This window comes from Jeotgalibaca dankookensis (assembly GCF_002005405.1).
GTDB classification, from domain to species: domain Bacteria; phylum Bacillota; class Bacilli; order Lactobacillales; family Aerococcaceae; genus Jeotgalibaca; species Jeotgalibaca dankookensis.
In genome coordinates, this window is record NZ_CP019728.1 from 807,400 (window position 1) to 922,742 (window position 115,343).

The window sequence follows — 115,343 nt, forward strand, 5'->3', positions numbered from 1 at the left end:
AATAGATACACAAGAAAAACTGACAGAATTTCTCCAACCTGAAGCGCCTCTGTTCAATGATCCTTTACTCATGTACGGTATGGAGAAATCAGTTCAACGTATTCTGACTGCAATTGAAACTGGTGAAAAGATCCTTATTTATGGTGATTATGATGCTGACGGTATAACCAGTACAGCAATTTTAGTTGAAGCGATTGAAATAATGGGAGGGAATGTTTCTTATTACTTACCTAATCGCTTTGAAGATGGTTACGGCCCTAATGTAGAGGTTTTTAAACGCTTTATTTCTGAAGAAAATAATTTAATTATCACCTGTGACAATGGTGTGAGTGGTCATGAAGCAGTAGAAATGGCAATGGCTCAAGGTGTTGATGTCATTATTACAGATCATCATGAATTGCCAACAACGCTTCCTAAAGCTTTTTCGATTGTTCATCCAAGACATCCTGACGGAAGTTACCCTTTTAAAGACTTGTCAGGTGCAGGTGTCGCATTAAAGCTAGTAGCCGCTTTAATGGAACGAATCCCTTATGAATTCATGGATATGGCGGCTATTGGGACTGTAGCTGATTTAGTAAGTTTAACAGATGAAAATCGTTGGATTGTTAAACAAGGGATTGAAATGCTTAAAAATACTGAGCGAATCGGACTGCATCTTTTATTTGAAAAAGCCGGCGTTGAGATAAGCACGATTAACGAAGAAACCATCGGATTTATAATTGGTCCACGCCTGAATGCACTTGGAAGATTAGGTGATGCTGGGCCTGGTGTAGAACTTTTATTGTCATTTGATGAAGAGGAGTTAACCAAGTTAATTGAGCAAATACAAGACATTAATAATAAGCGGCAGGAAATCGTTAATAAAATCACTGACTCTGCCCAGCAAAAAATAGCTGAATTTGAAACATTACCAGATATCATTGTTTTAGAGGATGCTGATTGGCACGAAGGTGTTTTAGGTATTGTCGCCAGCCGTATTGTTGAAAAAACAGGAAGGCCGACTATTTTATTGCACACAAATCCTGATACAGGTGTATCGAAAGGTTCGGGACGTAGTATAGAAGCGTTACATTTATTTAAGGCTTTATCTGCTACTGAAGACACCTTAATAAAATTTGGTGGGCATAAGATGGCTGCCGGACTTAGTTTATTAACTGAAAACATTGCTGATTTTATCGAAACCATTACAACCTATGCAGCTAGCTACCATCAAGAGATAAAAAAAGGGAATCGAGTAAGAATAGATGAAATCCTTGAGATTAAAGAAGTTTCTCTTTCTTTTTTACAGGAAATTGATACTTTAAGACCTTTTGGAACGGATAACCCAAAGCCGATGTTTGGTTTTGAGTCGGTCGCTGCGACTCAAGTAAAGCAAATTGGTGCAGATCAAAAGCATTTAAAACTTGTTTTACAAGCAGATACAGATACGTTGGATGTCATAGGTTTTAATAAAGGGCAAGCCGCTAGTTATTTAACCAATAATGTTCCTATCTCCGCACTTGGCGAATTGAGTATTAATACATGGCGAGATAGATCTAAACCGCAATTACAACTGAAAGATTTTAAAATAAATGGTCCACAATTCTTCGATGGACGACAGTCAAAATTTAATCCTCATTCTATTAGACATAAAAATAGTGTTTACTTATTTTTTAACCAAGTATTTTTTGACAAAATGAGTGAGCAGCTACCTGTTCAGTCAATGGCTGTTTTATTAGAAAGCGATGATGATATCCCGCCATTTCCGGCTTCGTTAAATAATTTAGTCTTACTTGATTGTCCAACGAATTTGGATATTTTAGATGCTTTTCTTCAAACACATGTATTCCAAAATTATTATGTCTATGCCTTCCCAGTTGCATCGATTCAAGAACAAGGTCTTCCTAGTAAAGATATTTTCGGGAAAGTGTATAAATACTTATATTTACGTAAAGACATGGCGATTCGAGAAAAAATAGATGCGCTCTCAGCTTATCTACAAGTCGAAAAAGGGCAGCTGATTTTTATGATTCAGGTGTTTTTAGAAGCAAAATTTGTTACAATAAAAGACGGAGTATTAAATCCGGTTTTAAAACCTGAAAAAGCAGATTTAACTCAAACAAGCGTTTACCAAGAGAGAATAAAAAATTTAGAAGCTGAAAAAATGTTTATTTATAGTGATTTTTCGCAATTGTCAGATTGGTTAAAAAAATAAAACGGATTCTTACAGGAGGAATTGTCGATGAATTTAAAAGATTATATTACTGATGTGAAAGATTTCCCAGAAGAAGGTATTATATTTCGTGATATTTCACCTTTAATGCAAGATGGAGAAGCCTATAAATATGCTATAAATCAAATCGTTGAATTTGCAAAAGATTTAGGAGTAGACAAAGTAGTCGGACCAGAAGCGCGTGGATTTATGGTTGGTTGCCCTGTTTCGGTGGGGCTAACGTGTGGCTTTGCCATGGCGCGAAAGAAAGGAAAACTTCCGCGAGAAACAGTGGAGGTTGATTATGGTTTGGAGTACGGTAAAGCAACCTTGCAACTCCATGCCGATGCCGTTCTTCCTGGCGAAAAAGTACTAGTATGCGATGATTTACTAGCAACAGGGGGAACGACTTTAGCGACAGTTGAATTGATTGAAAAGCTTGGTGGGGAAGTTGTTGGGTTAGCCTTTTTAATTGAATTGCTTGATTTAAAAGGTCGCGATAAAATTAAAGGGTATAATATTAAAACGCTAATGGAATACTAAAAAAAGAGCTAGCGAAAGCTAGCTCTTTTTTAACCTTAATTAATATGACTGCGATAAAGACCTACAACCTTACCTAAAATATGAACATCATTAAGAATAATCGGGTCCATATTGTCATTTTCGGGTTGAAGACGGAAATAATCTTTTTCTTTGAAGAAACGTTTGCATGTCGCTTCATCTTCATCGGTTATAGCAATAACAATTTCACCATTTGAAGCGGAGGTTTGTTTTCGGACAATAACTGAGTCATCATTTAAAATACCGGCTTTAATCATACTATTGCCTCTAATTTTTAACATGAACAAATCTTCAGAAATATTATTTAAATTGGGTGGGATAGGAAAGAAGTCAGTCGCTTCCTCGACAGCAAGTATTGGCTCACCGGCGGTAACTACTCCTAATAAAGGCATGTGAATACTTTTAATTCCTAATTTGCTAAGACCTAATTCGGTTACTTCAATAGCCCGAGGTTTGGTTGGATCTCTAAAAATAAATCCAGCTTTTTCTAAACGTGACAAATGACCGTGAACAGTCGATGTCGAGGAAAGGTCTACCGCGTTTCCAATTTCTCGAACGGTTGGTGGATATCCTTTTTCTTGGACTTGGTTATAAATGAAATGTAGGACCTGCATCTGGCGCGTATCTTTATTTCCAGCCATATTTGCATCATCTCCGTTACTATTTTATGTGCTAATTGTAGCACAGGGTTTAGCTGAAATCAAACAAACGTTCGCTATTTAAAAATAAAGCAAGGAAATGACGGATTTCTATTTCTTTTTCTCGTAACTTCTTGTAATATTACTAAATGAACACGTTCGGAAGGAGGAGATAAAATGAGTACTGGAGCTTGGATATTAATTGTTATTATAGGAATCCTTCTCGGAGCAGTTGGAGGGTTTTTCTTATCACGTCGTTATATGATGAACTACTTTCAAGAAAATCCACCAATTTCAGAAGAAATGCTACGCGGTATGATGATGCAAATGGGACAAAAACCGTCAGAGCGTAAAGTTAAGCAAATCATGGCTTCTATGAAAGCACAATCTAAAGCAGCAACTAAGAAGAAAAAATAGTATAAAAAACACTCCAAACCGAGTTCCATCAGTTTGGAGTGTTTTTATTTCTTCTTGTAATCAAAAGAAAAGTCTGGATCTATTTTGTGATCTAAATTATCAAAGCTATTTTGAAGTTCTTGATCAAAACCAGCCATTTCTTCCTTAGTCAAGCGTCCGGGAGGAAGTTCAATGGGTGTCCCGAAATAAACATGGCCTTTTTTACGCATTAAAAGTTCCTTAAATGTAAATGGGCCTTGGTAAACAACAGGAATAATAGGGGCTTTTGCTAAGCGAGCAATGGCTGTTGTCCCACCTTTAACTTGGGAATCATACCGAGTTCCTGTAGAAAAAATTAAAAAGTTCATTTTCCTTTCTTTTAGAATAGTAACCGGTTGTTTAATAGCGCTAGGACCAGGATTATCTCGGTTAACAGGAATCCCATTCATTTTTCGGATCAACCAGTTTAGAAGTCTGTTCCGGTCAAACAACTCTTGTTTAGCCATAGTTGCAAACGTATGTGGGTATGCAGCTACAGCAATATAAAGCGGATCAATCCAACTTCGATGGGGGGCTGCTAAAATAAATGCGCGATCTACTGGTAAGTTTTCTCTATTTTGTATATCAGTTTTACCTGTTAATAAAAACAATAAGAATTGTACAAGACGAACAACAGTATTATAAAACATATGGACTGACCTCCAATGATTAAATTGCTACTAGTTAGTATGCGTTAAGCACACATATATTTCAAGAAGAAAAACAAATTTAATCTTATAAATATAATTCTTGCTTTTTTTTTAATTCGTAGTATAATTGATTACGGTGCTTCGGCACTCTATTTCACACCTCTGCGGATACAAGGATGGGTGCTTCTTAGGAAGTCATTCTAGTAAATGAAGCCGGGGGAGGAAAATAAAAAACCATATTGGAGGAATTAAGCATGGCAGTTATCTCAATGAAACAATTGCTAGAATCAGGTGTTCACTTCGGTCACCAGACACGTCGTTGGAACCCAAAAATGAAACCATATATCTTTACAGAAAGAAATGGTATCTATATTATCGACTTACAAAAGACAGTAAAACTAGTGGACAAAGCGTATAAATATATGCTAAATGTCGCTGAAGACGGTGGCGTTGCTCTTTTCGTAGGAACTAAAAAACAAGCTCAAGACTCAATTAAAGACGAAGCGATTCGTTCAGGTCAATACTACATTAACCACCGTTGGTTAGGTGGAACTTTGACTAACTGGGATACAATCCAAAAACGTATCAAACGTCTAAAAGAAATCGAAAAAATGGCAGAAGACGGTACTTTTGAATTACTACCTAAAAAAGAAGTAGGAATTCTAGTTAAAGAACAAGAACGTCTTGAAAAATTCTTAGGTGGTATTAAAGATATGCCAAGAATTCCAGATGTTATTTTTATCGTAGACCCAAGAAAAGAAAAAATTGCAGTGCAAGAAGCACGCAAACTTAACATTCCAATTGTAGCTATGGTAGATACAAACTGTGACCCAGATGAGATTGATGTTATTATCCCATCTAACGACGATGCAATTCGTGCAGTTAAATTAATTACTGGTAAAATGGCTGATGCTTTCATCGAAGGTAATCAAGGTGCAGATCAAGAAGTCGAAAAAGCATTTACTGAAGCTGCAGAAGACGCAACTTCTCTAGAAGAAATTGTTGAAGTTGTTGAAGGCGACAACGTAAAGGCATAAGCTTTTAATGATTGAATGATAGGAATCTAAAACGGCTGTCTCATAAATAAGGAAGATATTGCAGAAAAGCCAAAATCTCTCTCTATTTTGAGGCAGTTTTTATATGAAAAAATATAAATTACAGGAGGACTTTAATAATGGCACAAATTTCCGCAAAACAAGTTAAAGAACTACGTGACATGACAGGCGTTGGAATGATGGACGCAAAACGTGCACTTGTAGAAGTAGAAGGTAACATGGATGCTGCAGTTGACTATCTAAGAGAAAAAGGTATGGCAAGAGCTGCTAAAAAAGCTGACCGTATCGCAGCTGAAGGGTTAGCAAATGTTGCTATCGATGGTAATACTGCAGTTGCAGTTGAAATTAATGCTGAAACGGACTTCGTTGCTAAAAATGACAAATTCCAAGCACTCGTTAAAGAAATTACAGCATTGATTCTCGAAAATAAACCAGCTGATTTAGAAGCTGCTTTAGAACTTTCAACTGACGACGGAACATTAAGCGATAAAATTACTAACGCTACTACTGTTATCGGAGAAAAAATTTCTCTACGTCGTTTTACTTTGCTTGAAAAAACTGATTCACAAACATTCGGTTCATATATTCACCAAGGTGGACGCATTGTTGCGTTAACACTTCTTGAAGGAGCAGACGAAGAAACTGCGAAGGAAGTTGCAATGCACGTAGCAGCAATTAATCCAAAATATGTTTCTCGTGAAGAAGTTCCTGCTGATGTTATTGAGCATGAAAAGAAAGTATTAAGTGAACAAGCTCTTAATGAAGGAAAACCAGCAAATATTGTCGAAAAAATGATTGTTGGTCGCTTGAATAAATTCTTGGGAGAAATCTCATTGAACGACCAAGCATTTGTAAAAGATCCAGATGTAACGGTTTCTAAATATGTGGCATCTAAAAACGGTTCTGTTTTATCATTCGTTCGCTTTGAAGTCGGCGAAGGAATTGAAAAACGTCAAGAAAACTTTGCAGAAGAAGTTATGAGCCAAATCAAACAATAATAAGTTGAAAAGAGCCTGAGGCAATTGTCTCAGGCTCTCTCACTATAGATTATAAATTCCGGATTAAACACATGGAGGAAAAAACGATGGATCAACCCAAATATAAGCGTGTCATTTTAAAACTAAGTGGTGAAGCCTTAGCCGGTAGCGCTGGCTTCGGCATCAATCCCCCAGTCATTAAAGAAATGGTGGAAGAGATTAAAGAAGTGCAAGCACTTGGTGTCGAAATCGCTATTATCGTTGGTGGAGGTAACATTTGGCGTGGTACGACTGGCGCTGAAATGGGAATGGAACGTGCACAAGCAGATTATATGGGAATGCTCGCAACGGTTATGAACTCGTTAGCACTACAAGATGTCTTAGAAAATGCGGGTGTTCCAACTCGTGTTCAGACATCTATTGAAATGCGCCAAATTGCTGAGCCGTATATTAGAAGAAAAGCCATCCGTCACTTAGAAAAAGGTCGGGTTGTTATTTTTGCTGGTGGTACTGGTAATCCTTATTTTTCAACTGATACGACAGCTGCATTACGTGCAGCAGAAATTGGCGCAGATGTGATTTTAATGGCAAAAAATAATGTTGATGGCGTATATTCAGCCGATCCAAAAAAAGACCTCAATGCAGTTAAATTTACTGAATTGACACATTTAGATGTTATTTCTAAAGGGTTGCAAGTCATGGATTCAACAGCAAGCTCCTTGAGCATGGACAACGATATTCCGTTGGTGGTCTTTAATTTAAATAACCCAGGTAACATTCGTCGTGTTATAATGGGAGAAGAAATTGGAACTACTGTTAGGGGGAACAATTAATGTTAGATATATTAAATGATGCTAGTGATCGTATGAAAAAAGCAGAAGAAGCTTTAGAACGTGAGTTAGGCAGAATTCGTGCGGGTGTAGCAAACGCAAGTTTGCTAGAACGATTAGAAGTGGAGTACTACGGTGCACCAACACCAGTAAACCAACTTGCTTCTATCAATGTACCAGAAGCACGTATGCTAACAATCACACCTTATGATAAATCAATTCTTTCCGATATTGAACGTGCCATTTACCAAAGTGATTTAGGGATTAATCCCACAAATGATGGTACTTTAATCCGCTTAGTTATTCCAGCTCTAACTGAAGATCGCAGAAAAGAACTTGCGAAACAAGTTGGAAAAAATAGCGAAAATGCGAAAGTAGCCGTTCGTAATATCCGTCGTGATGCCATTGATGCATTGAAAAAAGCTGAAAAAAGTGGCGATATCTCCGAAGATGAATTACATGTAAATGAGAAAAAAGTGCAAGAAATCACGGATAAGAGTACAAAACGTATCGATAAAATAGCAGCTGATAAAGAAGAAGAGCTATTAGAAAAATAAGGAATAAGGTGGCTGAGACCTCACGTCTTGGCCATTTTTTGTAATATTAAATTAACCTTTAATATGGCATTCTTTATTGGTAAAGGAAGAATAGTCTGATAAAATGGGATAAGTGAATCAGTTGAAGGCAGGTAATAAAATGGCTCTTTTAGATAAAAAAAAGGATTTGTCTTTTAAAAAAGACGGACAAATACCCAAACATATTGCAATTATTATGGATGGAAATGGTAGATGGGCAAAAAAACGCTTTATGCCTAGAGTATACGGGCATAAAGAAGGAATGAATACAGTAAAAAAAATTGCGATTCATGCCCAAGAAATAGGCGTCAAGGTTTTAACTCTTTATGCATTCTCGACAGAAAATTGGAAACGTCCTAAGGATGAAGTTTCTTATTTGATGAGTTTGCCGGTTGATTTTTTTGATGTTTTTATGGGTGACCTAATCAAAAATAATATTCGTGTGATGACCATTGGTTGGAATGAACAGCTACCTGAAAAGACAAAAGATGCCGTATTGCAGGCTGTTGAAAAGACAAAGAACAATACCGGAATGATATTAAATTTTGCACTTAATTATGGTTCTCGACAAGAAATTGTCGAAATGACACGACAGGTTGCCCAAAAAGTGGCTGCGGGGGAAGTGTCCGCAGATGAAATCGATGAAACCTTTATATCGCAGGCTCTTTTTACAAATAAACTTGGACCCTATCATGATCCTGAATTGATTATTCGAACAAGTGGTGAAATTCGAATTAGTAACTTTTTGCTTTGGCAAATTGCCTACAGTGAATTCTACTTTACAGATGTATACTGGCCTGATTTTACAAATGCCACTTTAGAATCTGCTATTGCGGACTATCAAGATAGAAATCGCCGTTTTGGCGGATTGTGAGGAATAGGATGAAAACAAGAATTATTACCGGTATTATCGGACTAATGATTTTTTTACCCATTGTTTGGATAGGCAGTTGGCCTTTAACAGTAGGGACCTTAGTTCTGGGTTTGATAGGTATTTCAGAATTGTTTAATATGAAAAAACTATCTTTTTTTTCAATCACAGGTTTATTGACTTCTCTTATGACGGTTTTAATCATTTTACCGGAAGAATGGTTGACTTTTATTCCTAATGGATTAAGCATGTGGAACCTTTATTTTGTTTATGCAATGGCGTTGATGTTAATAACCGTATTTTCAGGCAACACGTTTACTTTTGATGATGCTGGCGTTTTATTACTGGCTTCTTTGTATATCGGTACAGGATTCCATTATTTTATTCAAACAGCAGAAATTGGTTTTTATATGGTCATGTTTGTAATGTTAGTTATTTGGTCCACTGATATTGGTGCTTATGCTATTGGTATGAAGCTAGGCAAAAATAAATTGGCTCCCGTTATTAGTCCGAATAAATCCATTGAAGGAGCAGTAGGTGGAATTATAACAGCAGTTATAGTCAGTATCATTTATATGCAGTTCTATAATCCTTTCAATTTCTCGATTGTCATGATCATGCTACTCGCAGGAGTCATGTCTGTTTTTGGGCAATTGGGTGATTTAACAGAGTCTGCTTATAAACGTTATTTCGAAGTCAAAGATTCGGGAAAACTATTACCAGGTCATGGTGGTATTTTAGATCGATTTGATAGTACACTGTTTGTTATGCCTTTATTTCAAATCATCTTACTTATTGTTCAATAATTCATCAGAGAATGGGAAGTGGTTTTTTGTTACAGACGATTTTAATCTTTTTAATTATTTTTAGTATTTTAGTTATTATTCATGAGTTCGGACATTTTTACTTTGCCAAAAAAGCTGGTATCCTTGTACGTGAATTTGCAATTGGGATGGGACCTAAAATGTTTTCACATAGGAAAAACGGCACTACCTACACCGTCCGTATTTTTCCTTTAGGCGGCTATGTTCGCATGGCTGGTTACGGGGATGACGAGATGGAATTACGTGCAGGCATGTTGGTTAAAATTAAATTAGATGATGCCAATACGATTACTGAAATCGATTTGAGTGATAAACAACAATTAGATGGTGTCCCAATGGAGCTTGTTGCTTATGACCTTGATAAAGATATGTACCTAGAAGGAAATGTTGCCGGTCGTGATGGTTTGGTTCGGTATACAGTTAAACGCGACGCTTTAATAACTGAACCAGATGGCACTCAAGTACAAGTTGCACCTTTAGATGTGCAATTCCAATCTGCTCCTTTACTTAAACGAATGATGACAAATTTTGCTGGACCTATGAACAATTTTATTCTAGGTATTCTTGTTTTCTCAGCTATTGCTTTTATTCAAGGTGGCGTTCTAGTTAATGAAAGCCGAATTGGCGAGATTAGTCCCAATAGTCCAGCTCAAGAGGCAGGATTACAAGAGGGTGATCAAGTGACTGCTATCAATGGTCAAGAAGTTAAGTTATGGCCTGAGCTGGTTCAAACGATTCAATCGAGTCCGAATGAACTTTTATTATTAAAAGTAAAGTCACAATCCGACGATTCTGTTAAAGAAGTTTCGATTACGCCGAGCATTCAAACAGACGAAGATGGCAATGAATATGGCCAGATTGGTATTATGCAAGCTATTGAAAGATCTTTTTCTAGTAAGATTATTTATGGCTTTACTCAAACCTGGTTTATTATTACGTCTATTTTTAGTTTGATAGGCTCTATGTTTACAAGAGGGTTTGATGTAAATGCCTTTGGTGGACCAGTAGCTATTTATGCAGCTACAGAAGAGGTGGTTGGGTATGGTTTTATGAGTATTTTAAGCTTTCTCGGATATTTAAGTGTCAATCTAGGAACAGTTAACCTCTTACCGGTCCCAGCACTTGATGGTGGCAAACTCCTTTTAAATCTTGTTGAAGGTGTTAGAGGAAAACCACTTGAACCTGAAAAAGAAAGCATCATTACATTGATAGGCGTTGTCATGCTCCTTCTTTTAATGGTTGTTATTACGTGGAATGATATCCAACGGTTCTTTTTTGGTTAATAAATGAGCAGAAAATTCAAAGATTTCATTTCATGAACTCTTTGAATTTTTATTGGCTTAAAAGTAGAAAGTAGGTTAAAAGTTTGAATAAAAAGCAATTGTTTCAAAAATTATTAGAACAACTTAACCTCCAACATGAATATGACTACCTTCCTTATTTAGAAAATGGTTCTGTTGATCAGGTTTTGGTGTATAAGAAGGCTAAACAGTGGGTTTTCGTTTTGAAGTTTGATGATATTTTACCTTTTGAAGTTTTCCAACTGTTAGCAACCCGTTTAAAAACATCTTTTAAACATGTTGCGGCAGTAGATTTACGTATTAAAACGCGTCAACCAAAAGTGACTGACGAAAAAATTAGCGACTATTGGCAATTAGCAGTTGTCCGTAGCAATATTTCCTCACCCGTAGTGAGTGGCATTCTTAATAATAATGTCCCTGCTATTTTAAATAATGTAGTGACCTTAACATTATCCAATGAAATTACCAAGAATCACTTAAAAGATAATTATTTGGCTATCCTTCAACAAAGTTTTCTAGTTTTAGGCTTTCCCGAATTCCAAATTCAGTTAGATATTAATAAAGAAGCTTCTGAACTGATGCACCAAGAGTATAGAGAACGTAAACAAGAACAAGAAGAAATGATGATTAAACAAGCAGAAGAAAGTTTAGCCATTCAAGAAACTGAACAAGGTAAACGCAATGAAGGTGGGGCAGTAGGCCCTATTCAATTAGGAAGTCGCATCCCAGAGAAAGTAGAATTACGTCAGATGTTAACGATTACGGAAGAAGAGCGATCTGTTGTCGTGCAAGGAAATATTTTTGACAGTGAAATTCGTGAACTGCGATCCGGACGAAAATTACTTATTTTTAAAATAACTGACTACACCTCATCCTTTACGGTTAAGATTTTCTCAAATAATGAACAAGATGAACAAAATTTTGAAAAAGTAACCAAAGGGAAATGGGTAAGGGTACGGGGTAACGTTCAAGAAGACACCTTTATGCGGGATTTAGTTATTAATGGGCGCGACGTTAATGAAGTTTATGTGCCCGAGCGCCTGGACCGTGCGCCAGAAGGCGAAAAACGCGTGGAGCTTCATTTGCATTCGAATATGAGTCAAATGGATGCAACCAATGGTATTGGCGACTATGTAGCTCAAGCTGCTAAATGGGGCCACAAGACAATTGCTATTACCGATCACGCTGGTGCACAATCTTTTCCTGATGCGCACGCTGCTGGTCAAAAACATGGGGTTAAGATATTGTACGGTATTGAGGCAAATGTTGTAGATGATGGTGTGCCGGTAGCTTATAATCCGGTTCACCGTGAATTAGCCGAAGACACTTATGTCGTTTTTGATGTTGAAACAACGGGTCTTTCAGCCGTTTATGACCGTATCATTGAATTGGCTGCCGTTAAAATGTACAAAGGAAATGTAATTGATACCTTTGAGGCCTTCATTAATCCAGGGGTTGCCTTATCACAAACCATTATCCGCTTAACCGGTATTACCGACAGTATGTTAAAAGATGCTCCACCAGAAGAAGATGTGGTTCCGAAATTTAAAGAGTTTTGTGAAGATGCCATATTAGTCGCACACAATGCTTCTTTTGATATGGCTTTTCTTAACAAAAGTTATGAACGAAATGGCATGTCCGATGCACCAAATCCTGTTATAGATACGTTAGAACTTTCGCGCTTTCTACATCCACATATGAAGTCTCATCGCTTAAACACTTTAGCAAAACGTTATAATGTTAATTTAGAACAACATCACCGTGCTGTTTTTGACGCGGAGACAACGGGCCATTTGTGCTGGATTTTTATAAAAGAAGCTAAAGATGAATTTAATATCCATTACCATGATGAATTAAATAGTGGGGTCGGAAAAGGTGATGCCTATAAACGCGCACGTCCATTCCATGCTACTCTATTAGCTAAAAATCAAGCGGGTTTAAAAGATTTGTTTAAGCTGATTAGTGCTTCTAACGTAGAATATTTTTACCGTACCCCTAGAATTCCACGCAGTCTATTAATAGAGTATCGTGAAAATATACTTGTTGGATCTGCTTGTAGTAATGGCGAAATATTTGAAGCGATGATGCAAAAAGGAAGAGATGAGGCTCATGAGCGTGCTAAATTCTATGATTTTATTGAAGTTATGCCTAAAGATGTTTATAAGCCTCTTCTTCAAAATGAGTTAGTTAAAAATGAAGCCGATTTAGAAGAAATCATTCGCGAAATTGTTTCAATTGGTCAAGAAATGCAAAAGCCAGTTGTTGCGACTGGTAATGTGCATTACCTAAATCGAGAAGACGCCGTTTACCGTGAAATATTAGTAGGTTCATTAAAAATTAATCAAGGAAAAGAATTAAACTTGCCAGAAGCGCATTTTCGTTCGACTGATGAAATGCTGAATGACTTCCAGTTTCTTGGAAAAGAACTTGCCAAGGAAATTGTTGTCGATAATACAAATAAAATAGCTGATAGCATTGAAGAAATGACTCCTATAAAAAGCGAACTGTTTACGCCAAATATTGAAGGTGCCAATGAAGAAATCCGTGAGCTAGCTTATACGGAAGCCAAACGCCTTTATGGAGATTTTTTACCAGAAATTGTTGAAAAACGTCTTGAAAAGGAATTGAAAAGTATCATTGGTAATGGTTTCGCTGTCATTTACCTTATTTCTCAGAAATTAGTTTTAAAAAGTAATCAAGATGGTTATCTAGTAGGTTCACGGGGATCAGTTGGATCCAGTTTTGTAGCTACGATGACCGGGATAACAGAAGTAAATCCTCTTCCCCCTCATTACCGGTGTCCAAATTGTTCTTATAATCATTTCATTTTAGATGGATCGATTGGATCAGGTTTTGACCTAGAAGAAAAGAACTGTCCAGAATGCGGTACCAGAATGGATCAAGATGGCCATGATATTCCTTTTGAAACCTTTTTGGGTTTTTACGGCGATAAGGTTCCTGATATTGATTTGAATTTTTCTGGAGAATACCAAGCCCAAGCACATGCCTATACAAAAGAACTGTTTGGTGAGGATTACGTGTATCGTGCTGGAACAATTGGTACGGTAGCTGATAAAACGGCGTATGGTTATGTAAAAGGGTTTGAACGAGATCATGAAAAAAATTATTCAGCTGCCGAAGTAGATCGCTTGGCTAAAGGGTTTACAGGTGTAAAACGTACAACTGGCCAGCATCCGGGAGGAATTATTGTTATTCCCGATTACATGGATGTTTATGATTTTACACCGATTCAGTTCCCGGCTGATGACCAATCTTCAGAGTGGAAAACGACGCATTTTGATTTCCACTCCATTCATGATAATGTTTTAAAACTGGATATTCTTGGACATGATGATCCAACCATGATTCGTATGTTACAAGACTTATCAGGAATTGATCCAGAAACCATCCCGCCTAATGATCCAGAAGTCATGAAGATATTTAGCGGTACAGAAGTCTTGGGAGTTACTCCGGAACAGATATTGAGTAAAACAGGAACACTCGGAGTCCCTGAATTTGGTACCCGTTTTGTACGTGGTATGTTGGAACAAACCAAGCCTTCGACTTTTGCTGAGTTATTACAAATTTCAGGATTATCACACGGAACAGACGTTTACTTAGGGAATGCTGAAGAGTTAATTAGAGAAAAAAATATTCCATTGGCAGACGTGATTGGTTGCCGGGATGATATTATGGTTTATTTAATTCATCACGGATTAGAAGATGGATTAGCATTTAACATTATGGAACACGTTAGGAAAGGTAGAGGAATTCCTGCTGAGTGGCAGGCTGAAATGCGTGCCAAGGCGATCCCTGAGTGGTACATCCAATCATGTTTAAAAATTAAATATATGTTTCCTAAAGCACATGCGGCTGCTTATGTTCTAATGGCTTTGCGTGTTGCATATTTCAAAGTCCATGATCCTCTTTTATATTACGCTGCTTATTTTTCAATCCGAGCGACTGATTTTGATTTAGTTGCGATGGTAGAAGGTAAGGATGCAATTAAAATAAAGATGAAAGAAATTATAGATAAAGGGTTAGACGCTTCTGTAAAAGAAAAGAATTTATTAACCGTTTTAGAGATTGCTAACGAAATGGTTGAACGTGGTTTTACTTTTAAAATGGTTGATATTGAAAAATCAGATGCACGTGATTTTACAATTGATGGTAACAGTTTACTTGCACCATTTCGTACGATTGCAGGTCTTGGAGATAATGTTGCTAAGCAAATTGTCCAAGCACGCCAAGAGCAACCTTTTTTATCTAAAGAAGACCTAGCTAAAAGAGGGAAAGTTTCTAAAACTGTTATTGAATATATGGATGAAAATGATGTTTTAATTGGTTTACCCGATGAAAATCAATTATCATTGTTCGATTTTTAAAAGAAAGTCTTATAGATAGCTGTTTTCTTGCAAATAACACGTTTTTAGTGTATGATTATCTAAGAATTAGAACTAGGGGGGAGTGAGCGGAGACGCTCACTCCTTTTATATGAATTGACTAAACATAATGGTTTTTTAAACAAAAGGGAGGGTTTTTGTGAGTCGAGTAGTTGAGATTGTAGAAGAATTGGTCACACCAATTGTTGAGAGTCGTCATTTTGAATTAGTTGATATAGAGTTTTTAAAAGAAGGTAAGAATTGGTTTTTGCGTGTCTATATTGATAAACCAGGTGGGATTGATATTGAAGAGTGTGCTTGGGTGAGTGAGCAACTCAGTGAGAAAATGGACGCGATTGAACCGGATCCAATTCCGCAAGCATATTTTTTAGAAGTATCCTCACCTGGAGCTGAACGGCCATTAAAAACAGAAAAAGACTTGCAAGAGGCGATTGGAAGCTACGTGCATTTTTCATTTTACCAAAATTTTGAAGGTGAAAAATTTTATGAAGGAACACTTCTTTCAGTGACAGACGAAACTGTAAGATTAGAAGTAAAAATTAAAACACGTACAAAAATTATTGAAATACCACGAAAAATAATTGCAAAAGCGAGACTGGCAATTAAATTTTAAGAAACAGTAAGGAGTGACATAAGGAATGAATAAAGAGATGCTGAATGCTCTTGATGTATTAGAAAAAGAGAAAGGTATTTCTAAGGAAATCGTAGCAAGCGCACTGGAAGCGGCACTTGTATCAGCTTACAAGCGTAACTATGGTCAAGCCCAAAACGTTGAAGTAGAATTTAATACCGATACTGGTAATATTAACGTTTATTCTGTTAAGGAAGTTGTCGAGATGGTTTTTGATTCGACGCTAGAAGTTGACATAAAAGATGCCTTAGAAATGAATAAAGCTTATGAAATAGGCGATAAAATTCGCTTTGAAGTAACACCGAAAGACTTTGGACGGATTGCCGCTCAAACAGCCAAACAAGTCATTATGCAACGAATTCGTGAAGCAGAACGCAGCATTATTTATGATGAATTTATCGCTTATGAAAACGACATTTTAAACGGAGTGGTTGAACGTCAAGATTCACGTTATATTTATGTAAATCTAGGTAAAATTGAAGCAGTTCTTGCTAAACAGGAACAAATCCCCGGAGAAGAGTACCAAGCACGTGATCGTATAAAAGTCTATGTGACAAAGGTTGAAAACACCTCTAAGGGGCCACAAGTTTTTGTAAGTCGTAGCCATCCAGATTTATTAAAACGTTTATTCGAACAAGAAGTGCCTGAAATCTATGATGGCGTTGTTGAGATTGTCTCAATTGCTCGCGAAGCTGGCGATCGCTCAAAAGTAGCTGTTCGTTCACGCGACGAAAACGTTGACCCAGTTGGAACCTGCGTAGGACCACGTGGCCAGCGTGTACAAGCAATCGTTAACGAATTGCGTGGAGAAAATATGGATATTGTTGAGTGGAGTGAAGATCCAGCAACTTACATAGGGAATGCATTAAACCCAGCTCAAGTTGTTCGTGTGGATTTCCATCCAGAAAACAATAGCTGTACCGTTGTTGTTCCTGACTATCAATTGTCTTTAGCAATTGGAAAAAAAGGGCAAAATGCACGTTTAGCTGCTAAGCTAACCGGTTATAAAATCGATATCAAGTCAGAAGCCGACTACAATCGTTTACTTATTCAATCGCAACAAGCTATCAAGGAAGAACCTGCCTTAGTAGAAGAACTTGAAGAAATGACCGAAGCAGATGATATCATTAAGACAGAAGAAATCGGTGAACATATTTACAACGCTGAAGAGGTTGAAGAGCAAATTTCAGATATTGAAGCTGATCCTGAGCAAGATTACAGTGAGCTTTTAGATGAAGCTGGACAATAAGAGGTGATGATTGATGAAGAAGAAAGTTCCAATGCGCCGTTGCATTGTATCGAATGAGATGAAACCAAAGAAAGAAATGATTCGAATCGTTAAAACACCAAAAGGAGAGTTAGCAATCGATCCAACTGGTAAAAAGAACGGTCGTGGTGCTTATATCTCCATGGAGCCTACATTAGTCGAAAAGGCTAAAAAGCAACATTTGTTAGATCGTCAATTTGGAATGACTGTTAGTGATGATTTTTATGGTGAACTTTATGAATACGTCGACCATCAAAAAGCTAGGAGTTTACTATAATGACACCAGAAGACAAACAGATGAACTTGCTTGGTTTGGCACTACGAGCAGGTAAACTTATTACGGGTGAAGATTTAACTATAAAAGCTATTCAAAATGGAAAAGCTAAATTAGTTGTTGTGGCGACAACAGCGAGTGATAATACACGTGAAAAGTTAACAAATAAATGTCTATACTACAATGTTCCGCTTGAGATTGCTTTTACCTCTGACGAGATAAGCTCTGCCATTGGGAAAAGCCGTTCAATTTGTGCTTTTACAGATAAAGGCTTTGCGAACAGTTATCTTAAACTGAAAGGAACGAATACTATGAAATAAGGATGTGAGGACATGGGTAAAAAAAGAGTCTATGAGTATGCTAGAGAACATAACATGTTAAGTAAGGATGTTATCGAAAAAGCTAATGAAGCAGGACTAAACTTTAAAAGCCATATGTCAATAATGGGAGATGAGGATATTAAAAATATGGATAAAGTTATAAAAGGTAAGAGCGAGGCACCTGCTTCGTCAAAAAATAAATCGCAAACAAATAATACAAGCAAACCAAAAACTGCAACAAGTGGGCCAGCAGCAAGTTCAACAGCTAAACCAGCAGCAAAAACAAATAAACCAAGCCCAACACCTTCACAAGGTGGTAACCGCAACAAAAGTAAAGGTGGCTTCAATAAACGTAATAATCGAAATAAAAAACGTAGAACCAACAGTGCACCAAAAGCACCGGTTCCACAAAGAAAGTTCCGTGAGTTACCAGAAGTATTTGTCTATACAGATGGAATGAATATTCAAGAAGTTGCAAAGAAATTACACCGTGAACCAGCAGAAATTATCAAAAAGTTGTTCATGATGGGCGTGGTTGCAACTCAAAACCAACCGCTTGATTCTGAAACACTAGAACTTATTGCAGCTGATTATGGTATTAAAGCAGAAGAAAAGGTACAAGTTGACATCTCTGATTTATCTGTATACTTTGAAGAAGAAGATAATGAAGAAGCAATGGTCACTCGTCCACCCGTTGTTACTATTATGGGACACGTTGACCACGGTAAAACAACTCTACTGGATTCTTTAAGAAATACCAAAGTTAGTTTGAGTGAAGCGGGCGGAATTACACAGCATATTGGTGCCTACCAAATTAAAATTAACGATCAACCTATAACCTTCTTGGATACTCCAGGTCATGCGGCCTTTACCGTTATGCGTGCACGTGGAGCAGATGTTACAGATATTACAATTATTGTTGTTGCAGCTGATGATGGTGTTATGCCACAAACTATTGAAGCTATTAACCATGCAAAAGCAGCCGATGTTCCTATCATCGTAGCTGTCAATAAGATTGATAAACCAACTGCCAACCCTGATCGTGTTATGCAAGAACTAAGTGAGCATGGCTTGATTTCAGAAGCATGGGGTGGCGATACCATTTTTGTGAACATCTCTGCTAAATTTGGACAAGGTATCGATGAGTTGCTAGAGATGATTTTACTTGTTTCAGAAGTTCAAGAGTTAAAAGCAAATCCAGACCGTATGGCAATCGGATCTGTTATTGAAGCACGATTAGATAAAACAAAAGGGCCAATTTCTACTATTCTTGTTCAACAAGGAACGCTTAAAATTGGAGATCCTATTGTTGTTGGAAGTACCTTTGGACGTGTTAGAGCGATGATTAATGACCAAGGTCGCCGTGTTAAAACAGCCGGTCCATCGATGCCAGTAGAAATTACTGGTTTAAACGAAGCTCCACAAGCTGGAGACCGATTCGTTGTTTTTGAAGACGAAAAAACAGCCCGTTCAGTTGGGGAAGAACGTATGAAACGTGCACAACAAGAGTCACGTTCGAAACAAAATCGTGTTACAATCGATAACCTATTCTCTAGTTTGAGTGAAGGAGAACTAAAAGAAGTCGGCGTGATTATTAAAGCAGACGTTCAAGGTTCGGTTGAAGCTCTTTCAGGTAGTTTGCAAAAGATTGAGGTTGAAGGCGTACGTGTGCGTATCATTCATGCAGCCGCAGGTGCAATCACTGAAAGTGATGTAACGCTTGCAGCCGCAAGTAATGCCATCATAATCGGATTTAACGTTCGTCCAACGCCACAAGCGAAAATTCAAGCTGAATTTGAAGAAGTCGATATTCGTTTACACCGCATTATTTATAATGCAATCGACGAAATTGAAACAGCTATGAAGGGTATGCTTGAACCAGAATACGAAGAGAAAGTAACCGGTCAAGTTCAAATTCGTGAAACCTTTAAAGTTACGAAAGTAGGTACTATTGGCGGTGGCTTTGTAACTGACGGCGTTATTAAGCGTTCAAGTCAAGTTCGAGTGATTCGCGATAATATTGTAATTCATGATGGTGAATTGGCAAGTTTGAAACGATTTAAAGATGATGTGCGCGAAGTGAAGAACGGGTTTGAATGTGGTTTGATGATTGAAAACTTCAACGATATCGAAGTTGATGATGTGATTGAAGCTTACGAAATGGTTGAAATCGCTAGAAAATAGCAGAATTTTATCAAGGAGTGAAGCAAATGGCAAAATATAGATCAGAAAGAATCAAACAACAAATCTTGCGTGAGGTAAATGATATTTTACTCAAAGAAGTGAAAGATCCACGGGTTCAAAATATTACCTTAACAGATGTGGAAATAACAGGTGATCTTCAGATTGCGACACTTTATTATAGTTCATTAAATGAACTTGCAAGTGAACGCGAATCCGTTCAAAAAGGATTAGACAAGGCAACAGGTCTCATTCGTAGTGAATTAGGTTCTCGTTTATCGCTTTATCGAACACCAGAAGTTATTTTTAAACGCGATGAGTCTATTGATTATGGAAACAAAATCGAAGAGCTCATTCGACAAGTTAAAAATGAAGATTTAGAGTAGTCAAGATGAGAAGGACTGGAGAAATCCAGTCCTTCTTTTTGTTGGAATATGATAAACTAGGGAGGAAAGAAAAGCCCAGACGAGAAAGGATGTTGAAATTTGACACTGCAGTTTATTATGGGTCCACAAACAGCTGATAAACGTACTGTTTATATAAATGATATTAACAAAATAATGACAGAAAATCCCAATGCAAAAGTATTTATTATTGTTCCAGAACATGCAAAGTTTGATGGCGAAGTAACTATACTACAAGATTTATGGCAAAGCTCGCCATTAGCTAATGAGTCTTTTATGGGATCAATTAACCTACAAGTGTTCAGTTTTAGTCGGCTTGCTTGGTACTTCTTAAAAGATGAAGAAGTTTTTCATAAGAAACAATTGAGTGATGCCGGAATGGCTATGATGTTGCGAAAGATATTATTAAACCATAAAGAAGAGCTTATTATATTTCGGAAAGAAATCGATAAAGAAGGATTTATACAACAATTGATTAATCTCTTTAAAGAGTTATTAGCTGGAAATATCACCATAAAAGATTTAGAACAAACGATTAATAAAGATTTAAAAACACCGGAACTATTAGACCAGCGCGTTAAACTTTCTGAATTACTTACTCTATATCGCTTATTTATGAATGAAATTGAAAAAAATGATTTTATACAGTATGAAATGATCCAAGAAGCACTTGCTCAAAGCATTTATCAACAAGATATGCAAGATGTCTATCTCTACATCGATGGCTATTACCATTTTACTGCCCGTGAGATTCAAATTATTATGGCTTTTTTAGAGCGGGCTGAAAAAGTAAGTATCGTTTTAGACTTGGATAAACCTTATATTGATAAACTTCCAGAGATGCAAGAATTGTTTTATGTGGCTGGAAAAACTTATCATACTCTTTATCAATTAGCGCGAAAAAACCAAGTTAGAATTCTTCAAGATATCCGTCTACCCGTTCAAGAAAATGGTTATACAGAAGGTTTAAGGCAACTTGATACTTATTGGAGAGACACGAATTCAGCAGTACGTTCAAAAGATCCTAATACTGAAAAAAATAGTCAGATTAAGGAAGTAATGGAAATTTGGTCGTGCGAAACCAAGCAGGCAGAAATTTTTCATGTTGCCAATAGTATTAACCGTTTAGTAACGGAATCTGGTTATCGCTATAAGGATTTTCTTATTGTAGCAAGACGAGTAGAGGACTATGAAACGATTCTAAAACCCCTCTTTACACGTGCGCAATTGCCCGTTTTTTATGATAAAGCAGATGAAATGAAGCACCATCCCTTTACCGATTTTATTGACAGTTTGTTTAAAATACGCATGAACTACTGGCGCTATCCCGACATAATGCGTCTTTTGAGGACAGAATTGTTGTTGCCGACTTATTATCCAGGTGAATCAGGTAGCATGTATCAGCATATCCAAAATTTTAGGAATAAGGTTGACCAAACTGAAAATATTATATTGGCATATGGATTTGAAGGAAACGCTTGGTTTAATCAGAATGATTGGCAACAATATGTGTTTAGTGAAGAAGAAATAGACTTAGTAAATGCGGAAACGGATGCTTTTGAAGATTCAAACGTGATAAAAAACTTTCTACAAGCAACCTTATTGCCCTTTTATAAAAAACTATCTCGTGCTAAAACAGGCCGTGATGCAGCTATTTTGCTATATGAATTTTTAACGGATTATGCGATTGACCAACAGATTTTACATTGGCGGGATCGTGCGATTGAAGAAGATAATTTAGAGCAAGCCCGTCAACATGAACAACTCTGGCAAACATTTAACATGCTTCTAGATGAGTACGTTGAAACACTAGGAGACGAACGCTTTGATGAAAAAACGTTCTACACGATTTTAATGACTGGTTTTGAATCTGCTACCTATAGCATTGTGCCACCTACTCTAGACGAAGTAATTTTCTCGAGTATGGAAGGCGCTCGTTTTAAACCGGCTAAAATTGTTTATGTTATTGGCGCAAGCCAGGAGAATTTGCCACAACTCTATGAAAATAAGACCTTATTAACGGAAGAAGAACGCCAATTTATACAAACTAATATTGGAGATGATAGCAGTAAATATCTCAATCTAAATATTTCAGAATCAACTGCTTCAGAACCCTATATTGCCTATCAAACGTTTCTGTCTGGGAGTGAGCGTTTATTTGTGACTTATCCACTCAGTATTGATGGTAATAATCGTATCAACCAAATATCACCGTACGTTGCTCGAATTGCGAAAGATTTAAATATTTCTGTCCAATACCGGGCTGCAAATGTAACGGATGCAAGAGTACCTCTTAACTTTGCAGGTAATAAAGAACAAAATGTTGGTCAGCTTGTGCAGTTATTACGTGAGCAGCTAACGACTAATAAGAAAATGCCATTTTTATGGCGCCAGATTTTAACCTATCTGGCGAAGGACAAAAGCATCCAACCAGTTTTAACGGTTGTCTTTTCAAGTTTGAAGTATAAAAATACACCCGTTCAATTAACGGCAGAAATTGCTGAAAAATTATATGGAAAAGATTTATACTTATCGGTCTCACAACTTGAAAGTTACTACTTAGATGCTTACAGCCATTACTTGAAATATGGGTTACAACTGAAAGAAAGACAGAAGTATGAATTGAGTAACGCAGCTACCGGTGAATTTTATCACGAAGCATTGGAATTTATTGTTCGCGAATTGCGTGGGAAAGGAAAACTTTCTATTAGTCAGGTACAAGCGATTACGACAGCTATTTTAAAAGAATTATTTGGAATCTATAAGTATGAAATTCTCTCAAGTTCGAATCGCATGAAGTTTATTCAAGATCAATTAGCTGAAACCATTCAACATATGTCGCAAGTCATTACGAGCCAAGGTCGGTTAACAACTTTTGAAAATTTACGGACAGAAGCAACTTTTGGCTTATCTCAAGCCACGGATCAGCTAGAGGGGCTGACCTTTCCTCTGAAGCAAGGGCGCAGTATTAATATTCGGGGTAAGATTGACCGAATTGATCGCATTAAGTCAAAAGATAAACAGTTCTTAACCATTCTTGATTATAAATCAAGTCAGCATCGCTTCGATTTTAACGACGCTTATTATGGGCTAGCAATGCAGATGATAACCTATTTAGACGTTGCCATGGTGAACGCTAGTAAGCTCGTTAAAGGGCAAGCTTTGCCTGCTGGTGCTTTTTATTTACATGTTCAACATCCTTATTTAAAAGTACAAGAGCAGCCCACAGTAGAAGAATTAGAGGACTTTTTACTATCCAATAATAAATTAAAAGGCTTACTGGTTGCTGATAAGGAAATTACTGAGAGCGTCGATCCTTCCGTAACAGAAGGTGAGGCTTCTTTGGTACTACCTTTCCGCTACAATAAAAGTGGCGAATTTGGAAAAGTTGCCGATTTAATCCAAACGGATGAATTAGATCTACTGATTAAAAACAATCGACGCCGTATTGTCCAGGCAGGAAATCGCATCCTTTCTGGAGATTTACGAATGAATCCCATTAAAGGAAAAGCCTTTATCCCTACTGTCCAAGGTCCGTATCGTGCTATTTCACAGTTTGATAGTACCTTAAATGAAAATCGATACCGGCGCATTGAAAGACTAGATAAAGAAGCTGTTATAGAACTCTTAAGGTTTGAATTTGCTGAAGAGGATAATGATGAAGAAAAGGAAAGAGGTGAATAAGATGGCGATGATTCCTCCAAAAACCGTTAATGACCGTTTCACCGACCAACAGTGGCAAGCCATTTATCAAAGTGGTGATAATCTATTGGTTGCGGCTTCAGCGGGCTCTGGCAAAACAACGGTTTTAGTCCAACGTATTATTGAGAAAATTAAGAGTGGTGTTGATGTCGATGAATTACTCGTCGTTACTTTTACAGAGTCAGCTGCTGTAGAGATGAAAGAACGCATTCGATTGGCTATACAAAATGCCATTAATGAAGCAACGAGCGATGCACAATACCACCATCTCATTCGCCAAATAACACTGTTGCCACAAGCTTCTATTAGTACGATTCATGCTTTTTGTTTAAAAGTCATTCAACGTTTCTTTTATCTTATAGATATTGATCCTGTCTTTCGAATTATAGCTGACACGATAGAAGTAGAGATGCTAAAGGAAGATGTCTGGGAAGATTTGAAAGAAGAGATGTATGGTGATTTTTCAAGTTTCTTCCATAAATTGGCGAAGGCATATTCAAGTGAACGAAATGATGATGGATTAAAGGATTTAGTTTTTTCTTTATATAATTTTTCAAGAGCAAATCCTAATCCTATAGCTTGGCTAGATAATATGATCGATTTATATAATATAGAAGAAGGGTTAGAAATAAGTTTACTTTATCAACAATTATTAAAACCGCAGCTCTTACAAGAATTAACCGGTATTCGATATGATATCAGCCAAGCGATTCACATTGGTAATGGAAGCGAGGGAACAAGTAAGCAAAGGAGCGTTCTAGAAGCTGAACAAGAATATGTTGAATTGATTTATCAAGCAGTTAAAGAGGATGATTATCAAAAGGCTTATGAAGCAGTCACCACAATATCTTTTACCCGTTGGCCCTCAAGTCGTAAAAAAGATGATCCTGATAAAGAAACCATTGTCTATATGAAGCAGTTACGTGATAAATATAAAAAATCAATTCAAAAACTACAAAGTGATTTTTTCACTCGTCCTAAAGAAGCACAAGAAGAAATAATTCAAGCAACGAAACCTTATGTAGAAGAAATGATTCGAGTAACCAAATTATTTAGTGAAACTTATTGGCAGAAAAAACTCGAGCAAAATGCGCTTGATTTTAACGATTTAGAACATTTAACTTTGGAAATCTTAAATCCACTTATTGATGGCAAACGCCAATCCAGTGAAGCGAGTTCTTATTTTCGTGCTAAGTTCAAAGAAGTTTTAATTGATGAGTACCAAGATGTTAACCAGTTACAAGAAAGTATTTTGTATGCTGTAACATGTCACAGTCCACAGGCCGAAAACTTATTCATGGTAGGGGATGTGAAGCAATCAATTTATGCATTTCGTCTTGCTGATCCGGGTTTATTTTTAGAGAAATATAATTCTTTTGGCCGTTCCGAACGCGGGGAACGAATTATTTTAGCAGAAAATTTTCGTTCTCGCGGCGAAGTGATTTCCTTTACCAATTTTGTCTTTAAACAATTGATGGATAAAGACGTTGGCCAAATGGACTATGATACTTTAGCCGAATTAAAACAAGGAAATTTAAATTTCCCTGAGAGTCAAGATTTTGAGACAGAAATCATGATTTATTTAAAAGAGACAAGTGATGAGGAAGAAACAAATAACCAAACACAACAAGAAGATGCAGAAGTTTTAATGGAAATTGATGATAAAGCTACTGGTGAAGTGACTATGGTGGCCCAAAAAATCAGAGAAATGGTTAGCCAACAGGTAATGATCTTTGATAAAGAAAAAAAAGAAAATCGCTTCTTAACTTACAAAGACATTGTCTTATTAACACCAACAAAGAACAACAACCTCCTAATTATGGAAACATTTAAGGAACATGGGCTACCTGTCATTTTGAATGATTCACAAAGTTTTTTTCAGCGAACTGAGATATCCGTTATCTTATCACTGTTAAAGGTCATTGATAATCCACGCCAAGATATTCCATTAGCTGCGGTATTACGTTCTCCTATCATTGGGTTAAACGAACGGCAACTAGCTCAAGTTCGAATCGCTGACCGCCAGGGTGATTTCTATGAGGCAATTCAAACCTTTATACAAACAGATCAAGCAACTCTAGATACAGAGGGAGTAGATACCTATCAAAAAATAACTTATTTTCTAGAGCAACTTGAAAATTGGCGTAATTATGCGAGTCAACATAATCTTGTAAGTTTAATTTGGTATCTTTACGATGAAACGCATTATTTAGATTACGTAGGAGGACTTGTCTCTGGTAAACAACGAGTCGCTAATCTTCATGCCTTGTATGAACGGGCGAAAAAATTTGAAGCTAGCAACTTTAAAGGCCTTTTCCAGTTCGTTCGATTTATTGAACGCATCCAAGATCGCGATCAAGACTTAGCTGAGCCTACTAGCTTCAGTGAAGACGAAGATGCCATACGTATTATGACCATTCATGCCAGTAAAGGACTAGAATTTCCTTTTGTTTTTATAATGGATATGTCCAAACGCTTTAATAAAAAGGATATTCAAGGGAAATACGTCTTTTCAGAAAAATATGGAATTGGAACAGATTATTTTGATAGTGAGCAGCGCTTGCAGTATACCTCCTTAGCACGCTCCACTTTAGCTAATGAAAAAGAGAAAAATTTATTAGCAGAAGAAATGCGTAAGTTGTATGTTGCTTTAACACGTGCTGAGCAAAAACTATTTTTAGTGGGTTCTTATGAAACAGAAGAGAAGATGTGGCAAGAATGGTCCGCAGTTGATGAGGCGAGCAGAACTGTTATTCCTGATCATTTACGCCTTCAAGCGGGCAGTATGATGAAATGGGTCGGGCTAGCCTTGTACCGCCATGGTAGTATTCAACCAGAATCGCTATCTAAAAGTTATTATGGGGAATTGGCTGTCGACCCTGTTGCGTTTAAAGTCAGCTTCAAACGTGCAGAGGATTTATTAGGAAATATTGCGACTGTTAATTTAGAAGAAACGATTGATGTTGATAAAAAATTAAAGAGTCTGATAATATCAGATTCCGATTCCAAACATCTGTCAGATTATCAGTTAGCTCAAGCATTAATGGAAGCTGATTATCCCCATCAAACAGCAACTCGTACAACAAGCTATCAGTCGGTTTCAGAAATCAAAAGGCTATTTGAAGATCCAGATCACGCGCAACTTCTACAACTAAATTTTGAACAATTGGATCAACCGGGTCGCTACGTCGAACCAAGTTTACCAAGACCCAGTTTTATGCAAGAACAAAAAACTCCTAATCAAGCTGAAGTAGGAACTGCCGTCCATTACTTAATGCAGAACATTGATTTGTCACAACCTATCGACCTATCGGTTATTCGTATTTTAATTGATGAGTTAACTGATAAGGGTGCCATCGATTTAAATGTTGCTAAGAAAATTAATATTCCACAGATTCTTGCTTTCTTTACAACCGAACTTGGGCAACAATTAATCAAAGATGCAGAGCTTGTTTCTCGTGAAGTTACCTTTACAATGCTAATGAAGGCAGGGAACCTTTTTGAAGGGATTTCCAAGCAAGCTGACGATCGGTTATTGATTCATGGGATTATTGATGGGTTTATTGAATATGAGGACCATCTTGTTTTATTTGATTTTAAAACGGATTATATTGGGGAAAAGTTAGAATCAATCATCTCAAAATATCGGGGCCAAATGATTGTCTATCGACAAGCTTTAGAAGAAATTAAACGAAAAAAAGTAACCGAAACATATTTATGTTTATTGACGACGAATCAAAATATTTTAATTAAATAAAAAAAGACATCTGAAAGAAAAACTTTCAGATGTCTTTTTCATTATTAATAAGTATACTCGTTGCTTGCATTCCATAGAAGAAATTCAGTAACACCGTGATCAGCAAGTGCTTGAACCTGGGCTTGAACTTCTGCTTGACCATACTCTTTATAGTTCCCAGCGCCTAGATAAGAAGCGGTAAAGTCTTGTAACCATGGTCGCGTAGTAGGTGTATGTTCAAGAGATTCGAGTAGAGGTAATTCCACTTTCATATATTCGTCAACGAGTTCATAGGGATGTAAATCGGGTGAAACAATACCAAAATAAGTAGTTCCCCAGTGGCTTGGATAAATCATGGATGAAATAACATCCACGTTATTAGAAATATCACTGAAGTCTTGACCAATTCCAGAAGCTTCTTCAACTGTTGCAGCATATCCAAAGATATCAACAGAGACTTCTACACCATAAGGCATCAGTTTCTCTCTCGCATAAGCTACGAAATCAGTGATTGCTTGCACGCGTTTTTCAGTAGGATCTAAATCCATATCTCCATAATCACCCATGTCATAGACTAAACCATTGGCGTCATCTGAGAAAACTTCTGGAAAACGCACGTAATCAAATTGGATTTCTTTAAAGCCCACTTTAGCTGCTTCAATCCCAACATTTACCGCATAGTCCCATGTTTCTTTTAAGAAAGGATTGATAAACATCTCATCATTTCCATAACGCCAGATAGAACCGTCTTGGTTTAAGAAAGACATACTTGGCTCATCTGCTGCTAATACCGAATCTTTAAAAGCCACGATACGAGCAATAGGATAAATTTGGTTTTCTTCTAATTGTTTCATTAGACCATCAATATTTTCGATATAGTCAACGGTGTTTTTTTGGATGTGCGCGTCTTCTGATTTAAAATCGGTTACGACATAACCTTCGTCATCTTTTATATCAATAACCATCGCATTTAAGTCATTACTATTAACATAAGAAATTAACTCGTCCATACGAGTAGGGTTTCCTGCACTCCATGGAGTTAAATAAATCCCTTTGACGCCATCTTCTGGGTAAGCAATGTTAATGCCACTATCATATTTAAACTTATTAGGAATGTTAGCCATACTTGGCGCAACTAGATAGGGTTTTTCACGTAAATTTAACTCTATTGCAGTAGCTTCATCTTCAGCGCTCTCATTGTTCTCAGAAGCGAAAACAGGAGAGGCTAAAACACTAGAAGCTAGTAGGACAGATGTTGCCAATAGACCTTTAATAAATTTATTCATATTCTCGTTAAGCCTCCTCTGGTGATGCAATTAATGTAGGGTCAACCATTTCATACCCAGCATCACGCAACCCATCAATAATTCTACTAATTGCAGCCGAAGTCCATTGACGATCATGCATCAATAGATTTCCGCCACTACCTAATTCTGGCGCATTAATCATGATATCAGCAATTGCATCTTCTTCCATATAACCATCGACCCAGTCGTACCCATAAGTCCAATTCATAATCGTCATATTCTCGCCATCAGCAATTGCTTCTGTTTCACTGTTATATGAACCATAAGGAGCGCGAATAAAGCGAGGCCGTTCGCCAGTTATTTCTTCAACTAAATCACTTGTTTTAGTGATTTCAGCTAATTGCTCTTCATAGGTAAGGGTCGTTAGATCAGGATGAGAATAAGAATGATTGCCAATTTCAAATCCCATATCATAGACTGTTTTAATAATTTCTTTTGCTTCTGGTTCTTCTAAAAATTGACCCATTACAAAAAAGATGGCATTTGCACCTTTATCTTGAACCGTTTGAGCTATATCAAGGGTATAAGAGTTCGGTGGTTGAGGGGCGTCGTCAAAAGTTAATAAGACAACTTCTGTGTCCGCATCATCAATAGGAACAACGGTATATAAATCGGGATTAATTTCGTATTCGTAGGCAACATCTTCTTGCACTTCAGAAGATACGGCTTCTGACTCAACGGATTCAACCGTACTTACTTGTGTTTGACCACTTTCTTCATTAACAACTGATTCTTGGGTAGCGTCAGTTGTATCTTGGCATGCTGCTAATAAAAATACAGATGATAAGATTGCTACTGTTTTTTTCATTTTTTATCCTCCTATTATTCTTCTTCGAGCGCTGTTAGTTCTTTTTCTAGGTTTTGGATTGAAGCATCCAATTCCGCATTCGTTTCAGCAAGTGGTGCTAATAAATCAAGATTACTGTCACTTGTGCTATTCAAACTTTCAAACCCTTCAAATAAGGTATTAAAGTCTGCGTCATCAGCGCCAAAAGCTTCAAAGGTTTCTTGTTCGCTTGCCAGTTGGTCTTTATAAGCAGGCAAATAAGTATCCAACTGTTCAATCATCATCTCCATAGGTTGAAGAAGGGATTGAATACTACTTAGTGGTAAAGATTCATCATCAAAAGACTTTAAATCCTCAGCAGATTTTTTAAAGTCTTTCAATTGACTATCCAATTGATCCACTTCTTCTTGACGGTTATCAATATTTTCAAAAACGACAGCTGACCCATCTTTTAGAGCAGACAGTTCTTCATCATCCATTAACGATGCGTCTAAATCAGCTTGCATGTCACTTTCGTATTGATTAATTGCGTTTAAAGACCCAATCATTGCTACTTTTGTTTCTTCTACACCATCAATCTTTTTTTGCACATTCTCTAACTCATTTGCACAGCCAGAAAGCACTAGCCCTGCCATTAATAAAAACCATGGTTTTCTCATTGTCACACTAACTACTCCTTTATTGGAAATATCCTTATTCATTATAGCGAAACTTCATAATTAAATCCAAGGATAGAGGCAGATATTTTATTTCCTTTTTGTTTTCATGTTTTTACTATACAATAGATAAAGATAACAGTAACTATTATGAATAAGTGAGGATAGGTATGATGATTTATTACATGTTAGCGGCTCTTTTGATTGTGGTTGATCAATTGAGTAAATGGGCAATTCTTCAAAACTTTGAACTCTATGAAGAGAAAATTCTTCTTCCAGGTTTTCTATCTCTATTTTATATCCAAAATAGAGGGGCAGCTTGGGGGATATTTGAAGGAAGAATGATATTTTTCTATATTATTACCGTTTTTGTAGTCGGCTATTTAATTTATATGTTTCATAAAGAAAAAACGGATAGCAAGCTTGTGGGAGTGAGCTTTTCTTTAATCTTAGCAGGCGCTATTGGTAATTTTATTGACCGATTAGTGAATGGATTTGTGGTGGATATGTTTCGACTTGATTTCATCAATTTCCCAATATTTAACGTTGCCGATATGTGTTTAACAGTCGGTGTTGCCTTGATGCTGATACACGTCTTATTTTTTGAAAAAGAGGAAAACATCTAATGGAAAATGAAAAATACCAATTAAAAATTAATAATGAAAGCGGAAGAATTGATAAGGTCTTAGCAGTGGCTTACCCCAGCTTCACGCGTTCGCAAATTCAAAGTTGGCTAAAGTCTGGTCACATTCAGGTGAATGGTAAAAATTCCAAAGCCAACTATAAAGTTCTACCAGGAGATATCATCACCCTTATCGAACCTGATGAAGAGACAATAGAAATTCAAGCTGAAAATATTCCCTTAATGGTTGTTTATGAAGATGAGGCACTAGCTGTTATTAATAAACCAGCCGGTATGGTGGTACACCCATCTAAGGTCCAATCAACTGGAACGTTAGTTAATGGTCTGCTCTTCCATATGAATCAGTTGTCTGAGGGATCAGACCCAACCAGACCGGGTATCGTTCACCGTATTGATAAAGACACATCAGGACTTTTAGTAATTGCTAAAACAAATGACGTTCATGAAGATTTAGCAAAACAATTTCTAAATCATACGACAAAACGAACTTACGTAGCCTTGGTCCACGGGGAAGTCGAACATGAAGAAGGAACCATTGACGTTCCCATTGACCGTATGCCCAATAACCGTATTAAACGCGTGGTAAATCGCGAAGGAAAACCAGCAGTGACCCATTTTACACGTTTAGAACAATATAACGGGTATACACTCTTACAATTAGAACTGGAAACGGGTAGAACCCACCAAATTCGCGTCCATATGGATTATATTCATCATCCAGTCGTAGGAGATCCCATGTATGGAACTAGAAATGACCATTCAAAATACGGTCAGTATCTGCATGCTCAGACACTAGGCTTTGTCCATCCAATAACTAAAGAAGAACTTACTTTTCAAGCCCCTTTACCGAACTATTTTGAAACGAAACTAGAAGAATTACGTCAGTTTGATTGACAGATGATTATGGAATGTTTATGCTACAGCTATACCCCCTTTAATAAAGTCCAGAGAGACTTAAAGGATCCTATAAATGTTTGTATTAGTGATCCCTTATGCTCTTTGGTATAAGGGAATTTTTTTTGGAAAGAGGAATGATGATGGCAAAACAAGAAGTTGAAATTATGGATGCGACAACCATGCAACGTTCACTTACGCGTATTACCCATGAAATTTTAGAAAAAAACGATGGGGTCGAAGATTTAGTTTTAGTAGGGATTCGTACGCGAGGGATTTATTTAGCTGAGCGGATTGCGCGCAACATACAGAAGTTTGAAGGGAAAGAAGTACCAGTTGGAGAATTAGATATCACCCTTTACCGCGATGACCAACATTTCGCTGAAGGGATTGACCCAACCTTGAATCAGACGAATATTCCGTTTTCCTTTGAAGGAAAGCATGTCGTTTTAGTAGATGATGTTTTGTATACAGCACGAACCATCCGAGCAGGTATGGATGCCATAATGGATGTAGAACGTCCGAGACGTATCACAGTTGCCGTTTTAATTGATCGGGGTCATCGTGAACTTCCAATTAAAGCGGACTACGTTGGTAAGAATATTCCTACGGCACTTTCAGAACAAATTTCGGTAAAATTACAAGAAGTAGATGGAGAAGAAAAAGTCAGTCTAATAAAAGGATCGTGAATATTGTGAACAAACCGATTATTGCTTTAGATTTTTCTAGTTTAAAGGAATCAAAAGACTTTTTAAAACAGTTCAAAGACGAATCGCTCTATGTGAAGATTGGTATGGAATTGTTTTATCAAACAGGACCAGAAATTATCACTTGGATAAATTCACAAGGACATGATATTTTTTTAGACTTAAAATTACATGATATTCCAAATACCGTTTATCGTTCGATGAGAGGCATTGCACGTTTAGGAGTGAGCATGACGAATGTTCATGCGGCGGGCGGATTAACAATGATGGAAGCTGCTCTTAAAGGTCTGAGGGAAGGAACACCGGTCGGTTTAGCCGTTCCTAAGTTGATTGCTGTGACGCAACTCACCTCCACAACAGAGGACATCATGCGCCAAGAACAGCTCGTTGAAGCTTCGCTGATAGAGAGTGTCCGCCATTATGCCAAGCTAACGGAAAAAGCAGGGCTGAACGGTGTTGTATGTTCCGCAATGGAAGCTGCAACTATTAAAGAAAATAGCCAGGGTAAGTTTATCTGCGTCACACCAGGTATCCGACCAAACAACTCAAAATTTTATGATCAAAAGCGTGTCGTAACGCCTCAACGGGCACGTGAATTAGGGTCAGATTTTATTGTAGTAGGTAGACCCATTACCCAGACAACCAACCCGGTAACAGCTTATTTAACCATCAAAGACCAATGGAATGGAGTGACTCATTAAAATGATACGCGCTGAAGAAATTGCAAAAACACTACTAGAAATTGGTGCCATTTCCCTAAATCCAAAAGAGCCTTTTACTTGGGCTTCGGGAATTAAAAGTCCCATATACTGTGATAATCGCATTATTATGAGTGTCCCTAGAGCACGGACACTCATTACTGAAAGTCTTATTGCTTTAATCCAAGAAGCTTACCCGGAAGTTGAGGTCATTGCGGGGACGGTTACAGCTGGGATTCCTCACGCTGCCTTCGTTGCCCAGAAGATGGATTTACCGATGATTTATGTGCGTGGTAAAGCTAAGGAACATGGGAAAGCAAAACAGATTGAAGGGCGCGTTCAGCCCGGACAGAAAGTTGTGTTAATTGAGGATTTGATTTCAACGGGTGGCAGTGTCATTGAAGCAGCTAAAGCCATTGAGAGAGAAGGATTAACCGTTTTAGGCTGTCTCGCTATTTTCACTTATGAACTTGAAAAAGGAAAAGAAAATTTTTATAACAGTGGTTATTCAGTTGAGACCTTATCTGGCTACAGCAGTCTATTAAAAGTTGCTCAAGAAATGGATGCCATTACTGAACAAGAGTTTGAAGTTTTAAAAAAATTTAGTAAAGATCCGTTAAATTGGCAAAAATAAAAAATCATGACCATCTCATCTCTCGAGTTGGTCATGATTTTTTATTTCACCCGAAGGGAATCAACTATATCCTTGTTCGGTGTCACAAACAATGTTTTTTGATCGGTATAGATTACAAAACCTGGTTTTGCTCCATTTGGCTTTTTAACGTGTTTCACTGGAACATAATCGACGGGAACATTAGCAGATTGCTGAAATTTCGAATAATAAGCAGCAATTACAGCTGCCTCTTCTAATGTTTCCAAACTTGGGTTTGAATCTTCTACAATGACATGAGAACCTGGAATATCTTTAGCATGTAGCCAATAATGATTGTTTCGTGCCTTCTTTAGGGTTAAATTATCATTTTGCACATTATTTTTCCCAACTCGTATATCAGTTCCATCGCTTGAGCGGAAATGGTGGGGCTTGCTCGTTTTTTTCTTAATTTTTTTCTTTGAGCGCTTGGCTTTTAAATAACCGGATTCTTTCAACTCATCGCGGATGTCTTCCAAATCTTGCGGATCTGAGAGGGTGATTTGCGTTTCAATTGAATCCAAATAGTGGTTTTCTTTTTTTGTTTTAGAAATTTGTTGATTAACATACTTAACTGAATTGACTAGCTTATGATATTTAGTAAAGTATTTTTGAGCATTTTGAGATGTCGTCAAGGACGGATCCAAGCTAATAGTTAAGGGTTTCTCCTCATCATAAAAATTATTTAAGCTTACTTCTGAGGCAGATTTAGGAACTTGATGTAAGTAGGCTGTCAGTAGTTCACCTTTGATACGATAATCCTCAGCTTTTTCGCTTCTAGTAAGTGTATCTTCAAGTTTTTCTAACTTTAAATCATTTTTTTGTTTTTCGTTACGGATAATAGCTAATAAATCAGACGCAACTTGTTTGATGCGATCATTAGTTGCTTTATCGATGTAATACGCATCCAAAAGCTGACTTGGGCTGTCAAAAGTCTGTGTGTCACCTTCCATAGTTTGATAGGGGTAAGGTGCAAAAATTTGCTTTTGAGCTGCGGTGGTAAAAAGTGTTGCAGGTCCTTTACCAACAGCTTTTAAATAGTTTTTAACAGCTTGAGAAAATGTTTCTTTGACATAACAATTAATTTCTAATGCACTATCTTTGCCGACTCCTTGCAGAATTGCTTGGACACGTTTAGGGCCTACCTCAATGGCACTTTCTTCTTTCCATTTTAAATTTAATATTTCTGTACTTGCTTCATATGGGTTTAGCTTATCCTGATGTGGTGGTAATACATATGTCGCGCCTGGCATAATGGTACGGAAGCTATTTTGATAAGCAGGAACATGTTTTAGGCAATCCATTATCTTATTCGTTTCTTTCTCAACTAAAAAGATATTACTGTGCCGTCCCATCATTTCTACTATCAGGGATAGGTGACGCAAATCTCCTAAGTCGTCAAATTTACTAATATTAAAAATGACAATTCGATCATTACCCAGTTGGTCAATCGATTCTATCATTGAACCTTCAATATTTTTTCTTAAAAACATACAAAAATTTGGTGGTTGGTCTGGGTTAGATAAAGACTCCTCTGTCAATTGAATTCGAGCATACGAAGGATGAGCAGATAAGAGTAGCTTTTTATTTTTACGCTTTGCACGGATATTCAGCAAAATTTCATGTTGAAAAGGCTGATAGATTTTTGAGATACGACCGCCTTGAACGGTTTCTTTCAATTCGTCGACGATTAAGTGGGTATAAATTCCATCATAGGACATCATTAAAACTCCTCTCTAACCCGTCTATCATACCATGTTTACAAGAATTCGTATAGAATAGTGCCAAATATGCCTGATATCGGTCCAAAAAAGCAGTGTAAGAAAGAATCTAAATATTATATAATAAAGGGGAAAAAGATGACGGGTAAAGGTTATGTTGGTAAGTACAAGGCTATCCTACTTGGGGGGTATTACATTACTCTTATCTCATTTCATTTTTATAGTAAAAAGGAGTGCCTGGTAAAATACTAGACACTTCTTTTTTTCTCATTTATTTTTAACTTTGTAGTTGACATTCTGAGAAGTGAAGGTTAGTATTGAAGATAACAAATTTCAAGTAAAGGAGCAGTTAATATGTCAGCTACAGTTACAATAAACTTTATGACTTTTTATTGGCAAAGCCACATGGAGTAGGTTGTTTTCTTTGCGACGTCTTAACTGTCCATAGATACAGCCTCAGAGCTATCTGAATGTATCTATGTGGATTTTATTCCGAATATAAAACTATTCGCCACGTAGACATCAAGTCCAGTCTATGTGGCAGTTTGTATTTAAAAGCTGCCCTGATATTATTCAGATGGCAGCTTTCTTTTTATACAAAAAAATATTTGGAGGTTTCAACATGATACTTAAAACTTATAAAAAAAGATTAGCGTTACTTCTTGGTTCCTTATTCATTCTAGGAGCATGTACCGATCATACAGAAATAGAAAGCTCTTCCGCTAGTGCAGAGGGGGATTTTCCTTATATTGGGATCATGCAACTCATCTCGCACCCAGCGCTAGATGACATTACAGATGGTATTATCGATCAACTTGAAACAGAAGGTTATATTGATGGTCAAACTGCAACGATTGATTTACAAAATGCGCAAGGCGATCAATCAAACATGCAGGCCATTGCAGAACGCTTTATTTCAAACGACGCCGCGATTACCGTTGGAATTGCTACCCCAGCAGCACAAGCACTGGCGAGCATGAACTCGGATATTCCTATTATAATGGGTGCCATTACAGATCCTTTAGCTGCAAATTTAGTCGCTTCTATGGAAGAACCTGGCGCAAATGTGACGGGTGTTAGTGATCAAATTCCCTTAGAAGAGCAATATGACTTGATTATGAAACTTGTCCCTGAGATAGAATCAATTGGCTTTTTATATTCTTCGAGTGAGGATAATTCTTTAAGCTCCGCAACACAAGCAGAAGAGATTGCTACTTCCTTAGGATTAAAGGTTGTTACCAAGACCGTTAATAGTGCTAATGAGATTCCTCAAATTGCGGAATCGTTAGTCAGTGAAGTGGATGCTATCTGGGTTCCTACCGATAATATTATTGCCACAGGTATGTCCGCACTGATTGAAGTAACCGATGCCTATCAAATACCTGTTTTTCCTTCTGTCGATACTATGGTTGAAGAAGGTGGGCTGGCTGCTATTGGACTCAATCAATATGCCATTGGAACACAAACGGGTGCAGTTGTCGTAGATGTTTTAGAAGGGGCAGATCCAAGTAGTTATGCCATTCAATATCCAAGTGAAATTGAAAAAATAATCAATATAAAAACGGCTAAAAATCTTGGGATAACCATTCCGGATGAAATATTAGAAGGTGCCATTATCTTTGAATAAATAAATTAGAAAGAAGGAATAAAAATGAATATGATTATATCTGCCATCGCCCAAGGACTCATTTGGAGTCTACTAGCATTAGGACTATTTATCAGCTACCGTATTTTAAATGTCGCTGATATGTCTACAGAGGGGTCTTTTACCTTAGGAGCTGCGGTTGCGGTTACTTCTATCACAAATGGACTAAACCCTTTTCTTTCTATTTTTTTATCATTAATCGCTGGTGCCTTAGCAGGAGGAGTTACGGGTTTTTTAATAACTAAACTCAATATTTCGAGTCTACTTGCTGGAATTCTTACAATGACGGGTCTCTACTCAGTCAATTTACGAGTTATGGGCAAAGCAAACGTAAACTTATTAGGACTAAACACCATTTTTTCAGGGATATCTGAACTGGGTCTTCCGCGACATAGTGATACGATTCTAATTGGAGTTTTAATCGTATTGGTCATTATTATTCTTTACAGTATTTTTTTTAAAACCGAATTTGGTCAAGCACTTATTGCAACGGGCGACAACCAAGCAATGGCACGCTCGTTAGGAATCTCAACCAATATTATGACAACCGTTGGCCTGATGATGTCTAATGGAGTTATTGCGTTAGCCGGTGGTGTAATCGCTCAGAGTAACGGCTATGCCGATATCCAAATGGGAATTGGTGCTATTGTGATTGGATTGGCTTCAATTATTATAGGAGAAGTACTCTTCCCACATGTTTCTTTGAAAATTCGCCTCGTTTGTTTAGTACTGGGATCGATTATTTATCGTTTAGTAATGGTTCTCGTTTTAGAAGCAAATCTCAATCCAAATGACTTTAAATTAATTTCAGCTATTATGCTAGCAGGATTCCTAGCATTGCCTAAAATAAAAGCTGTTTATGATGTAAAAATTTATCGTAGAAAAATAGCTAAACCAATAGATAAGCAGGTGAAATAATAATGAGTAAAGAAGATGTTATTCTAGAAATCGCTCACGTCTCTAAAACTTTTTACCCAGGCTCTATTAATCAAATTGAAGCATTAAAAGATATCAATTTAACAGTGAGACGTGGAGAATTTATCACACTAGTCGGTGGTAACGGAGCTGGTAAGTCAACTTTATTAAATGCGATATCAGGGTATTTTTTCCCAGATGCAGGCTCTATCAAAGTAAATGAAAAAGATATTACATTTCTAAAAGAAGAAAAACGTGCCCCTTACATTAGTCGTGTCTTCCAAGACCCTAAAATGGGAACCGCACCGCGTATGACTGTGCAAGAAAATTTATCTTTAGCTTATCGTCGTGGTGAAAAGCGTACCTTGAAGTTTGGTACAAGCAAAGAAGAACGTGCATTTTTTAAAGAGCAACTCGCGACACTCGGCTTAGGTTTAGAGAATCGCCCATCAGCAGATATTGGCCTTTTATCAGGTGGACAAAGACAATCTATTGCATTGTTGATGGCTACTTTAAAGCGTCCTGATATTTTACTTCTGGATGAACATACAGCCGCACTTGATCCAAAGACAGCACAGTTAGTGCTGGAGTTAACGGATGCAAAAGTCAAAGAAATGGGCCTCACCACTATTATGATTACCCATAATCTACAAGACGCAATTAAGTATGGCACGCGGACCTTGGTTTTACACCAAGGTAAAATCGTTAAGGATTATCAAGGGCGAGAAAAAGCGAATTTAACCACTGAAGCACTTTTTGCTGAAATTCAGACCCTAGCAATTAGCGATTTGTATTAATAATAAGATTAAAAACAAACTTTATTCCTATTTTCCTTGTTTAATGTTAATATATATATATCTAACAATATTTGGAGGGAATGACGATATGAAGTTATTAGAAGATGCAATTCTCGAAAAAGGAACGATTTTAGAAGGAAATGTCCTCAAAGTAGACAATTTTTTGAACCATCAAATAGATCCAGCTCTTATGAAGGCGCTTGGGGATGAATTTGCTCGTGAATTTGCTGATAAGGGGATTACTAAAATTCTAACAGTAGAAACCTCAGGGATTGCTCCAGCTGTGTTTGCTGGTTTAGAGTTAGGCGTTCCAGTTGTTTTCGGTCGTAAAAATAAGAGTTTAACCTTGCAAGATAATATGTTTACTACAAGTGTTTATTCCTATACAAAACAAACTTCGAGCGATATTTCAATTTCAAAGGATTTTCTTTCGCCAACGGATCATGTTCTACTAATCGATGATTTTCTAGCTAATGGACAAGCCATTTCTGGACTTTTATCAATTTGTAAAAGTGCAGGAGCCTCAGTAGCAGGGATTGGTATAGTTATTGAAAAATCTTTCCAAAAAGGACGTCGCATCGTAGAAGAAACGGGCATTCCAATTCTCTCGCTAGCCCGTATTAAAAGCTTAGATGAAAATGGACTTGTTTTTATAGATGAAGAAGGCCAATAAACCCGACGTGCTGTTCTGAAAAGAACGGCACTTTTTTATATGGAATATGTTAAACTAAGAAGATAAAAGGGTATAAATTCCTAGATAACGAGACTAAGACGGAGGGGATTAAGTGTTAACAGGAAAACATGTTACGGTATTTGTCACCGGAGGTATTGCTGTCTATAAAGCAGCAGACCTTGTGCGTAAATTTATTAAAGCTGGAGCAATCGTGCGTGTTGCTATGACTGAGAGTGCCACGAAATTTGTTCAGCCGTTGACTTTTCAAATTCTATCGCGCCATGAAGTCTATACAGATACTTTTGATGAGAAAGACCCAAATAATGTATCGCATATTCATTTAGCAGATTGGACAGAGTTAGCGGTCGTGGTACCGGCAACTTCTAATATACTAGCTAAAATGGCGCATGGGATTGCTGACAATATGGTATCAACCACATTAATGGCAACTACAGCGCCTCGGTTGATTGTACCAGCTATGAATCAAAATATGCTGGAAAATTTAGCTACACAAGCTAATCTAGAAACCTTAAGAAGTTTTGGATATACAATCATGGAACCAGATACTGGATTCCTTGCAGAAGGATATGAAGGAAAAGGGCGTATGCCTGAACCAGATAAGATAGCAGAAGCAGCTCATCAGTTATTAATCAAAACTTCCAGCGATTTACCACTCAAAGGTAAAAATGTTTTAGTTTCAGCAGGAGGCACCATTGAGCGTATTGATCCCGTTCGCTATATCACTAATGATTCTTCTGGGAAAATGGGCTATCGCTTAGCAGAGGCAGCTCGTGACTTAGGAGCGATGGTTACATTGGTCTCAGCATCTAAACTCGAACATCCGTTCGGAGTAACAGTTAAAGAGGTACAAAGTGCACGCGAGATGCAAGCTGAATTGATGGCTAGCTTTGATGAGGCGAATATAGTCATTATGGCAGCGGCAGTATCTGATTATCGGCCAGTTAATCAAGCGGATCGTAAGATGAAAAAAACAGATACCGATATCCAAATCAATTTAGAAGAAAATCCAGATATATTGGCAACGATGGGTCAATTGAAAAATAAACAGTTTTTGATTGGTTTTGCAGCAGAAACGAATGACGTTGAAAAATATGCCTTAGATAAACTAAAACGTAAACAAGCAGATATGATTGTTGCAAATGATGTATCAAAAGCAGACGCCGGGTTCAACAAAGATACTAACGAAGTTATCATTATACAACCAAACCACAAACCAATTCATATTGATACAGATACTAAAGAAGCTATTGCAAAAGAAATTTTACAGATTGCAATAAATAATCTTAAATTGTAAAATATTGAGATAGTAAAATAGCTAATTTATAAATTTAATTAAATAGGTTAGTTTTTAGAAAATCAAGGCATAAATGGGCAGGATTGGCCATATTGAAAAAGGTATAGATAACTTAGTATAATATATATTATGTAAACTAGAATAAAATGAGTTAAAAAGAGGCAAAGATGCGAATCTTCCCTCTTTTTTCTTTTATATTTTTTAAGCATATTTTATTCCCTGGAAACTATTTCGTTTTTCTAGCTCATCATCAATAGCATTTAATATTTCCCATTTTTTTAAACTCCACATAGGACCAACTAACGTTTCTCTAGGTGCATCACCTGTCAGCCGGTGAATGATAATATTTCTAGGTATTATTTCAAGCTGATCACAAATTAATTGTACGTATTCATCTTTTTCCATCAACTTTAGCCGTCCATAGTGATAATCACGTAGCATTTTGGTATTTTTCATTAAATGCAAAAGGTGCAATTTAACGCCTTGGATATCTGAATCAGCAACCATTCGCTGAACACTTTCCATCATCATGTCATAATTCTCACCGGGAAGACCATTAATCAAGTGGGTGCAGACACGTATACCGTGCTGGCGAAGTCTAGCAACAGCATCAAGGTAAGTCTGGTAGTCATGGGCACGATTAATCATTTTACTGGTTTGTTCATGAATTGTTTGTAAACCCAGTTCAATCCACAGATAATAGCGTTGATTCAGTTCAGCCAAGTAGGCAATCGTATCGTCAGGCAAACAATCAGGTCTCGTTGCTATCATAATTCCGACGACACCATCTTCATTGACTACTTGTTCAAAACGTTGACGTAATACATCGACAGGTGCATGTGTATTGGTAAAGTTTTGAAAATAGGCGATATATTTATTTGTATGAGGCCATTTTTTGTGCATTTGATCAATCCCTTTCCGCATTTGAAGCGGTAAAGGATCAACACGGTCTTGAGCAAAGTCTCCAGAGCCAGAAACACTGCAAAAAGTGCACCCACCGTAGGCCACAGTGCCATCTCTATTTGGACAATCGAACCCACCATCTAAAGCTACTTTGAAAACTTTCCCACCAAATTGTTCTTTCAAATGATTATTCAGAGTTTGATATCTTTTTTCTCGACCTTGCAATTACTTCACCTCTTACTTAATTATAATTAATAAAGGAATAGTTCTCTCCTAAACCTTGCTCAAGCGCTCGTTTATAGACGTGACCGGCAATAGAAACGTCCATTGCGCCTGTCCCGATTGGAATACACATAATGATTTCTTCTTGAAAATTGGGCATCTCAACAGCACCGATTGCAAGTTGCCCTAAGGTTGTAAAAATATTTTCCTCAGTCACCCTACCTTCTTTATGCAGTTTTTTAAGTGCTCCTCTGTTAAGTGCTTGATCGGGATGGTCTACAATTATTTTGTCAACTGATAAAATAAGGTCGTCGTCAACTTCTTGGAAAGAGCCCATTGGAAAGACAACAGTCCCTGGCTTTATCCATTCTCTGAGTAGAATAGGTTCTTGTGCGTTCGTTACAGTAATGAGAATTTCCGCTTGCGCAGCCTTCTCACCCTCTTCTGGATTACAAATAATAGTCTCTCCTGAAACGTATTGCTTCATTTCATTTGCGTATATCTCAGCGGTCTCACGACGATGATTCCACACGCGTAACTCTGTGATTTCATACAAGTCAGCAATAGCTTCTAATTGGAAACGCGCTTGCTCCCCCGCTCCATACATACCGATGCTTACCTTATCTTTAAAGCCAAGGTATTTTAGGGAGTTAGCGGTTTGAGCGCCGGTTCGAAGATTGCTAATGTAGGTTCCTTCCATGACAGAGATAAATTCACCCATACGTGGATCTAAAAGTAAGATCATAGCTGAAATATAAGGTAACCCAGCTTCACGTCTCTCCCCTGCTATTCCACTTACCCATTTAATCCCTGCAAGATCCATATCACCAATGTAGGCGGGCATCGCGTTAACAAATCCTTCATGAAATGGATAGCCACCAGTCTCACCTAGGTCTAAAGACACCTTGGAAGGATTAATGACTGTTTTATTACCAAACCCTTGAAAAGTTTGATCAATAATGCGGTTTGCATCATGCATGGTTACTAACTTTTTTATTATTTCTTCGTTTAATAATCGTGTCATAAAATCACCACCTCTTATAATTATTCTATTTGTATTATATCAAATCATACCATAAGCAAGTGATAAAATGATTCATTATCTAATCTACACAATAGAAAAAAACTGGTATAAACCAGTTTTAATCTGTAACTTATTTATAGCGATAGATTATCTAAAAAGTCCATATCTTCTTGTTCAATCTCAAAATCTAAATCTGCATTTTCTAAAATATATTTATCATGGACAGATTTTGGTAGAATCACTAACCCATTCTGAAGTGGATAACGATAGGCTATCTGAGCAATAGATTTGTCATACTTATCTGCAATCTTTTTAATATCTTGGTTATCCAGCAATCTTCCTGTTCCTAACGAAGAATAGCCCTCAACGATAATGTCATTTTCTTGGCAGAACTTAACAATTTCTGGCTGTGTATTACCAATATGATATTGGATTTGGTTCACAGTAGGCTTAACACCCGTTTCGTTTATTAAGTTCTTTAAGTCGTCGACATTAAAGTTCGAAACGCCAATTGCGCGGATGAGCTTTTTATCATAGGCTTCACGCATGGCGCTCCAAACATCGACATTTTCTTTATAAAAATTGGGACGACTTTCTTTGTGACTAAACAAGCGCCATGGAGTTGGACAGTGGATTAACATAAGGTCTAAATATTCAATATCTAAATCAGCTAATTGCTCGTGAATATCAAGCATAGCCTTTGTATAAGTTTTAGACTCACCTCTAACTTTAGATGTGATAAAAATACCTTCGCGATTTACTCCACTTGCTTTAATGCCTTCTCTAATGCCCTTAGCATTTTCATAGGCATGCGCAGTGTCGATATGCAGATAACCATTATTAAGTGCAAACTCGGTTGGATGAACAGCTTCTGGTGTTTTTACTTGCCATGTTCCTAAAGCTATTTTAGGAATTGAAACACCATTTGACAACATATAAGATTCTTCTAGAATAGTCATAATTCTCCTTCTTTCTTGAATTTTATAACGCTTACATTTTCATTATAGTCGTCTTGACCCATTCTGACAAATAATTAAAGCTCCTCTTTATATTTCATCTCTTTACAATGCTATACTATAGGTATAAACGAATAAAAGGAGAAGATTATGGTTACTAAAGAACGTGCACGAGAAATATTAGAACAAATTATTGCTCTGTACCCTGATGCCCAAACTATTTTAAAATATCGTAATAACTTCGAATTACTGATTGCAGTCATGCTGAGTGCTCAAACAACAGATATGGCAGTTAATAAAGTTACTAAAAAATTATTTGAACGATTTCCCGATCCTGCTAGCTTTGCAGTTTCTTCACCGGAAGAAATTGAGCCTTATATCCAATCGATAGGACTTTACCGTAATAAAGCCAAATACATTTATACTTGTTCAAATCAATTAATAAAAAATTTTGGTGGTAAAGTTCCAAGTAATCGGAAAGATTTAGAGTCTTTGGCTGGAATTGGTAGAAAAACGGCTAATGTCGTCTTGAGTGTTGGGTTTAATATCCCAGCATTTCCAGTCGATACGCATGTTTCGCGAGTCTGCAAACACCATGGAATTGTTCCTCCTGATGCAACGCCTCTAGAAATAGAAAAAATTGTAACTGATATTTTACCCGCCGATTTGTGGAAACAAGCCCACCATGCCCTTATCTTTTTTGGGCGAAATATATGCACACCTCGCAACCCAAAATGTGGTGAATACTTAATTTGAAAAATAAAGAGCTTTTAACCTTTGTATTAATTTGTGCTTATTTGTGTTATTATTTAGTTATAAAATAACTAAAATAAACTAATTAAACATAATTATCGAAAGGGGATAAATTATGGCAAATAAAATTTATACGGTTAAAGATGTTTCAGAAATACTTAATGTTCATCCTAATACTATAAAAAATATGATAAGTGACGGTCGTTTAAGAGCCTGGAAAACACGTGGAAATACTGGACATTATCGTTTTAACGAAACGGATGTTAATGACTATCTTGAAAGAGAAGGTTTGCCAGGTTTAGCTTTTAAGCGGGAAAAACCTCTGCCAGTAGCTTACGGTGAGGAGAATGAGACTCTAGACGAAGAAGCAATTTATATAGCCACACTCCAACTCTTTCGTGAAGTTGGTTCTCCTCTTAAGGTATTTGGTAGCTATATGGAAACATTAACTTTAGAAGAATATGCCAATCAATTAAAAGGACGTGCGCATATTTGGGTATTGGAGACTATAAGACAAGCTGAGCTCGCTTTTTCCAATTCTGTACTCGCACAAGTATATCCGGACTTTGCTTACTTTATTGATCAAATTAAAATCGGCATTGCAAGTAAAAATCGTCTGGATGGTGGTTTAACTTTAACGAGTGTACTTCTGATTCCCAATGGTATTCAAACAAGAATATTAGACGGTACCTTGCAGCAATTTCATTCTTATTTAGGGCCTGGCCTTATTGAATTAAATTGGAAGGAACGTCACTCTTATTATTTGGGTATGCAAGCAATTTCTCTAGAAAAATTTAAAACAGCCATCTTAGATCGCAATGGCTACTTTTTCCAAAGTTTTTTACGTAAGATTGAAGAAGAAGAAAAGAAACGTTGAGATAGCTCTTTAGTTAACCTTTTGAGCCCACACAAAAAACCATTCTAAAAATTTAGAATGGTTTTTTTTTTAAACTCCTACTTCTAAAATACGACTTAAAAATTCCTTTGTTCGTTCTTCTTTAGGATGATTAAAAATATCTTCAGGTTTCCCTTCTTCTACAATGACACCCTGATCCATAAAAACAACACGATCGGATACTTCACGAGCAAATTGCATTTCGTGAGTCACGACGACCATGGTTAACCCTGTTTCGGCAAGATGCTTCATAACTTTTAAAACTTCTCCGATCGTTTCAGGGTCTAAGGCAGAAGTTGGCTCATCAAAAAGTAAAGCATCTGGGTTCATCGCTAATGCTCGGGCGATAGCAACACGTTGCTTTTGACCACCGGATAATTGAGCGGGACGAGCATTGATATAAGTGTCCATTCCTACTTCAGTTAAATAGCGTAAGGCACGTTTCTTTGCCTCTTCTTTTTCGGTTTTTAACACATTAACTTGACCAGTTGTACAGTTTTCTAGAACATCTAAATTATTAAATAGATTGAATTGTTGAAATACCATGCCTACCTTAGACCGATAATGGAAAAGGTCCAAACCTGATTCTTCAATATTTTTGTCACGGTATAAAACGGTCCCTGTTGTTGGTTGTTCTAATAGATTCAGACATCTTAAAAGCGTAGATTTCCCTGAACCAGAAGAACCAATTAAACATACGACTTCTCCTTCATTAACATCAAAACTAATATCTTTTAAAACTTCACGATTGCCAAATTTTTTACTAAGGTGATTCACACTAAGAACTGCAGCCATTATTGCACTCCTTTACTTTTATCAATGTTTTGCACTTGGTTCTGATTACCACCTACCAATTGGTAGACGTCACTACCCGCCAGTTTGCGCTCTAATCGACGCAAAATTCGTGTAATCGTTAATGTCATAACTAAATACATGATACTTGCGACTGTATAGGGACCAAAGTAATCAAAGTTAATACCTGCTACTGTCTTTGTTTGAAAGAATAGTTCCGTCACAGAAATGACGCTTAAAACGGATGTATCCTTGATATTAATAACAAATTCATTACCAGTCGCTGGTAAAATATTACGCCAGACTTGAGGGATAACAACGATACGCATGGTTTGCCAGTGTGACATACCAATCGCTGCGGCGCCTTCAAATTGCCCCTTATCAATCGAAACAATTCCTCCGCGGACTATTTCAGTCATATAGGCACCAGTATTGATCGATACGATAAAAATAGCAGCTGCAATACGATCGAGATCCCAGCCAAATGCAAGAGCAGATCCGTAATAAAAGACCATTGCCTGAACAATCATGGGGGTTCCACGGAACAGTTCAACATAACAAGTTGTAATTAAGTGAATCGTTTTTAAAAAAAATCGTTTTACTCCTTTTTCAGGATGGGGAATAGTTCGGATAATGCCCATAATCATCCCTATTAAAAGGCCAACAATCGTTCCAATAACCGAAATATAAATCGTTACTCCGGCCCCCCGTAAAAAGAGGGGGTAATTACTAATAAATATATTCCATAAATGACTCAAACTCATTCAGCTCCTGTTATTATTGGGCAGCAGGTTGATTTAAAATTGCTTCTTCCATCAACTCTTGTTGCTCTTCACTTGAAATACCTTCTAAAACTTGATTAATTGCTTCTATTTCTGGTTCCCCTTTACGTAAACCAATTGCAATCATCGTGTCTTCTGGATTGGTTTCAAAACCTTCTGTAAATTCGATATAGGTAAAGTCAGGATTAGCGTTAGAAGCACTAATCGCCTCTGGTTTTTCAGACACATAGCCGTCAATAACACCTGACTGTAGTGCAACCCGCATAGCCGAGAAATTCTCCATAGCTGTTTGTTTTTCAACACCCTCAATTTGATCAATTACACTGTAATGGAATGTATTTAGTTGGGCAGTAACTTTGGCTCCAGAGAAATCGGCTAATTTTGTGGCATTAACAAACTCACTGTCAGACTCTACTACCATTACAAGTTGTGAATCTAAATAAGGAATACTAAAATCAATCGTTTGTTTTCTATCTTCCGTAGGAGACATACCAGCAATAATGGCATCAATTTTATTTGATTGGAGGGCTGGTACGAGCCCATCCCATTCTGTTTTGACAATTACCAGTTCTAGCCCTAATTCATCTGCTATTATTTTTGCAATCTGAACATCATAACCACCAGCATACTCTTTAGAGTCGGCAATAGGAACAGCTCCATTGCTATCGTCTAATTGGGTCCAGTTATATGGTGCGTAAGCAGCTTCTAACCCGACTACTAAAGTATCATCATCTTCATTCACTACAGCGGATCCCGTATCCGAAGAACTGTCTGCGCCACACGCTGCTAATAAAAGACCTGCTCCGAGTAATAAGGGCCAAGATTTTAATGTCAATTTCATTTTTATTCTCTCCTTCTGCTATAAAAAAATGTAAACAAAAAACCGTGAGCAAAAGGCTCACGGTTTAACCGTCCTTTTGCCCCAACATGAACAGCTCATCAATGAATAAAATTGGGCATTTTATTCTGACAGTATTATACTTATTCAGTATAATCCCAGTATCACATTCGATACTTCGGCGAATTCCCCTTTCGTTTCCTACTCTTGGTTTTCGCGGCCTCTGGTTCATATTGTTTTGTTTATTCTCTGTACTATAGCGAAGATAATTTGAATTGTCAATGCTTAATATCATCAAATTCTAATAATTCATTTTAGTATTCATAAATAATCTTTTTTCTTCAACCAAAAGATAGTCACAATACTAATTAGAATAGAAATACCCAGTAATAAAAAAAATGAGAATGGGCTATTATCTAATGGCAGTCCCACATTCATTCCCCAAAAAGAACCGATAATAGTTGGAATAGTGAGGACAACTGTGAGAGAGGTCAAAAATTTCATAATATTATTTAAATTATTAGAAATAACACTTGAGAAAACTTCGCTTAAATGATCAATCATATCCGTTGATTCTCGAACCATCACTGAGGCTTGACGGGAAGCAACCTTAATGTCATGTAGTAATTCTCTTTCAACCCGGTCGTTGGAAAAAATTTCTTCCTCTACTAAATTTTTTATAATCTCATGATTTTCAGTAATACCAGTATCAAAATAGACCAAATTTTTATGGATAGCGATCAGTTTATAAAAAGCTTCGTTTCTTGTCGTGTTGATGATATTTTGTTCCATATCTGTTATTGTTTTATCAATATCCATAATCATCTGAACATAACTTTGGGTCAACTCCCATAATAAATCCAATAAGATATGGGAACTAGATATTGACCCTTCTGAGTGGTTCATTTGCAATTTTTCAATAAAGTGGACATGACTAGGCGAGATGGTAAAAATTCTATTCGACAATAAAATAATCGCTAAAGGACGCGTTTCATATTCAACGTAACTATGATAATCATTCATAATTTGCGGATAAGAAACAAGCATCAATCTAATGGGCTCTCCAAATTTATTTTGCGTGACTTCTAAACGCGGCACTTCATACCGATCAAGCGCATCTTCTATAAAATCTAATGGAACCCCCATCTCCTCCGTCAAAAACAGTTTTTCTTCGGAGGTAGGCTTTTCATAGTGAAGCCAATGCACGTAATTGTCTGTCTTTACCGGATTTCCTTTTAATCGAAAATAGGTCATTCTATTCACCACCCTCTTATTATAGTAATACGACTCATATGAAATCTTAAATTACAGAGTAGGATCTACATTTTCTAAAGGTGTCACAGCTGGACCATTTAAAACTTCTCCTTTGTAAGAAAAGCGCGAGCCATGACAAGGACAGTCCCAAGAACGTTCAGCGTTATTCCAATTTAAACCACACCCCATATGTGTACAGGTTGTTTTGACAAGATGAAGTTCACCATCTTGATCACGGTACCCTCCCATTTTTTCACCGCTAACGCTGACTAATCCCCCTTCATCAGCCAGTAAATCATCCGGAACAAGTTTAGGTTGTTTGTTTTTAGAAGTGATGAAATCTTTTCCTACTGTTGTATTTTTGATGAAAAATTGTTTCACATCTGCTGGCTTAAATTTCCCTCTGGTTGGGTCCAACAAATCACGATAAGGGTTAGTTTGCTCCATTATGATATCAGTAATGAGTTTGGCAGAAGTGGCCCCCATTGCCATTCCCCACTTATTAAACCCAGTCGCGACCAAAACATGTGGCGAACGGTGTGTCATTTGACCAACATAAGGGAGTTTATCTAGCGTGGTCATATCTTGAGCCGACCAGTGATAAACTACTTCGTCAGTTGAGAAAAATTCTTCTCCAAATGTCAGTAGATTGTGATAATGCTCTTGTGTATCTGATTTACTTTTTCCAGTTTTATGACTATCTCCTCCAATTAGCAATAATTGTTCACCATTATCCGCCCTCACAGAGCGCAGTGAACGCGTTGGCGAATCTGCACTAATATACATTCCTTCGGGTAATGGATGAGGGTTTTTAACTAAAACAGCATATGAACGTGAAATAGATAGTTTAGAGAAATATAAGCCATTAAAGTCATTAAAGGGGTAGTGGCTTGCAACAACAACTGTATCACAAGATAGTTGTTTACCATTTTCCATAATGACAGTGGTGTCATCTTCCAACTCAACCGCTCTCGTGTCTTGGTAGATTAACCCTCCAAGCCGTTTAATTTCGTTTAGGAGACCCGTTAAAAATTTAACAGGGTGAAATTGCGCTTGACGCGACATGGTCAAGGCTGCTGTTGTATTAAATGGTAGCGTTTGCAATTTCCCTTCTGTCAAAACAGCACTTATTCCAAGCTTTTCATAAGCTCTGGCTTCTTTTTTTATCTTTTCAGCACCCTTTTCTGTTGTGGCATAAACGGTGGCGTCTTTTACTTCAAAATCACAGTCAATTTGTAAGTTATCACTTGTCTGATTAATAAGTTTTAATCCATCGATATTCGCTTGATAGTAGAGACGAGCTTGTTCCTCATTAAAGGTTTGAATAATCTTGTCATAAATCAAGCTAGGCTGGGCAGAAATTTTAGCAGTGGTATGTCCGGTAACTCCTGACAGAAGACTACGAGCTTCAACAAGGCAAACTTTTTTACCAGATTTTGCGAGTAAATAGGCTGTCATAATCCCTACTATACCGCCACCAATTACACCAATTTGCGTCTCTTGATTATCAGTCATTTTAGAAAAAGTAGGGATTTCGCGGGTGAGCCAGTAAGATTCTGGGAATTGCCATTGTTCTTGGTCAGCAAATCTATCTTTCATAAAAAACTCCTCCTTCTTTATCACTGTTACCTTGTTTAAAGTATACCACTTTAGCTGATGTGAAAAAAATTAAAGTTACCCCTTCTCATTTAAAGATAGCGTTTTCTTTGCTAAAATGATTGGCTTCTTATACAATTACGTTATAAGAATAGTAAAAATAGGAGGTAATAACGATATGGCTAAATTTGTAAAAGGTGCATATGATACAATCTCAGAAGTTCATACTGCTTTAGAAGAATTAAAAGAAGAGGGTTATACAAAGAAAAATATTAAATTGGTAACAGATGGTAATAAAACTTATGAAGATTTAAAGAGTGCTACAAATACAGAGGTTGAAAAAGAAGATGGAACAGTAAAAAATAAGGATACTTGGGATAATATTATTTTTGATTTTCCGCTTCTTTCCAGCCAGGACTATTCTAATAACGTCATTAGTCCAGTCCCAGATCCTGATTCTGAAATTGACGAAGAAGACAGTTTACTTAAAGGGTACAAAAAAGAGTTAGATCAAGGTAAAATCATTGTTATAGTAGAAGATATTTTAAATAAACAAGCATCTTTCAATCTAGATAAAATAGATAAAAATAGTGAAACACCAAAAGATAATATGACAACTAAGGAAGTACTTGAAAAAACTCCGGAGCAAGACTCACATCCAGATACGAATGAAATGGACGAAGTGTTAGAACAAGAAACAACTTATGTACCTGGTGATGAAGCCAGACATTCAGATAAGTAAGGATTTCATAACCAATTTTTAAAAAATAGGTATTCACCGTGAAACCAATACGATGAGCACCTATTTTTTTATTAATCAACAATGAAGGAGCGTTTACAATGGGATTTTATCAAGATAATAAAAATGAAATACTCACACTTTAATTAATCTCTCAGATTTTAGGCAAAGTAAAATTAGAATATGCTGCTCAAGAGCCTCAATGGGCCCATGTGGTTTTAGATATTACACCCCATGGTTTCTCTACGGGATTACTTAAGCATAAAAATGCTTATTTTGAAATTGAAGCGGACTTGATTGCCAGTGAAATTATCGTCAAAGCAAAAGAAAAAGACAAAGTGATAAAACTGACAGATGGTAAGGCCATCAGCGACTATTATAAAGAAATCATACAAGCAACAAAAAAAAGTTGGTCTTGACATCACAATTCAAACAAAGCCACAAGAAATGGCACACACAACTCCGTTTGAGGAAGATCAAAATCACCATCACTATAGCGAAAGTGTCGCAAGTCAAATTTTGAATTGGTTCCAATTTGCTTGGGACGCCGAGCAGCAGTTTATTGCACCTTTTAGACAAAGAAAGGTTTATCCAGGCTTATTCTGGGGTACCTTTGATGTGTCATGTATCATCATTTATAACGAATTAGAAGATTTTCCCGATGATAGCAAAGTTATTGAACGGGCTGCTTTTGACGAACATATGATTGAATTTGGCTTTTGGTTAGGTGATGACACGATTGAAAATCCGTGTTTCTTCACCCTTCCCTATCCTTTTGTAGACGGAGTAGAGCTTGAAGTGGATGACACTTTCCCAACGGGTAGTTACTTCAACTCTAAAATGGCTGAGTATTTATACGAAATAAAATCCGAAGTGAGTCAGGCTGATACAGATGAAACGATTCGCTTTTTGGAAGCCTCTTGCAAAAAGTCATTAGAATATCTAAAATGGCAAGAAACGCAACACTTCTTTGAAGAATTAAAAATGGATAAAAATAAAAAATAATACAATAAAAAGGCAGGCCATAAATTTCATAGAGTCTGCTTTTTTACTGTATTAGTCACTATTTTTTCTTTAAAAGTTCTCCAGTATCGAGGTCATATTTGTAGTTCGCATGTTGGCCGTTTTCTAAATCTGTTTTAACGGTTAACTCTGCTCTTCCATCTTCAAGCTCGAGTGACCATTCATAAAGGGTTCCATTTCCATCCTTTAGTGCTTTATCGACTATAGTCTGGATTTTATCGGTATGTTCCTGAGTAATCTCTTTTTCTACCCGTTTTGCGCGCTTTTCTTTTGTTTCTTGAATTTCACCACTATTAGGATCAATGTAAATTTTATACTCTTTCTCATCATCGTAACCTTCAACCTTGTACACATATGCTTGTGCCTTTAGTTCTAATTCAACTTCTTTGACGGTTGTCTCTGGATACTGATCTTTGAACACTTGGAGGGCTTCACTAGGAGTTAGATTAATGTCTTTGTAAGCATTCATTTATAAAGTCACCTATCCCTTTCCTATTCCTCTACTTATTATGTCGTCTCATCTATAATATACCTAGAAACTAGTAGGTTAGCAAGAAAACACTGTTTTAATCCATATTATCCGCAATAACATGGACGTCACGTTGTGGAAACGGTATTTCAATCTGATTATCTCGGAATTTTTTGATAATTTTAAATCGTAGATCACTCGGTATCCGGAATTCTCTTTCATCGCTTTGTGAATCAATCCAAAACCAAACACTAAAAGTTAACCCCGACTCCCCGAAGTCCTCAAAAAAGACACGTGGATTCGGTTCATCGGCAATGTTTGGCCACAAATCTTGCTTCAACTCATAAACGGCATCCAATAAGAGTTGTTGAACGAGCTCGACATCGCTACCATAAGCAACATCAACATAAACGGGTATACGTAAACGGGTATCAACATAAGAACGATTTACAAATTTTTCTTCTAGAAAAAAAGAATTTGGAATAATCATACGCTCGTTAACACGTGTTCGTACAATGGTTGCCCGAATATTTATTTCTTCCACATTTGCAATCTTATCATCAATTATGATCCGGTCTCCCACACGAATGGGACGTTCAAACAAAATGATTAAACCAGAAATAAAGTTAGACATAACATTTTGTAAACCAAATCCAATCCCGACTCCCAATACACTTGCAAATACAGTCAAGCTACTTAAGTTAAACCCAACGGATGAAAGCGAAACAATAACGGCCATCAGGACAATGAAATAGCTAAAGAAAGTATTCATGGAAGCACGCATCCCTCTGTCGAGGTCATACCGATCGTAAATTACTGGTAAGATGAACTGGCGAACAGCTTTAGAGAATTTAATGGCTAATATAACTGAAAATAAAATCGTTAAAATCAGAAAGACAGTTATATCCGTATCACCAAAAACAAATAAGGTTTCGTATATAAAGGCCGTTTTAGAAAAATAAGAAAAAAAGAAAAGCGTTAAAATAAATAAGGTTAGCCAATTAACTATAGTAATCAGAAATAATTGTGTCCTTTTGCGTTCGATATTTTTTATAATAAGCTTATGCAATCCAAAGCGGCTTAATAGAATAACAATTAGACCTATAAATACCCCAATCCAGAAATTTACTCCGCCAGACTGGATTTTATCTATAAAATTTTCAATCCCTTCCATCTCATTCTACCTCACTTTTAAAATATGATTTAAAAAACACCTTCAAAGAAAGTGCTTTTTACAAAGACCCTTTTTTTGAAGGTGTATCCGTCTATTCAGTTAAAAATATTAAAGGTTAGTTAAAGCATCTTCAATTGAATCTTGACCTGTTACCACTTCAAATGCTTTTTTATAAGTATTTTCATTGTCTATAGTCGCTGCTAGCACTTTCGCAACGTCTGCGCGTGGAATACTATAAATATCATTATCAGTTATAGTATCCTTCACTAGTACTTTTCCTTTTGCATCTTCATTCTCTAACATACCCGGACGCACAATTGTATAATTTAAGTCGGAGTCTTCTAACCACATATCTGCGAAATGCTTCGCGACATAATAAGGTTTCAACTCATCACTCCACCGTTCACGTGTTTCTGCACCCATCGCGCTTAACATCACAAAACGATCGATGTTACGTGCCTTAGTCGCTTCAATTACTTTAACAGCACCGTCCAAGTCGATTAGAAGTGTCTTATCGTCTCCGGTACTGCCACCTGAACCCGCTGCAAAAATAACCGCATCAATACCGTCCATGCGTTCCTGGATATCTTCAATCGAGCCTTCTAAATCACCGAGTCGAGCTTCAACACCTGCATTTTCGAATTCCTTAACTTGTTCTTCTTTTCTGACAAATGCAATTGGAGTATGTTTTCCTGTATTCTTTAACTCTTCAACTAAGTGTTGCCCTACTTGACCATGAGCACCCATAATTAATACGTTCATACTATCTCTCCTTTTGTTTTATCTATACCTATACCATAACAAAGAAATTTGAAAAGTTTAAACGAAAAGCCTCTCATAGTATATTAAGCGTTTAAGGATAGTTTTTTGATAATTGGTTGCGAGACCTTTTCGGAAAAGAAAGAAATGAGTGGTCCAGCAAAAAAACCAGTAATAATAGTGGCGATTCCAACAGGACCTCCTAAGAAGTAGGCACCTACAACAATAATTAAATCTTGAGCGACGCGAACAGGCGTATAACTCCAACCTGTACGGTCAGTGATCAATGGTGTGATTGCATCATAAGGTGATACACCTAATTCGGTATCCATATAGATGGCTACACCGAATGCAAAGACAGCAATTGCTACTATCGTAATAATGATACGAATCACTAAACTCATTTCCTCAACGGTAAAGAAATTTCCGAATAGATTATTGAAAAACTCCACTTGATAACCAACTAAAACCATATTGTAAATCGTTCCCCATCCAATCAGAGATTTTTTCATGAAAAAGACAATAGCCAAGATAACAAGGTTTACCCCTAATTGGAAGTTACCTAGACTAAATCCTAATAATGAAGAAGCACCTCTATTGATAGCGGTAAAGGGATCTAACCCCATATTCATAGACTCGCTAAGAGCAGCTCCAAAACTAATTAAAGTGATACCGATGATGGACACCAATGAGCCTAACAGAAATTTTTTCCAATCCATATTTACTAACTCCTCCTTTATAACACCATTATTCTTTTTCTAGATTAGGACGTTTTACCCAAACATGATTGTTTTTATCTAATAATGCCTCTGCCTCATATGGACCGAAGGTGTTGGCACGGTAATTAGGAAAGTGAGGTTTAGTTTGTTTTTCCCATCCAGCTACAATACTATCTGTAATACGCCATTGCTCCTTAATTTCTTCAAAGGTTGGGAAATAAGTTCGAATGCCCGCTAATGCATCTTGAAGCATATTTTCATAAGGATGCGCAATGTATTTATCTTCAAATGTTGTGGTATCTGGACCTAAAAATGTACTGATTGGTTCATACTGGTTGTTGGGCATTTTTTGATTTATGACTAAGGATAAGCCTTTTGGCGGTTCTGCCATAAAAGTTAATCGAGTCGCAACGTCGGCGTCTATCGATTCCGTTGATTTAAATAAAATATCTATTGCTGTATAGTCTTCTATCAACGCTTTACCTGTTCTTAAATAAAATGGGACACCTTCCCAGCGAGGTGTATCGACCTTTAATTCGGCTGCCACGTATGTGGAGGTTTGGCTATCTCGAGGGATATCCTCTTCACTACGGTAACTATTGTATTTACCTTCACTGTCTGCTTGATATTGTCCCCGCACAACTTTTTGTCCCACTTCTTCTTCTTTGAACGTAGGCACATTTTTTAAAGCATCCAACTTATTGGTATGAATCTTATCCGTGGTTAATTCATCCGGTAACTCCATAGCTACGAGAGACAAAATTTGTAACAAATGATTTTGGAACATATCGAAGAGGACGCCGTTTTCGTCGTAATAGCTTCCCCGACTTCCAATCGATAGTTTTTCCGGAAGTGAAATTTGTACGTTAGAGATAAATTGGTTATTCCAAATTCCTTCAATCAATGGATTATAGAAGCGGGTTGCTAAAATATTTTGAATAAAGTCCATACCGGGGAAGTGATCCATAAAATAGATGGCATCTTTTTCAAATACTTTCAAAAAGATATCATGATATTCTTCAGCTTTTTCTAAACTGTCTCCAACTGGCTTTTCTACTACTAAAAGGACTGTATTTTCTTACGCATTTCTTTCAAGTCCTCAAATTTCGTATTATCTGTTTTGATATAGCGACAATGATCCAAAAAATCCTCATTTAATTTTTCGAAGTTTGTGCCATTCTCTACAGATTCTTTGACGTAAGTTTGAAATTCTTCGTCCGTTAACTCACTGCGAGCTGCTCCTAATAAGGCAAACTTTTCCGAAAGTAAACCGCGTTGGTACAATTGGTGTAAGGCTGGTAACAACATTCGACTAGACAAATCTCCTGTGACACCAAATAGAACAATGACGCCACCTGTTTCACTTTTTACCATATCTCTATCATCCTTCCATTTCGTTTCTAGAAATGCTTATAAGCCAATATTAACAATTGAGTATGTTAAAGACAAAGAATATGTGCTGTGGCATTTTCAGAAAAATTATATCCAAATAGCATATTATTTGATATTAAAATATATAAGCATTATAGTTAAGGAGAGTTAATTGATTCACAAAAATTATAAAAGGAGTGTTGTTCATATGGCAAGAAGACCATTTATGAGAAAGTACATTCACCCAGCAGTGGATGAAAGAGAAGCAGGTATTAATGTTTCTTGGGCAAGTATTCTGGCAGGTGTAGCAACATTTATTGCAATGAGTATTTTGTTTTCACTCATTGGAGCAGCTATCGGATTAGGTATTCCTGATTTAACTGCTTCTAATTCATTAGAAGGTGTTGGAATTGGCTTAGTTATTTGGGTTATTGTCGCATTAATTCTATCGTTTGGTGCTGCCGGTTATGTTTCTGGATTAACAGCTAGCCGTTCAGGATTTATTCATGGTTTCTTAACATGGGCCGTTGGTGTCATTGCAATGTTTGTATTAATGACATCTGCTCTTTCATCAGCATTTGGTACTGTTGGTACTCTACTAGGTTATGCAGGTGACGCTGTCGGTTCTGTTGCTTCAACAACGGGAGATGCTGTAAGTAGTTTATCGCAAAGTGCATTTGATGCAGTATCAGAAAACGTTCAAGTTGACACTGATAATATGGATGTTCAACAAGAAGTTATTGATGCTTTGCAAAACTCAGATATTCCAGAATTACAACCAGATTATTTACAATCACAAGTTGATCAAACAACTGACGAAATTGCAAATGCTGGGAAACGTGTTGTTGTCGATGGTGAAGACCCTAACGCAGTATTCGATGAGTTAACTACAAGCATTCAAAACCGTATTGAATCGATTACAAGCGAACTTGATGAAGAAGAATTAAGACAAGTTATTTCTGAAAATACAGATTTAACACCAGCAGAAGCTGATTCAGCTATTCAAAATGTTAAAGAGGGCTATGGACAATCAGTTGAACAAGCTGACCAAGCTCTAACACAAGCAGAACAAAAACTTAACGAGCTACAAGCTCAAGCAGAACAAACGATTGAAGAAGCACGTGTGAAAGCTGAAGAAGCTGCAAACGCAAGTGCAAGATACTCTCTATTTATCTTCTTAGGACTAGTCGCTGCCGCAGTATTAACCGCATTCGCTGGTTACACTGGAGCAAAAACTTTCCAACATCAAGATGATGAAGCTAAATAATTATATTTAAATGTAAAAACCGAGGCAGTCAGATGACCGCCTCGGTTTTTTTATGTCTATTTTTTTAACCACCCAATGTCACATCTTGTTCTTGATACCATTCAAGCGCTTGATAAAGGTGGTTTTTATGATAATCTGGCCATGTCTGGTCGACGATATAAAAATCTGAGTAAACCGATTGAACAGGTAGGAACCCGCTTAAACGGCGCCTTCCGCCCCATCTAATAATGAGTTCCATGCGAGATATGTCCTTTGAAGCAATATGATCAATCATGGAACCGGTTATTTGTTCATCGGCTTTTTGAAAGGCTTGATTTAAATCCCACTCCCAACCATAATTAACAAGAAAATTAACTTTCATTTTACCCTCTCCGAAACAAGTACGAGTGATATAAGGCTTTAATTCTTCTGGGAATACTTTAGATTTTGTATTTTCTATCACCAATAAATCGGCATCCCAATCCTTTAAAGCCTCTACCGAGTCCACACATGCTTTTTTAAAGGCGCGCGTCTGAATAGATGGGCGTTTAATATTGTCCATGGTAAAGCCGTAAAAGGTCATCTCCTCAACACCCAATTCTAAACAAGTTTTATACAAATCAAGTCCTGGGCCAACACCATGCTGGTATCCGTCTTGTTTTTGAAGGCCTTGTGCAAGTGCCCAACGCCTGTTGCCATCTGGAATGACACCAATATGGCGTAGGAGTCTTTTAAATGGTTTCATATACACATAATCCTTTCTTTTTTAATTTAGATAAAAAATAAAAACACTCCGAGTAAGTGTTTCGAGCATATACCACTTCGGAGTGTTTATATTCGCTTAATTTATAAAGTTTAATGACTTAATTAAACGATTTACATATTATTTTTTGGGTCCATTTTCTTTTCAGCTTCTGTTTTTTGAGCGCTGCCACTCATACTTTTAGATTCTTCTTCAATCTTTTCATCTAATTTTTCTAATTGTTTCTGTGCAAAGCTTCTGCCGCCTAATCCAAATGCAAGTGCAAATGCAACTGCTAAACCACCAATAATAAACAAGAATGCAATGTTTACAATAGTAGAAGCGAATTGTAATTGATCAAGTGTCATAAAGATTGCCATTACATAGATGAGGTATTTAACAACCGCACCAACCATGGCACTACCTGTCGAATCTTTTAGGAAAGCTGAAAGCATATTTCCACCAACGATTCCAAGTCCTAGAATAATCAGACCAAAGAGTACTGATGGCAAGTAACTAATAATCGCCACACCAATTGTGTTCAAGATTTGTAAGTTTAAAGTGTTTAAAGCTTCAACTAAGAAGAAAACCACGATTACAGTTTGAACGATTTTAGCGATGACATTTGAAAGACTAATATCATTACTTCCTTTGGTGTTTAAATATTTAGAATAACGGTTGATACCAGATGTTTCTAGAAGACCTTCTAATAAATCCCCTACCAATTTTGCAATAATCCCTCCAGCAATTAATAAGATAACTGCTACTAGAATATTAGGAATTGCTGCTAGAACTTGGTTTAAAACATTTACGATTGGTTCTGAAATTGATTTAATTTGAAGTGTTTCTAAAGCCATTGTAACGATTGGAATTAAAATTACTACAAATACAGTATTAGCAAGAACTTTTGCTACGGTATATTTTTGTTTTTCTACTTGACCAGGAGATGTATCCGAAACTTTTGATGTATATTTTCTTACATAACGATCAATGTTCACTGTTTCTAATAAGTTTTGTACCAATTCTTTGATAAATTTAGCAACAAAGTAGCCGATAACCAATATAACAGCGGCCCCGAATAGTTTAGGTATAAACGCTAAGAACGAGTCGAACATATTCGTAATAGGTGCTGCGATGTTCCCTAAACCTAAGCGTTGAAGAATTCCTGGAATAAAGAATAACCAGATTAAGTAATAGAAGACTTTACCTAGAGAGCCAATCATCTGCTTGCCATCTTCTATTGTATTAGCAATCCCCCATGATACTAACTTTTGATCAAAGTGAATAGCTTGCAATCCCTTAACGATTGCTTTTTTCACTAGTGTTGCGATTAACCACGCTAGTAAAAATAATAAAATAGCTCCTAACAGTGCTGGTAAAAATGCCAACAGTGACACCCATAAATCCTGTAATGAGTCCATAAATTGATCCATTTTGTTTCCTCCTTATGTTTTTTTAGAAATTCTTAATAAATTTCTATGGCTTTAGTATAGCTTAAGAAGCGAAAAGTTAAAAATGAAAACCCTTATTCTTCCTCTTCTATTTTTAAAAATAAAAAGTATTTACAAATTTTATTTCCATAAACTCTTCTATGCCAAAATGACCATTCTCACGTCCTAACCCAGAATACTTCACACCGCCAAAAGGTGCTTCTGGTTGAGAAATCCCGGTGTTGTTAATCCCCACCATCCCATACTGCAAAGCACGACTTACTTTTTCTGCAAGGCGTAAGTCTTTTGTGAAAAGATAAGATGCCAACCCAAAGTGTGAGTCATTAGCCATTTTGATTACTTGCTCTTCACTTTTAAAAGTAATCAAAGGAATAACTGGACCAAACGTTTCTTCATAAAAAATATTCATTTTATTCGTTACCCCATCAAGTATAGTTGGTTGATAGAAGAATCCTTTTTGGTAGTCACCTTTAGTTAAGCGTTCTCCGCCTAATAATACGTCTGCCCCCTTCTCTTTAGCATCAGCAATTTGTTCATCTATTGTTTTACGCGCTTCTTCATTTATTAATGGACCAACAGTTACCCCGTCAAGTCCATTTCCAACGGTTACCTGATAAACAGCTTCTTGCAAAGCCTTCGTAAAGCTTTCTTTAATCGATTTTTCAACAAAAATCCGATTTGGAGACGTACATGCTTGTCCGTTATTCCTAAATTTCATTTTTACCAAGGATTCAACCGTTTCTTCAATCGGAGCGTCAGCAAATACAATGAATGGAGCGTGTCCGCCTAATTCCAGGGATATTTTTTTCAAAGTATCGCCTGATTGTTTGTAAAGTTCTTGTCCTACCGCCGTCGATCCAGTAAAAGTCAATTTCCGAACGTCTTCACTAGCCGTTAAGGTTTTTCCAATCTTACTTGCCGGTCCCATAACCAGATTTGCGACCCCATCCGGTAAACCTGCCTCTTTAAAAAGCTCGAAAATAGCAATGGCTGATAGGGGTGTGCTACTTGCTGGTTTTAAAACAACGGTACAACCTGCTGCTATAGCTGGCGCAATTTTTCGTACGATCATATTAGATGGAAAATTCCAAGGTGTGATTGCACCTACTACGCCAACTGGTTGTTTTTTTACTTCATATTTATAATTGTTAGGAGCGGGAATTGTCTCTCCGTAAACGCGTCTCGCCTCTTCCGCATTCCAGTGCATATTGTCGATATTGGTTTGAATTTCAACCTTTGATTCGGCTAATGGCTTCCCTTGTTCTAAAGTCATGATAAGGGCTAATCGGTTTATATTTTCTTCAATTAAATCACCAATTCGGTGAAGTATTTTAACGCGCTCTTTTAATTCCATTCCCGACCAAAGGGGAAAAGATTTTTTAGCTGCAGCAATCGCCTGCTCTGTTTCCTTTGCGCCCCCTTGTTCTACTGCAATCAATTCTTCACCTGTAGCTGGATTAAGAACCACATTTGGTTTTAAAGAACCTTCCATCCATTTTCCATCAATATAAAGTCTCGTTTGAATTTTCGGTAATGTCCCTTTGATATTTTTCACTTTTTCCTGTCTCCTCTAGCCGTTAGTTATTCTTTTTTTCTTTGATTACGCTTGTACCGCGATTATCAGCAATTTCTTTAGCTCTTGTAACGGCTTCTTTTTTTGTTTCGTAGTAAGAATCGACTTGCTTAGCCCCTTCACTTTCTACTGACCATTTTTCTTTTTCCTGATCATAGGACACACGAACATCCGCATTCTGTAAACGTGCTGAGTCTGATGTTTTCTGGTGCTTGGTGATGTCCTCTTTTGACAACGCCTTTTTTTCTTCGTCACTGGCGTCTGCTGCCCATTCTTTCGCTTGTGAAATGGAAATTGGGATGGCTTGTCCTTCGTCATAACCATTTTTTAGCATGGCATTCAAAATATCAATGGCTTTCACGCGAACAATTTTGTCTAAATTTTTCATTGAGTCTGGATAATCTCTTTTTGTGTAAGGCATCTTCATTCCTCCTAAAATATGATTGATATAATATTACCCGTACTTTTTTTGATGTACTTTTTTCAATGCAAGGTAGTCTACATCTTCTCTAACAAGTTTCCACTTAACTTCAAAAATTGCAGCTGATTCGGCTTTTACTGGATCAATGGTTCGCTCCTTAATTTCACCGTTTTCGTTATACTTTCTCCCTCCTTTGTAGTTGGCGTAACGGCGTGCGCGCGTATAACCCATTTGAAGAAATTTTCTAGCCATATCCATCCCAACAAAATCATCTTGCTTCTTATAATCTTGATAAAGTTGATAAATTTTCTCAGATGATTCGCTTGCAATTTCAGGTGATTTAAAACGCCAATAGGGCAAAATTTCACTCTTATAAGGTTCCACTAGTAAAACGCCTTGTTCGCCTCTACCCACACGGTAGAGTTCCGGTTGTTCACGAAAATCGATTTTTTCAAAATCTAAATCATAATCAAATGCCATGTGTTCCCACCTCTCATCAGAAGATTTGCCTAGTTAAATGATAGCACGAATCGAAACCGCTTTCACCTATAAGGCAAAAAAGGTCTCTTATCATTTAAGATAAAAGACCCTTTGTGTCATAAACGCCTATACTAATTTTTGAATGATTTGATAATTTCTTTAAATTTAATTTTATTTCCATAATTTAAAGAACCGAATCGGTAGATATAGATAGATAAAGCCGCAAATAAGATAACCGTCGCTACCATGATAACGCCAGATACCAGAACCGATACTAAAGGAACTGTTGTTAGCATGTAACGGATTGGCATGGTAAATAAAGAAACAAAAGGAATAAAAGAGGTTACCTTTATAGCCATACTATCTGGCATTTGCATCGCGAGCGTTGCTGCTAGATAAGCAAAAACAAAAAGAAAAGTTATTGGAGCAACCGCCGAGCTGACGTCTTCTACCTTGGAAACTAAACTCCCTAATGAGGCATAAATAAAGAGATAAAGAATGTAGCCTAGAACGGAAAAGATAATATAAACTAGCAAAGTATCTAACGTCATGGATCCCTGAATCATTTCTAACAGGATTGAAGGATAACTTCCTTTATTGAGGAGAAACCCAACAAGAGCGACTAAAATTAAAGTGGTGATTTGCAAGACACCCATCAAACCCGCTGCAGCAACTTTGCCCAAAATTAAAATTTTTGGTTTTGTTGACGTGATTAAGAGCTCCATGGTTCGTGAGTCTTTTTCACGTGCGACAGAAGTAGCCACATTGGTCCCATACAATAAAATCAACATGTACATGATAAAGATAACGGCAAAAGCAATCACAAACCCAGAACCAGCGTCTCTACCAAGCGTAATCATTTCAGAAGTGATTGATGCATTCATAATTTCATAAACTTTATCGCTATCAATGCCTTCTTCTTCAAACAGACGTTGTTGATTAGCGAGAGCTAATTCTTCTTCAAACATCATCTGTTCAAAAGAATCCAGACTATTATCATAAGTAACAGCAGTGTATGCACTGTAGTCGTGAATCACAAATCCTAATTCCACTTCTTCATTTAAAATTGCTTCTTGAAGTTCCTCTTGGCTCGGATAAGCTTCTTCACCTAGGACTGGTGCCAATGTTTCTTCCAGCTGATCTGTGTCGTAAACCACTGTATAGGTTTCAGACGCAACACTCGTTGCTTCTTCAGTTGTTTCATCACCCGAAAATAAACCTATCATACTGGGGATACTGGTTAAGATAAACAGAATAACCGCCATGATAATGGTTGTGATAATCATGTTTTTACTTCTTAGCATGCCCTTTATTTCGAAGTTAAAGACATTTTTAAATTGTTTCATGTTGATTCCCCACTCTCTCAATAAATATTTCTTGAAGACTAGGTAAATAATTCATAAACATGGAAAACTTGATACCTTTATTAAGCAAAGTCTGAATAAAGGTTTCTTTCGTTTCATCAGCCTTTAAACTTAAAATAACATCATCTTTTTCGATTGTGTAAGTGTAATCTTCAAGAAATTTTAAATCGATTGGTTCTTCAAAACGCAATCGGAGCTTTCCTTTGCCCATTTCTTTTTTAATTTCATCAAGGTTTCCTTCTAAAACAATACGGCCATTGTCAATGAGTGCGATATCATCACAAAAGGATTCAACATAGCTCATTTGGTGTGAGGAAAATATAATAATGCGATCGTCACGTTTATAGTTGGTAATAGCATCTTGGAAAATTTTAGAATTGACTGGATCTAATCCTGAAAAAGGTTCATCAAGAATAAGAATATCTGGTTCATTAATAAAGGCTTGAGCGATTTGTACTTTTTGTTGGTTCCCCTTTGACAAGGTTTCTAGCTTCTGATTTAAATATTTCTCGATTCCAAATTCCTTGCACCAAGCATGCATAGATTTAGTAGCGTCTTCTTTGGTCGCTCCTTTTAATTGGGCAAAGTAGAGGAGTTGATCACTGACTTTAAATTTTGAATACATGCCTCTTTCTTCTGGAAGGTAACCAATCTTATAGTCACTTGGTTTAAACGGTTTTCCATCAAGCGTAATGGTTCCGCTGTCTGCTTTAAAAACATCCATTAAAATGCGAAAAGAAGTACTCTTACCCGCACCGTTTCTTCCTAAGTAACCAAAGATCTGTCCCGATTTAATCGTTAAATCGATATCCTTTAATACATGATTATCATTAAAGGATTTATTTAATCCACTGACCACTAATTCCATTCTCATTCCTCTTTTCTGTTAGACTATCGATGTTTTAAAATTTTAGTCAGCCTAAGCTTAACAAAAAACGGTTTATAAAAAAAGCAAGTCCCTCACAATAAAAATGAGGGACTTGCTTATTTAAATGTTTATTCGCTTCTTAATGCTTCGACCGGATCTTTATTAGCAGCGGTTGAAGATGGAATTAATCCTGATATAAAGGCTAAGAACATACTAATTAAGATTAGAATTACGACGGCACCGGGTTCTAAATGCGCAATATTTGGAATACCAAACTTATCATAGACAATAACATTGGCAATCAAACTGATTCCATAAGTAACTAAAATTCCAAACGTTCCTGCTACAAAACCGATGATTAAAGTCTCCGCGTTGAATACTCTACGGATGTCTTTCTTACTAGCACCAATCGCACGCAAAATTCCAATTTCTTTGATTCTTTCCAATACTGAGACATAGGTTATCACGCCAATCATAATGGATGAAACTACCAGTGAAATACCAACAAAGGCTACCAAAGCATAAGAAATGGTATTAATGATTGTTGTAACCGAAGATAAAATCGCCGCGATAAAGTCGGTATATTTAACAACTTTCTCTTCTTGGTCACTATTTTGCATTTGGGTATTGTAGTTGTCAATAAAGGTAACGACACTCTCTTTAGTTGTAAAATCTTTTGGATAAAGATTTATTTCGGTTGGATCATCCAAGTCACGGTAGCCAAGTGTTGTTAGGTTTGAACTTGGACTGATTTGCTCCCGTTCTCCTAAACTGCGGATGAGTGTAAATAACTCGTCTTCATCAATATTGAATTGGAAAGCTTGAGACAAGATATCGGGATCCACACTGACCGCATTTTGAATGTTGGCACCTAAATCAAACAATTTTGCATCAATTTGATTGGCTAAGTCCGCTTGGACACTGCCTATCAGTTGATTGAAAGCCTGTCCGATATAAGTATTAAAGTAGTTTTGAATAATCTCCGTTAATTGCTGTGCGATTTGAGTATTATTATTAATTTGTTCAAAAGCTTGCAGTAATTGCTCTTGTACTTCCTCACTATTAATATAAACATCAAAATTCGCTACCCAGTCTTCTAATTCCGTGACATTTTGTTCGTTTTGGGTGGCAACAAAGTCTTGTAAAACAGTAACGAGGATACTTTGAACGGACTCGGTTGGAACATTTATTTGTGCTGAAATACTTTCAGCTAAAACATCTAAGTCTAAATCAGGTAAGCTCGTTGGATCGACATTGATTTGGAAATCTGAAAAATCGATATTCAATGCTGACATGTCAAAATTAAACGCATTTTGAATTGCCGCTTCGTCAACCGTAATGAAATCTTCAAGGTTGAAGAGCTCTTCTGGAGCTAGTTCCGCCTCACTATCAAATGGTTGACCTGTAAAAACATTAACATCTTTGTTAGCAACTTGTTCTTGAACAATTTCATAACCAGCAGCTTCTTTGATTAAGTATTCAGTCAGTTCAGACGGATAATACAGTCCGGATGAAAGGATGGGATTATTAGTATCTGGATCGGCTTTGACAATACCCACAACGTTCAAATCTAGTCCTGACTCAATTACTTGGTCCATGTACGTTGTATCATCTGATTTATCCACCCAAATATTATAAGAATCATCATAGGTGTATTTTTCAGCTGGATTAATTAATTTAAATTCCGTTGCTAGTATCTCTTCAAAATCAATGGTTTCATCTTTGACCTCTTCTACTTCAAGTTGTTCTTCATTGGTAAAGTTTTCGAACATGCTTTCCAATCCTTGACGGTCCTTTAAACCAAGCGTATACATGGTGGTATCAGTCAGTGAGCCACTATTCATTAAGACAACAACGATTTCATTCTTTTCCGTTGGCCACTTACCTGCTACAACATCATACTGGTCTTGAAAGAGTGAGACATCCCCAGGAAGTTCGCTAAAATTACGCATACCAATATCACCCGCACCAGCGATTAAATCCAAACCACCGGTATTGCCAAATCCATACTGGGAAAAAATGGTATCTGGGTTTACTTGTCTCACGCCAGCTGCTTCACCTTGTAAATAAATTTGTGGGGTAATGCCGTATTTATATTGGATATTTTTTACATAAGGATCAATTTGGCTGCGGTTTGTTTCGACATGATTTTTAAAACTATTTAGATCATTTTTATTTTGAAAAGAAAACAGCGAGGTAATGGTGTTCAAAACGGGTACTTCACCCTCTTGAAGTTCTTGCGACTCTTCGTTTTCGGCTACTTCAGACACATTGCCTTCTCCACCTAAAAAACTGGTGATATCAATACCTGAGGAATCAATGGTCAGTGGAAAAGCACTCATTGTTTCTTGTTCAACGTTTTCGATATAACGGTTAATCCCACTTGCTAGAGCCAATATCGAAGCAATCCCGATAATTCCGATGGATCCGGCTACTGAGGTAATAAAAGTCCGCCCTTTTTTTGTCAATAGATTACTAATGGATAAAGAGATAGCCGTAAAAAAGGACATCCGTGTTTTTTTCAATGGCTTTTTATTTTCCAATAGTGCTGCGTCAGCAAGGACATAGGGGTTGGTATCGCCAAGCACTTCGCCATCTTTCAGTTCAATAATTCGATTGGTATATTTGTGAGCGAGTTCTGGGTTATGAGTGACCATTACCACAAGCCGGTCCTTGGCAATTTCTTGAAGCAGGTCCATCACTTGGTCTGAAGTCACACTGTCTAAAGCACCAGTAGGTTCGTCGGCTAAAACAATCTCTGGATTATTGATTAGCGCACGCGCAATCGCGACTCGCTGCATCTGTCCACCTGACAGTTGCGTTGGTAATTTGTTGATATGGTCTGCTAAACCGACATCTTTTAGTGCCTCAATAGCTCGATCTTTCCGTTCTTTTGCTGAAACACCACTAAGAGTCAAAGCGAGCTCCACATTTGCTAAAGCGGTTTGATGAGGGATTAGGTTGTAACTTTGGAAAATAAATCCAACTCGACTATTGCGATAAGTATCCCAGTCGGCAGATTTATACTTTCGAGTAGAGGTTCCTTCTATGATTAAGTCACCAGAATCATATTGATCAAGTCCACCAACGATATTCAGCATGGTTGTTTTTCCTGATCCAGATGCCCCTAAAATAGAAACAAACTCATTATCTCGAAATGTAATCGAGACATTATTTAATGCGTTTTGTACAAAATCTTTGGTTCGATATGATTTTGTAATATTTTTAAGCTCTAACATATTCTCACCTTTTCATTTATTAATCATTTCTTTGTAATATAAGAATGTGACGTTCTCTCAAGAATCGGGTATCTTTAATTATACGCTTATTTCAGGAATAAAGAATGCAATCTGCTTACCTTTATAAAAACTTATTTTTAGTAAGAACAATAATCTTTTTAAATGAATTGAAAGCAGCTATCTCTTTCATAATCAATAAAAATTCTTTATGATAAATGAAAATAAGTGATAGATATAAAGGAGTGGAGTCAGAATGGTATGGATTAAAAATCTTCGTCTAGAAACAGGTTATAAGGAAATAAAACCAGGACATATCGTAACCGAAACAACTACAGTTGCTTTAAGAATCGAAAATGGCATCATTAAAGAGATTACTGAAAATGCTCCAGAAACAGATGCTGATACAAAAGACGCAAAAGGCTATCTAGCCTCCCCTTCTCTTCGCGATAATCACGTGCATTTGGATAAGGGACATTTTGGTGGTGGCTGGCAAGCCGTCATACCGGTGACTGGTGTTCAAGAGCGAATTGAAGAGGAAGAACAGTTTTTAGAAGACTTTCTACCGGAAACACCCAAAAAAGCCCAAGCTTTAATAGACTTAATTGGCGGATCAGGTGCGACTTTCCTACGTGTTCAGGTGAATATTGACCCGGTCATCGAGATGGAAAACCTCAGAATAATTAAAGCAGTTTTAGAGGAAAATAAGCATCGTTTAGATTATGAACTAGTGGCCTTTCCACAACACGGTAGCTTGCACACCGAAGAAGAGGGATTGTTATCTCAAGCGGCTGCGGATCAACGCATTCAAATCGTAGGTGGCTTAGATCCAGCAACGATAGATACGAATATCGAAAAATCCCTAAAATTAACTTTCGATATTGCTAAAGACAACAATAAAGCAGTGGATATCCATCTACATGATTCTGGGAGTTTAGGTATCTTTGAAATTGAACGTATCATTGCTTTCACCAAACAATACCAGCTACAAGGGAAAGTTGCCATTAGTCATGCCTATTGTATGGGGCAAGTAAATGAGGAAACACTTCTGCCTATCGTCCAACAACTGGCTGAACAAAATATTAGTATTAATACAACGGTCCCCATTGATGGTGCTGCTCCCCCTATTCCTTTCATACAGGAACACGGTGTAAAGGTTCATGTAGTGAATGACAATATTAATGACCACTGGAGTCCTTTTGGAACGGGAGATTTAATTCAGCGGGCAAGCCGCGCGGCAGAAGTATTTTCTATGACGGATGAAGTTTCTTTAAGTCAGGCATACGGTCTGGTTTCTAACGGACTAACCGCTCTAGATTCAAATGGCAATATGCAATGGCCTCAAGTTGGTGATTCAGCCGATATCTTATTCACAAAAGCTGAAAGCACCGCTCATTTAGTTGCACGTGTTTGTCCTGAACGCGTCGTTATGTTTAAAGGAAAAATTGTTTCGGGTTCTTTTGAATAAGCTAGTTATGAATAAATCAACCTCATGCCAAGCGTATATTGGCATGAGGTTGATTTAATTAAGCACTTTCTGGTCGCTTTTTAGGTCCAGAAGACCGCGAAAATTTTGAAAAATCAGCCTGGACAAAAGAAGAAGTTGCTAAAAAGATAAAGAGTAATCCAAAAATGGCAATTATCAATCCACTTAACCAAGGCGTTACAATAAAGCCATTTATGTCAAAGGCTAATCCCGTTTGTAACATACGCGCGGTTGATACGCTTCCTTGCTCTAATATAATGGTTCTAAAAAAAGCCGTCGTATAGGTCATTGGATTCAGATAAGCCGCAAACCTCAAGGTGCTCGGTAGTAGTGATAACGGAACATAGGCACCCGATAGAAAGGTAAAAGGTAACACAATGGCTTGTTGGACCAGTTGGAAGGTTTGTGCACTCTTTACTTTTGAAGCGAGAAAGAGACCTAATCCTGAAAAAACAATCCCAACTAAAATCATCGCTCCTATTACATATAAGGGTGTTAACCAATTTTCAAAATTTAACCCGATAAACAAGCCAATGATGACAATTAAAAAACCTTGAACAGTCGCAATTGTAGCCGCCGACAGTAATTGTCCAATCGCAACTTGCAAGCGAGAAGCTGGACTGACCAAAACTTCCTTCATAAAACCAGAAATCATATCATCAATGGTTGAAGTTGCAATAGACAAAGAGGTTTGAAAAACCGTTACAATAATCACACCAGCTAACATAAAAGCCGTTGGATTTTCGACTTGATCACTTTTAAATATAGAACTAAAAACATAAATAAAAAAGAAAGGAATGATAATTGAAATAATTAGACGGATTCGATCGCGTACAAAGCTTTTAATATTACGGAGCCATAATGCATAAGCAACTTTCATTCTGCTGCCTCCTCACGAATTTCTTTACCAGTGATTTCTAAAAAGACGTCATTAAGTGTGCCATTTTTGATTTCAAGACTTTCGATTTCTTCCTTGAAAGACTCAATAAAGCTTAGAAAAATTTGAATATCATCAATGTGAACAGATAAATAACCATTTTCTAACTGCTGATAAGTAAAGTTTTCATCTTCAAGTGCTTGAATAAATTTAAGCGGGTCTTTGAGACGAACTTTAGCTTTATCTCGGGTATATTTTTGTTTTAAAGCTTGGGGGTGGTCATTCACAACAATCTTTCCTCCATCAATAATGGCAACACGGTCGCAAATTTCTGCTTCGTCCATATAGTGTGTGGTAAGAAAAATCGTAATGTTTTTTTCTTTCTGCAAGCGTAAAATATATTCCCACATCCGGTTCCGTGTCTGTGGGTCCAGGCCTGTTGTCGGTTCATCTAGGAAAAGAACACGCGGATAATGTAAGAGTGCACGGGCAATTTCTACCCGTCGCTTCATCCCACCCGAAAGGCTCGAAACCGATGCATCTTGCCATTCTAATAAATCGACAAGTTCCAAAACAAAATGAATTTGTTCTTTTAGTTCTTTTTTAGGAACTTGATAAAATACCCCATGCATTTTCAGGTTCTCATGAACGGTCATTTTTTCATCTAAGGTTTGATCTTGGAAAACAACACCGATGCTTTTTCGTACCTCATTTTTCTGTGTATCCAAGTCAAAACCATTGATGGTTAATTGGCCAGATGTTTTTTCTAAGAGCGTACAAAGCGTATTAATCATGGTGCTCTTGCCAGCTCCGTTTGGACCAAGGAAAGCAAAAATACTCCCTTCTTCTACCTCAAACGACACATCGTCAACAGCAGTGAATGAACCATACTTTTTTGTATAATGGGAAACAGAAATAATTGGTTCCATATAAAAGCTCCTTTAAGTTTTAGTATAAGCCAAATGAACACTGTTCACTCTTTGATAAAATTAAAACTCCTACACTGTCCGATTTTTATTTATAAGTATTTGTTTTAAGAGTGCGATGAAAAATGTTAAATCGCCCTTCTCTTTTTTTAGTATTATTAGCATATGATCAAATATAAATTCCGCCATCTTTTCTTTCGAAATAACTTCTGACCATGGATAGTCTTGTAAATCCGGATCACGGTCTATGAGTAAAATTAGTTTATCGTGTACCTTCTGGAAGTACTCTTCTTCTTTTTTTCGGGCCATTACCTTTTCATCTGCTTTTAGTAAAACAAGTTGATTCAGCCAATTCTCTTTGAAATGATGGAGATAATTATCTAAGACCCTATATATATTTTCTAAATTATCAAAAAAATTTGAACTTGTAGAAGTGATTCCTTCTAGATCCGCAAAGGCTTCGTCCCAAAACTCTGTCACCACCGATATCAATAAATCCCCTTTAGATGGGAAGTAATTATAAACCGTTCCAATCGCAATGCCACTGTTTTTAGCAACGGTTCGAATATTTATTTTGCTGATACCATCGCTTACTGCAATTTTTTTTGCCTGTGACAAGATAACTTCTTTATGGTTGCTCAAATTATTTTCCACGTGTCATAATCCTTTCTGAACGTTGTTCATTTATCATGCCCCTTTATTTATGACTTGTCAATAATTAAATACCTATAAGGGCTAAATCGTTGCATTTCACTACAAAAAAATTATATGATTAACAAAAGTCTTTCCTTAAAGGAGGATAACTCATGATTGAAATTGGACTTACCGGTTGGTCCGATCACCCACTTATCTGTCCAGATCCCAAAAGAAAATTAGTGGATTACGCTAGTCATTTTCCGATCGTCGAACTGGATTCAAGTTTCTATGCTATTCCACCTGCCAAAAATATTACCAAATGGATTGAAACGACGCCTGACACCTTTCAGTTCATCCCAAAAGCTTACGCCCCACTTACTGGTCACAAAGGTCAAATAAAAGAAACACGCAGTTTGGAAGAACTGTTTAAAATCTATCGATTGACCTTTGATCCAATGGTTAAGCGCGGAAAAATAAAAGCTTTTCTGTTTCAATTCCCACCGACCTTTGTCTGTCAAAAAGAAGAAGTTTCATACTTAAGACGCGTCCGCCGTCTGATGGGGGATTTACCCATTGCAGTGGAATTTCGTAACCAAAGTTGGTACAGTGATGAATTTAAAGAAGGCACACTCGCTTTTTTAAAAGAAATGCAGTTCATTCACGTCGTTGTCGACCAACCTCAAACGCCCCATAATTCAGTCCCTTTCACTCCTGTGGCATCAAACCCCGACAAAACCTTCATTCGCTTACATGGGCGTAACTATGAAGGCTGGTTAGGCGATGATACAAAGGATTGGCGGACCTTTCGTACCTTATACGACTATAGTGATGAAGACCTAGAAGAAATCAAACAAGCAGCCTTAGATTTAGAAAAAGAATCCAAAGAAGTCACCGTTATCTTTAATAATAACTCGGGCGGACATGCTGCTAAAAATGCCAAGACCCTTCAGAAAATGCTGGGTATTGAGTTTGACGGATTAGCGCCCCAACAGATGAATTTGTTTCTATAAAAATAAGACTTCTTGAGATAATGAACTGCCCCCTGTCAAGTAGACAGGGGGCAGTTCATTGAAGAAAGAGCTGACATTTTTAATTTTGTTAGCTCTTTCTTTTAAATTATATTCTAATTTTTATTTTTCGCCGATTGTAAAATTAAGCTAGACAAATAAATAAGCCATTCGTGGTACACTCAAATTGTAATTCCTACCAAAGAATACAAAGGAGTGATCACGAATGACCTACACCCATCTTACCATGGATGAACTAGTGATGATAGAGGCTTACTACCACCAAAATATCGCTGTAACAAAAATATCGGCTCAGTTAAAACGTTCTAGAATGACCATCTACAACGTCATCAACTTCCTGAAGAAAGGCCATACGGCCTTGGATTATTACCGACAATATAAGAAAAACAAGGCGCGTTGTGGACGGCACAAGATAATCCTGCCCGAGGAACAACAAGTGTACATCAATAAAAAAATTGCACAGGGATGGACGCCAGATGTCATCATTGGTCGCCAAGAAATGCCAATCGCATGTTCCATGCGGACGCTCTATCGTCGCTTCAAAGAAAAGATATTCGATGAAACAACTTTACCCATGAAGGGAAAGCGGAAACCAAACGGCCATCAAGAACGTCGGGGAAAACAGGCTTTCAAGAGGAATATCGTTGAAAGGGAAAAGGATTATCCGGTATTCAAGGAAGAATTTGGTCATATCGAAGGTGATACTATTGTTGGTGTCCATCACAAAAGTGCCGTCATCACCTTGGTAGAACGACTTTCCAAAGTCATTACCACCTTGAAGCCCCATGGGCGAAAGGCAAACGATATCGAGAATACACTGAACCAGTGGTTTGAATCGATTCCTAGACATCTATTTAAGTCCATCACCTTTGATTGTGGAAAAGAATTCTCCAATTGGAAAAACCTAAGCAACCAACATGATATCGCCATCTATTTTGCCGATCCTGGAACGCCATCACAGCGCGCATTAAATGAAAACTCCAACGGATTGCTGCGAAAAGATGGGTTGCCAAAAGAAATGGACTTCAATCAAGTGGACTAAACATTTGTCTCATCGGTTGCGAACAAGCGAAATAATATCCCACGAAAATCCTTGGCATACCAGACGCCGCTGGAAGTATTTTTGAGTTACATAGATGAATCTACTTTGTCTAGCTTAAATTGACAAATCAAATTTTGTTAAATGAGTTTAGCAATGTTTTTCCTAATTCAGAACCTTTTTCAGTTAGTGCCAATCCACTTAAACCTAAACCACCAACCCCGACAATAACTAAACTAAACATCCACTTTTTGAATTCAGTATCTTTATTATCAGCTCTATTTACCAGATTGTTTATGCTCTCATTGATACTATTTCTAGATTCTTCAGATAGATTTGGATCTTCCAATTGTTTATTAAAAATTTCCATTGCCTTATCAATTGTAGCATAAACACTATCTTGTGACTTTGAACCAAGATGGCCAACATTACTAACAGATTCTAATATTTTTGGATAGTTTTTCTGTAAATCGTTAATAACACTCAGCGGTAATTTATATAAACTGTTTATTTCTGAAATGGCAAGAATTTTTTCTTTGTCTTTTTTTGTCATATTGTTCACTCCTAGTTTTTTGATTTACCAAACCTTGAAATATAGTATATAACTCTTATAATTAATTGTTATAGTAGAAGTTGAATGCCGTATCTGATTAGTTAAATTAGCAATATTATTTATTGTTCATTATTAGTTTCAGTCATTCCTTCAACTGTTATCCCATCACATTGAACTTCTATATCAGAATTGAGAATATCATTCATTTTTTATCATCCTTTCCATTTTTAACATTGGTAAATTGTCTATCATGATACCCATCAAAGACAAAAACAGATACCAGAGCACCAATCAGGGCCCACAACATATCCCAATGGCTATCGAAGAAGTCTCCTTGCATACCCATGACGGATTCAGCTGGTAGACGGTCAATTCGTCGGTATAATCCCGATGTCAAAATTCCTAAAGAAGAGATGCTTACCATTATTCAAGAAGCTACCCGGGCTCCTTCTGCCGTTAATATGCAGTCATGGCGGTTTGTTGTTGTAGAAAGTGAAGAAGGAAAAGAACAACTAACCCCTTTTATTCGTCGAAATATTAGTCAAAATGAAAGTGCTGCGGCGATGATTTTAGTTTTTGGTGACTTACAGTGCTATGAATATGGAGAGGAAATCTATAACCAAGCAGTCAATGAGAAGAAAATGACACCCGAAACGAGAGATGACCAGTTGGGTCGCATTATTCCCCACTACCGAAATTTCTCGAAAGAAAAAATGGAGAAAGTCGTCACCATCGATGCCGGTCTCGTAGCCATGCAACTGATGCTTGTTGCCAGAAACCATCACTATGATACTTGCCCCATTACGGGGTTTCATTCAGATGGTCTAGCTGAAGCATTTGGTTTAGATGCGGAACGCTATTACCCGGTTATGGTTGTCTCAATCGGCCAGGCAGCAGAAACCGGATTTGATACCGTTCGATTGGATGCGGAACAAATTACCTATTTTAAATAACCAAATCGGTCGTAAACTATTTATAAAGGATGGGTCTATTATGAAAAACATTGGCTATGAAATATACAAGGATTTTGATTGCTTAGAAGAAGAAAAAATCCGTAAATTCAAAGAGATTCCACCAACTGTGATTGGAGACGCTATGAATAAAACCGCTGCACTCCCTTCTTCTTTGGTTCCATTAAATTAAACACCCTTATTAGGGAGTGCTTATACGGTTTCCGTGACTCCAGGTGATAACACTTTGGTCTATTACGCTGTTGATAATGCAAAGCCTGGCGATGTGATTGTCGTTTCTGGTCTAGGCTTTACTGAGCGAGCAATATTAGGCGAAATGATGGTTACTTTAGCTATTAAACGTGGTTTGAATGGTTTGGTCATTCATGGGGCTATTCGTGATAAAGAAGAGATATCCAAGTTAGATTTTCCTGTTTATGCTGTTAGTTCAACCAGTAATAGTCCCTTGCGAAATGGACCTGGAACTGTTAATACGCCGATTGCGATTGGAAATCGAGTCATTTATCCAGGAGATATTGTAGTAGGTGATCAATCAGGGATTGTGACTTTTCATCCTGAAGACGCGGATGATCTCTACGAAGCATCCTTGAAAGCGCTGGAAAAAGAAAATAAACAGTTTGAAGCTATTAACCAGGATGGTTCATTAGATTTATCTTGGTTATATGAAAAAATTGAAGCAGATAACTATCAAATCAAGGAAAAATTCACAAAATAAGTTCAAACCAAAAAATCTACTAAATCGTGTCTACAAGCACGGTTTAGTAGATTTTTCTGTTATTCGTCTTCTAATAAAGCGTTTAACTCAGTATAGTATTCATTTTTAACGAGAATTTCACCTTTTTTAATGACATAACGAAGTTTAGATTGATCATTAATGAAGTCCCGAATGGTATGGCTATCGAAAATATTTAAATCAGCATGCTTACCCACTTCAATCCCATATGTATCTGTTAATTCCAGAGTTTTAGCCGGACTGGTTGTTGCCATTTCGACCACTTGAGACCGTTCCTTAGCAGAGCCCATTTGTTGAGACACTTGTAAGAGGTAGCCAACTGTCACGAGATTTGCATCCCCAAAGGGTGTAAAGGCATTACGGATATTATTGGAAGAATAGGCCACATTTACGCCTTTTTCTAGCATGGCTTTTACCGGTGCCATACCACGCGGTTTATTTTTTCTTTCAGCTTGCCCATTCATAAACATATCGGTTGCTGGTAAGGGAACAATGGTCACTTGGGCTTTGGCTAATTTTTCAAAAATAGGTTCGGCGACTTCTGGATCAATTGAGCCCAGAGTGGTCACATGCCCTAATGAAACGCGCCCTTCATAACCCCGTTCGATTGTTTTTTCAGCAATCAATTCAACAACCGTGTTTTGTGGGCCTGAAGCATCGGTTCCAAAGTCCGCATGCATATCAATAGATAAGTCATATTTTTGAGCCAAAACAAAAAACCATCTCAATATGTTTCTTTGTATCTTCAATTGAATCCTCACTATACGGACAACCTCCGACAATATCCGCACCCATTTTAATAGACTCTTCCATCATATCGTAGACTTCTGGGTGCCGGACGATTCCCTCTTGTGGAAAGGCGCAAATTTGCATATCCAATAAATCCTTATATTTCTCTCTTAAATCAACCAGAACTCTAACGCCTAAGGTTTCTTCAAAGGGATCCACGTCAGGAATAGCGCGCATAATGGTAGTCCCATTTCGAATGGACCATTTGATCAAACGTTGGGCTCTACTAAAAACATCATCATAGGTATATTTAGCTTTTAACTCAGCAGTATTTTTAAGAGCTTCCGCTAAGGTGCCGGATACATTGGGTTTACGCTCTTCTAAAAATGCCTTATCAGGATGGATATGACTTTCTATAAAAGTTGGCAAGACAACGTTTCCTTCTGCGTCAATTTCAAGAGCATCATTGTCATTAACAAGGTTGTTTCCGATTTCAATAATTTTTGAACCACTGATCTTAATATCAGTGGTTGGTTGTTCGTCTTTCAAATGAGCATTTCGGATTAAAATATTAGTCATGTTTATTCTCCTCTCATTTCGTTTCATCTAAGAATTGTAGAGCAAAGTCGATTAAAGTAGGGTCAGTGTTTTTCGCACTCATCAATGTCACACCAAGTGGCACATCATCTTGTTCCAGTAACGGTAACGTGATTTGAGGAATTCCAGCAAGAGCAGAAATACACAACAAGTGAGACGATTGCGCTCTCAGACGATTAATTTCTTCGAGAGAGGTTGATTTCAAGGGTGCCACCGATGAAGCAGTTGGTTCAATTAAGACGGCACCATCTGATAGTAATTTTTCTATGCGTTGACGAAATTCTTCTTGTTTTTCTTTTGCTTTTAAATAGGCTTCGCGGGTTATTTTTGAAGCAACTTCTAAACGGTCTTTGGGTCCGGGAGATAAACGGGGACGGTATTTATTGACAAAACCGCCGTAGCTATCCCAAACTTCATAGCCTTGAACAATTTGAAACACTTCTTTGACCCAGTACTCCAACCCTTCCTCGGCGATGGTAATGTGTTCAACCTTGTCTATGTGTTGGCCAATTGTTTCAATGGTTTCTTGAAAGGCATCTCGAACACTCTCGTCCACTGCTTCAAAGGCATCATCGATGACGTAAAGGGTCTTTAGAGGCATCGCTTTTGGATCTTCTCCCAGTAGAACTTCGGAAACATCTCGAAACACTTGTTTTTGTGATGCGACATAACCTAGGACGTCCATACTCTTACAATAAGGTGCTTCACCATCATTTTGAATGCGTCCTAGACTAGGTCGCATGCCAATGACACCATTATAGGCAGCTGGAACACGTACTGAACCTAAACAGTCACTCCCGATAGCAAAGTCAACCAGTCCTCTAGCAGTTGCGGGACACGAACCACTCGAAGACCCTCCTGTTAAACGACGGGTATCCGCTGGATTTAACGGACTCCCATAATGCCAATTTTCACCACTAATACTGTAACAAAGTTCATCACAAATCGTCTTTCCTACCAAATCTGCTCCCGATTCAAGTAGCGTAACAATCGCACTGGCAGTAAAATCATCTGGCGGGCTGTTACGTAGCCAATCTGGGTGCCCATTTCCCTAGGTACTTCCCTTTACCTTGAAAACGTCTTTTGCTCCAAAAATGTATTTTGAAAGTGGCCCTTCTTCTCGTCCTGCTATTGCGATATGGTTATCTCTAACAAAAGCCTGTAAAGCGTCATAAGGCGGTGTATTGGACACAGATAATTTCGTTAACTCATTCATTGCATAATGATTCATGAACTCGTCTCCTTTTTCATTTTTAATTTATCGTATAAACATTATTGTACGCGCTTACAATATGCAGAAAGGATACCAACCCATCTGATAAGATTCAAACGGATTCAGTTGATTCCTTTTTTATCGATAAGACCCGCAGGTAATTTTTTCTGAGCTCATCCCCAACTCGCTGGATGCTTTTTTCGGATACTTTCTTATAAGCATTCTCCACCAATGGGGGACATTCTCCTTGAAGAATCTTTTGCGTGTAACAGATAAAATCATTTAATGTCTGACCTTTATAAAGAGTTTCACCTGCTTTATAAAAGTTAAACACGGGAATATCCCGAACAAGTGTTGGTGTTTTACTAGCTAACGCCTCTAATAAAACGATGCCCTCTGTTTCTTCATGTGTCAAAAACACATACAAATCACAAGCTTGATAAGCAACTCGTAAGGAATCACGTTCAATATATCCCGGAAACTGTAGATTGGGTAAATCTGTCTCAACTGCTTGGACGATTTCTTTAGAAAGTAATTTTTTATCCGTATAACCAAACCAGATAAATTGATAGTCCGGGAGTGCTTTGGCCATAGCGACGAAATCTAGGATTCCTTTTCGCTTTATTTGGTGGCCTACAGAAATAATCAGCTTATCGTCCGGACTGATGGCATACGTTTCTCGAAATTGTTTTTGTTCCTGTTCACTACTTCTCCAGTAGGTAAGATCGATTCCATTGGATATGACAGCGATTGGCACTTCTAGTCTATATGCTTCGATTAAAGATTTTGAATAATCAGAAGGTGTCAATAGTAAATCTGCCGATTGATAGCACTTTTTAAGCCACCATCCAAACAAAGGCGCCAACGTATTGGCGAAAAAATAGGAATTTCGAAAATCCTCAATGGTAGAATGCGCATGGTAGATAACTGCTTTACCAGCCCTTCTTGCTCGTTTAGCCTTCAAGTGAGATTGAGGGAAAATTGTGTTGATATGAATAATATCATAAGGTTCTTCACCAGTTGTGGTATAAGGAATCCTTTGTTCGTCTAAAGCCATTTGTTGGTGCAACATGGCGCGACCAATACCGCTTTGTTTAATGAGTGATTGAAAATCACTACAGAGATAAATGCGCATATCGCTCATCCTTTTTATTATAGTAGTTGAAAAAGTCGGTTGAGTATTTCTACCATTCCGTAAGAATATAGAAATAAGGCAATCGGTTTTCCGAGTGATAGGATTAATAGATAGTCACGATAGGAAAGATCAGATAAACCTGCTAAATAACAGAGAAGATCTGCCGGCGACAGTGGGAAAAACATTCCAAATATAAATAACCTTTTAAATTGCTTCGGGTTATCCAACCAACGAACATACCTATTAAAAGTTCTGTTTCCCATCAATGACTGCACAAGTGGTCGTCCGAACTTTCGGGCAAGCGTAAAATTTATAATCGATCCAATCATAATCCCGACAAAGTTTAAAAGATAGCCATAGCCCATGCCAAAGATCATTAGACCTCCTGGTATTGTGAGACCGCCAGGGATTAGTGGGAACATTGTTTGAATGATTTGAAGCATCATAAATAAAAATGGAGCTAGGGGCCCGATACTTTGTAAGAATTGACTCAAAGCAAGGTCAGAAGTAAAAAGATTTTGATGATAGCCCCAATAAAATCCATAAATAGTTAAAAAGACACCCGAAATAGCTAGCAGTCGTAAACTAATCTGAAAATACCGTTTATAGCGACGTAAAAATGAAAGTGAGGTCTTTTTTGAGAACATATGTGGGTGTTTTGGATCCATTGAGCGTTCTCCTTTCAATGGTTTATTCTTTTACTCCCATTCGGTATAAGGAATGGTATCTTCTTGATGATAGGTTTCAAGAGCTTTTCGATAAATCGCACAGACATTTTTCCCAAAATGCTCCGAAGAGTAATGTTTATGGGCAAATGTTTTGGACTCAGCGCTCATATTGAGATAGAGTGTTTTATTTTGGATCATTTGGTTTAAATACACTTCAAATTCTTCAAAATTATGATATTGAAATCCTGTTTTCTCTTTAATAACAATGTCATCCATGGCTTTATCTGCACGGCATAAAATAGGTAAGGCGCTCGCAAGCGCTTCGATATAGGTCAATCCTTGCGTCTCACTAGTTGAAGCACTCACAAATAAATTGGCATTCTGATAGAAAGATGCAACTTGAAGGGGATCAATCATGCCGGTAAAAGTTACTCGATCAGACATACCTAATTTGTTTGCATACATTTCTAGTTCAGCGCGATTAGGTCCATCTCCAACAATTAATAAGTGGACATCTTCTTGTAGACGCGATACAAAGTAGATTAATTCTTCCACGTTCTTTTCTTTACCTAGTCGTCCAAGCGACAATAGCAGAAATTTATCATCGGGGATTCCCCATTTTTCCAGAAGCTTCTTTCGTTCCTGCGGTTGCATTTTTTTGTTGAAACGCTCTAATTGAATCCCAGTAGGAATAACCCTAATGGGTTGCGTTACTTCATAGCTAGCCAAAAGCTGTTTAACTTTTTCAGTTGGGACAATGATATACTCTGCTTCGCGTAATATTTTTCGAGATAATAGCGAAACGACTTTTCGTCCGGCTAGTTTGCTAGGTGAGAAATAATGGGTGTAGTCCTCGTACACAGTATGATAGGTATGCACCATTGGGATTGATAAATGATGGGCAATATATTTGGCCATTCGGAAGGTGCTAAATTCACTTTGTGTATGGATGATATCAGGTTCCCACTCCATTATCTTTTTTAGAACCGCTCGATCTTTAATTAACTTTACTCGAGCATCTGGATAGATTTTATTAACATTAAATGAAGAAACGCCGTAAATATTATTTTTCTTATCAATGTAATCATCCTCAGACAATGTTAAAACACGTATATCATGTCCTAATTTTTCTAAAGATTTTTTTAATGAGAGAGTTGAAGTAACAACACCGTTGATTACAGGAATATATAAGTCTGTTACTAATAAAACTTTCATAATCACCCTCCTTTCCTTTGTTGATTAAAGTAGTTTAAAAAATATTAAGTAAAGAATAAATAGTACTAGTAACAAACCAAAGATAAAGTACCCCCAGCCTAATAGTTTATTGTCTTTACGCATTTTAAATCCTGAACAGGCAAAAAGAAGTTCTAATATCAGTAGTATAACAAGCAAGATAAAAATGAGTTTTCGTTCCCACATTATTTGCTTCATCATCCCCACACGTCTCTCCTCCTTTACAGAGTTCAGCTATTTGCACCAGATAGTTTGACGGTAAAAGTTCATTGTTATAAGACGTGTAGTTTTTTATCTTTTAAAATCTTCTTTATAATCATATTATACCATTTTAATTATTGGTAAACATCCAAAAAAAGAATCATTCGTTCCTTATTGCGGTTTATTTCTTGATTGCCGGTATCATTCGTCTCATCGATGCCTTTGTTTAAATTTTATCGTGCTACGCAAAAAAGGTTTCTCTAAAAAAGAGAAGCCTTTTTACTTATTACTTTTTAGAGTACTTAGCTTGTATTTGATATCACAATTAGTTATCAGTATAATATTGGCTAATGAGTGTTACTTTAGTTTTAGAGAAAGTAGGAATTCCATGCTATTCAGCGACTTTAAAAGTAATGTCAAAGCTATTAAAAGCCTAAATAATGTCAGTATCCATAAAAAATCAACTCTTTTGCTCACACAAATGCAAGCGATTGAGTTACTTCTTTTAGATGAAGCGATTCCTTTAGCAAGTCAGGATATTAAAGAAGCACAGACTTTATATAACGAAATCGAAACATATCGAAAATTATATTTAATTGGGCCTTAACATTAAGGATAATCGTTTGAACTACTTTCATCAACTTCTAAACTTTTTTTAGTAATTCTAGCTTTTGCAATCATTTTATTCTCAAGTTCTTCAATTAGAAAACGATATCCTTTATAAATAAATACTGAACGATTCTCGATTAGATCTTCTTCAGTTGGAATTTTTCCTAACTGGCCAATCATAAACCCGTTTACAGTATCATATTTTTTAGTTGGTAACCTTATTTTAAGAAGGTCTTGTAAATCGTCAAGCATATAAGCACCCGCCACAAGATACTCGTCGTCTGATAAAGTTATGATTTCAAATTCTTTTTGAACATCATACTCATCAGAAATTTCTCCCATAACTTCTTCTATCAAATTTTCCATTGTAACAAGTCCAGCTGTTTTACCATATTCATCAATGACAATTCCCATATGTGTTTGTTGTTTTTGTAGCTCTCTAAATATTTCATCAGCTCGCTTAGAATCAGGTACAAAATAGGGTTTTTTTAATAAGTTATGAATTTTAAAATCCTCTTTTTTACTTACTTGAATATAACGAAGCAATTCACGTAAATGAATAATACCAATAATAGTGTCAATTGTTCCTTCGTAAACGGGATAGCGGGTATAACGTTCTTTGTGGATACGGTCAAGAATGGTGTCAAAGCTTTCCTTTGAATCAATCGCTACTATTTCTGCGCGATGAGTCATAATTCTGGCTACTGGCATATCATCAAATTTAAAAATATTTTCAATCATTTCTTTTTCGATTGGACTGATATCACCGGCGATAACCATTGCACGAATTTCTTCCTCTGTGACAGCTTCTTTTATCTCCTTAGGATTAATACCAACTAGCTTTAAAGTCGCATTAGTAGACAACGATAAGAGTTTTACAATAGGTGTAGTCACACGTGCTAAGGCTGATAAAGGATAAACACTGAAATAAGCAACTTTCTCTGGATTTGCCAGTGCAATCCGTTTAGGAACTAATTCACCAAAGACCAACATTAAGTAAGAAGTTATGAGTGTAACAATAACCATGGAAAAGGTCTTGACTGTTCCATATGACAAGGCAAAAAAGCTTAAAAGCCACTCAGTAAAAAGAGTCGCAAAAGCTTCCGAAGCAAAAACACCTGAAAAGATACTCGCTAACGAGACACCAATTTGGATGGTTGACAAGAACTTATTAGGCGTTCGTTTGAGTTTTAAAACCCGTTCGGCTTTCCGTTCTCCTACTTTCGCTTGGCTCATCAATTTTGTTTCATTTACCGCTATAAACGCAAGTTCGCTTGCGGCAAAAAAACCATTTAATAAAACAAGCGCAATTAATAAAAAGGTTGAAGCAACCATCTAATCGAACCTCCTCTATAACCTACTTTCATTTATTAATCCAATTATACATGAAATAGGAATAAATACGCGAATGGACTTTATGAAACTGTTTACATTTCTAACGAGGTACCCTATAATGTTTTTAAGTGCTAAAACAGAATTGGGGGATTAATTTGGTAAAACAGCAAAAAGGAATTAGTAAAATGGGCTTAATTGCCCTCGTAATTAGTTCGTCTCTGGGAAGTGGCGTGTTCGGGATAACCAGTGACTTAGCCAGAGCAGCTGCTCCAGGGCCAGCTATTATCGCTTGGATCATTGTTGGTATCGGTTTTCTAGCCTTGGTTTTATCCTTAAACAATCTAGCAGCGAAACGGCCGGATTTAGATGGTGGAATATTCGGCTATGCAGAAGAAACTTTTGGGAAGTTAGGTGGCTTTATCAGTGGATGGGGACATTGGCTATCTTGCTGGTTAGGAAACGTGGCGTTTGCAACCATTATGATGAGTGCAATCGGGAATTTTTTACCTGTTTTTGAAGGCGGACAAAATATTCCTTCTATTTTAATGGGAACGGTATTTATTTGGGCGTTGACATTACTTGTCAATAATGGGATGGAGAGTGCCAGTTTCGTTAATACGATTATCACCATCTGTAAACTCGTACCGCTCTTATTATTTTTAATCATTACAGCTGTTTCTTTTAAAGCCGGTGTCTTTACAAGCTCTTTCTGGGGCAATGTTTCAACAAATTTAATTCAAAATCCAGTTAACACTGCTACTATATTTGAACAAATAAAAGGTTGTTTAATGGTCATGATGTGGGTGTTTGTTGGGATAGAAGGCGCAAGTATTTTAGCTAACCGTGCTGAAAAACGCTCGGATGCACAACAAGCTACAATAATTGGATTAATTGGTTTGTTAACGATTTATATTTTAGCGTCACTTCTCCCTTATGGTGTTTTAACTCAAGATGAATTAGCTAGCGTTTCTCAACCTGCTATGGCTAATATCTTGCGCATGATTGTGGGAAATTGGGGAGCTGCTCTTATTAATATTGGTCTCATCATTTCTGTTCTAGGTAGTTGGTTATCATGGACCATGTTACCAGCAGAAACAGCCTTTCTGATGGCACGTGATGGTATTTTGCCAAAACGTTGGGGAAAAACAAATATTAACAATTCACCAACCTATTCATTGTTTTTCTCCGCTACTTTAACGAATCTTTTCTTGCTTACTTTCTTAATCACAGATTATGCCTATGAATTTGCATACTCGCTTGCAACAGCAGCTATTTTAATTTGTTACTTACTGGTTGCAATTTACCAAATAAAATATTCCTATGAGCAAAAAGATAACAAACAATTATTTATTGGTGTTGTCGCGACTGCCTTCCAGTTAATTGGCATTACATTAGCCGGTTTTTCTTATGTATTGATGTGTAGCATTGCTTATTTACCTGGTTTTTACTTTTTTATAAAGGCTTGTAAGGAAAATAACCGTATCATAAATAATTTAGAAAAATTTACCATGGTAGTCATTAGTATGGCAGCCGTTTTGACGGTTGGATTAATTGCCACTGGATTTATTCAAGTGTAAAGGAGAAAAAGAAATGAAAATTGCACATTTCGGCGTTGAAGAATGGCTGAATACATGGGAGAAGAAAGCAACCTATGATATCTCTCAAAGTTCAGTTGAAGCCTTAACGCTTGAGGAATTAGTTGGATTGGATGGGACTACTGTGAAGGATTTTTTTGGAGGTCTTAGCCAAAAACCTTTAGATTATGGTTGGATAGAAGGTTCTGATTCTTTTAAAGAACTAGTTTCCTCTCTTTATAAACAGGTAGAACCAGAGAATATTCTACAAACAAATGGAGCAACCGGGGCTAACTTATTGGCTCTGTATGCACTCATTGAACCAGGCGATCATGTGGTCTCCATGTTGCCTACCTATCAGCAGCTTTATGATATTCCCCGCTCTCTTGGTGCTCACGTGGAATTTGTCGAACTAAAAGAAGAAGAACAGTGGCAATTAGATTTAAACGAATTAAAATCAAAGCTAAAGCCGGAAACCAAAGTGATTTGTTTGAACAGTGCAAATAATCCAACTGGAACACTCTTAGATACCCCTACTCTAAAAGCGATTGTTGATATGGCTAGAGAAGTTGATGCTTATATTTTAATTGACGAAGTTTATTCACCCTTAACTCATGAAGGAGACTTTACTTCTATTGCAGACCTCTATGAAAAAGGAATTTCAACAAATTCCTTATCAAAGACTTACTCAGTTCCGGGCCTTCGTATCGGTTGGACCGCTTCATCGAAAGAATTAGCAGATATTTTTCGTAAATATCGTGATTATACAATGATTTGCGGTGGTGTCTTATCAGATGAACTAGCTGTACACGCCTTAAAAAATAAAGACAAGATTTTAGAACGTAATCGTAAAATTGTTAAAGAGAATTTAGAAATTTTAAATCAATGGGTAGAAAAGGAACCGCGCGTCAGTCTTGTTTCGCCATACTATGTGTCGACATCTTTTATTAAATTAGATATTCCACAAGATGATCAGTCATTTTGTATTGATTTACTGGAAGAAACTGGCGTCTTACTGGTTCCTGGCTCATCCTTTGACTATCCAGGTCATGCACGTCTGGGTTACTGTTGTAAAAAAGAAACGCTGATAAAAGGCTTAGAACTTTTATCTTTATATTTGAAAAAATTTGATTAGGAAGCAAGCGATTAACGATAAAAAAAGGAGCAGTTTATTCTGCTCCTTAATTTTCTATTTGATGTATGACTAGTATGCTTTTTAAAAGCCTTCTTTTAGAGTTCAAGAACCATACGTCCTTGAATCTTTCCAGCTTCCATCTCTTCAAAAATTTCGTTAATATCTTCCATTGGTCGCATTTCGCATTTAGGAATAACTTTTCCTTCCGCTCCTGCTTGGAATGCTTCAGCTAGGTCTTGACGTGTTCCAACTAATGAACCCTTGACCTCAATACCATCTAGTACTAAACGTGGTATAGATAAATCCATTGATTCAGAAGGTAAACCAACGGCTACAACCGTCCCTCCAGCACGAAGCGCATCTACGGCTTGGTTGAAGGCTGATTTGGCCACAGCGGTTACTACGGCACCATGAACACCGCCCACCTTTTCATGCACAACTTTTCCAACGTCTTCGTGAAGTGGATTGATTAAAATATCTGCTCCAGATTCTTTTGCAAAGTTTAATTGGGTATCGTTAATATCTACACCAATAACTTTTAGGTTGAATACTTCCTTAGCATATTGAACAGCTAAATTACCTAGTCCACCTAAGCCAGAAATTAAAATCCATTGGCCTGGAATAAGGTTTGCTTCTTTAATCGCTTTATAACAGGTTATCCCTGCACATGTGATTGAGCTAGCTGGTGCTGAATCTAAACCATCTGGCACCTTCACGGAATAGTCTGCCGTTACAATACAGTACTCGGCCATTCCGCCATCGACTGTATAACCAGAGTTTTTAACTTCTCTACATAAGGTTTCACGTCCGGTTGTACAATACTCACAGTGGCCACAGCCTTCAAAAAACCAAGCAACACTTGAGCGATCCCCTACCTTTAGACTTGTGACATCGTCTGCTACTTCAACGACTTCACCAATTCCTTCATGTCCAAGAATTCTACCAGACACATCGCCAAAATCTGCATTTTTTACATGTAAATCAGTATGACAAACACCGCAACATATCATTTTCAAAAGTGCTTCTCCTGATTTTAGTGGACGAAGCTTCTTCTTAACAATTTCTGTTCCTTGTTCTGGTGTTACGACAATTGCTTTCATTTTTTCCATAAACTGATTACCCCTTTGTGTTTTATTTCACAAATGATTACTAGTTAATATTATCACGAGCTAATTATAAAGTAAAGAAAAAATTGACCAATCGCTTTTAGATTGGTCAACACTTTTCTTTAATTAACGTAATTTAATTGAGCCACCATCAACCATCAACGTTTGCCCCGTGATGTAGTCTGAATCCTTACTTGCTAGGAACACTGCTACGCGACCAATATCTTCTTCTACTTCTCCAATGCGACCCATTGGGATACCTTTTAGCATATTGTCGTATATTTCTGGGTTATTTTCAGCCCATTCCATAATTCCCTCTGATTTTGCAATAGGAGAAATTATATTAACATTAATACCGAATTGACCAAACTCATTAGCAGCGACACGACTAATACCACGGATTGCTTCTTTTGCTGCGGCGTATGGGCCTTGGTTAGGGTGCCCTTCAATACCAGCACCGGATGAGAAGTTAATGATTTTACCTTTTGTTTCTTTTAGATAAGGTAAAGCCGCTTGCATCAAATAGAAGGTTGGATAAAAACCGGTATTGAAAGAAAGATCTAAATCTTTTTGTGTCGTTTTCTCAATGGAAGCCATCTTCGAAGCGTGCGCATTATTGACAAGGATATCAATTTTACCAAATGCATCAGCAACTTTTTCTACGATACTTGGTAGTTCGTCGCGTTTACTCAAATCTTGCTGAATAAAGATTGAATCTGGAGAATATTCCTGTAATTCTTTAAGAACACGTTCACCTGATTCTTTATCCAAATCGACAATGGCTACTGTAGCACCCTCCTTTACAAAAGCCATTCCGATTCCACGACCAATTCCTCCAGCTCCACCAGTAATAATAGCAACTTTATTTTTTAATTTCATGAGTACAAGCTCCTTTCAATTTTAAACAGATATCCAATTATTATCATTTCATTTCAAAAAGATACCACCTCTAAACAGTCAGCCTTTGAGTCTAACTGTTTAAGAGGTGATGTCTCACAATATTTTTCAGAGATAGCAAATTGTTTATTTATGTTCTTGTGTGGCGACTAGCCCACCCGCGAGGTTATCCATATCAGGTCGGTCTGCTTTAACAATTAATTTTTCATTAACAAAAGCTTTTTGACCAATACTACTCATTTCTCTTCCAAAACCAGAGCGTTTGACTCCGCCAAATGGCAGTTCAGGTAAAGAATAACGGATGTTATTGACAAATACCATTCCTGTTTCTATTTTAGCCGCTACTTCAGCACCGTGTTCGCTATCACTAGCAAATACAATACCACCTAATCCGTAAGAAGAATCATTTGCTAATTCAATTGCTTCTTCTTCTGTTTTTACTTTATAGACAACTGCAACCGGTCCAAACATTTCAGTTGTATGTGCTGGGTTATCTCGATCTATGTTAGTCAAAATCGTTGGCATAAAGAATTGACCAGGTAAGTCTACGGGTTCATTTCCATAAACAACTTTTGCCCCTGCTTCAATGGCTTCATTGACTTGGTCTTGTAACTTTTCTTTAGCCTTTTTAGTATTCATTGGTGCCAACGTTGTATCTGGGTCTAATGGATCACCTGGTTTCACTTTACTAAAGTTGTGTTTCAATTGTTCAACAAATTCATCATAAACATCTTCCATTACAATAAAACGTTTTGATGATGTACATTCTTGTCCATTATTATAAAGACGGGAGCGCCATGCGATATCAACCACATCTTCCATATTCGCATCATCTAAAACAATAAATGGGTCCATTCCACCGAGTTCTAACGTTGTTTTCTTAAGGTTCTCTCCTGCTACTTTAGCAACGGTAGAGCCGCCTCTTTCTGAACCAGTCAATGCAACACCTTGAACTCTTGGATCAGCAATGGCTTTAGATACTTGATCGTAATTTAAGAATAAATTCGTTAATGAACCTTCAGGGGCCCCGGCTTCCAAAATGACATCAGCCATAAGTTGTGCTGAAGACGGTGTATTAGAAGCGTGTTTTAGAACCATGGTGTTACCAGCCATAAAGTTTGGTGCAAAAACGCGCATCATTTGGTAGTAAGGGAAGTTCCAAGGTTCAACCATCATGATGACACCTGTTGCTTGATAATGAACTTCAGCTATTCCATTAGCACCTGTTTCAATTTCTTTAGGTGCGAGCATTTCTTCTGCATGATCAGCAAACCAGTCTGCAATGATTGCGCATAATTCAACTTCGCCTTTAGACTCCGTCAATAATTTTCCCATTTCAGTCGTGCAAGTGCGAGCGAGTTCATCTGATCTTTCACGAATTTTATCTGCAACTTGGTGAAGCAGTTTTGCCCGTTCTTTTATATCTTGTTTTTTAAATGTATGATAAAGCTCATGACTTTTTTGTAGTGCATCTTCTAGTTGTTGATCAGTAGCCTCTGGGTATTCTTTTACTACCTCGTTTGTATAGGGATTAATTGTTTGATAAGCCATTAAAAAAAACCTCCTTATTTTTTCCTAAGTTAAGTCCAATTTTAGATAACGCTTTCAATTGAGATTAAGTGATGAAAGCATAATTGTTGGCAACTACTACTGGCCACCTCCTAAGCTTTTCTATGATACCTTTAATTATTTTCAGGACTGTGAAATGAATGACCATTCTACAACCCCACCTACTACTCATTCTAACACTGAAAGATTATCTTTTAAAATTATCTGCTTTATTATTTAAAGTATTAAAAAGGCTCTAGAATATTAAGTGTTGATGGGCCTTTGGCCCTTTTGTGAAAAACACAAAGAGACAAATGAATTTTTCCGTTAAAATGAAGGTATCGAGTCTTTATTTTAGGAGGAAATTCATTTGTCTCATAATCATTTTATAGGAAAACTACTGGGAATAAAAGATAAAAATATCAAGGTGGATGAAGATAATTGGTTGAAGGAAGACGTACGGAACGGCTTGCGCTGTAAAATCATCTCCGCCACGCTCACCTACATACCGAAAGCGTGTAAATGCTGTGGCTGCGTGAACGCTGGTTCAATCGTAAAGAACGGGACGAAGCTGACCCACCCGCTGCTCCTGGATATGGCGGGATGTCCAACCTACTTAGAATTGAAGAAACAGCGGTTCCTGTGCAGGGAATGCGGACAAACCTTTATTGCGGAAACAACGATGGTCAAAAAACGGTGCCACATCTCGAATGATGTCAAACATTCCATCGCAGTCCAGGGGACGTGTAACATATCTGAAAAGGATATTGCTCGGGAGCACCGTGTATCAAACAACACCGTCAAACGGGTTTTCGGAGCCTTTTATAACACATTCCGTCAAACCTACACCTATCTGCCCGAGAACTTGGCCATCGACGAGTTTAAAAGCGTCAAAAGTGCTGATGGAGCCATGAGTCTAATTATTTGCGATTCCGATAGCCATCGGATTTTCGATGTCCTTGAAGACCGTCGAAACAAGTCAATCACTGATTACTTCCTGCGTTTTTCACAAGAACAACGCGCCAAGGTCAAGACCGTGGTTGTGGACCTGTATGGTCCTTATCAAAAGCTGTTCCAGGCGCTCTTTCCTCAGGCTGAATTGATTATTGACCGTTTCCATATCGTCACGCAGGTAAACCGGGCGCTCAATATGGCACGTATTGGCTTTATGAATACCTTGAAGAAAGCGAATGACTTGAAAGCAAAACGAGATTATAGAAAACTAAAAAAATATTGGAAATTGATTCTGAAAAAAGAAGAACTGTTGAATGGCACAGAATATCGTTATCATAGACTTTTCAAGGGCATGGTGACGGAACGGGGGATCATCGATTATATTCTTTCTTTGGACGAGGGTCTCCGCCTGAATTATAATGCCTACCAAACAATCGTCTTTACCGTTACGCACCGGAAACCGGATTTGTTTCGGTCCTTCATTCATGAGAAACAACGGGGGCTTTCTGCCAAGATGGACCAAGCTTTGAAGACATTCCGCCAATCCGAAAGAGCTATTGTAAACGCACTGAGCTATGACTATTCAAACGGATTAGTGGAAGGGATTAATAATAAAATCAAGGTCATCAAGCGGACAGCCTATGGCTATCGCAACTTTTCTAATTTCCGAAACCGCATCTTCATTGAATATAAATTACTAGAAATAAAAACAGCAGCTTAGGAACCTTTTGGTTCCCAGCTACTGCTTTATAGATTGTGAAATTTAACCTGCATGCAACTGGAAAAATACACTATCAACACTTCTTGACAAAGAGCCATTAAAAAAAGCCTTGCTACTTATCGAAAAGACAAATAGCAAGGCTTTATAAAGAATTACTTGTTAACTAAAAATCAACATAGCACCAATCAAGATAATAAGAATCATTAAGCCCATCAATATTAATGGTTTAATAATAAATTTCAACCAAGTTGCATACTCGACTCTAGAAATATCAAGTCCACCCATAACAACTCCAGAAGTTGGTGTGATAATATTGATAAGCCCACAGCCAGCTGCAAAAATCATTATCATAACATCAGGACTTAACCCAATTTCACTTGCTAAACCACCCATAACTGGAATAGACACATAAGCGAGTCCAGATGTTGATGGGATAAGGAATGACAAGAATAAGTAAAGAGCAAATGATCCAATTACAAACAATACCGGTGATAATCCTTTCAGTAAACCAGAAGCTTGATCTAAGACGTATAAATCCAAGTGAGTGGTCGACATTAAAACGGAAACCCCTCTAGCAACTACGATAATTAACACAACGGATAACATTTCAGATCCACCTTCAACAAACCCATTGATAATTTTCTTTTCAGAAAATTTATCAATTAGCGCAATGATGAGTCCCATGATAAAGAACCACATCGCTAGGTCACCAAAGTACCATTCACCAAAACTGTTACCTGTTAAAACTGAAGTCCAACCTTCGAATATGGTAATTCCAAAGTCAGGCCAAGGGATAAGCGACACAATCATAACAACGAATGTTAAAGCAAATATCCATAGAATATTTTTATGTTGCTTAGTTAATTTTAAATCTGTAATGCCTTCTTTTCTAAATTCTTCCATCGCTTTTTGTTCTTGAATAGACAAAATAGTTGAACCCTTATCTGCCTGAACTTTTTTTGCATATCTAGTTACTAAAATGATTGAGAAAATTGTAGTGGTAATCCAGATGACAGCTCCGATAATAAGAATGACGTTAACTTTTGGTTCAATACCAACACCTCTAAGGGCGTCCATAGCTGCACCAGTTGAGAATGGGTTTACAGTCGAACCGATAACCCCTGACCCTGCTCCTAATAAGACGGTCCCTACTGTTACCATCGTATCAAAACCAGCTGCAACCATTGTAGCAGTTAGTAGCGTATAGAATGGAATTGTTTCTTCTGCCATCCCATAAGTTGATCCACCAATTGAAAATAATAGCATCAATACAACAATAATCATTGATTCGTTACCTTTGAATTTTTTAACAATGTGTTGAATTCCAGCTTCCAAGGTTCCCGTTTTGGTAACAATATTCAAGAAGCCACCTAAAACTAAAATAAATACACTAATATCAAGTGCATCTCGGAATCCAAAAAACGGTGACATGATAACATCGGATATTTTGGCACCGATAACTTGGTCAACAATTTCTGTTCCACCTTGTACCTCTTGGGGGGTAAACGGCTGGCCATCCAATAACCGTGTAATGATACCTAATATAATGATAATAATAAACAGAATACTAAAAGAACTGAGTTGTCTTCTTTGCCTTTTTTCTTTTGCCATTGGTTTAGTGTTGTATGGCACTTTTTTTGCCATACATCTCCTTCCACATATAATTCACAACAATTTTATCTATACTTATTTTAATATAATAAACTAAAACAAAAGCAGCATGATATCATGCTGCTTTTCATTGTCATTGTACGTATGGAATGAATAAGTTACCTAAGGTAGCAGCCATTATTGCTTTGATTGAGTGCATTCTATTTTCTGCTTCTTCAAACTGACGTCCATATTTACTTCTGAATACTTCATCAGTAATTTCCATTTCAGAAACACCAAATCTTTCTTCTACCATTTTACCGTATTGCGTTTCAGTATCATGGAAAGCTGGCAAGCAGTGTAAAACAATTAGGTTATCTGTATTACCAGTTTTGTTAACCATTTCCATATTGATTTGGTATGGTTTCAACATATTGACACGTTCTTCGAATTTATCTTCTTCTCCCATTGATACCCATACATCTGTATAAAGGATATCAGCATCTTTTACAGCTTTATCAACATCATCGGTAATCATTAATTTACTTCCAGATTCTTTAGCAAATTTTTCTGCATAATTAACAACTTCATCTGAAGGGAATAGTTCTTTTGGAGCAGCGATACGCACATTAACACCTAAAATAGCTCCGGTTGTAAGTAAGCTGTTCGCCATATTGTTGCGGCCATCTCCTACGTAAACAAGTGTTAAACCTTCTAGATGACCAAAGTTTTCTTTAACTGTCATGAAGTCAGCAATCATTTGTGTTGGATGCCATTCGTCTGTTAGGCCGTTCCATACAGGAACACCAGAATGTTCGGCTAACCCTTCAACGACTTTTTGGTCGAAACCGCGGAATTCGATCCCGTCGAACATACTTCCCAATACTTTAGCAGTATCTTCTACAGACTCTTTTTTCCCTAATTGAATATCATCTTTACCCAGGTATTCAGGGTGCGCACCTAAGTCAATAGCGGCGGTTGTGAAAGCAGCTCTTGTACGAGTGGAAGCTTTTTCAAATAACAATGCAATGTTTTTTCCTTCTAAATAGTGATGGGGTATCCTTCGTTTTTTTAAATCTTTTAAGTGGATACCGAAATCAATTAAAAATTCTATTTCTGCTCTTGTGAAGTCTTTTTCTGCTAAAAAGCTTCTTCCTTGAAAAACTGTTTTCATTATTAATAACTCCCTTTATGTTTTTTGAATAAAGTTTTAAAGATTATAGATCTTCTCTTACTAGAGGCATTGTCATACATCTTGGGCCCCCACGACCACGAACTAATTCACTTCCTGGGATTTTAATAAGTTCTAATCCATTTTCTTCGAGTAGAGAGTTGGTGATTGTATTACGGTCATAAACCACAACGACACCTGGTGCGATTGTCAGTGTATTAGAACCATCGTTCCATTGCTCACGCGCAGAATCGACAAGACCGCCGCCTGCACAAGGGATAAGGGTTACTGAATCTAATCCTAATGCTTCTGCTAATACTTCAGATAGTTTATTACTTTCTTTTTCAACAATCTTAATACCACCATTTCCATCTGGTGTTAAGGATAGGACTCTTAAACCAGCTTCGATTTCTGGATGGATTGTAAATTTATCATAATCAACCATTGTGAAAACTGTATCTAAGTGCATGAATTTTCTATGCTCACCGATATCGAAACCTAGAATTTCTTTAAAGACACCTTTTTCAAATACGCGTTTTGCTAGTGTTTCGATTGCACGTGCATCTGTACGTTGAGAAATACCGATAGCAAGAACATCTTTAGAAAGGACTAACTCATCGCCGCCTTCAATACGGTCTTTTTCATCACGAGAATAGAATTTATCAACATTATCTTTATATTCTGGGTGATATTTGAAGATAAAGTGGCCATAAATTGTTTCACGATTTCGTGTTTCTGCAAACATTTGGTTAATTGTAACGCCATTAGCCATTGTTGCAAATGGATCACGTGTGAAATACAAGTTTGGCATTGGATCAACCAAGAAAGGATAATCTGTTTCAATCAAATCAGCTAGAGATGATTTGAAATGACTGCTATCAATTTCTGTTTTTCTGAAGCCTTCCATTGTTTTAAGAACCATTTCAAATGTATCCATCGCTAGTAATTTTTCTTTTACGATAGCTTGAACGTTCTCTGAAACAATACTAGTTTCTGAAAGCCATAGGTCAACAAACTCTTCCTTTGCTTGCCCTGCATCGATTGCTTCAGCTGCTAGTTTTTCTAGATAAACAACTTCGACACCACGTTCTTCCATAACTTCAACGAAATGATCGTGTTCTTTTTGTGCACCCTCTAAGAAAGGAATATCATCAAATAATAATCTTTCTAAGTAGTCAGGCATAAGATTTTCCATCTCTTTACCTGGACGATGCACCATAACCTTCTTCAACTTACCAATTTCTGAATTGACATTGATTGGACGATTCACATCTAAAACCTCCTATATATTTTTGAACCACCTAAATAGTATCACACAATAAAAACGTTTTCAATACCCTTGTAAATTTATTCGCAGTTTATTAGAACATTTTCATAATCAGTCGGCCTGTGTTCCAATTACTTCACTTGATTCTTCCCTTTCGTTTTTCATCCCCACCAATATAGTCCGTTCAAACATTCCAAAGTCGACTACTAATTTCATCATTTTATCAGATTTCTCTATCTCCTCTATTTTTAAGATAGTACCTACTCGAATATCTATTTTATCTAAATCACTCATCTCAATTATTTCTTTCACATGATCCATTTATATTCCTCCTATAATGAAAAATTCCCTTTGGATGTATCAATTGACATCCAAAGGGAATTTCTTATTTATTTATTTAAAGCATTCAAAATTGCTTCGTTAAAGTCTTCTAAATCATCTGGTGTACGACTTGAAATCAAACCACTGTCATCAATGACAACTGCTTTATCTATAAAGTTTCCACCCGCGTTTTTCACATCGACACTTACTTGACTTACAGAAGTGAGGTCTTTACCACGGATAACATCCGCATTTACTAGTAATTGAGGTGCATGGCAAATTGAGAAAATAAATTTCTTTTCATTAGAAAAGTGGCGGACAAAATCTAGGAATCGTTCGTCATCACGCAATTGGTCAGGAGAATATCCACCAGGAATAAGTAAAGCATCAAAGTCTTTTGGATTAGCTTCATCAATTCCTATGTCTATTTCAACACTTGCTTTTTCTTTTTTTCCAGTAACAGTTGTTCCTTTTTCAAATCCAACTACTACCACCTCGTGTCCTGCCTCAACAAGAGCATCTCTTGGGGAAGTGAACTCGACATCTTCGAATAAGTCTGTTAAGACGACTGCAACTTTAGCCATTTTAAAATTCCTCCTTGGAGTATTTTCTCTTACATTCTTAATGTACCAATAGTCATTCAGTGATGCAATCATTATGCTTATAGGAAAATCAAGTCAAATAGACCCAACAGCTTATTATATTTGTTTGTTGGGTCTAAAAAATTAAATTTATTTAGTTTTGTGAAGCTTCCCATTCATCGACAATTGCTTTACCGCTAGATGCTCCTAAACGTGTAGCCCCAGCTTCAATGAAAGCAAGTGCATCAGCATAAGTGCGAACACCACCACTCGCTTTAACACCCATATCTGGACCAACGGTTTGACGCATGAGAGATACGTCTGCAAGTGTTGCTCCACCTGTAGAAAAGCCGGTCGATGTTTTAACGAAATCTGCGCCGGCAGCTTTCGCAGCCTCGGATACTGAGATAATCTCATCGTCCGTTAGTAAAGCTGTTTCTAAGATTACCTTTAAAAGTGCTTGTCCTTTAACGGCTTCTGCTACAGCACTGATTTCTTCACGAATAGTATCAAACTTACCTTCTTTAGCGGCACCAATGTTGATGACCATATCGACTTCATCTGCACCCTTTTGAACTGCTTGTTTAGCTTCGAATGCTTTAACTTCTTTTGTGTTTGCCCCGTGTGGAAAACCGACAACAGTACAAACTTTTACATCCGTGTCATTTAAAAAAGCACTCACTTTGCTAACCCAATATGGTTGTACACATACAGACATAAAGTCATATTCAATTGCTTCTTCACATAAATCGTGGATTTCTTTCTCTGTTGCTTCTGGTTTTAATAGTGTGTGGTCAATATATTTGTTTATTTTCGTCATTTGATACCCTCCAGTTAATTTAGTAATTCGAATTGATACGATATTGCAGCTAATACATAAAGAGGTGCAGTTTCTGCTCGTAAAATACGTGGCCCCAAGCCACACGTTACAAACCCTTCTGCCTGTAACTGAGTAATTTCATTTAGAGAAAGACCACCCTCTGGACCAAAAACGATCAAAAGTGACTCTCCTGATTTTACTTTTGTTAGCGTATCAGCAAAACGACTCTTCTCACCGACTTTACTCTCTTCTTCATAGGCTACCAACTTATGGGTGTAATTTTTCGAAGAATCCAATAAAGTCTTGAGATCATTGAAATGATCAACCATTGGTACTTGCTGGCGGTGAGACTGTTCTGCTGCTTCTTGGGCAATACGCTGGAAACGAGTGATTTTTTTTGCAACCTTCTTACTATCCCATTTTACAACAGAATAATTAGAAGCAAAAGTTATAATTTGATTAGCACCTAATTCGGTTGCTTTCTGGATAATTAATTCTTGTTTATCACCTTTAGTTAACCCACTGGCAATCGTCACTTCGACAGGGAGCTCACTATTGCGTTCTTCATTTGAAACCCACTTTAATAGAACTGTTTGGTCGGTAAAAGAAATAATTTCTGCGACGAAAGAGTGACGGTTCGGATCTGTTAAGTAGACTTTTGTACCGACTTTTGATCGCATGACATTTTTAATATGATGAAAATGCTCACCACTGAGTTCTGTAGTCGTTCCTTTAAAATCTGCTAAGCTTTCTGTAAGCATATACCGTTGCATTAGTCTTGCTCCACCTCTTTTTTACATATCAGACAATGCCAATCTCCCATTACTTTAGATTGTTCTAGAACAAAGCCCTGTTGTAATAAACTATTTTCTAACTCTTCACGTTTTGAATGGATAATCCCCGATAAAATAAAACAACCACCATTTTTTAGATTGTTCCAAGCGTCCTCAACCATGAGTATCAAGATTTCAGCTAGAATATTTGCAACGATTAAATCCGCTTCACTATTTTCAATACCTTCAAGTAAATTATTAGGTTCAACTGTAACATCATGAGCGTACCTATTAAAGGCAATGTTTTCTTTTGCCTGTCTTGTAGCAATTTCATCGATATCAAAAGCTTGGACAGTCCCTGCTCCAAGTGCTTTAGCAGCAATACTTAAAACACCTGAACCGGTCCCAACGTCTAGAACCTTTTCGCCTCCGCGTAAAGTTGTCTCTAAGGCTTCTAAACTGAGTCTAGTAGTTGGATGCGTCCCTGTCCCAAATGCCATTCCAGGATCCATGATTATTATTTTTTCATCCACCTGACTAGGTTGATAAGATTCCCAATGTGGGACGACCGTTAAATAACGGGTAATTCTAATGGGATGATAAAATGCTTTCCAAGAATGTTCCCAGTCTTCTTCCTTAATATCATTGATTCGTAATTCATACTTCCCTAAATTTAAACCAATTTTTTTCATTTTATCCATCCGTGCCTTAATAATTGCTAGCGTATCTGGGAATGAATCCACTCCTGGATAGTAAGCCTTAACAAGAACTTCTTGATCACCTGCAGGTAAAGGCAATTCATCCTTTAAGATGCCAGAACCGTCATCTTGTAAAGAGGCATAGTCCCAATCATCCTCAATAACAGTCCCTTTCGCACCAGCTTCTAGGAGTAAATTTGCCGTTGCATCTACTGCTTCTGTGGTTGTCACTATGATGACTTCATTCCAGTTCATCGTCCTACACCTTACTTTCTTTTTTTTCAGTTGGATAGGAGAAAATAGTGGCATCAAATCTACCAGTTTCTTGTAGTGTTTTAATCGTTGATTCAAAATTTTCTTGCTGCCAAACGAGTTCAAACTGTTTAACATCTTCGCTATTTATGAATTCCTTTAGATTAACATGCCCTTCAGCTGCCACAAACCGCAACGTTTTGCAAAAGGCTTCTATTAATCCCCCTGTCATTCCTGATTCGTGATCGAATGGTAAAGTAACCAAGTAATGTCTATCATCAAATGGCTCAAAAAGTGGGTTGTATATAAGAATACCATCTTCAAATACAAAAGTATCATCTGTATTCGTCTTACCATACTTATCATTCGCGTGCAGATGAGGTTGTTTTTCAATTGTGTACATAAGGAATATTTCAAGTTTTTTCTCACGTTGAAACCACTGAATTCGCCAATCACAAGGAAAACTTAGCTCTGTCATGGTTTTATTGATTTGGGTAATCATATCATTTTTCATTTAATAACCAGCCTCTCAATTCGCTCAATTTAACATTAGTTTACCAAACTAAAGAAACAATCACTAGTTATTTAGAAACTTTCATTAATTTGTATTTTCATAACTTTATTGATTTATACTTCTTGTAGCGCTTATTGTATTTTATAGCTTTTTTTGATACACTGAATACGTATGGTACATACATCTAACAAAGAAATGAAACGAATTTTAAAAATATGTTTTAAAAAAGAGGTGTAAGCAGTGGCAGATAAGAATTTAGAAACAAAAGATATTTTACAAAAAGAATTTAAAAATGCTTTACGTGGTTACAATCCGACCGAAGTAGATGAATATTTAGATTTAATTATTCGTGATTATGAATCTTATCAAAAAGATATCCTTTACTTACAGAGTGAAAACGAAAGATTGTTAAGTCGTGTAGATGAATTAACGAAACAAGCGACAGTTGGGACACGTTCACAAGCAACACCAAGCCGTACAAGTGGTGTAACAAATTTTGATATTCTAAAGCGCCTTTCTAACTTAGAAAAACACGTTTTTGGTTCCAAGTTAGAAGAGCCAGCTGATGACGAGAATTTGTTTGAATAAATATCTAAAATGGCTTATAATGAGTACTTACTGAGTTTAGGCTCAGTTAACTGTAAATTCCGGGTAATCGCGGTCATCTTTTGGTGGCTGAGGAAAGTCCATGCTCGCACAAGCTGAGATGCTTGTAGTGTTCGTGCTTAGTGAAAAAATAAGCTAAGGCAGTCTACGGATTGACGGCAGAAAAAAAGGCTAAAGTTTAATCCAAGCCTGAGTATTCTTGAAAGTGCCACAGAGACGATACTCTATAGGAAACTGTAGAGGTGGAACGGGTAAACCCCACGAGCGAGCAACCCAAACCTTGGTAGGGGCACTCTTTTTAAGGAAATGAACAGCAAAAAGGGGCAGAAATGCAGATAGATGATTACCCTAGTAAGATAGCTCCTGACTTTCTTACTAGACAGAACATGGCTTATAGGAATTTACAGTTCAGGTTTTAATTTTATAATGGTGAAATATTAAAGGGCGGGACACAAGTCCGGTTCTTTTTTTATGAAAATGAACAAGATATGAAAGGAGAACATTATGACCTATCAATTAGTAGCAACAGCAGCAAGTGGTATTGAAGCATTAACTGGAAGCGAACTAAAGAAAATGGGCTATCAGGTTGAGGTTGAAAATGGAAAAGCTTATTTTCAAGGGGACACAGAAGATATTATCAAAACTAATCTTTGGTTGCGCACAGCCGATAGAGTAAAGATCGTTTTTGGGACGTTTACAGCAAAGACCTTTGATGATTTATTTGAACAAACAAAAGCACTGCCTTGGGAGGAATTACTTCCGATGGATGCAGCCTTCCCTGTTTCAGGAAAATCCGTTAAATCAACACTTTATAGTGTTCCGGATTGTCAGTCAATTGTCAAGAAAGCTATCGTGGACCGTCTCTCAACCTTCTATAGCCGACGTGCTCGCTTACCTGAATCAGGTTCAGAATATCCGATTGAAGTCTCTATTTTAAAAGATGTTGTCACGCTTACTGTTGACACAACCGGCTCAAGTCTCTTTAAACGTGGATACCGAACTGAAAAAGGTGGAGCGCCTATTAAAGAAAATATGGCAGCGTCACTTATTCAATTGACAAGTTGGTTTCCAGACAAACCGTTTTATGATCCAACTTGTGGTTCTGGTACAATTCCAATTGAAGCAGCTTTAATTGGATTAAACATTGCTCCTGGTATTCAACGATCTTTTATTTCTGAAGATTGGAATATTTTTCCTGAAGGACAATGGAAAAAATTACGCGATGAAGCGAAATTAAGTGCAAACTTTGATGTTGAACTAGATATTATGGGGACAGACATCGACCAAAACATGATAGAAATTGCTAAAGAGAATGCTGCACGAGCAGGCGTTGAAGACTTTATTACTTTTAAACAGTTGGCGTTGAAAGATTTCAAAACAGACAAGGAATATGGAGTTATGGTATCCAATCCACCTTACGGGGAACGGATGGAGAACGAAGAATATGTTGAAAACTTGTACAAACAAATGGGCGAAGTATTCCGCCCACTTGAAACTTGGAGTAAATATATTATTACGAGTGATTTAGACTTTGAAGACTTTTATGGTCAATGGGCAACTAAAAAGAGAAAACTATACAATGGCCGATTACGTACCGATTATTTCCAATTTTGGGGTAAACGTCGTCCTCGTCCAAAAAAATAGAAGATAAAAGGACTCTCGTCATATTATACATGACAAGAGCCCTTTTTATTTATTTATTAAGCGCTACACGTGCTAACTGGTCAGCACCGCGATTATCTCTTTCAGGAACCCATTTCAAATAGAATTGAGAGAATTTTTTTAAACTCGTAAGAATTAAATTCAAATGTTTCATATGATTTTCCTTACGACTGTACCGTTTATTAACAGCGTCTACAAGCATCTTACTATCTGAATGACAAAAAATAAGTTCATCTTGTTTATTGCTCTCTAAAAGATAATCTAGAACATACTGCAAAGCTATTAGTTCTGTTTCATGATTATCATAATAATCAGTTAAGGATTTACTTAATTGTAACTGTTGGCCATTATCAATAAGCACAGCCCCTATCCCTGATTGCTGCTTTTTAGGATTTGCTGCTCCATCAATGAATACTCGTATCATAGTTAATCTTAATCTTCCTCTTGTATGGGGTCTTTATCTTCAATTACTACTACTCCTGTAGCCTGTGGCCCTCGTGCTCCTTCAGCAATTATGAAAGAAACCATTTGTCCTTCTTTTAATGTTTTGAAACCTTCTGAATCAATTCCAGTAAAGTGAACAAAGATATCATCTTGATTATCCAATGTTTCGATGAATCCATAGCCTTTGTCATTGCTAAACCATTTTACGATTCCATCTACCATGAGAGACCCTCCTCTATTTTAAAACAAGTGACCGTGTTTTCATTATAGTCTGTAAACGTTTTTACGTCAACAATACCGTTTATACATCTATTTAAGTCATTAAAGAATCCAATCCCTTTTCAGCTTGTCTGATAAATTTTTCAACATGATGATCTATTCCTGGTGATAAAATAGCTTGTAACCAGGCTGCTGGGCTTTTAAATGCTGACTCTTCAAAAGGATAGTAGTATGCCACATGCAAAAATAATAATTCAAGACATTGGCTTTTTTCTCTTTCATTTAAGCGGAGGTGGTTTTCGAGTAATAATTTCCCTTCTTTTATAAAGTTCGTTTCAGAAAGATTTGTCAGCATCATAAGGTCAAACGTTTGCTTAAATGAATGTTTTATAACCGTAACCGCTTGTTTTATTTGTCGTTCCTGTAATAGTTCTAACATATCCGTCTTTACCAGAGGATGAATCTCCAGGTTTGTTAATAATTTACCTACTAAACTCACTAACTGGTAATCAGATAAATAAGGTAATTCTTTCATAAATTGAAGTTGTCGATAATACGGTTGTTTGGAAATCGTTTGTCCATTTTCTATAATAAGGAGTCTTTTTTCTTGTTTTTCTTGAGCCATTCTAGATTCAACATATGTAAATTGATGTGTTAAAACTTGATTGGCAGAGTTCTTTAGCTGGCTCTGGCGATTTTTAATTTGTCTGCTTGCTTCTTCCAAGTTGCCGTTTTCTATTAACAAGCTAATAAATTCAAGATCAAAAGGAAGACTATCTTCAGAATTATAAACTGATACTTTATATTTCTGGATTAATTGCAATGCATCGTTTGGTCGCTTTAAGTCTTTCAATAAACTAATACATAATTGCAGTAACGTTTCATCTTCATCAATTTCAAGTGCTTTTTGCATAAAGTCTACTGCCTGAGAATTCTGATTATTAGCTAAAGCTTCCATGGCTTTTTGTAAATAGAGAGTATAATTTTTAGAAAATGGTATCTGGTTTGTCAATTGGGCACCTCTTTTTGTACTGCATAATAAAAAGGTATGAACAGGTTTGTTCATACCTTTTTATTTCATTACGTCTTTTCTGTTATTGTATTTCTATTTTTTTAGTTTCTGGTGTGTCTTCTTCTTTTTTAGGTAGATCTACTGTTAAAACACCATTTTCAAAAGAAGCTTTTATCGCATCTTCATCAACGTTCTTAATTAAAAATTGTCTGCTATAAGAACGAGATGATCTTTCGCGCCGGATGTAGTTGCCTTCATCATCTTTTTCCTCTTTATTGGTTTCTTGGTGTGCACTAATGGAGAGAACATTATTCGTATAATCCAGTTGAATGTCTTCTTTGGTTAGACCAGGTAAATCGGCTTCTAGAGTATAGGCATCCTCTTTTTCTTTGATGTCGACACTAAAATCCTCAGAATTTGAAAAGAAATTGTCGAAAGTGTCATTAAAAAATCCTCTGTTAAGATTCATCAAACTGCGACGTGATGGAAACAAATCATTCATCTGACATCCCTCTTTCTTTATTTTTTCTTTCACATAGATTGTATCAAAGAACAAATTTCTTCTCAAGTGATAGGCTCAAAAAAGCGTGAGAAAATCGGACTGATTTCCCCACACTCTACCCTTATTATTAAAATTCGCGGAAACGTTTTTGCCTTTGTGCAACGATTTCCGATGGAGTCCAAGTCATCATTTCTTGTAAGGCCGTAGTAATTAATTGGCGCATACGAACGATTAACTCTTCATCCTTCAGTTTGACACGGCGCCTGGTTTCTGAGATTACTTGATCAACGACTCCTAATTCTAACAAGTTAGATGGTGTTAATTTCATAATTTCAGCTGCTCCCTTAGCACGACTGGCATCCTTCCAAAGAATTGACGCGAATCCTTCTGGTGAAAGAACGGAATACATGGTATTTTCTAACATCCAAACTTTGTTTCCCATGGCAAGTGCAAGTGCCCCGCCACTCCCACCCTCACCGATGATAATTGATAAGATAGGAACTTCTAGTTGTGACATGACAAGAAGACTTTCCGCAATTGCCTCGCCGATTCCTCTATCCTCAGAATCAATATCACAGTAAGCGCCCGACGTATTGATGAAAGTAACCACCGGTCGCTTAAAGTGCTCCGCTTGCTTCATTAAGCGAATGGACTTCCGGTAGCCTTCTGGTGTTGGAGAACCAAAATTTCGGAAAATGTTTTCTTTAATTTCACGTCCTTTTTGGGTTCCAATCACAGTTACCGGCATCCCATCAAGAGAAGCAATACCTCCAATTATAGCCGGATCATCGCCAAACTTACGATCACCGTGCAATTCAAAGAAATGATCGAAAACACCTTCTGCTAATTCTTTTGTTGTTAAACGTTCTGTTTTACGGGCGTTGTTAACAATTTTATTTGCGTTTTCTTTACTCATTTGGCCACCTCCAGTTGATCGGGATTATGGATTCCTAACAGGAAGCCTACCTGATTACGGAGTTCTTTTCGAGGCACAATTTGATCGATAAATCCTTTTTTTAAGAGATGTTCTGCACTTTGAAAACCTTCCGGTACGGTTGCTTTAATGGTTTGCTCAATGACGCGTTTCCCAGCAAATCCAACTGTAGCACCTGGTTCCGCTAGGATGATATCTCCTTGCATGGCAAAGCTCGCTGTTACACCGCCTGTTGTAGGATCGGTTAAAACCGTTAAGTAAAATAGCCCTGCTTTTTGGAGATTCGAAACGGCGATACTGACTTTAGCCATTTGCATCAAGGATAAAATCCCCTCTTGCATACGCGCACCACCGGAGGCTGTAAAAATGACAACGGGTAATTGTAGCTGGATCGCTTCTTCTAACGCACGCGTTAATTTTTCACCGACTACTTTTCCCATACTACCCATAAAAAAGGTTGAATCCATGACGCAAAGAACGGTTTCTTGATTTAGGATGGAAGCTTTTCCTACAATGACCGCTTCGTTTGAACCTGATTTTTCTTTTGTTGCTTCGATTTTTTCTTCATAGCCGGGAAAATCAAGTGGATTTTCAACTGGCATCTCTTTAAACCATTCTTCAAAGGATCCTTCATCAACCGTCAGCTCAATCCGTTCAGACGCAGAAATGCGAAAATTATAGTGACAGTGCGGACAAATTTTTTCATCCCCAAGATTTTTACTATAGATTGTTTTATGGCAATTTGGGCATTTCTTCCAAAGTCCATCAGGAACAATTGGCTTTTTACTTGCTTCTTCTGTGGTTGAGGAAGGTTCCAATGGAATATATGGACGTTTTTGAAATAGTTTCATTTCCTCACCTCTAACTTTTTAATCTTTATGGTTGCCACTTTGGTAGGAAGGATGTTTGTAAATAATCTGTATCATAATTACCATAGACAAAGTTATCATCATTCAAGATAGCCTTTTGAAAAATGATGTTGGTCTCCACGCCTTCAATGACAAGTTCGTGTAGGGCTCGCTTCATTTTGGCAATAGCTTCTTGTCTATCCTGTCCTTTAGTAATTACTTTTGCGATCATTGAATCATAAAAAGGTGGAATTTCGTACCCACAGTACATGGCACTTTCAACACGTAAACCATTCCCACCACTCGGTAAGAATAAATAATCAACCGTCCCAGATGATGGTCGAAATCCATTAGCCGGATTTTCAGCGTTTATGCGGCATTCAATAGTATGGCCAGTAATTTCCACGTCTTTTTGTTTGATGCTCAACGGCAGGTTACTAGCAATTTGCAGTTGTTCTTTGACAATATCAATTCCTGTTGCCATTTCAGTAACAGGATGTTCCACTTGAATACGTGTATTCATTTCCATAAAATAGAAATTTTCTTCGGCGTCTACTAAAAATTCAATCGTTCCGGCATTGCGATAGTCGACAAATTTAGCTGCACGAACGGCTGTTTCACCCATGGCTTGACGTGTTTTATCAGAAATAAAAGTTGATGGTGATTCTTCCAGAACCTTTTGATGGTTTCTTTGTAAAGAGCAGTCACGTTCTCCTAGGTGAATCACATTACCAAACTCGTCTCCTAAAATCTGTACTTCAATATGACGGGCTGGACTGATAATCTTCTCAATATACATCCGATCGTCTCCAAAAGCTGCTTGTGATTCGGCTTTTGCTTGGCTAAATAAAGTGTGAAGCTGCGACGCTTCCGTCACGCGACGCATCCCTTTACCACCGCCACCCGAAGCTGCTTTTAAAATAACTGGATAACCAAGTTTATTAGCTTCTTTTTCCGCTTCTTCGGCAGAGATAACATAGCCTCTACTACCAGGAATCACCGGCACATTCGCTTCTATCATGGCACTCCGGGCATTTGATTTGTTTCCCATCAAGTCGATGGTCTCTGCCTTAGGCCCAATAAAGGTAATATTCATTTCTTCGCACATTGTTGCAAAAATACTGTTTTCGGATAAGAATCCAAATCCTGGGTGAATGGCTTGCGCTCCTGTGACTACAGCAGCACTTAAGATACTGGTCATATTTAAGTAAGAATCCGTTGCACGTGCCCCCCCGATGCAAATGGCCTCATCAGCTAGTTGCGTGTGCAAAGCTTCTCGGTCAGCTTCAGAATAGACAGCAACCGTTTGAATCCCTATTTCATGACACGCTCTAATAATGCGTACGGCTATTTCGCCGCGGTTTGCTATCAATACTTTTTTTAGCATGGCCTATCTCCCAATAATAAACGTCATTTCGACTTCCGCCACTTTTTTATCTCCTACGAAGGCTTGTCCGTATCCAATACCAGCAAATTTCTTCAGTTTTACAATATCAACTTGTAAACGAAGAACATCACCTGGTACTACTTTTTGACGAAATTTAATTTTATTCATTCCGCCTAAGTAAGCTGTTTGACCTTGGAATTGTTCCAATTTTAGCAAGGGAATGGAACCCGCTTGAGCAAGGGCTTCAATAATTAAAACACCAGGCATGACCGGTTCTCCAGGAAAATGTCCTTGGAAAAACTGTTCATTAATAGTTACGTTTTTAATCGCAACTACTTTTTCTCCTGGAACCAATTCGACCACTTTGTCAATAAAGAAAATTGGATAACGATTTGGAATGATGTCCATTACTTCTTGTGCAGTTAATATTGTCATGTTTATAGTCTCCTTTTAGATAATTCGAAATAGTGGTTGGTTGAACTCGACAACCTCACCGTTTTCAACCAAAATTTCAGCAATTTCACCGGCATATTCAGAGGTGATCTCGTTCATTATTTTCATTGCTTCAACGAGACAAAGCACATGTCCTTTAGAAATGGTTTGTCCAACCGTCACATATTGATCTGCCTCTGGGCTTGCTTGTAGATAAACAACACCCACAATTGGTGATGTCACTATCTTTCCTTTTTGAGGTTCAGCTTGGGCTGGCTCACTAGTTTGATTGGTTGACTCCGCTACTTCAATAGGTTTTTGTGGTGTACTTTCTTTCGCTTCTGGTTGAGTATTGGTAACCGTTTGATTTTCATTTTTCGATAAACGGATAAATAGATTACCTTCTGAATATTCCATTTCTTTTAATGAAGAAGCATCAATCAAGGAAATTAATTCTTTAATTTTATCGTAATCCACTAGGCTTCCTCCCATTTTTTAAAGCAAAGTACCGCATTATGTCCGCCAAATCCGAGTGAATTATTCAATGTGTAACGGACTTGTTTTTCGCGTCCAACATTTGCTACATAATCTAAATCACAAGCTTCATCAGGTTCGTTTAAGCCAATTGTAGGCGGTAGGTAATCATTTTCAATTGCTTTCACACAGGCAATTGCTTCTATCCCACCAGCTGCACCTAATAGATGTCCAGTCATACTTTTAGAACTTGAAATGGCTACATTATGGGCAGCTTCTTCACCTAAGGCATACTTAATAGCTTTTGTTTCAGCTGAATCATTAGCAGGTGTACTCGTACCATGCGCATTGATATAATCGATATCAGATGGGCCTATTCCCGCTTCTTGCATAGCCATTTTCATAGCTTCACCAGCACCGCTACCATCTGGTGTAGGAGCAGTCATATGGAAAGCATCTGAATTAGAACCATATCCGACAACTTCTGCTAAAATCATTGCACCACGTTTTTTTGCGTGTTCTAATTCTTCAAGCATTAAAACACCTGCACCTTCTCCCATAACAAACCCGTCACGGTTTTTATCAAACGGAGTGGATGCGTGATCCGGATCGGTGCTTTCTGATAAGGCAGTTAAAGCCGCAAAACCAGCAATCCCGATTTCACAAATCGTTCCTTCTGCTCCGCCGGCAATAATGACATCCGAATAGCCATGTTTAATATTTCGGAATGCTTCCCCAATTGAATTGGTCGCAGAAGCACATGCTGTTACGATATCTAAAGAAATACCTTTAGCTCCTACCTTAATAGATGTATTACCCGCTGCCATATTCCCAATAGTCATTGGAACAAACATCGGTGGAACACGTTTGGGCCCTTTGTCGTGCATCTTGATGATACCCGATTCCATTTCAATCAAACCACCAATACCAGATCCGATAATAACGCCAAATCGTGAAGCGTCAATCGCTTCGACGTCTAAGCCACTATCTGCTACCGCTTGAACGGCAGCTGCTACTGCATATTGTGAATAGAGGTCCATACGTCGGTATTCTTTACGTCCCATATATAAAGTTGGATCAAAATCCTTTACTTCAGCTGCAACGGTTATACCTGTCTCTGAAGCATCGAACTTTGTAATTGGTGCAATCCCATTTTTACCATTTTTTAGACCGTCCCAAAACTCTTCGACGGTATTTCCCAGTGGAGTCACTGCTCCCATACCGGTAATAACTACTCGTTTCATTTGGCTCCCCCTTACATGTACATACCGCCGTTAACGCGGATTGTTTGTCCTGTAATATAGTCACTCTTACTTAAAAAGACGGCTGCTTCAGCGATGTCTTTTGATTTTCCAAATCTTTTCAAAGGAATTTGAGTTAGCATCGTTTCTTTTACTTTTTCTGATAGTGCGGCAGTCATATCTGTTTCAATGAATCCAGGTGTAATGGCATTGCAGGTCACCCCACGCATAGCTGCCTCACGTGCAACTGACTTGGTCAAACCAATAATTCCAGCCTTACTAGCGGCATAATTTGCTTGCCCAGCATTGCCCGTTTCCCCTACTACACTTGAAACATTAATAATCGTACCCGTTTTTTGTTTCAGCATAAGCGGTAATGCATGACGAATGGTATTGAATGTTCCTTTTAAATTCACTTCATAAGTCGCATCAAAATCTTCTTCAGTCATACGCATAATCAGTTTATCGCGGTTAATGCCCGCATTATTGACGAGAACATCAACAGAATTGAATCGTTTTTTTGCTTGTTCAATCAACTCTTTAGCTGATTCAAAATCGCTAACATCTCCAAGAATTGTTTCAACTTGAACGCCATACGCTTCTAACTTAGTAATCACTTCTTCTGCAATAGGTTTTCTAGCATTTAGTACAATATTTGCACCCTGCATGGCAAACGCTTCTGCAATTGCTTCACCAATTCCACGTGAACTTCCTGTGACAACAACTGTTTTTCCTGTTAGATTCAATTGTCTTCCTCATTTCTAATTGCTTATTTGGTACTAAGAGCGGCAACTGTTTTTTCAAAAGATTTTAAATCTTCAACATTCAAAACAGTGACTGTTTTATCGATTTTTTTAATAAATTTACTTAATGTTTTACCAGGGCCCACTTCTACAAAAGTAGTTGCACCCATTGCTATCATTTCTCGAACGGAATCTTCCCATTTAACAGCGGACTTTACTTGTCGCTCCAGTAAAGAGGCGATATCTCCTGCCTGCATCACTTGAGCTTCTGTATTCCCAATAACCGGTAAGGATGGTTCATTAAAAGTCATTTTTGCTAATTCTTCTTTTAAACGCTGGGAAGCTGGATCTAATAGTGCCGTGTGGAAAGGACCACTTACGTCTAAAGGAATCATGCGACGAACGCCTTGTTCTTCCAAAATAGCAACAGCTGCATCAACAGCCGCTACTTCACCGCCAATAACAACTTGAGTTGGCATATTGTAATTAGCAGGCGATACGATTCCCACTTTTGAAGCTTCTAGACAAGCTGCTTCAATAAAATGACGATCTGTATACATAACCGCTACCATTTTTCCTGTACCACGAGGAGCTGCTTCACTCATATACCTACCACGTTTCACTACTAGAGATACACCTTGGCTAAAAGAAAAAGCATTGGCTTTCACCAGTGCTGTGTATTCTCCGAGGCTTAATCCGGCAACAAGAGTAGGCTGGATACCAACTGATCCTAAAAGTTGATCAATGGCATAACTAACCGTTAGGATGGCTGGTTGGGTATATTCAGTTAAGTTTAATTTTTCGTTTTCTTCAAAACAAAGACTTGCAAGGTCGTATCCAAGAACATGTGATGCTTCTTTAAATGTGTCGCGTACGATTTCAGAAAAATCATAAAGTTCTTTTCCCATCCCTATGTACTGAGACCCTTGTCCACTATAAACAAATGCTACTGTCATTTTTCCACCTCAGTATATTAAACCCATATTTTAGCTTGCTGACTAATAACTTGTTTACAAACCGTCATGTAGTCTTCGATAATATCTTTACAGGATTCTTCTTTGTTGATCAGTCCAGATATTTGGCCTGCCATCATAGAACCATAATTCTTATCGCCTTCAACCACTGCTTTTCTTAAAGCACCGGCACCTAATTTAGCAAGGCGATCTAAATCTGGATTTTCTTTACTTGTTTCTTCTTTTTCAGCTTGCATATATTCACGTGTTAAACGGTTCCGCAAAACACGTACTGGGTAACCCGTAATTTGACCCGTTACAACCGTATCAATATCTTTAGCTTTGATAATAGAATTTTTGAAGTTTGGATGAGCATTAGATTCATGCGCCACGACAAAGCGCGTCCCTACTTGAATACCGGCTGCGCCTAACATAAATGCAGCGGCCATGCCTCTTCCATCACCAATACCACCTGCAGCAATGACTGGAATGGATACTGCATCAACTACTTGAGGCATAAGCGCCATAGTAGTAGCTTTACCAATATGTCCACCGGCTTCCATTCCTTCAACAATCACTGCATCAGCACCGTCTTTTTCCATTCTGCGAGCTAAAGCAACGGATGCTACAACTGGAATAACTCGAATACCTGCTGCTTTAAATTTAGCCATATATTTACCGGGACTACCTGCTCCAGTTGTCACAGTTTTAATGCCAGATGCACAAACAGCATCCACAACAGTATCAACGTCTTCATTTAAAAGCATAATATTGACACCAAATGGTTTATCCGTTTTTGCCTTCATATCAGCAATTTTGTGATTTACAATGTCTACTGAATCATGACCGGTTCCAATCATACCTAATCCACCTGCATTAGATACCGCGCTTGCTAAATCGGCATCCGCTACCCAGGCCATTGCGCCCTGGATAATTGGATATTCGATCTCTAACATTTCACATAAAACAGATTTCATAAACGAGCCTACTTTCCTATTAAATTATGCTAATTGTGAGTCTACATACTTCACAAGATCTTCAACTGTTTCGATACCTTCATCTGTTTCAATTTTGATATCAAGTTCATCTTCAATATCATTAATGATTTGGAATAGATCTAAGCTGTCTGCATCTAGATCATCACGGAAATTTGTTTTTAAAGTTACTTCCTCAGGTTCTTTGTCCAATTGGTCCACGATAATTGCTTGAATTTTTTCGAATGTCATAATAAATTCCTCCATAGTATGTTTTTATTTTTTTATTTTTTTATATTTTTACTGTGATTGAACCCCAAGTGAGGCCACCACCAAATCCTGTTAGAAGTAATATATCTCCTGTTTGGATTGTTTGATTCATGATCATTTGATCAAGTAAAATTGGAATGCTACCAGCAGATGTATTACCTGTTTTAGCAATATTCATACCAAATTTTTCAATCGGTATTTTTGTTTTTTTACTAATTGCTTGTATCAACCGTATATTAGCTTGATGCGGAATAACCCAAGAAATATCTTCTTTTTTTAAATTGCTATTAGCAATGACTTGATTTATTGTTTCAGGCACATTGCGAATTGCAAAATCAAAAATACTTCGGCCATCCATTTCTAAACAGAGGTTATCTTTTGGTTGCTCTGGAAAGAAAGGATTACGAACACCTTTCTCATCTGCAACAAGTGCTAAGTGTCTGGTTCCGTCTGAATGAAGATCTTCTGCAATAAATGACTCGGTCAATGTTTCTGAAGCTTCTAATAGAACACCTCCAGCTCCATCCCCAAACAAAACAGCTGTTGAACGGTCTTGCCAGTTGATTACCTTAGACATGGTTTCGGCTCCAAGTACTAACCCCTTTTTATATCCACCACTTCTCATCAAATGATTAGCCATTGATAAAGCATAGATAAATCCAGAGCAAGCTGCACTAATATCAAAACAAAAGGCTTTGCTCGCGTTAATTTTATCCTGCACAACACAAGCAGTAGACGGAGCTAAAGAATCGGGAGTCATGGTTGCCAGAATAATAAAATCCAATTCTTCTGCCTGTATGCCTCTGTTTTCTAAAATCTTTTCTGCCACTTTGCTCGCTAAATCCGAGGTGTTCTCTCCAGTTGAAATATGCCGCTGAGCGATACCGGTCCGTTTTTGAATCCATTCATCACTTGTGTCCATAATCTGAGCTAAATCATCATTCGTGACGATGTGTGATGGTAAGTAGTGCCCTGTTGCCGTTATTTTAATTCCCATTGCCTCAGTCCCGCTTTTCAATATTTTCAACTAGTTCATCTAAGAAACCGTGGAGGTTATCTAATCCCCGTACGAGTGCATTTACTTCTAATTCATCCATTCCCTCAATTGTACGCTTAACCATTTGGCGATGAAATTTTTCATGGAGACGATAGACAAGTTTTCCTTTTTTAGTCAAACCCAATCTAATGACCCGACGATCATTTTCCATTCTTTTGCGAATGACATAATCCTTGTGAACCAGTGTATTGATCGCAACTGAAAGGGTTCCAGCTGTGATATTTAATTTTTTGGCAACTTCTGAGGATGTATGTTCACTATACATGCCAATTGCTTCAAGTGTATGCATCTCTCTAATTGATAAATCAGAAAATTCACTATTACGTAGAGCTTCCTCTTCAATATCTAATAATTCATTGAAAATAGAAACCAAATAAGAATTGATTTCTTCGATGGAATGACTCAAATTAAGGGCCTCCTCCTTTATTAATGTTGTATTTAGATGTAGTTTGAATATCGAATAGTTTGATGTTCAAACTATTCGATATTCAAACTATAAATAAAACGGCAATTATTGTCAAGAATATTTGCTAAATAATTATTGACTTAAGAGTTAATTAATAATCAAAGCGCTTTCAAAAAACAAAAAAGGTAAAGCTAAGACAATTGCCTTAGCTCCACCCTTTTCTATATGATATTAGTTAATCGACATTTACAAACTCATCGATGTCTTTAAAATTAACAATTGTTTTATCTTCACATATATCGCGCATGATAGAAGATGATTTGTCCCAATTAATTTCGACAACTGCGCTATTGGTAAGTAGTTTTTGAATGGTTCCGACCATTTTATGATCCCGAAAAGTAAACC

Annotated in this window: 112 protein-coding genes, 1 other RNA gene, 4 pseudogenes and 1 riboswitch (2 of these 118 only partly in view); of the genes and pseudogenes, 48 read left to right on the plus strand and 69 right to left on the minus strand. The window is 37.3% G+C overall.

What is annotated here, in order from left to right:
• Positions 1–2,194, plus strand: partial view of a single-stranded-DNA-specific exonuclease RecJ gene (gene recJ, locus BW727_RS03915; protein WP_062469396.1) — the 3' portion only. The gene continues 122 nt to the left of window position 1, outside the view; 2,194 of the gene's 2,316 nt are visible here — the last part of the coding sequence; its start codon lies beyond the left edge, outside the window; the stop codon is at positions 2,192–2,194.
• A gap of 27 nt (positions 2,195–2,221) precedes the next feature.
• Entirely contained in the window at positions 2,222–2,734 is a 513-nt protein-coding gene (locus tag BW727_RS03920) for an adenine phosphoribosyltransferase (protein WP_062469393.1), read from the plus strand.
• Positions 2,735–2,769: 35 nt separating this feature from the next.
• On the opposite strand, the gene lexA is transcribed toward BW727_RS03920, so the two are convergent.
• Positions 2,770–3,393 carry a transcriptional repressor LexA gene (gene lexA, locus BW727_RS03925; RefSeq protein ID WP_062469390.1) on the minus strand — a complete coding sequence of 208 codons (624 nt, stop codon included), beginning with the start codon at positions 3,391–3,393 and terminating at the stop codon, positions 2,770–2,772.
• 174 nt (positions 3,394–3,567) lie between these two features.
• Here lexA and BW727_RS03930 point away from each other — a divergent pair, with 174 nt between their 5' ends.
• On the plus strand, positions 3,568–3,807 hold the full coding sequence (locus BW727_RS03930) for a YneF family protein (protein WP_062469387.1): 240 nt from the start codon (positions 3,568–3,570) through the stop codon (positions 3,805–3,807).
• 44 nt (positions 3,808–3,851) lie between these two features.
• On the opposite strand, the gene BW727_RS03935 is transcribed toward BW727_RS03930, so the two are convergent.
• Positions 3,852–4,475 (minus strand): lysophospholipid acyltransferase family protein, encoded by a 624-nt coding sequence (locus BW727_RS03935; RefSeq protein WP_062469386.1) that lies wholly within the window; start codon positions 4,473–4,475, stop codon positions 3,852–3,854.
• Positions 4,476–4,729: 254 nt separating this feature from the next.
• Between BW727_RS03935 and rpsB the strand changes: the two genes are divergently transcribed.
• The 16 genes from rpsB (at position 4,730) to addA (ending at position 27,847) form a co-directional block, all read left to right on the plus strand.
• Positions 4,730–5,512: a 30S ribosomal protein S2 gene (gene rpsB / locus BW727_RS03940; protein WP_062469382.1), complete on the plus strand. Its 783-nt coding sequence runs from the start codon at positions 4,730–4,732 to the stop codon at positions 5,510–5,512.
• A gap of 137 nt (positions 5,513–5,649) precedes the next feature.
• The gene (tsf, locus tag BW727_RS03945) at positions 5,650–6,528 is read left to right on the plus strand and encodes a translation elongation factor Ts (protein ID WP_062469379.1); all 879 of its coding nucleotides are present in this window, start codon (positions 5,650–5,652) and stop codon (positions 6,526–6,528) included.
• 86 nt (positions 6,529–6,614) lie between these two features.
• Positions 6,615–7,340, plus strand: a complete 726-nt coding sequence (pyrH, locus tag BW727_RS03950; protein ID WP_062469375.1) for a UMP kinase — start codon at positions 6,615–6,617, stop codon at positions 7,338–7,340.
• Complete coding sequence (frr, locus tag BW727_RS03955) at positions 7,340–7,894, plus strand: ribosome recycling factor (protein WP_062469372.1); 555 nt, start codon at positions 7,340–7,342, stop codon at positions 7,892–7,894. The genes pyrH and frr overlap by 1 nt, the downstream gene beginning before the upstream one ends.
• Before the next feature lie 139 nt (positions 7,895–8,033).
• The gene (locus BW727_RS03960; protein ID WP_062469459.1) at positions 8,034–8,786 is read left to right on the plus strand and encodes an isoprenyl transferase; all 753 of its coding nucleotides are present in this window, start codon (positions 8,034–8,036) and stop codon (positions 8,784–8,786) included.
• Between the two features lie 8 nt (positions 8,787–8,794).
• Positions 8,795–9,589 carry a phosphatidate cytidylyltransferase gene (locus tag BW727_RS03965; protein WP_062469369.1) on the plus strand — a complete coding sequence of 265 codons (795 nt, stop codon included), beginning with the start codon at positions 8,795–8,797 and terminating at the stop codon, positions 9,587–9,589.
• Positions 9,590–9,615: 26 nt separating this feature from the next.
• Entirely contained in the window at positions 9,616–10,890 is a 1,275-nt protein-coding gene (gene rseP, locus BW727_RS03970) for an RIP metalloprotease RseP (protein ID WP_062469367.1), read from the plus strand.
• A gap of 83 nt (positions 10,891–10,973) precedes the next feature.
• A complete protein-coding gene (locus tag BW727_RS03975) occupies positions 10,974–15,293 on the plus strand; it encodes a PolC-type DNA polymerase III (RefSeq protein WP_062469364.1) in 4,320 nt (1,439 codons plus the stop codon).
• A gap of 157 nt (positions 15,294–15,450) precedes the next feature.
• Positions 15,451–15,924, plus strand: a complete 474-nt coding sequence (rimP, locus tag BW727_RS03980; RefSeq protein ID WP_062469361.1) for a ribosome maturation factor RimP — start codon at positions 15,451–15,453, stop codon at positions 15,922–15,924.
• Positions 15,925–15,949: 25 nt separating this feature from the next.
• Positions 15,950–17,191 carry a transcription termination factor NusA gene (gene nusA, locus BW727_RS03985; protein ID WP_062469358.1) on the plus strand — a complete coding sequence of 414 codons (1,242 nt, stop codon included), beginning with the start codon at positions 15,950–15,952 and terminating at the stop codon, positions 17,189–17,191.
• 10 nt (positions 17,192–17,201) lie between these two features.
• Positions 17,202–17,486 (plus strand): RNase P modulator RnpM, encoded by a 285-nt coding sequence (gene rnpM, locus BW727_RS03990; protein ID WP_062469354.1) that lies wholly within the window; start codon positions 17,202–17,204, stop codon positions 17,484–17,486.
• A complete protein-coding gene (locus tag BW727_RS03995; protein WP_062469351.1) occupies positions 17,486–17,803 on the plus strand; it encodes a L7Ae/L30e/S12e/Gadd45 family ribosomal protein in 318 nt (105 codons plus the stop codon). The genes rnpM and BW727_RS03995 overlap by 1 nt, the downstream gene beginning before the upstream one ends.
• 12 nt (positions 17,804–17,815) lie before the next feature.
• On the plus strand, positions 17,816–19,987 hold the full coding sequence (gene infB / locus BW727_RS04000) for a translation initiation factor IF-2 (protein ID WP_062469348.1): 2,172 nt from the start codon (positions 17,816–17,818) through the stop codon (positions 19,985–19,987).
• A gap of 26 nt (positions 19,988–20,013) precedes the next feature.
• Positions 20,014–20,370, plus strand: a complete 357-nt coding sequence (gene rbfA / locus BW727_RS04005; protein WP_062469345.1) for a 30S ribosome-binding factor RbfA — start codon at positions 20,014–20,016, stop codon at positions 20,368–20,370.
• 99 nt (positions 20,371–20,469) lie between these two features.
• Positions 20,470–24,072: a PD-(D/E)XK nuclease family protein gene (locus tag BW727_RS04010; RefSeq protein WP_062469342.1), complete on the plus strand. Its 3,603-nt coding sequence runs from the start codon at positions 20,470–20,472 to the stop codon at positions 24,070–24,072.
• Positions 24,047–27,847: a helicase-exonuclease AddAB subunit AddA gene (gene addA, locus BW727_RS04015; protein ID WP_227807220.1), complete on the plus strand. Its 3,801-nt coding sequence runs from the start codon at positions 24,047–24,049 to the stop codon at positions 27,845–27,847. The genes BW727_RS04010 and addA overlap by 26 nt, the downstream gene beginning before the upstream one ends.
• 44 nt (positions 27,848–27,891) lie before the next feature.
• Here the strand turns inward: addA and BW727_RS04020 are convergent, their stop codons facing one another.
• From BW727_RS04020 to BW727_RS04030, 3 genes are read right to left on the minus strand one after another with little or no spacing between them, the layout of a single operon-like run.
• Positions 27,892–29,112 (minus strand): putative glycoside hydrolase, encoded by a 1,221-nt coding sequence (locus BW727_RS04020; RefSeq protein WP_062469335.1) that lies wholly within the window; start codon positions 29,110–29,112, stop codon positions 27,892–27,894.
• A 7-nt stretch (positions 29,113–29,119) separates the two neighbouring features.
• Positions 29,120–29,941: a polysaccharide deacetylase family protein gene (locus BW727_RS04025; protein WP_062469333.1), complete on the minus strand. Its 822-nt coding sequence runs from the start codon at positions 29,939–29,941 to the stop codon at positions 29,120–29,122.
• Positions 29,942–29,955: 14 nt separating this feature from the next.
• Positions 29,956–30,579 carry a YkyA family protein gene (locus tag BW727_RS04030; RefSeq protein ID WP_227807249.1) on the minus strand — a complete coding sequence of 208 codons (624 nt, stop codon included), beginning with the start codon at positions 30,577–30,579 and terminating at the stop codon, positions 29,956–29,958.
• 167 nt (positions 30,580–30,746) lie between these two features.
• Between BW727_RS04030 and lspA the strand changes: the two genes are divergently transcribed.
• From lspA to pyrE, 5 genes are all read left to right on the plus strand, one after another.
• Positions 30,747–31,202 carry a signal peptidase II gene (gene lspA / locus BW727_RS04035; protein ID WP_062469326.1) on the plus strand — a complete coding sequence of 152 codons (456 nt, stop codon included), beginning with the start codon at positions 30,747–30,749 and terminating at the stop codon, positions 31,200–31,202.
• The gene (locus BW727_RS04040) at positions 31,202–32,113 is read left to right on the plus strand and encodes an RluA family pseudouridine synthase (protein ID WP_062469323.1); all 912 of its coding nucleotides are present in this window, start codon (positions 31,202–31,204) and stop codon (positions 32,111–32,113) included. The genes lspA and BW727_RS04040 overlap by 1 nt, the downstream gene beginning before the upstream one ends.
• A 140-nt stretch (positions 32,114–32,253) precedes the next feature.
• On the plus strand, positions 32,254–32,802 hold the full coding sequence (gene pyrR / locus BW727_RS04045; protein ID WP_062469320.1) for a bifunctional pyr operon transcriptional regulator/uracil phosphoribosyltransferase PyrR: 549 nt from the start codon (positions 32,254–32,256) through the stop codon (positions 32,800–32,802).
• Positions 32,803–32,804: 2 nt separating this feature from the next.
• Positions 32,805–33,521 (plus strand): orotidine-5'-phosphate decarboxylase, encoded by a 717-nt coding sequence (gene pyrF, locus BW727_RS04050; protein WP_062469457.1) that lies wholly within the window; start codon positions 32,805–32,807, stop codon positions 33,519–33,521.
• A gap of 1 nt (position 33,522) precedes the next feature.
• Positions 33,523–34,152, plus strand: a complete 630-nt coding sequence (gene pyrE / locus BW727_RS04055) for an orotate phosphoribosyltransferase (RefSeq protein ID WP_062469317.1) — start codon at positions 33,523–33,525, stop codon at positions 34,150–34,152.
• 41 nt (positions 34,153–34,193) lie between these two features.
• Here pyrE and BW727_RS04060 read toward each other — a convergent pair whose 3' ends face one another.
• The gene (locus BW727_RS04060) at positions 34,194–35,888 is read right to left on the minus strand and encodes an NFACT RNA binding domain-containing protein (RefSeq protein ID WP_062469316.1); all 1,695 of its coding nucleotides are present in this window, start codon (positions 35,886–35,888) and stop codon (positions 34,194–34,196) included.
• A 622-nt stretch (positions 35,889–36,510) separates the two neighbouring features.
• On the opposite strand from BW727_RS04060, the gene trpX reads away from it, so the two are divergent.
• From trpX to coaBC, 5 genes are all read left to right on the plus strand, one after another.
• Complete coding sequence (trpX, locus tag BW727_RS04070; RefSeq protein ID WP_062469311.1) at positions 36,511–37,515, plus strand: tryptophan ABC transporter substrate-binding protein; 1,005 nt, start codon at positions 36,511–36,513, stop codon at positions 37,513–37,515.
• Between the two features lie 24 nt (positions 37,516–37,539).
• On the plus strand, positions 37,540–38,451 hold the full coding sequence (locus BW727_RS04075; RefSeq protein WP_062469308.1) for an ABC transporter permease: 912 nt from the start codon (positions 37,540–37,542) through the stop codon (positions 38,449–38,451).
• 2 nt (positions 38,452–38,453) lie between these two features.
• Positions 38,454–39,245 carry an ABC transporter ATP-binding protein gene (locus BW727_RS04080; protein ID WP_062469305.1) on the plus strand — a complete coding sequence of 264 codons (792 nt, stop codon included), beginning with the start codon at positions 38,454–38,456 and terminating at the stop codon, positions 39,243–39,245.
• An 88-nt stretch (positions 39,246–39,333) separates the two neighbouring features.
• Positions 39,334–39,918, plus strand: a complete 585-nt coding sequence (locus tag BW727_RS04085) for a xanthine phosphoribosyltransferase (RefSeq protein ID WP_062469302.1) — start codon at positions 39,334–39,336, stop codon at positions 39,916–39,918.
• A gap of 112 nt (positions 39,919–40,030) precedes the next feature.
• The gene (gene coaBC / locus BW727_RS04090) at positions 40,031–41,233 is read left to right on the plus strand and encodes a bifunctional phosphopantothenoylcysteine decarboxylase/phosphopantothenate--cysteine ligase CoaBC (protein ID WP_062469298.1); all 1,203 of its coding nucleotides are present in this window, start codon (positions 40,031–40,033) and stop codon (positions 41,231–41,233) included.
• A gap of 201 nt (positions 41,234–41,434) precedes the next feature.
• On the opposite strand, the gene mnmL is transcribed toward coaBC, so the two are convergent.
• From mnmL to BW727_RS04105, 3 genes are all read right to left on the minus strand, one after another.
• The gene (mnmL, locus tag BW727_RS04095; protein ID WP_062469295.1) at positions 41,435–42,361 is read right to left on the minus strand and encodes a tRNA modification radical SAM protein MnmL/YtqA; all 927 of its coding nucleotides are present in this window, start codon (positions 42,359–42,361) and stop codon (positions 41,435–41,437) included.
• 16 nt (positions 42,362–42,377) lie between these two features.
• Positions 42,378–43,382: an ornithine cyclodeaminase family protein gene (locus BW727_RS04100; protein WP_062469293.1), complete on the minus strand. Its 1,005-nt coding sequence runs from the start codon at positions 43,380–43,382 to the stop codon at positions 42,378–42,380.
• A 134-nt stretch (positions 43,383–43,516) separates the two neighbouring features.
• On the minus strand, positions 43,517–44,341 hold the full coding sequence (locus BW727_RS04105) for an aldo/keto reductase (protein WP_062469289.1): 825 nt from the start codon (positions 44,339–44,341) through the stop codon (positions 43,517–43,519).
• Between the two features lie 147 nt (positions 44,342–44,488).
• Here BW727_RS04105 and nth point away from each other — a divergent pair, with 147 nt between their 5' ends.
• Together nth and BW727_RS04115 are read left to right on the plus strand one after the other, a co-directional pair.
• Positions 44,489–45,094: an endonuclease III gene (nth, locus tag BW727_RS04110; protein ID WP_149025720.1), complete on the plus strand. Its 606-nt coding sequence runs from the start codon at positions 44,489–44,491 to the stop codon at positions 45,092–45,094.
• 112 nt (positions 45,095–45,206) lie between these two features.
• Positions 45,207–45,968: a helix-turn-helix domain-containing protein gene (locus BW727_RS04115; protein ID WP_062469282.1), complete on the plus strand. Its 762-nt coding sequence runs from the start codon at positions 45,207–45,209 to the stop codon at positions 45,966–45,968.
• A 69-nt stretch (positions 45,969–46,037) separates the two neighbouring features.
• Here the strand turns inward: BW727_RS04115 and BW727_RS04120 are convergent, their stop codons facing one another.
• The 4 genes and pseudogenes from BW727_RS04120 to BW727_RS04140 form a co-directional block, all read right to left on the minus strand.
• Positions 46,038–46,781 carry an amino acid ABC transporter ATP-binding protein gene (locus BW727_RS04120; RefSeq protein ID WP_062469279.1) on the minus strand — a complete coding sequence of 248 codons (744 nt, stop codon included), beginning with the start codon at positions 46,779–46,781 and terminating at the stop codon, positions 46,038–46,040.
• Positions 46,781–48,401 (minus strand): annotated as a pseudogene (locus BW727_RS10875) (ABC transporter permease subunit). Before BW727_RS10875 ends, BW727_RS04120 begins: the two are co-directional and overlap by 1 nt.
• A gap of 83 nt (positions 48,402–48,484) precedes the next feature.
• Positions 48,485–48,632: riboswitch (Lysine riboswitch) on the minus strand.
• An 87-nt stretch (positions 48,633–48,719) separates the two neighbouring features.
• The gene (locus tag BW727_RS04135) at positions 48,720–49,652 is read right to left on the minus strand and encodes a magnesium transporter CorA family protein (RefSeq protein ID WP_062469269.1); all 933 of its coding nucleotides are present in this window, start codon (positions 49,650–49,652) and stop codon (positions 48,720–48,722) included.
• Positions 49,653–49,703: 51 nt separating this feature from the next.
• Complete coding sequence (locus BW727_RS04140) at positions 49,704–51,251, minus strand: FAD-dependent oxidoreductase (RefSeq protein WP_062469267.1); 1,548 nt, start codon at positions 51,249–51,251, stop codon at positions 49,704–49,706.
• Between the two features lie 175 nt (positions 51,252–51,426).
• Between BW727_RS04140 and BW727_RS04145 the strand changes: the two genes are divergently transcribed.
• The 3 genes from BW727_RS04145 (at position 51,427) to BW727_RS04150 (ending at position 52,992) form a co-directional block, all read left to right on the plus strand.
• Positions 51,427–51,990, plus strand: a complete 564-nt coding sequence (locus BW727_RS04145; RefSeq protein WP_062469264.1) for a general stress protein — start codon at positions 51,427–51,429, stop codon at positions 51,988–51,990.
• A gap of 155 nt (positions 51,991–52,145) precedes the next feature.
• Positions 52,146–52,406 (plus strand): DUF5996 family protein, encoded by a 261-nt coding sequence (locus BW727_RS10815; protein ID WP_257787921.1) that lies wholly within the window; start codon positions 52,146–52,148, stop codon positions 52,404–52,406.
• Positions 52,342–52,992, plus strand: a complete 651-nt coding sequence (locus tag BW727_RS04150; protein WP_233418534.1) for a DUF5996 family protein — start codon at positions 52,342–52,344, stop codon at positions 52,990–52,992. The genes BW727_RS10815 and BW727_RS04150 overlap by 65 nt, the downstream gene beginning before the upstream one ends.
• Before the next feature lie 58 nt (positions 52,993–53,050).
• Here the strand turns inward: BW727_RS04150 and BW727_RS04155 are convergent, their stop codons facing one another.
• The 6 genes from BW727_RS04155 to BW727_RS04180 all read right to left on the minus strand — a co-directional run bounded on the left by BW727_RS04155 (position 53,051) and on the right by BW727_RS04180 (position 57,505).
• Positions 53,051–53,479, minus strand: a complete 429-nt coding sequence (locus tag BW727_RS04155) for a PepSY domain-containing protein (protein ID WP_062469261.1) — start codon at positions 53,477–53,479, stop codon at positions 53,051–53,053.
• Positions 53,480–53,576: 97 nt separating this feature from the next.
• Positions 53,577–54,653 carry a mechanosensitive ion channel family protein gene (locus tag BW727_RS04160; protein ID WP_062469259.1) on the minus strand — a complete coding sequence of 359 codons (1,077 nt, stop codon included), beginning with the start codon at positions 54,651–54,653 and terminating at the stop codon, positions 53,577–53,579.
• A 108-nt stretch (positions 54,654–54,761) separates the two neighbouring features.
• Entirely contained in the window at positions 54,762–55,415 is a 654-nt protein-coding gene (locus tag BW727_RS04165) for an SDR family oxidoreductase (RefSeq protein ID WP_062469255.1), read from the minus strand.
• A gap of 83 nt (positions 55,416–55,498) precedes the next feature.
• The gene (locus BW727_RS04170; RefSeq protein WP_062469252.1) at positions 55,499–56,131 is read right to left on the minus strand and encodes a YczE/YyaS/YitT family protein; all 633 of its coding nucleotides are present in this window, start codon (positions 56,129–56,131) and stop codon (positions 55,499–55,501) included.
• A gap of 28 nt (positions 56,132–56,159) precedes the next feature.
• Positions 56,160–57,137 carry a hypothetical protein gene (locus tag BW727_RS04175; protein WP_227807251.1) on the minus strand — a complete coding sequence of 326 codons (978 nt, stop codon included), beginning with the start codon at positions 57,135–57,137 and terminating at the stop codon, positions 56,160–56,162.
• A gap of 53 nt (positions 57,138–57,190) precedes the next feature.
• Positions 57,191–57,505, minus strand: a complete 315-nt coding sequence (locus tag BW727_RS04180) for a hypothetical protein (RefSeq protein WP_062469248.1) — start codon at positions 57,503–57,505, stop codon at positions 57,191–57,193.
• A 205-nt stretch (positions 57,506–57,710) separates the two neighbouring features.
• Here BW727_RS04180 and BW727_RS04185 point away from each other — a divergent pair, with 205 nt between their 5' ends.
• A complete protein-coding gene (locus BW727_RS04185; RefSeq protein ID WP_062469246.1) occupies positions 57,711–58,769 on the plus strand; it encodes a hypothetical protein in 1,059 nt (352 codons plus the stop codon).
• Positions 58,770–58,833: 64 nt separating this feature from the next.
• Here BW727_RS04185 and BW727_RS04190 read toward each other — a convergent pair whose 3' ends face one another.
• The 8 genes from BW727_RS04190 to BW727_RS04225 form a co-directional block, all read right to left on the minus strand.
• Complete coding sequence (locus BW727_RS04190; protein ID WP_062469243.1) at positions 58,834–59,493, minus strand: undecaprenyl diphosphate synthase family protein; 660 nt, start codon at positions 59,491–59,493, stop codon at positions 58,834–58,836.
• Between the two features lie 131 nt (positions 59,494–59,624).
• Complete coding sequence (locus tag BW727_RS04195; protein ID WP_077795741.1) at positions 59,625–60,923, minus strand: mechanosensitive ion channel; 1,299 nt, start codon at positions 60,921–60,923, stop codon at positions 59,625–59,627.
• A 112-nt stretch (positions 60,924–61,035) separates the two neighbouring features.
• A complete protein-coding gene (locus BW727_RS04200) occupies positions 61,036–62,487 on the minus strand; it encodes an NAD-dependent succinate-semialdehyde dehydrogenase (RefSeq protein ID WP_418268861.1) in 1,452 nt (483 codons plus the stop codon).
• A gap of 31 nt (positions 62,488–62,518) precedes the next feature.
• Complete coding sequence (locus BW727_RS04205; RefSeq protein WP_062469240.1) at positions 62,519–62,935, minus strand: DUF2188 domain-containing protein; 417 nt, start codon at positions 62,933–62,935, stop codon at positions 62,519–62,521.
• A 33-nt stretch (positions 62,936–62,968) separates the two neighbouring features.
• Entirely contained in the window at positions 62,969–63,415 is a 447-nt protein-coding gene (locus tag BW727_RS04210; RefSeq protein WP_062469237.1) for a DUF4385 domain-containing protein, read from the minus strand.
• A 131-nt stretch (positions 63,416–63,546) separates the two neighbouring features.
• Positions 63,547–64,761 carry an ABC transporter permease gene (locus tag BW727_RS04215; RefSeq protein WP_062469234.1) on the minus strand — a complete coding sequence of 405 codons (1,215 nt, stop codon included), beginning with the start codon at positions 64,759–64,761 and terminating at the stop codon, positions 63,547–63,549.
• On the minus strand, positions 64,748–65,647 hold the full coding sequence (locus BW727_RS04220) for an ABC transporter ATP-binding protein (RefSeq protein WP_062469230.1): 900 nt from the start codon (positions 65,645–65,647) through the stop codon (positions 64,748–64,750). Before BW727_RS04220 ends, BW727_RS04215 begins: the two co-directional genes overlap by 14 nt.
• Positions 65,648–65,775: 128 nt before the next feature.
• Positions 65,776–68,886, minus strand: coding sequence for an ATP-binding cassette domain-containing protein (locus BW727_RS04225; protein ID WP_062469228.1), 3,111 nt, complete (start codon positions 68,884–68,886; stop codon positions 65,776–65,778).
• Between the two features lie 253 nt (positions 68,887–69,139).
• Here BW727_RS04225 and BW727_RS04230 point away from each other — a divergent pair, with 253 nt between their 5' ends.
• A complete protein-coding gene (locus tag BW727_RS04230) occupies positions 69,140–70,351 on the plus strand; it encodes an amidohydrolase (protein ID WP_062469225.1) in 1,212 nt (403 codons plus the stop codon).
• A gap of 58 nt (positions 70,352–70,409) precedes the next feature.
• Here BW727_RS04230 and BW727_RS04235 read toward each other — a convergent pair whose 3' ends face one another.
• From BW727_RS04235 to BW727_RS04245, 3 genes are all read right to left on the minus strand, one after another.
• Entirely contained in the window at positions 70,410–71,249 is an 840-nt protein-coding gene (locus tag BW727_RS04235; RefSeq protein WP_062469222.1) for an ABC transporter permease, read from the minus strand.
• Complete coding sequence (locus BW727_RS04240) at positions 71,246–72,175, minus strand: ABC transporter ATP-binding protein (RefSeq protein WP_062469219.1); 930 nt, start codon at positions 72,173–72,175, stop codon at positions 71,246–71,248. The genes BW727_RS04235 and BW727_RS04240 overlap by 4 nt, the downstream gene beginning before the upstream one ends.
• Before the next feature lie 69 nt (positions 72,176–72,244).
• A complete protein-coding gene (locus BW727_RS04245; protein WP_062469216.1) occupies positions 72,245–72,826 on the minus strand; it encodes a TetR/AcrR family transcriptional regulator in 582 nt (193 codons plus the stop codon).
• A gap of 152 nt (positions 72,827–72,978) precedes the next feature.
• Between BW727_RS04245 and BW727_RS04250 the strand changes: the two genes are divergently transcribed.
• Positions 72,979–73,818, plus strand: coding sequence for a DUF72 domain-containing protein (locus BW727_RS04250; protein WP_062469213.1), 840 nt, complete (start codon positions 72,979–72,981; stop codon positions 73,816–73,818).
• Positions 73,819–74,041: 223 nt separating this feature from the next.
• Positions 74,042–75,001 (plus strand): annotated as a pseudogene (locus BW727_RS04255) (IS30 family transposase).
• Positions 75,002–75,005: 4 nt separating this feature from the next.
• Here BW727_RS04255 and BW727_RS04260 read toward each other — a convergent pair.
• Positions 75,006–75,428, minus strand: a complete 423-nt coding sequence (locus BW727_RS04260) for a hypothetical protein (protein ID WP_062471990.1) — start codon at positions 75,426–75,428, stop codon at positions 75,006–75,008.
• A gap of 202 nt (positions 75,429–75,630) precedes the next feature.
• Positions 75,631–75,852, minus strand: a complete 222-nt coding sequence (locus tag BW727_RS10975) for a DUF2238 domain-containing protein (RefSeq protein ID WP_472382583.1) — start codon at positions 75,850–75,852, stop codon at positions 75,631–75,633.
• Here BW727_RS10975 and BW727_RS04265 point away from each other — a divergent pair.
• The 3 genes and pseudogenes from BW727_RS04265 to BW727_RS04270 form a co-directional block, all read left to right on the plus strand.
• Positions 75,773–76,381, plus strand: coding sequence for a nitroreductase family protein (locus BW727_RS04265; protein WP_062471991.1), 609 nt, complete (start codon positions 75,773–75,775; stop codon positions 76,379–76,381). The two genes, BW727_RS10975 and BW727_RS04265, sit on opposite strands and share 80 nt — an antisense overlap.
• Before the next feature lie 40 nt (positions 76,382–76,421).
• Positions 76,422–76,571 carry an RraA family protein gene (locus tag BW727_RS10600; RefSeq protein ID WP_156179568.1) on the plus strand — a complete coding sequence of 50 codons (150 nt, stop codon included), beginning with the start codon at positions 76,422–76,424 and terminating at the stop codon, positions 76,569–76,571.
• A 21-nt stretch (positions 76,572–76,592) separates the two neighbouring features.
• Positions 76,593–77,114: pseudogene (locus BW727_RS04270) on the plus strand (RraA family protein); the annotation flags it as partial.
• A gap of 59 nt (positions 77,115–77,173) precedes the next feature.
• Here BW727_RS04270 and BW727_RS04275 read toward each other — a convergent pair.
• The 7 genes and pseudogenes from BW727_RS04275 to BW727_RS04300 form a co-directional block, all read right to left on the minus strand.
• A complete protein-coding gene (locus BW727_RS04275; RefSeq protein ID WP_062471994.1) occupies positions 77,174–77,842 on the minus strand; it encodes an amidohydrolase family protein in 669 nt (222 codons plus the stop codon).
• Positions 77,826–78,440, minus strand: a complete 615-nt coding sequence (locus BW727_RS04280; protein ID WP_062471995.1) for an amidohydrolase family protein — start codon at positions 78,438–78,440, stop codon at positions 77,826–77,828. Before BW727_RS04280 ends, BW727_RS04275 begins: the two co-directional genes overlap by 17 nt.
• A 13-nt stretch (positions 78,441–78,453) precedes the next feature.
• Positions 78,454–79,458, minus strand: a pseudogene (locus BW727_RS10910) (amidase family protein); the annotation flags it as partial.
• A gap of 51 nt (positions 79,459–79,509) precedes the next feature.
• Positions 79,510–79,689, minus strand: a complete 180-nt coding sequence (locus BW727_RS10715; RefSeq protein ID WP_227807224.1) for a hypothetical protein — start codon at positions 79,687–79,689, stop codon at positions 79,510–79,512.
• A 94-nt stretch (positions 79,690–79,783) separates the two neighbouring features.
• Entirely contained in the window at positions 79,784–80,806 is a 1,023-nt protein-coding gene (locus BW727_RS04290) for a glycosyltransferase family 4 protein (protein ID WP_062471996.1), read from the minus strand.
• Positions 80,807–80,823: 17 nt separating this feature from the next.
• Positions 80,824–81,474 (minus strand): TVP38/TMEM64 family protein, encoded by a 651-nt coding sequence (locus BW727_RS04295; RefSeq protein ID WP_062471997.1) that lies wholly within the window; start codon positions 81,472–81,474, stop codon positions 80,824–80,826.
• 30 nt (positions 81,475–81,504) lie between these two features.
• Complete coding sequence (locus BW727_RS04300; RefSeq protein WP_062471998.1) at positions 81,505–82,689, minus strand: glycosyltransferase family 4 protein; 1,185 nt, start codon at positions 82,687–82,689, stop codon at positions 81,505–81,507.
• Positions 82,690–83,296: 607 nt separating this feature from the next.
• Between BW727_RS04300 and BW727_RS04310 the strand changes: the two genes are divergently transcribed.
• A complete protein-coding gene (locus BW727_RS04310; RefSeq protein ID WP_062472000.1) occupies positions 83,297–83,515 on the plus strand; it encodes a hypothetical protein in 219 nt (72 codons plus the stop codon).
• 2 nt (positions 83,516–83,517) lie between these two features.
• Here BW727_RS04310 and BW727_RS04315 read toward each other — a convergent pair whose 3' ends face one another.
• Complete coding sequence (locus tag BW727_RS04315; RefSeq protein ID WP_062472001.1) at positions 83,518–84,852, minus strand: hemolysin family protein; 1,335 nt, start codon at positions 84,850–84,852, stop codon at positions 83,518–83,520.
• Between the two features lie 155 nt (positions 84,853–85,007).
• Between BW727_RS04315 and arcD the strand changes: the two genes are divergently transcribed.
• Both arcD and BW727_RS04325 read left to right on the plus strand, forming a co-directional pair.
• Positions 85,008–86,429, plus strand: coding sequence for an arginine-ornithine antiporter (arcD, locus tag BW727_RS04320; protein WP_077795744.1), 1,422 nt, complete (start codon positions 85,008–85,010; stop codon positions 86,427–86,429).
• 13 nt (positions 86,430–86,442) lie between these two features.
• Positions 86,443–87,561, plus strand: a complete 1,119-nt coding sequence (locus BW727_RS04325) for an aminotransferase (RefSeq protein WP_062472002.1) — start codon at positions 86,443–86,445, stop codon at positions 87,559–87,561.
• 95 nt (positions 87,562–87,656) lie between these two features.
• Here the strand turns inward: BW727_RS04325 and adhP are convergent, their stop codons facing one another.
• The 3 genes from adhP to BW727_RS04340 all read right to left on the minus strand — a co-directional run bounded on the left by adhP (position 87,657) and on the right by BW727_RS04340 (position 91,115).
• Positions 87,657–88,661 carry an alcohol dehydrogenase AdhP gene (adhP, locus tag BW727_RS04330; protein ID WP_062472010.1) on the minus strand — a complete coding sequence of 335 codons (1,005 nt, stop codon included), beginning with the start codon at positions 88,659–88,661 and terminating at the stop codon, positions 87,657–87,659.
• Between the two features lie 132 nt (positions 88,662–88,793).
• Positions 88,794–89,546, minus strand: coding sequence for an SDR family NAD(P)-dependent oxidoreductase (locus tag BW727_RS04335; protein WP_062472003.1), 753 nt, complete (start codon positions 89,544–89,546; stop codon positions 88,794–88,796).
• A gap of 144 nt (positions 89,547–89,690) precedes the next feature.
• Complete coding sequence (locus BW727_RS04340) at positions 89,691–91,115, minus strand: NAD-dependent succinate-semialdehyde dehydrogenase (RefSeq protein WP_062472006.1); 1,425 nt, start codon at positions 91,113–91,115, stop codon at positions 89,691–89,693.
• Between the two features lie 367 nt (positions 91,116–91,482).
• Between BW727_RS04340 and BW727_RS04345 the strand changes: the two genes are divergently transcribed.
• Positions 91,483–92,787 carry an ISL3 family transposase gene (locus tag BW727_RS04345; RefSeq protein WP_077795745.1) on the plus strand — a complete coding sequence of 435 codons (1,305 nt, stop codon included), beginning with the start codon at positions 91,483–91,485 and terminating at the stop codon, positions 92,785–92,787.
• A 159-nt stretch (positions 92,788–92,946) separates the two neighbouring features.
• Here the strand turns inward: BW727_RS04345 and BW727_RS04350 are convergent, their stop codons facing one another.
• The 9 genes from BW727_RS04350 to BW727_RS04390 all read right to left on the minus strand — a co-directional run bounded on the left by BW727_RS04350 (position 92,947) and on the right by BW727_RS04390 (position 100,774).
• Entirely contained in the window at positions 92,947–94,398 is a 1,452-nt protein-coding gene (locus BW727_RS04350; protein ID WP_062471918.1) for a YfcC family protein, read from the minus strand.
• Positions 94,399–94,531: 133 nt separating this feature from the next.
• Positions 94,532–95,551, minus strand: a complete 1,020-nt coding sequence (argF, locus tag BW727_RS04355) for an ornithine carbamoyltransferase (protein WP_062471677.1) — start codon at positions 95,549–95,551, stop codon at positions 94,532–94,534.
• Positions 95,552–95,594: 43 nt separating this feature from the next.
• Positions 95,595–96,818, minus strand: a complete 1,224-nt coding sequence (arcA, locus tag BW727_RS04360) for an arginine deiminase (protein ID WP_077795746.1) — start codon at positions 96,816–96,818, stop codon at positions 95,595–95,597.
• A 108-nt stretch (positions 96,819–96,926) separates the two neighbouring features.
• Entirely contained in the window at positions 96,927–97,136 is a 210-nt protein-coding gene (locus BW727_RS04365) for a hypothetical protein (RefSeq protein ID WP_062471680.1), read from the minus strand.
• Between the two features lie 68 nt (positions 97,137–97,204).
• The gene (locus BW727_RS04370) at positions 97,205–97,720 is read right to left on the minus strand and encodes a type 1 glutamine amidotransferase domain-containing protein (protein WP_062471683.1); all 516 of its coding nucleotides are present in this window, start codon (positions 97,718–97,720) and stop codon (positions 97,205–97,207) included.
• A gap of 151 nt (positions 97,721–97,871) precedes the next feature.
• On the minus strand, positions 97,872–98,537 hold the full coding sequence (gene deoC / locus BW727_RS04375) for a deoxyribose-phosphate aldolase (protein WP_062471686.1): 666 nt from the start codon (positions 98,535–98,537) through the stop codon (positions 97,872–97,874).
• 14 nt (positions 98,538–98,551) lie between these two features.
• A complete protein-coding gene (locus BW727_RS04380) occupies positions 98,552–99,310 on the minus strand; it encodes a 16S rRNA (uracil(1498)-N(3))-methyltransferase (RefSeq protein ID WP_062471689.1) in 759 nt (252 codons plus the stop codon).
• Positions 99,310–100,263, minus strand: coding sequence for a 50S ribosomal protein L11 methyltransferase (gene prmA / locus BW727_RS04385; RefSeq protein ID WP_062471692.1), 954 nt, complete (start codon positions 100,261–100,263; stop codon positions 99,310–99,312). The genes BW727_RS04380 and prmA overlap by 1 nt, the downstream gene beginning before the upstream one ends.
• Positions 100,264–100,267: 4 nt before the next feature.
• On the minus strand, positions 100,268–100,774 hold the full coding sequence (locus BW727_RS04390; protein WP_062471695.1) for a DUF3013 family protein: 507 nt from the start codon (positions 100,772–100,774) through the stop codon (positions 100,268–100,270).
• A gap of 240 nt (positions 100,775–101,014) precedes the next feature.
• Between BW727_RS04390 and gpsB the strand changes: the two genes are divergently transcribed.
• The 3 genes from gpsB (at position 101,015) to BW727_RS04405 (ending at position 103,024) form a co-directional block, all read left to right on the plus strand.
• Positions 101,015–101,362 (plus strand): cell division regulator GpsB, encoded by a 348-nt coding sequence (gene gpsB / locus BW727_RS04395; RefSeq protein WP_062471698.1) that lies wholly within the window; start codon positions 101,015–101,017, stop codon positions 101,360–101,362.
• Positions 101,363–101,417: 55 nt separating this feature from the next.
• An RNA gene (gene rnpB / locus BW727_RS04400) (RNase P RNA component class B) lies at positions 101,418–101,779 on the plus strand.
• A gap of 102 nt (positions 101,780–101,881) precedes the next feature.
• Positions 101,882–103,024 carry a THUMP domain-containing class I SAM-dependent RNA methyltransferase gene (locus BW727_RS04405; protein WP_149025723.1) on the plus strand — a complete coding sequence of 381 codons (1,143 nt, stop codon included), beginning with the start codon at positions 101,882–101,884 and terminating at the stop codon, positions 103,022–103,024.
• 49 nt (positions 103,025–103,073) lie between these two features.
• Here BW727_RS04405 and BW727_RS04410 read toward each other — a convergent pair whose 3' ends face one another.
• From BW727_RS04410 to BW727_RS04490, 17 genes are all read right to left on the minus strand, one after another.
• Positions 103,074–103,466, minus strand: a complete 393-nt coding sequence (locus BW727_RS04410; RefSeq protein WP_062471703.1) for a ribonuclease HI family protein — start codon at positions 103,464–103,466, stop codon at positions 103,074–103,076.
• Positions 103,467–103,474: 8 nt separating this feature from the next.
• Positions 103,475–103,708, minus strand: coding sequence for a cold-shock protein (locus BW727_RS04415; protein ID WP_062471706.1), 234 nt, complete (start codon positions 103,706–103,708; stop codon positions 103,475–103,477).
• 91 nt (positions 103,709–103,799) lie between these two features.
• Positions 103,800–104,717, minus strand: a complete 918-nt coding sequence (locus tag BW727_RS04420; protein ID WP_062471709.1) for a hypothetical protein — start codon at positions 104,715–104,717, stop codon at positions 103,800–103,802.
• An 82-nt stretch (positions 104,718–104,799) separates the two neighbouring features.
• Positions 104,800–105,219, minus strand: coding sequence for an Hsp20/alpha crystallin family protein (locus BW727_RS04425; RefSeq protein WP_062471711.1), 420 nt, complete (start codon positions 105,217–105,219; stop codon positions 104,800–104,802).
• Between the two features lie 127 nt (positions 105,220–105,346).
• On the minus strand, positions 105,347–106,135 hold the full coding sequence (gene accA, locus BW727_RS04430) for a carboxyltransferase subunit alpha (protein WP_062471714.1): 789 nt from the start codon (positions 106,133–106,135) through the stop codon (positions 105,347–105,349).
• Entirely contained in the window at positions 106,132–107,004 is an 873-nt protein-coding gene (gene accD / locus BW727_RS04435) for an acetyl-CoA carboxylase, carboxyltransferase subunit beta (RefSeq protein ID WP_062471717.1), read from the minus strand. Before accD ends, accA begins: the two co-directional genes overlap by 4 nt.
• Before the next feature lie 25 nt (positions 107,005–107,029).
• Positions 107,030–108,388 (minus strand): acetyl-CoA carboxylase biotin carboxylase subunit, encoded by a 1,359-nt coding sequence (locus tag BW727_RS04440; RefSeq protein WP_062471720.1) that lies wholly within the window; start codon positions 108,386–108,388, stop codon positions 107,030–107,032.
• 3 nt (positions 108,389–108,391) lie between these two features.
• Positions 108,392–108,823 (minus strand): 3-hydroxyacyl-ACP dehydratase FabZ, encoded by a 432-nt coding sequence (gene fabZ / locus BW727_RS04445; RefSeq protein WP_062471723.1) that lies wholly within the window; start codon positions 108,821–108,823, stop codon positions 108,392–108,394.
• A 15-nt stretch (positions 108,824–108,838) separates the two neighbouring features.
• A complete protein-coding gene (gene accB / locus BW727_RS04450; RefSeq protein WP_062471726.1) occupies positions 108,839–109,297 on the minus strand; it encodes an acetyl-CoA carboxylase biotin carboxyl carrier protein in 459 nt (152 codons plus the stop codon).
• Entirely contained in the window at positions 109,297–110,538 is a 1,242-nt protein-coding gene (fabF, locus tag BW727_RS04455; RefSeq protein ID WP_062471728.1) for a beta-ketoacyl-ACP synthase II, read from the minus strand. The genes accB and fabF overlap by 1 nt, the downstream gene beginning before the upstream one ends.
• A gap of 11 nt (positions 110,539–110,549) precedes the next feature.
• Positions 110,550–111,281, minus strand: a complete 732-nt coding sequence (fabG, locus tag BW727_RS04460; RefSeq protein WP_062471731.1) for a 3-oxoacyl-[acyl-carrier-protein] reductase — start codon at positions 111,279–111,281, stop codon at positions 110,550–110,552.
• A gap of 23 nt (positions 111,282–111,304) precedes the next feature.
• Positions 111,305–112,234 (minus strand): ACP S-malonyltransferase, encoded by a 930-nt coding sequence (gene fabD, locus BW727_RS04465; protein WP_062471734.1) that lies wholly within the window; start codon positions 112,232–112,234, stop codon positions 111,305–111,307.
• Positions 112,235–112,251: 17 nt separating this feature from the next.
• Positions 112,252–113,208, minus strand: coding sequence for an enoyl-[acyl-carrier-protein] reductase FabK (gene fabK / locus BW727_RS04470; protein ID WP_062471737.1), 957 nt, complete (start codon positions 113,206–113,208; stop codon positions 112,252–112,254).
• A 24-nt stretch (positions 113,209–113,232) separates the two neighbouring features.
• On the minus strand, positions 113,233–113,457 hold the full coding sequence (locus BW727_RS04475) for an acyl carrier protein (RefSeq protein ID WP_062471740.1): 225 nt from the start codon (positions 113,455–113,457) through the stop codon (positions 113,233–113,235).
• 40 nt (positions 113,458–113,497) lie between these two features.
• Positions 113,498–114,472 carry a beta-ketoacyl-ACP synthase III gene (locus BW727_RS04480; protein WP_062471743.1) on the minus strand — a complete coding sequence of 325 codons (975 nt, stop codon included), beginning with the start codon at positions 114,470–114,472 and terminating at the stop codon, positions 113,498–113,500.
• Between the two features lie 4 nt (positions 114,473–114,476).
• A complete protein-coding gene (locus BW727_RS04485; protein ID WP_062471746.1) occupies positions 114,477–114,938 on the minus strand; it encodes a MarR family winged helix-turn-helix transcriptional regulator in 462 nt (153 codons plus the stop codon).
• 235 nt (positions 114,939–115,173) lie between these two features.
• On the minus strand, positions 115,174–115,343 hold the 3' portion of the coding sequence (locus BW727_RS04490; RefSeq protein WP_062471749.1) for a DUF2187 family protein. It continues 169 nt past the right edge of the window; the window shows 170 of its 339 coding nt (coding positions 170–339); its start codon lies beyond the right edge, outside the window; the stop codon is at positions 115,174–115,176.

Bases quoted from the DNA above. Each gene is read 5' to 3' on its own strand.
- BW727_RS03920 (WP_062469393.1), top strand. From the start codon at position 2,222: ATGAATTTAAAAGATTATATTACTGATGTGAAAGATTTCCCAGAAGAA.
- lexA (WP_062469390.1), bottom strand. From the start codon at position 3,393: ATGGCTGGAAATAAAGATACGCGCCAGATGCAGGTCCTACATTTCATT.
- BW727_RS03930 (WP_062469387.1), top strand. From the start codon at position 3,568: ATGAGTACTGGAGCTTGGATATTAATTGTTATTATAGGAATCCTTCTC.
- BW727_RS03935 (WP_062469386.1), bottom strand. From the start codon at position 4,475: ATGTTTTATAATACTGTTGTTCGTCTTGTACAATTCTTATTGTTTTTA.
- rpsB (WP_062469382.1), top strand. From the start codon at position 4,730: ATGGCAGTTATCTCAATGAAACAATTGCTAGAATCAGGTGTTCACTTC.
- tsf (WP_062469379.1), top strand. From the start codon at position 5,650: ATGGCACAAATTTCCGCAAAACAAGTTAAAGAACTACGTGACATGACA.
- pyrH (WP_062469375.1), top strand. From the start codon at position 6,615: ATGGATCAACCCAAATATAAGCGTGTCATTTTAAAACTAAGTGGTGAA.
- frr (WP_062469372.1), top strand. From the start codon at position 7,340: ATGTTAGATATATTAAATGATGCTAGTGATCGTATGAAAAAAGCAGAA.
- BW727_RS03960 (WP_062469459.1), top strand. From the start codon at position 8,034: ATGGCTCTTTTAGATAAAAAAAAGGATTTGTCTTTTAAAAAAGACGGA.
- BW727_RS03965 (WP_062469369.1), top strand. From the start codon at position 8,795: ATGAAAACAAGAATTATTACCGGTATTATCGGACTAATGATTTTTTTA.
- nusA (WP_062469358.1), top strand. From the start codon at position 15,950: ATGAATAAAGAGATGCTGAATGCTCTTGATGTATTAGAAAAAGAGAAA.
- BW727_RS03995 (WP_062469351.1), top strand. From the start codon at position 17,486: ATGACACCAGAAGACAAACAGATGAACTTGCTTGGTTTGGCACTACGA.
- infB (WP_062469348.1), top strand. From the start codon at position 17,816: ATGGGTAAAAAAAGAGTCTATGAGTATGCTAGAGAACATAACATGTTA.
- rbfA (WP_062469345.1), top strand. From the start codon at position 20,014: ATGGCAAAATATAGATCAGAAAGAATCAAACAACAAATCTTGCGTGAG.
- addA (WP_227807220.1), top strand. From the start codon at position 24,047: ATGAAGAAAAGGAAAGAGGTGAATAAGATGGCGATGATTCCTCCAAAA.
- BW727_RS04020 (WP_062469335.1), bottom strand. From the start codon at position 29,112: ATGAATAAATTTATTAAAGGTCTATTGGCAACATCTGTCCTACTAGCT.
- BW727_RS04025 (WP_062469333.1), bottom strand. From the start codon at position 29,941: ATGAAAAAAACAGTAGCAATCTTATCATCTGTATTTTTATTAGCAGCA.
- BW727_RS04030 (WP_227807249.1), bottom strand. From the start codon at position 30,579: ATGAGAAAACCATGGTTTTTATTAATGGCAGGGCTAGTGCTTTCTGGC.
- lspA (WP_062469326.1), top strand. From the start codon at position 30,747: ATGATGATTTATTACATGTTAGCGGCTCTTTTGATTGTGGTTGATCAA.
- BW727_RS04040 (WP_062469323.1), top strand. From the start codon at position 31,202: ATGGAAAATGAAAAATACCAATTAAAAATTAATAATGAAAGCGGAAGA.
- pyrR (WP_062469320.1), top strand. From the start codon at position 32,254: ATGATGGCAAAACAAGAAGTTGAAATTATGGATGCGACAACCATGCAA.
- pyrE (WP_062469317.1), top strand. From the start codon at position 33,523: ATGATACGCGCTGAAGAAATTGCAAAAACACTACTAGAAATTGGTGCC.
- BW727_RS04060 (WP_062469316.1), bottom strand. From the start codon at position 35,888: ATGTCCTATGATGGAATTTATACCCACTTAATCGTCGACGAATTGAAA.
- trpX (WP_062469311.1), top strand. From the start codon at position 36,511: ATGATACTTAAAACTTATAAAAAAAGATTAGCGTTACTTCTTGGTTCC.
- BW727_RS04075 (WP_062469308.1), top strand. From the start codon at position 37,540: ATGAATATGATTATATCTGCCATCGCCCAAGGACTCATTTGGAGTCTA.
- BW727_RS04080 (WP_062469305.1), top strand. From the start codon at position 38,454: ATGAGTAAAGAAGATGTTATTCTAGAAATCGCTCACGTCTCTAAAACT.
- BW727_RS04085 (WP_062469302.1), top strand. From the start codon at position 39,334: ATGAAGTTATTAGAAGATGCAATTCTCGAAAAAGGAACGATTTTAGAA.
- BW727_RS04100 (WP_062469293.1), bottom strand. From the start codon at position 43,382: ATGACACGATTATTAAACGAAGAAATAATAAAAAAGTTAGTAACCATG.
- BW727_RS04105 (WP_062469289.1), bottom strand. From the start codon at position 44,341: ATGACTATTCTAGAAGAATCTTATATGTTGTCAAATGGTGTTTCAATT.
- nth (WP_149025720.1), top strand. From the start codon at position 44,489: ATGGTTACTAAAGAACGTGCACGAGAAATATTAGAACAAATTATTGCT.
- BW727_RS04115 (WP_062469282.1), top strand. From the start codon at position 45,207: ATGGCAAATAAAATTTATACGGTTAAAGATGTTTCAGAAATACTTAAT.
- BW727_RS04120 (WP_062469279.1), bottom strand. From the start codon at position 46,781: ATGGCTGCAGTTCTTAGTGTGAATCACCTTAGTAAAAAATTTGGCAAT.
- BW727_RS04135 (WP_062469269.1), bottom strand. From the start codon at position 49,652: ATGACCTATTTTCGATTAAAAGGAAATCCGGTAAAGACAGACAATTAC.
- BW727_RS04140 (WP_062469267.1), bottom strand. From the start codon at position 51,251: ATGAAAGATAGATTTGCTGACCAAGAACAATGGCAATTCCCAGAATCT.
- BW727_RS04145 (WP_062469264.1), top strand. From the start codon at position 51,427: ATGGCTAAATTTGTAAAAGGTGCATATGATACAATCTCAGAAGTTCAT.
- BW727_RS04150 (WP_233418534.1), top strand. From the start codon at position 52,342: ATGGTAAGGCCATCAGCGACTATTATAAAGAAATCATACAAGCAACAA.
- BW727_RS04155 (WP_062469261.1), bottom strand. From the start codon at position 53,479: ATGAATGCTTACAAAGACATTAATCTAACTCCTAGTGAAGCCCTCCAA.
- BW727_RS04160 (WP_062469259.1), bottom strand. From the start codon at position 54,653: ATGGAAGGGATTGAAAATTTTATAGATAAAATCCAGTCTGGCGGAGTA.
- BW727_RS04165 (WP_062469255.1), bottom strand. From the start codon at position 55,415: ATGAACGTATTAATTATGGGTGCTCATGGTCAAGTAGGGCAACACTTA.
- BW727_RS04170 (WP_062469252.1), bottom strand. From the start codon at position 56,131: ATGGATTGGAAAAAATTTCTGTTAGGCTCATTGGTGTCCATCATCGGT.
- BW727_RS04180 (WP_062469248.1), bottom strand. From the start codon at position 57,505: ATGGTAAAAAGTGAAACAGGTGGCGTCATTGTTCTATTTGGTGTCACA.
- BW727_RS04185 (WP_062469246.1), top strand. From the start codon at position 57,711: ATGGCAAGAAGACCATTTATGAGAAAGTACATTCACCCAGCAGTGGAT.
- BW727_RS04190 (WP_062469243.1), bottom strand. From the start codon at position 59,493: ATGAAACCATTTAAAAGACTCCTACGCCATATTGGTGTCATTCCAGAT.
- BW727_RS04195 (WP_077795741.1), bottom strand. From the start codon at position 60,923: ATGGATCAATTTATGGACTCATTACAGGATTTATGGGTGTCACTGTTG.
- BW727_RS04205 (WP_062469240.1), bottom strand. From the start codon at position 62,935: ATGCCTTACACAAAAAGAGATTATCCAGACTCAATGAAAAATTTAGAC.
- BW727_RS04210 (WP_062469237.1), bottom strand. From the start codon at position 63,415: ATGGCATTTGATTATGATTTAGATTTTGAAAAAATCGATTTTCGTGAA.
- BW727_RS04215 (WP_062469234.1), bottom strand. From the start codon at position 64,761: ATGAAACAATTTAAAAATGTCTTTAACTTCGAAATAAAGGGCATGCTA.
- BW727_RS04220 (WP_062469230.1), bottom strand. From the start codon at position 65,647: ATGGAATTAGTGGTCAGTGGATTAAATAAATCCTTTAATGATAATCAT.
- BW727_RS04225 (WP_062469228.1), bottom strand. From the start codon at position 68,886: ATGTTAGAGCTTAAAAATATTACAAAATCATATCGAACCAAAGATTTT.
- BW727_RS04230 (WP_062469225.1), top strand. From the start codon at position 69,140: ATGGTATGGATTAAAAATCTTCGTCTAGAAACAGGTTATAAGGAAATA.
- BW727_RS04235 (WP_062469222.1), bottom strand. From the start codon at position 71,249: ATGAAAGTTGCTTATGCATTATGGCTCCGTAATATTAAAAGCTTTGTA.
- BW727_RS04240 (WP_062469219.1), bottom strand. From the start codon at position 72,175: ATGGAACCAATTATTTCTGTTTCCCATTATACAAAAAAGTATGGTTCA.
- BW727_RS04250 (WP_062469213.1), top strand. From the start codon at position 72,979: ATGATTGAAATTGGACTTACCGGTTGGTCCGATCACCCACTTATCTGT.
- BW727_RS04260 (WP_062471990.1), bottom strand. From the start codon at position 75,428: ATGACAAAAAAAGACAAAGAAAAAATTCTTGCCATTTCAGAAATAAAC.
- BW727_RS04265 (WP_062471991.1), top strand. From the start codon at position 75,773: ATGACGGATTCAGCTGGTAGACGGTCAATTCGTCGGTATAATCCCGAT.
- BW727_RS10975 (WP_472382583.1), bottom strand. From the start codon at position 75,852: ATGGTAAGCATCTCTTCTTTAGGAATTTTGACATCGGGATTATACCGA.
- BW727_RS10600 (WP_156179568.1), top strand. From the start codon at position 76,422: ATGAAAAACATTGGCTATGAAATATACAAGGATTTTGATTGCTTAGAA.
- BW727_RS04280 (WP_062471995.1), bottom strand. From the start codon at position 78,440: ATGACTAATATTTTAATCCGAAATGCTCATTTGAAAGACGAACAACCA.
- BW727_RS10715 (WP_227807224.1), bottom strand. From the start codon at position 79,689: ATGAATCATTATGCAATGAATGAGTTAACGAAATTATCTGTGTCCAAT.
- BW727_RS04290 (WP_062471996.1), bottom strand. From the start codon at position 80,806: ATGCGCATTTATCTCTGTAGTGATTTTCAATCACTCATTAAACAAAGC.
- BW727_RS04295 (WP_062471997.1), bottom strand. From the start codon at position 81,474: ATGGATCCAAAACACCCACATATGTTCTCAAAAAAGACCTCACTTTCA.
- BW727_RS04300 (WP_062471998.1), bottom strand. From the start codon at position 82,689: ATGAAAGTTTTATTAGTAACAGACTTATATATTCCTGTAATCAACGGT.
- BW727_RS04310 (WP_062472000.1), top strand. From the start codon at position 83,297: ATGCTATTCAGCGACTTTAAAAGTAATGTCAAAGCTATTAAAAGCCTA.
- BW727_RS04315 (WP_062472001.1), bottom strand. From the start codon at position 84,852: ATGGTTGCTTCAACCTTTTTATTAATTGCGCTTGTTTTATTAAATGGT.
- BW727_RS04325 (WP_062472002.1), top strand. From the start codon at position 86,443: ATGAAAATTGCACATTTCGGCGTTGAAGAATGGCTGAATACATGGGAG.
- adhP (WP_062472010.1), bottom strand. From the start codon at position 88,661: ATGAAAGCAATTGTCGTAACACCAGAACAAGGAACAGAAATTGTTAAG.
- BW727_RS04335 (WP_062472003.1), bottom strand. From the start codon at position 89,546: ATGAAATTAAAAAATAAAGTTGCTATTATTACTGGTGGAGCTGGAGGA.
- BW727_RS04340 (WP_062472006.1), bottom strand. From the start codon at position 91,115: ATGGCTTATCAAACAATTAATCCCTATACAAACGAGGTAGTAAAAGAA.
- BW727_RS04350 (WP_062471918.1), bottom strand. From the start codon at position 94,398: ATGGCAAAAGAAAAAAGGCAAAGAAGACAACTCAGTTCTTTTAGTATT.
- argF (WP_062471677.1), bottom strand. From the start codon at position 95,551: ATGAAAACAGTTTTTCAAGGAAGAAGCTTTTTAGCAGAAAAAGACTTC.
- BW727_RS04365 (WP_062471680.1), bottom strand. From the start codon at position 97,136: ATGGATCATGTGAAAGAAATAATTGAGATGAGTGATTTAGATAAAATA.
- BW727_RS04370 (WP_062471683.1), bottom strand. From the start codon at position 97,720: ATGGCTAAAGTTGCAGTCGTCTTAACAGACTTATTCGAAGATGTCGAG.
- deoC (WP_062471686.1), bottom strand. From the start codon at position 98,537: ATGACGAAAATAAACAAATATATTGACCACACACTATTAAAACCAGAA.
- BW727_RS04380 (WP_062471689.1), bottom strand. From the start codon at position 99,310: ATGCAACGGTATATGCTTACAGAAAGCTTAGCAGATTTTAAAGGAACG.
- prmA (WP_062471692.1), bottom strand. From the start codon at position 100,263: ATGAACTGGAATGAAGTCATCATAGTGACAACCACAGAAGCAGTAGAT.
- BW727_RS04390 (WP_062471695.1), bottom strand. From the start codon at position 100,774: ATGAAAAATGATATGATTACCCAAATCAATAAAACCATGACAGAGCTA.
- BW727_RS04410 (WP_062471703.1), bottom strand. From the start codon at position 103,466: ATGATACGAGTATTCATTGATGGAGCAGCAAATCCTAAAAAGCAGCAA.
- BW727_RS04415 (WP_062471706.1), bottom strand. From the start codon at position 103,708: ATGGTAGATGGAATCGTAAAATGGTTTAGCAATGACAAAGGCTATGGA.
- BW727_RS04425 (WP_062471711.1), bottom strand. From the start codon at position 105,219: ATGAATGATTTGTTTCCATCACGTCGCAGTTTGATGAATCTTAACAGA.
- accA (WP_062471714.1), bottom strand. From the start codon at position 106,135: ATGAGTAAAGAAAACGCAAATAAAATTGTTAACAACGCCCGTAAAACA.
- accD (WP_062471717.1), bottom strand. From the start codon at position 107,004: ATGAAACTATTTCAAAAACGTCCATATATTCCATTGGAACCTTCCTCA.
- BW727_RS04440 (WP_062471720.1), bottom strand. From the start codon at position 108,388: ATGCTAAAAAAAGTATTGATAGCAAACCGCGGCGAAATAGCCGTACGC.
- fabZ (WP_062471723.1), bottom strand. From the start codon at position 108,823: ATGACAATATTAACTGCACAAGAAGTAATGGACATCATTCCAAATCGT.
- fabF (WP_062471728.1), bottom strand. From the start codon at position 110,538: ATGAAACGAGTAGTTATTACCGGTATGGGAGCAGTGACTCCACTGGGA.
- fabD (WP_062471734.1), bottom strand. From the start codon at position 112,234: ATGACAGTAGCATTTGTTTATAGTGGACAAGGGTCTCAGTACATAGGG.
- fabK (WP_062471737.1), bottom strand. From the start codon at position 113,208: ATGAAATCTGTTTTATGTGAAATGTTAGAGATCGAATATCCAATTATC.
- BW727_RS04475 (WP_062471740.1), bottom strand. From the start codon at position 113,457: ATGACATTCGAAAAAATTCAAGCAATTATCGTGGACCAATTGGACAAA.
- BW727_RS04480 (WP_062471743.1), bottom strand. From the start codon at position 114,472: ATGGGAATTAAAATAACGGCAACAGGGCACTACTTACCATCACACATC.